The sequence below is a fragment of the Richelia intracellularis HH01 genome (assembly GCF_000350105.1).
GTDB classification, from domain to species: Bacteria; Cyanobacteriota; Cyanobacteriia; order Cyanobacteriales; family Nostocaceae; genus Richelia; species Richelia intracellularis.
Map to the genome: position 1 here is coordinate 1 of NZ_CAIY01000027.1, position 115343 is coordinate 115343.

87 protein-coding genes, 1 tRNA gene and 2 pseudogenes (1 of these 90 running past the window's edge) are annotated in these 115343 nt (G+C 34.3%); 48 read left to right on the top strand and 42 right to left on the bottom strand.

The window, feature by feature from the left end; all coding sequences use genetic code 11:
- Nucleotides 1-1085 precede the first annotated feature (1085 nt).
- A complete protein-coding gene (locus tag RINTHH_RS01835; RefSeq protein WP_008232231.1) occupies nucleotides 1086-1538 on the top strand; it encodes a phosphate-starvation-inducible PsiE family protein in 453 nt (150 codons plus the stop codon).
- 1348 nt (nucleotides 1539-2886) lie between these two features.
- On the opposite strand, the gene RINTHH_RS01840 is transcribed toward RINTHH_RS01835, so the two are convergent.
- The 3 genes from RINTHH_RS01840 to hisF all read right to left on the bottom strand — a co-directional run bounded on the left by RINTHH_RS01840 (nucleotide 2887) and on the right by hisF (nucleotide 4115).
- Nucleotides 2887-2959, bottom strand: a tRNA-Ala gene (locus RINTHH_RS01840).
- Between the two features lie 89 nt (nucleotides 2960-3048).
- Nucleotides 3049-3240 carry a hypothetical protein gene (locus RINTHH_RS01845; RefSeq protein ID WP_008228016.1) on the bottom strand — a complete coding sequence of 64 codons (192 nt, stop codon included), beginning with the start codon at nucleotides 3238-3240 and terminating at the stop codon, nucleotides 3049-3051.
- Between the two features lie 101 nt (nucleotides 3241-3341).
- Nucleotides 3342-4115 (bottom strand): imidazole glycerol phosphate synthase subunit HisF, encoded by a 774-nt coding sequence (hisF, locus tag RINTHH_RS01850; RefSeq protein ID WP_044304393.1) that lies wholly within the window; start codon nucleotides 4113-4115, stop codon nucleotides 3342-3344.
- A gap of 152 nt (nucleotides 4116-4267) precedes the next feature.
- Between hisF and ruvB the strand changes: the two genes are divergently transcribed.
- Complete coding sequence (gene ruvB, locus RINTHH_RS01855) at nucleotides 4268-5368, top strand: Holliday junction branch migration DNA helicase RuvB (protein ID WP_044304394.1); 1101 nt, start codon at nucleotides 4268-4270, stop codon at nucleotides 5366-5368.
- A gap of 6 nt (nucleotides 5369-5374) precedes the next feature.
- Here ruvB and RINTHH_RS01860 read toward each other — a convergent pair whose 3' ends face one another.
- From RINTHH_RS01860 to RINTHH_RS01885, 6 genes are all read right to left on the bottom strand, one after another.
- Nucleotides 5375-6199: a type 1 glutamine amidotransferase gene (locus tag RINTHH_RS01860; RefSeq protein ID WP_008232234.1), complete on the bottom strand. Its 825-nt coding sequence runs from the start codon at nucleotides 6197-6199 to the stop codon at nucleotides 5375-5377.
- A gap of 2144 nt (nucleotides 6200-8343) precedes the next feature.
- A complete protein-coding gene (devC, locus tag RINTHH_RS01865) occupies nucleotides 8344-9510 on the bottom strand; it encodes an ABC transporter permease DevC (protein ID WP_008232235.1) in 1167 nt (388 codons plus the stop codon).
- 623 nt (nucleotides 9511-10133) lie between these two features.
- On the bottom strand, nucleotides 10134-12650 hold the full coding sequence (locus tag RINTHH_RS01870; protein ID WP_008232237.1) for a tetratricopeptide repeat protein: 2517 nt from the start codon (nucleotides 12648-12650) through the stop codon (nucleotides 10134-10136).
- A 274-nt stretch (nucleotides 12651-12924) separates the two neighbouring features.
- Complete coding sequence (gene mltA, locus RINTHH_RS01875; RefSeq protein ID WP_008232240.1) at nucleotides 12925-14226, bottom strand: murein transglycosylase A; 1302 nt, start codon at nucleotides 14224-14226, stop codon at nucleotides 12925-12927.
- 682 nt (nucleotides 14227-14908) lie between these two features.
- On the bottom strand, nucleotides 14909-15679 hold the full coding sequence (locus RINTHH_RS01880; protein ID WP_008232242.1) for a hypothetical protein: 771 nt from the start codon (nucleotides 15677-15679) through the stop codon (nucleotides 14909-14911).
- Nucleotides 15680-16145: 466 nt separating this feature from the next.
- On the bottom strand, nucleotides 16146-17045 hold the full coding sequence (locus RINTHH_RS01885) for a CoB--CoM heterodisulfide reductase iron-sulfur subunit B family protein (RefSeq protein ID WP_008232245.1): 900 nt from the start codon (nucleotides 17043-17045) through the stop codon (nucleotides 16146-16148).
- Between the two features lie 296 nt (nucleotides 17046-17341).
- Between RINTHH_RS01885 and acpP the strand changes: the two genes are divergently transcribed.
- The 8 genes from acpP (at nucleotide 17342) to RINTHH_RS01920 (ending at nucleotide 26664) form a co-directional block, all read left to right on the top strand.
- Nucleotides 17342-17593, top strand: coding sequence for an acyl carrier protein (acpP, locus tag RINTHH_RS01890; protein WP_044304395.1), 252 nt, complete (start codon nucleotides 17342-17344; stop codon nucleotides 17591-17593).
- Between the two features lie 133 nt (nucleotides 17594-17726).
- Nucleotides 17727-18977, top strand: coding sequence for a beta-ketoacyl-ACP synthase II (fabF, locus tag RINTHH_RS01895; protein WP_008232248.1), 1251 nt, complete (start codon nucleotides 17727-17729; stop codon nucleotides 18975-18977).
- A 242-nt stretch (nucleotides 18978-19219) separates the two neighbouring features.
- Nucleotides 19220-19456 carry a hypothetical protein gene (locus RINTHH_RS10945; protein WP_196794869.1) on the top strand — a complete coding sequence of 79 codons (237 nt, stop codon included), beginning with the start codon at nucleotides 19220-19222 and terminating at the stop codon, nucleotides 19454-19456.
- A 6-nt stretch (nucleotides 19457-19462) separates the two neighbouring features.
- The gene (gene tkt, locus RINTHH_RS01900; RefSeq protein WP_008232250.1) at nucleotides 19463-21475 is read left to right on the top strand and encodes a transketolase; all 2013 of its coding nucleotides are present in this window, start codon (nucleotides 19463-19465) and stop codon (nucleotides 21473-21475) included.
- 1632 nt (nucleotides 21476-23107) lie between these two features.
- Nucleotides 23108-23398 (top strand): hypothetical protein, encoded by a 291-nt coding sequence (locus tag RINTHH_RS01905; RefSeq protein ID WP_044304396.1) that lies wholly within the window; start codon nucleotides 23108-23110, stop codon nucleotides 23396-23398.
- A gap of 498 nt (nucleotides 23399-23896) precedes the next feature.
- The gene (locus tag RINTHH_RS01910) at nucleotides 23897-24103 is read left to right on the top strand and encodes a hypothetical protein (RefSeq protein ID WP_044304397.1); all 207 of its coding nucleotides are present in this window, start codon (nucleotides 23897-23899) and stop codon (nucleotides 24101-24103) included.
- Between the two features lie 92 nt (nucleotides 24104-24195).
- Entirely contained in the window at nucleotides 24196-26184 is a 1989-nt protein-coding gene (locus RINTHH_RS01915) for an AMP-binding protein (RefSeq protein WP_008232254.1), read from the top strand.
- 30 nt (nucleotides 26185-26214) lie between these two features.
- A complete protein-coding gene (locus tag RINTHH_RS01920) occupies nucleotides 26215-26664 on the top strand; it encodes a YlqD family protein (RefSeq protein WP_008232256.1) in 450 nt (149 codons plus the stop codon).
- Between the two features lie 2077 nt (nucleotides 26665-28741).
- Here the strand turns inward: RINTHH_RS01920 and msrB are convergent.
- Complete coding sequence (gene msrB / locus RINTHH_RS01925) at nucleotides 28742-29149, bottom strand: peptide-methionine (R)-S-oxide reductase MsrB (RefSeq protein WP_008232258.1); 408 nt, start codon at nucleotides 29147-29149, stop codon at nucleotides 28742-28744.
- 2985 nt (nucleotides 29150-32134) lie between these two features.
- Here msrB and RINTHH_RS10630 point away from each other — a divergent pair.
- Entirely contained in the window at nucleotides 32135-32347 is a 213-nt protein-coding gene (locus RINTHH_RS10630; RefSeq protein WP_155943883.1) for a hypothetical protein, read from the top strand.
- Nucleotides 32348-32593: 246 nt separating this feature from the next.
- On the opposite strand, the gene RINTHH_RS01930 is transcribed toward RINTHH_RS10630, so the two are convergent.
- Nucleotides 32594-33352, bottom strand: coding sequence for a Crp/Fnr family transcriptional regulator (locus tag RINTHH_RS01930; RefSeq protein ID WP_044304458.1), 759 nt, complete (start codon nucleotides 33350-33352; stop codon nucleotides 32594-32596).
- A 265-nt stretch (nucleotides 33353-33617) separates the two neighbouring features.
- Here RINTHH_RS01930 and RINTHH_RS01935 point away from each other — a divergent pair, with 265 nt between their 5' ends.
- From RINTHH_RS01935 to purQ, 3 genes are all read left to right on the top strand, one after another.
- A complete protein-coding gene (locus RINTHH_RS01935) occupies nucleotides 33618-34460 on the top strand; it encodes a DALR anticodon-binding domain-containing protein (RefSeq protein ID WP_155943884.1) in 843 nt (280 codons plus the stop codon).
- Nucleotides 34461-35149: 689 nt separating this feature from the next.
- Nucleotides 35150-35428, top strand: a complete 279-nt coding sequence (gene purS / locus RINTHH_RS01940) for a phosphoribosylformylglycinamidine synthase subunit PurS (protein ID WP_044304459.1) — start codon at nucleotides 35150-35152, stop codon at nucleotides 35426-35428.
- Between the two features lie 90 nt (nucleotides 35429-35518).
- Nucleotides 35519-36193, top strand: coding sequence for a phosphoribosylformylglycinamidine synthase subunit PurQ (purQ, locus tag RINTHH_RS01945; protein WP_008232267.1), 675 nt, complete (start codon nucleotides 35519-35521; stop codon nucleotides 36191-36193).
- 666 nt (nucleotides 36194-36859) lie between these two features.
- Here the strand turns inward: purQ and glgB are convergent.
- The 3 genes and pseudogenes from glgB to RINTHH_RS10950 all read right to left on the bottom strand — a co-directional run bounded on the left by glgB (nucleotide 36860) and on the right by RINTHH_RS10950 (nucleotide 40985).
- Entirely contained in the window at nucleotides 36860-39166 is a 2307-nt protein-coding gene (glgB, locus tag RINTHH_RS01950; protein ID WP_008232270.1) for a 1,4-alpha-glucan branching enzyme, read from the bottom strand.
- A 1149-nt stretch (nucleotides 39167-40315) separates the two neighbouring features.
- A pseudogene (locus tag RINTHH_RS01955) lies at nucleotides 40316-40572 on the bottom strand (glutathione S-transferase).
- 239 nt (nucleotides 40573-40811) lie between these two features.
- The gene (locus RINTHH_RS10950) at nucleotides 40812-40985 is read right to left on the bottom strand and encodes a hypothetical protein (RefSeq protein ID WP_196794870.1); all 174 of its coding nucleotides are present in this window, start codon (nucleotides 40983-40985) and stop codon (nucleotides 40812-40814) included.
- 496 nt (nucleotides 40986-41481) lie between these two features.
- Between RINTHH_RS10950 and RINTHH_RS10085 the strand changes: the two genes are divergently transcribed.
- The 3 genes from RINTHH_RS10085 (at nucleotide 41482) to RINTHH_RS01970 (ending at nucleotide 46839) form a co-directional block, all read left to right on the top strand.
- Nucleotides 41482-42087 carry a hypothetical protein gene (locus RINTHH_RS10085; RefSeq protein WP_008232274.1) on the top strand — a complete coding sequence of 202 codons (606 nt, stop codon included), beginning with the start codon at nucleotides 41482-41484 and terminating at the stop codon, nucleotides 42085-42087.
- A 463-nt stretch (nucleotides 42088-42550) separates the two neighbouring features.
- Complete coding sequence (locus RINTHH_RS01965) at nucleotides 42551-44395, top strand: peptidoglycan D,D-transpeptidase FtsI family protein (protein WP_044304400.1); 1845 nt, start codon at nucleotides 42551-42553, stop codon at nucleotides 44393-44395.
- Between the two features lie 182 nt (nucleotides 44396-44577).
- Entirely contained in the window at nucleotides 44578-46839 is a 2262-nt protein-coding gene (locus RINTHH_RS01970) for an APC family permease (RefSeq protein WP_044304401.1), read from the top strand.
- Nucleotides 46840-47931: 1092 nt separating this feature from the next.
- Here RINTHH_RS01970 and RINTHH_RS01975 read toward each other — a convergent pair.
- Together RINTHH_RS01975 and RINTHH_RS01980 are read right to left on the bottom strand one after the other, a co-directional pair.
- Nucleotides 47932-49215 carry a pentapeptide repeat-containing protein gene (locus RINTHH_RS01975; protein ID WP_008232277.1) on the bottom strand — a complete coding sequence of 428 codons (1284 nt, stop codon included), beginning with the start codon at nucleotides 49213-49215 and terminating at the stop codon, nucleotides 47932-47934.
- Between the two features lie 3088 nt (nucleotides 49216-52303).
- On the bottom strand, nucleotides 52304-53542 hold the full coding sequence (locus tag RINTHH_RS01980; RefSeq protein WP_008232280.1) for an HhoA/HhoB/HtrA family serine endopeptidase: 1239 nt from the start codon (nucleotides 53540-53542) through the stop codon (nucleotides 52304-52306).
- Between the two features lie 226 nt (nucleotides 53543-53768).
- On the opposite strand from RINTHH_RS01980, the gene RINTHH_RS11450 reads away from it, so the two are divergent.
- The 6 genes from RINTHH_RS11450 to dnaN all read left to right on the top strand — a co-directional run bounded on the left by RINTHH_RS11450 (nucleotide 53769) and on the right by dnaN (nucleotide 56807).
- Entirely contained in the window at nucleotides 53769-53891 is a 123-nt protein-coding gene (locus RINTHH_RS11450; RefSeq protein WP_008232293.1) for a hypothetical protein, read from the top strand.
- A 383-nt stretch (nucleotides 53892-54274) separates the two neighbouring features.
- A complete protein-coding gene (locus RINTHH_RS11655) occupies nucleotides 54275-54442 on the top strand; it encodes a DnaA ATPase domain-containing protein (protein WP_408005746.1) in 168 nt (55 codons plus the stop codon).
- 42 nt (nucleotides 54443-54484) lie between these two features.
- Entirely contained in the window at nucleotides 54485-54673 is a 189-nt protein-coding gene (locus RINTHH_RS11660; protein ID WP_008232296.1) for a DnaA ATPase domain-containing protein, read from the top strand.
- 10 nt (nucleotides 54674-54683) lie between these two features.
- Entirely contained in the window at nucleotides 54684-54836 is a 153-nt protein-coding gene (locus RINTHH_RS11460; protein WP_008232299.1) for a hypothetical protein, read from the top strand.
- Complete coding sequence (locus RINTHH_RS11465) at nucleotides 54833-55045, top strand: chromosomal replication initiation protein (RefSeq protein WP_008232300.1); 213 nt, start codon at nucleotides 54833-54835, stop codon at nucleotides 55043-55045. The genes RINTHH_RS11460 and RINTHH_RS11465 overlap by 4 nt, the downstream gene beginning before the upstream one ends.
- A 598-nt stretch (nucleotides 55046-55643) precedes the next feature.
- A complete protein-coding gene (gene dnaN, locus RINTHH_RS01990) occupies nucleotides 55644-56807 on the top strand; it encodes a DNA polymerase III subunit beta (protein WP_008232302.1) in 1164 nt (387 codons plus the stop codon).
- Nucleotides 56808-57384: 577 nt separating this feature from the next.
- On the opposite strand, the pseudogene RINTHH_RS10955 reads toward dnaN, so the two are convergent.
- A pseudogene (locus tag RINTHH_RS10955) lies at nucleotides 57385-58164 on the bottom strand (HAD family hydrolase).
- Between the two features lie 329 nt (nucleotides 58165-58493).
- Between RINTHH_RS10955 and rnc the strand changes: the two are divergent.
- The 5 genes from rnc (at nucleotide 58494) to RINTHH_RS02020 (ending at nucleotide 65705) form a co-directional block, all read left to right on the top strand.
- A complete protein-coding gene (gene rnc / locus RINTHH_RS02000) occupies nucleotides 58494-59183 on the top strand; it encodes a ribonuclease III (protein ID WP_008232306.1) in 690 nt (229 codons plus the stop codon).
- 2424 nt (nucleotides 59184-61607) lie between these two features.
- Entirely contained in the window at nucleotides 61608-62474 is an 867-nt protein-coding gene (gene bchL, locus RINTHH_RS02005) for a ferredoxin:protochlorophyllide reductase (ATP-dependent) iron-sulfur ATP-binding protein (protein ID WP_044304402.1), read from the top strand.
- 32 nt (nucleotides 62475-62506) lie between these two features.
- Nucleotides 62507-63214, top strand: a complete 708-nt coding sequence (locus tag RINTHH_RS02010; RefSeq protein ID WP_008232318.1) for a DUF5331 domain-containing protein — start codon at nucleotides 62507-62509, stop codon at nucleotides 63212-63214.
- A 358-nt stretch (nucleotides 63215-63572) separates the two neighbouring features.
- A complete protein-coding gene (locus RINTHH_RS02015; RefSeq protein WP_008232320.1) occupies nucleotides 63573-64982 on the top strand; it encodes a ferredoxin:protochlorophyllide reductase (ATP-dependent) subunit N in 1410 nt (469 codons plus the stop codon).
- Nucleotides 64983-65147: 165 nt separating this feature from the next.
- Complete coding sequence (locus RINTHH_RS02020) at nucleotides 65148-65705, top strand: peroxiredoxin (protein WP_008232322.1); 558 nt, start codon at nucleotides 65148-65150, stop codon at nucleotides 65703-65705.
- 333 nt (nucleotides 65706-66038) lie between these two features.
- On the opposite strand, the gene RINTHH_RS11785 is transcribed toward RINTHH_RS02020, so the two are convergent.
- The 6 genes from RINTHH_RS11785 to RINTHH_RS02040 form a co-directional block, all read right to left on the bottom strand.
- Nucleotides 66039-66194 (bottom strand): hypothetical protein, encoded by a 156-nt coding sequence (locus RINTHH_RS11785; protein ID WP_008232324.1) that lies wholly within the window; start codon nucleotides 66192-66194, stop codon nucleotides 66039-66041.
- Entirely contained in the window at nucleotides 66188-67003 is an 816-nt protein-coding gene (locus RINTHH_RS02025; protein WP_008232326.1) for a fused MFS/spermidine synthase, read from the bottom strand. The genes RINTHH_RS11785 and RINTHH_RS02025 overlap by 7 nt, the downstream gene beginning before the upstream one ends.
- A gap of 790 nt (nucleotides 67004-67793) precedes the next feature.
- Complete coding sequence (gene speD, locus RINTHH_RS02030) at nucleotides 67794-68234, bottom strand: adenosylmethionine decarboxylase (protein ID WP_044304403.1); 441 nt, start codon at nucleotides 68232-68234, stop codon at nucleotides 67794-67796.
- Nucleotides 68210-68341 carry a hypothetical protein gene (locus RINTHH_RS11320; protein WP_008232330.1) on the bottom strand — a complete coding sequence of 44 codons (132 nt, stop codon included), beginning with the start codon at nucleotides 68339-68341 and terminating at the stop codon, nucleotides 68210-68212. Before RINTHH_RS11320 ends, speD begins: the two co-directional genes overlap by 25 nt.
- Before the next feature lie 912 nt (nucleotides 68342-69253).
- Nucleotides 69254-69886: a DedA family protein gene (locus tag RINTHH_RS02035; protein ID WP_008232333.1), complete on the bottom strand. Its 633-nt coding sequence runs from the start codon at nucleotides 69884-69886 to the stop codon at nucleotides 69254-69256.
- Between the two features lie 1249 nt (nucleotides 69887-71135).
- Nucleotides 71136-71396 carry a hypothetical protein gene (locus RINTHH_RS02040; RefSeq protein ID WP_044304404.1) on the bottom strand — a complete coding sequence of 87 codons (261 nt, stop codon included), beginning with the start codon at nucleotides 71394-71396 and terminating at the stop codon, nucleotides 71136-71138.
- Nucleotides 71397-71957: 561 nt separating this feature from the next.
- Here RINTHH_RS02040 and RINTHH_RS02045 point away from each other — a divergent pair.
- Both RINTHH_RS02045 and RINTHH_RS02050 read left to right on the top strand, forming a co-directional pair.
- Entirely contained in the window at nucleotides 71958-72539 is a 582-nt protein-coding gene (locus tag RINTHH_RS02045; RefSeq protein ID WP_008232334.1) for a globin family protein, read from the top strand.
- Nucleotides 72540-72612: 73 nt separating this feature from the next.
- Nucleotides 72613-74667: a S8 family serine peptidase gene (locus tag RINTHH_RS02050; protein ID WP_008232336.1), complete on the top strand. Its 2055-nt coding sequence runs from the start codon at nucleotides 72613-72615 to the stop codon at nucleotides 74665-74667.
- Between the two features lie 31 nt (nucleotides 74668-74698).
- Here the strand turns inward: RINTHH_RS02050 and RINTHH_RS02055 are convergent, their stop codons facing one another.
- On the bottom strand, nucleotides 74699-75001 hold the full coding sequence (locus tag RINTHH_RS02055) for a hypothetical protein (RefSeq protein ID WP_044304405.1): 303 nt from the start codon (nucleotides 74999-75001) through the stop codon (nucleotides 74699-74701).
- Between the two features lie 422 nt (nucleotides 75002-75423).
- Here RINTHH_RS02055 and RINTHH_RS02060 point away from each other — a divergent pair, with 422 nt between their 5' ends.
- The 10 genes from RINTHH_RS02060 to RINTHH_RS02110 all read left to right on the top strand — a co-directional run bounded on the left by RINTHH_RS02060 (nucleotide 75424) and on the right by RINTHH_RS02110 (nucleotide 83583).
- Entirely contained in the window at nucleotides 75424-76287 is an 864-nt protein-coding gene (locus RINTHH_RS02060) for a phycobilisome linker polypeptide (protein WP_008232339.1), read from the top strand.
- A 172-nt stretch (nucleotides 76288-76459) separates the two neighbouring features.
- Entirely contained in the window at nucleotides 76460-76648 is a 189-nt protein-coding gene (locus RINTHH_RS02065; protein ID WP_008232340.1) for a hypothetical protein, read from the top strand.
- Between the two features lie 399 nt (nucleotides 76649-77047).
- Nucleotides 77048-77827: a phycobilisome rod-core linker polypeptide gene (locus tag RINTHH_RS02075; protein WP_008232344.1), complete on the top strand. Its 780-nt coding sequence runs from the start codon at nucleotides 77048-77050 to the stop codon at nucleotides 77825-77827.
- 72 nt (nucleotides 77828-77899) lie between these two features.
- Nucleotides 77900-78667 carry a phycobilisome rod-core linker polypeptide gene (locus RINTHH_RS02080; RefSeq protein ID WP_008232345.1) on the top strand — a complete coding sequence of 256 codons (768 nt, stop codon included), beginning with the start codon at nucleotides 77900-77902 and terminating at the stop codon, nucleotides 78665-78667.
- A 307-nt stretch (nucleotides 78668-78974) separates the two neighbouring features.
- Nucleotides 78975-79535, top strand: coding sequence for a phycobiliprotein lyase (locus tag RINTHH_RS02085; RefSeq protein ID WP_008232346.1), 561 nt, complete (start codon nucleotides 78975-78977; stop codon nucleotides 79533-79535).
- Between the two features lie 62 nt (nucleotides 79536-79597).
- The gene (locus RINTHH_RS02090) at nucleotides 79598-80212 is read left to right on the top strand and encodes a chromophore lyase CpcT/CpeT (protein WP_008232347.1); all 615 of its coding nucleotides are present in this window, start codon (nucleotides 79598-79600) and stop codon (nucleotides 80210-80212) included.
- A 104-nt stretch (nucleotides 80213-80316) separates the two neighbouring features.
- On the top strand, nucleotides 80317-80595 hold the full coding sequence (locus RINTHH_RS02095; protein WP_231291143.1) for a CpeR family transcriptional regulator: 279 nt from the start codon (nucleotides 80317-80319) through the stop codon (nucleotides 80593-80595).
- Nucleotides 80596-81645: 1050 nt separating this feature from the next.
- Nucleotides 81646-81858, top strand: coding sequence for a hypothetical protein (locus RINTHH_RS02100; protein ID WP_044304409.1), 213 nt, complete (start codon nucleotides 81646-81648; stop codon nucleotides 81856-81858).
- A gap of 305 nt (nucleotides 81859-82163) precedes the next feature.
- The gene (locus RINTHH_RS02105; RefSeq protein ID WP_008232358.1) at nucleotides 82164-82388 is read left to right on the top strand and encodes a hypothetical protein; all 225 of its coding nucleotides are present in this window, start codon (nucleotides 82164-82166) and stop codon (nucleotides 82386-82388) included.
- A gap of 274 nt (nucleotides 82389-82662) precedes the next feature.
- Nucleotides 82663-83583 carry a HEAT repeat domain-containing protein gene (locus RINTHH_RS02110; RefSeq protein ID WP_008232359.1) on the top strand — a complete coding sequence of 307 codons (921 nt, stop codon included), beginning with the start codon at nucleotides 82663-82665 and terminating at the stop codon, nucleotides 83581-83583.
- A gap of 552 nt (nucleotides 83584-84135) precedes the next feature.
- Here the strand turns inward: RINTHH_RS02110 and RINTHH_RS11325 are convergent.
- The 8 genes from RINTHH_RS11325 to cpeB all read right to left on the bottom strand — a co-directional run bounded on the left by RINTHH_RS11325 (nucleotide 84136) and on the right by cpeB (nucleotide 89374).
- Nucleotides 84136-84447: a globin family protein gene (locus RINTHH_RS11325; protein ID WP_008232364.1), complete on the bottom strand. Its 312-nt coding sequence runs from the start codon at nucleotides 84445-84447 to the stop codon at nucleotides 84136-84138.
- A 442-nt stretch (nucleotides 84448-84889) separates the two neighbouring features.
- Nucleotides 84890-85027, bottom strand: a complete 138-nt coding sequence (locus RINTHH_RS10635) for a hypothetical protein (protein ID WP_008232365.1) — start codon at nucleotides 85025-85027, stop codon at nucleotides 84890-84892.
- On the bottom strand, nucleotides 85021-85308 hold the full coding sequence (locus tag RINTHH_RS02120) for a hypothetical protein (protein ID WP_008232366.1): 288 nt from the start codon (nucleotides 85306-85308) through the stop codon (nucleotides 85021-85023). The genes RINTHH_RS10635 and RINTHH_RS02120 overlap by 7 nt, the downstream gene beginning before the upstream one ends.
- A 237-nt stretch (nucleotides 85309-85545) precedes the next feature.
- Nucleotides 85546-85896 (bottom strand): HEAT repeat domain-containing protein, encoded by a 351-nt coding sequence (locus RINTHH_RS02125; protein WP_008232367.1) that lies wholly within the window; start codon nucleotides 85894-85896, stop codon nucleotides 85546-85548.
- A gap of 125 nt (nucleotides 85897-86021) precedes the next feature.
- Entirely contained in the window at nucleotides 86022-86633 is a 612-nt protein-coding gene (locus tag RINTHH_RS02130; protein ID WP_008232368.1) for a HEAT repeat domain-containing protein, read from the bottom strand.
- Nucleotides 86620-87951: a HEAT repeat domain-containing protein gene (locus tag RINTHH_RS02135; RefSeq protein WP_008232369.1), complete on the bottom strand. Its 1332-nt coding sequence runs from the start codon at nucleotides 87949-87951 to the stop codon at nucleotides 86620-86622. The genes RINTHH_RS02130 and RINTHH_RS02135 overlap by 14 nt, the downstream gene beginning before the upstream one ends.
- Before the next feature lie 276 nt (nucleotides 87952-88227).
- Nucleotides 88228-88722, bottom strand: coding sequence for a globin family protein (locus RINTHH_RS02140; RefSeq protein ID WP_008232370.1), 495 nt, complete (start codon nucleotides 88720-88722; stop codon nucleotides 88228-88230).
- 91 nt (nucleotides 88723-88813) lie between these two features.
- Nucleotides 88814-89374, bottom strand: coding sequence for a C-phycoerythrin subunit beta (cpeB, locus tag RINTHH_RS02145; RefSeq protein WP_044304411.1), 561 nt, complete (start codon nucleotides 89372-89374; stop codon nucleotides 88814-88816).
- Between the two features lie 957 nt (nucleotides 89375-90331).
- On the opposite strand from cpeB, the gene RINTHH_RS02150 reads away from it, so the two are divergent.
- The 3 genes from RINTHH_RS02150 (at nucleotide 90332) to RINTHH_RS02160 (ending at nucleotide 94147) form a co-directional block, all read left to right on the top strand.
- Nucleotides 90332-90934 (top strand): phycobiliprotein lyase, encoded by a 603-nt coding sequence (locus RINTHH_RS02150; RefSeq protein ID WP_008232375.1) that lies wholly within the window; start codon nucleotides 90332-90334, stop codon nucleotides 90932-90934.
- Nucleotides 90935-91422: 488 nt separating this feature from the next.
- Nucleotides 91423-92790 carry a DEAD/DEAH box helicase gene (locus tag RINTHH_RS02155; RefSeq protein WP_008232376.1) on the top strand — a complete coding sequence of 456 codons (1368 nt, stop codon included), beginning with the start codon at nucleotides 91423-91425 and terminating at the stop codon, nucleotides 92788-92790.
- Nucleotides 92791-92929: 139 nt separating this feature from the next.
- A complete protein-coding gene (locus tag RINTHH_RS02160) occupies nucleotides 92930-94147 on the top strand; it encodes a DUF790 family protein (protein ID WP_008232377.1) in 1218 nt (405 codons plus the stop codon).
- A 1124-nt stretch (nucleotides 94148-95271) separates the two neighbouring features.
- On the opposite strand, the gene RINTHH_RS02165 is transcribed toward RINTHH_RS02160, so the two are convergent.
- From RINTHH_RS02165 to RINTHH_RS02175, 3 genes are all read right to left on the bottom strand, one after another.
- Nucleotides 95272-96237, bottom strand: coding sequence for a protochlorophyllide reductase (locus RINTHH_RS02165; protein ID WP_008232378.1), 966 nt, complete (start codon nucleotides 96235-96237; stop codon nucleotides 95272-95274).
- A gap of 1561 nt (nucleotides 96238-97798) precedes the next feature.
- Nucleotides 97799-99526 (bottom strand): succinate dehydrogenase/fumarate reductase flavoprotein subunit, encoded by a 1728-nt coding sequence (locus tag RINTHH_RS02170; RefSeq protein ID WP_044304412.1) that lies wholly within the window; start codon nucleotides 99524-99526, stop codon nucleotides 97799-97801.
- A gap of 438 nt (nucleotides 99527-99964) precedes the next feature.
- Nucleotides 99965-100276, bottom strand: coding sequence for a hypothetical protein (locus RINTHH_RS02175; RefSeq protein WP_008232380.1), 312 nt, complete (start codon nucleotides 100274-100276; stop codon nucleotides 99965-99967).
- A gap of 1473 nt (nucleotides 100277-101749) precedes the next feature.
- Between RINTHH_RS02175 and RINTHH_RS02180 the strand changes: the two genes are divergently transcribed.
- Complete coding sequence (locus tag RINTHH_RS02180; RefSeq protein ID WP_008232381.1) at nucleotides 101750-102961, top strand: histidine kinase; 1212 nt, start codon at nucleotides 101750-101752, stop codon at nucleotides 102959-102961.
- Between the two features lie 1062 nt (nucleotides 102962-104023).
- Here RINTHH_RS02180 and mutT read toward each other — a convergent pair.
- On the bottom strand, nucleotides 104024-104473 hold the full coding sequence (mutT, locus tag RINTHH_RS02185; protein ID WP_008232382.1) for an 8-oxo-dGTP diphosphatase MutT: 450 nt from the start codon (nucleotides 104471-104473) through the stop codon (nucleotides 104024-104026).
- Between the two features lie 634 nt (nucleotides 104474-105107).
- On the opposite strand from mutT, the gene RINTHH_RS02190 reads away from it, so the two are divergent.
- Nucleotides 105108-105305, top strand: coding sequence for a hypothetical protein (locus RINTHH_RS02190; protein WP_008232383.1), 198 nt, complete (start codon nucleotides 105108-105110; stop codon nucleotides 105303-105305).
- 211 nt (nucleotides 105306-105516) lie between these two features.
- On the opposite strand, the gene RINTHH_RS02195 is transcribed toward RINTHH_RS02190, so the two are convergent.
- The 5 genes from RINTHH_RS02195 to RINTHH_RS02215 form a co-directional block, all read right to left on the bottom strand.
- Nucleotides 105517-106275, bottom strand: a complete 759-nt coding sequence (locus RINTHH_RS02195) for an ABC transporter ATP-binding protein (protein ID WP_008232384.1) — start codon at nucleotides 106273-106275, stop codon at nucleotides 105517-105519.
- A gap of 411 nt (nucleotides 106276-106686) precedes the next feature.
- Entirely contained in the window at nucleotides 106687-106866 is a 180-nt protein-coding gene (psb34, locus tag RINTHH_RS02200) for a photosystem II assembly protein Psb34 (RefSeq protein ID WP_008232385.1), read from the bottom strand.
- Between the two features lie 221 nt (nucleotides 106867-107087).
- Entirely contained in the window at nucleotides 107088-107741 is a 654-nt protein-coding gene (locus RINTHH_RS02205) for a DUF3386 domain-containing protein (RefSeq protein ID WP_008232386.1), read from the bottom strand.
- Nucleotides 107742-108152: 411 nt separating this feature from the next.
- Nucleotides 108153-108386, bottom strand: coding sequence for a regulatory protein SipA (gene sipA, locus RINTHH_RS02210; protein ID WP_008225212.1), 234 nt, complete (start codon nucleotides 108384-108386; stop codon nucleotides 108153-108155).
- Nucleotides 108387-108893: 507 nt separating this feature from the next.
- On the bottom strand, nucleotides 108894-109910 hold the full coding sequence (locus tag RINTHH_RS02215; protein ID WP_008232388.1) for a sirohydrochlorin chelatase: 1017 nt from the start codon (nucleotides 109908-109910) through the stop codon (nucleotides 108894-108896).
- Between the two features lie 83 nt (nucleotides 109911-109993).
- Here RINTHH_RS02215 and RINTHH_RS10640 point away from each other — a divergent pair, with 83 nt between their 5' ends.
- Nucleotides 109994-110182: a hypothetical protein gene (locus RINTHH_RS10640; protein WP_155943886.1), complete on the top strand. Its 189-nt coding sequence runs from the start codon at nucleotides 109994-109996 to the stop codon at nucleotides 110180-110182.
- Nucleotides 110183-111345: 1163 nt separating this feature from the next.
- Entirely contained in the window at nucleotides 111346-111774 is a 429-nt protein-coding gene (locus RINTHH_RS02220) for a hypothetical protein (RefSeq protein ID WP_008232391.1), read from the top strand.
- A 1050-nt stretch (nucleotides 111775-112824) separates the two neighbouring features.
- Here the strand turns inward: RINTHH_RS02220 and ndk are convergent.
- A complete protein-coding gene (ndk, locus tag RINTHH_RS02225; protein ID WP_008232393.1) occupies nucleotides 112825-113274 on the bottom strand; it encodes a nucleoside-diphosphate kinase in 450 nt (149 codons plus the stop codon).
- Between the two features lie 471 nt (nucleotides 113275-113745).
- Between ndk and speA the strand changes: the two genes are divergently transcribed.
- On the top strand, nucleotides 113746-115343 hold the 5' portion of the coding sequence (gene speA / locus RINTHH_RS02230) for a biosynthetic arginine decarboxylase (RefSeq protein ID WP_008232395.1). It continues 436 nt past the right edge of the window; the window shows 1598 of its 2034 coding nt (coding positions 1-1598); the start codon lies at nucleotides 113746-113748; the stop codon falls past the right edge of the window.

Below are 115343 nucleotides of genomic sequence, written 5' to 3' on the forward strand. Positions count from 1 at the left end.
GATTGATAAAAGAGCAAAACTGACATATATAGTCTAATCATAAATATAGTTTTTATATCTTGCGGGGAAAATTTAAATAGCAGGGTTTACATAAAAAATTTCTACATTGAGAATGATATATATACTTCCATATCTGGCCTGATTATATTAGTAGTTATAACTTCATATTTATATTAATTAGATAATATAAATATGAAGTTATAAGGGTACTTTTAAGAAAAATTTAAGTAGTAAAATATTAAAGTTATAGTACTATATTGGATTATACAAAGGCTTTTGCTCTCTGTAATAATATTATAAATATAATACTAAGAAGAAAACTATTCACCGTATTTGATCTTTTATGGCACTGCACACCTAATTTATATTAGGTAATTGAGAAAGGTATTCTGTCGGTTGATAATTTATAAAACTAATTTAGAAGCATCAATAAAAATTTTACTTAGCAGATCGTTAAATGTTAACTTTGATGACAAGCTTTTCATGAACATGTAATTATTTTTTACTATTAAATTATACTTTTAGCTTGATCATAGAATATTGGTAATTAATCTTGGGCTATTCAGTAATTAGCAAAGGCATAGCATATGCTTTTATGTTTATATATTCTTGCTATAGCTTATATCATTCTAGGTTAGATAACTAGGTTAAATAGAATAATTTATTTTATAGTTAAATAAATCAATAACTATATTATTAGTGTATAACAACAGCTATATAGAGTATATCAAGCATTCAAGTTATTAAAATTAGCGTTGATTTTTTACTTGGAAAATAAGAGTTTTTATTAGTAAAGTTGCAATATTAACCTATTTATTTAAAGGTTAAATAACCTACAGTAAAAATATCTCTTATTAGCATGAAATTATCAGCCAATTTTATCTGAATATATCGACTATACTAAAAGTAATCGACTATACTAAAAGTAGCTGAAAAATATTTTTTTATGCTATCGTAATATATTTTTAGCTAATTACTTTATACTCATTTTAATGATAATTCTTATGGTATCATTGACTTGATAAGTCATTTTTACTATTAAAATTAAATATTTATTTAAAAAAGATAGGATTTTCTTGAAAATCATGAAAAAAATTGTTAATCGATTCAAAATAATCTTCCAACATGATGTTTTTCTAGGCTTGATTGAAAAGCTTGAAGTATTTGTTTCTAAAATACTTTCTATCGCTATGGTTGTTGTAATTGCCGTAGCTATCCTTGATCTGGGTGCACATTTAGTCAAGGAATTATTTACTACTGATTATGGTCAGTTTAAGACAGTTATCTTTAATATATTTGGTTTATTTTTAAATATACTTATTGCTTTAGAAATTCTTGAAAATATTACAGCATATCTTCGCAAGCAGGTACTTCAAGTAGAATTAGTTATAGTAACTTCTCTCATAGCTATTTCCCGAAAAATTATTATCCTCGACCTAAATAAAGTAGATGGAGTTGATATTATTGGCTTGGGAATTGGGGTATTAGCTTTATCAATCAGTTATTGGATTATTAGGGCTAGTAATACAAAAATCTAATTGAATATTAAAAATATAAATATAGGTATAGATTAACCTATAGATTGTTAATCTGATTATGTGGTTTATCTGCGTAAGTATTATTCAAGTTATTATCATAAGTTATCATTAGCGTATGGGTTTGCTTAACTGGAATGGTTTTATATTCCAGGAAGCTCATATCAGGGATAGATTGAATTAATATTCCAAAATATATCCGAGTTTTATGTCAAGGAAACCTACAAATCAAAGCTGAAAAGTATATTAGCTTGGATTATAATTCAGTCCCCATTAATAGTGATTGTGTGAAAATAGGTAATACCCATTATAATTTTATTGCTTATAGTTATGTTTTACATCACCAATTATTTTGAAACTACTCTTTATATTTTTCAGGTGTTATATGATGAAGACTTATTACTATTAAGGAGTTTATCTGATTAATTTATGTGACCAAGCTATCAAGTTAATGGTTAACTCTTCAAATTTATAATAGAATTACCATAATATGGTTTTCCCTATATGTGTTGATTGTCTTTCTACCTACCATTAGAGCATCTTCTTTTATTCTATTTATTTTCTTTTATTTTATTTATTTTAGTATTTACCCTAATACAGGGATTCAATTATGTATCATTATTTAAGTGCTTGCTTGACTTAAGTTCATCTATATTATTTTTGTGTTTCTATATATTCTTTTTATCAGAAAGAATATGAACATTAAGGTTTTTGCAAAAAACTATCTTATTTCAGATAGTAAATGTAGCATAGTAATGCTAAACGCGTGAGGATATCACCCTATATTGACCTCACTTTAATTCAAAATAATATTAATCTGTCAAGCATTTAATTCCTGAAGTTAAAATATATAGAATAGATAATATTGTTGCGAATATTTATATCATAAATTTAATGTTCTAAATTCTGTTATTAGGAGTGAGTCAAGTAAAGTATCATTAAGTACCCCCAAACACAGCAACAAGTGTACATGTAATCACGTAATTTATCAGAATAGTGTTTATTAAGGCACAAAAACAGCATAGTAGTATTTTACCGCTTGATAAAAATCCTAAAGCTCCTAAGTTAAAGGATGAGGCGAATAATTAAAATTTGGTTCAATAGTTTCAGTATACTAAAATACATTTCATCGATGATATGAGGCTTGGTAGTGTGTTATACATGGTTTCTCACCAATAAACCAAAAAAAATCAATATTTACTTAGTACTCATCGACCTCTTAGTATAGAAATTTTATACTTAATGGTAGTTTGCAATAAATTCTGTCATTTTTTGTATGCTCACAAAACTTTGTATATAAAATCAAACTACCCCATAGCACTATCATTAAATTTTATTCGATAATTTCCAATGGAGCTAAGCGGGTTTGAACCGCTGACCTCTGCAATGCCATTGCAGCGCTCTACCAACTGAGCTATAACCCCAAGAATTTCGCACCCAAGCTTAACCTAACAACACTTTTGTTGTCAATATTCATTTAGTATTTAAACCCTGTTAAGGTATTTAAACATTATTAAGAAACTCGCATTAAGTACTTCATGCAATGACCCATTAAGAAGTAAACAACCATCATTGCAACAGCAGCTATAGCTACCAGTATACCCGCCAACATAAATGAAAACTCCTTATGCTCGTAAGCTTTCTCCATTAGATGGAGCGACCAAGCTACTAAAGCCACATCTATAAATAACAGTGGTACTAACATAGACTAATTAATAAAACGTAAAGCTTCTTTACTGATATTAACATCGTTTTCCGTAGCTGTCCTAAACCATGAGACTCCTGGTTCGGAACCTTAATGTCAGCTTAAGAAATGGGCCTAATTCGCAACTGTTTATCGCTCAGATACTTTTTAATTTCAGCTATAGTGATTTGTCCATAATGTAGCAAAGAAGCAAGTAAAGCAGCGTCAGCTTTACCAGTAATTAGGACTTCATAGATGTGTTGACAGTTACCAGCACCACCGGAGGCAATAACAGGGATATCTACTAACTGGGCGATTGCTTCAGTTAGTCCTATATCATAACCTGTTTGAGTACCATCAGTGTCCATACTTGTAACCAATAATTCTCCTGCCCCCCGTTTTTCAACTTCTTGTGCCCATTGAAGGGCATTTATGCCTGTATTCTCTTTCCCTCCTCGTACATAAACATCCCAACAATTTTGTTCAGGATACTTTCTGCGTTTAGCATCAATGGCAATAACCATAGATTGGCTCCCAAAACGATCACTAGCTCGATCAATTAAATCTGGGTTGTATACTGCTGCAGAGTTAATACTAACCTTGTCTGCTCCGGCACGTAATAAATCTTTAATATTTTCTAAGGATTTAATACCACCACCAACAGTAAGGGGAATAAAAACCTGTTCGGCTGTACGGTAGACTACATCAATAATAGTGTTGCGTTCCTCATCGGTGGCCGTAATGTCTAAAAATACCAACTCATCTGCCCCGGCGTTATTGTAAGCTTTAGCCAGCTCAACAGGATCACCAGCATCCCTAATGCCAGTGAAGTTAACTCCTTTTACAACTCTTCCTGCTTTTACATCTAAGCAAGGTAAGATTCTCTTAGCTAGCATAATAATTTTTCCACTCCTAAACTATCCCCGGAATTTAAATTTTAAATGTGCAAGCTCACTCTAGAAATAAAATTTTTGCATCCGTGTTCTTTCTTATAATGTGCACGGTTTGCCATTTACCAAAATCATTTTGCAATCCAACAGTTGGAACCATGGCAATCATATCCTCAAAATACCAGCCCCAAGAACCTAGTAAAAAGCCACAAGAGCAACAGGAAGGGATAAAGAGAGTTCAGATTGACAATGTTTTATCTCCACAAACTGGGAGTGAGGAACAGGGAAAACTAGAGAATTGTATTCGTCCCCAGAAGTTTATTGACTATATTGGGCAAGAGGATTTAAAGGATGTATTAGAAATTGCCATTAAAGCTGCTAGGTCTCGTAAGGATGTATTAGATCATTTGCTACTCTATGGACCTCCAGGCCTGGGCAAAACTACTATGGCAATGATTTTAGCCTCTGAGATGGAGGTAAACTATCAAATTACCAGTGCTCCCGCATTAGAACGTCCCAGGGACATTATAGGATTATTAGTCAACCTCAAATGGGGTGATATTATCTTCATCGATGAAATCCATCGTCTCTCCCGAATGACTGAAGAAATTTTATACCCAGCGATGGAAGATTATCGTTTAGATATTACTACTGGCAAGGGGTCAAGCACTAGGGTGCGGAGTATACCCTTGGCAAAATTCACATTGGTGGGGGCAACTACTAAAGTAGGAGCGATAAATTCCCCGTTACGTGACCGTTTTGGTTTAGTACAGAAGTTGCGATTCTATGAAGTAAATGAATTGAGTAAAATTGTATTACGAACCGCTCAATTGCTGAAAAGCCCACTATCAGAAGATGGGGCGATAGAAATTGCTCGTCGTTCTCGTGGTACACCAAGGATTGCAAATAGGCTACTTAGAAGAGTACGTGATTATGCAGAAGTTAAATTATTAGGGGAGATAAACCAAGATGTTGCGGCAGAGGCATTACAATTATTCCAGGTAGATCCTTGTGGTTTAGATTGGACGGACAGAAGAATGTTAAGTGTGATAATTGAACAGTTTAATGGCGGACCTGTGGGTTTAGAAACAATTGCTGCTGCCACAAGTGAAGATACACAAACCATTGAGGAAGTTTATGAGCCTTATCTAATGCAAATTGGGTATTTGGGTCGAACTTCTAGAGGCCGCATAGCAACTACTGCAGCATACCAACATTTGGGTTTTAAACCACCAAATGAGCAAATGTTATTATTATAATTAGCTTTATTTCTTATCAAGCACTACAGGAGTTGATAAATTTATACCCAACCGTTCTAACATTACTTGCCTTCCCTTCATTGCCAAACTGTCATTTAAAGTTGATAAAGATATAGGCTGTTCATATTTTAATCGTAATGCAGTTTGAATTAGCCAGTCAGCCACAAAAGGATTTTTAGATAATAGGGGACCATGGGAATAAGTAGCGATTGAATTTCTGTAAAATGCCCCTTCTGTACCGTCTTTTCCATTATTACCCACACCATATACTACTTTTCCTAGAGCTTCTGTTGTACCTAATTTGGTAAGCCCTCCATGATTTTCAAATCCTACCAGATAAGGTGTTGCGCCACCCAGCATTTCCTTGAAATCCTCAGATAATAGAGTAGCAGTAACCTCCACAACTAAATTACCAATACATCTTTGAGTATTTTTCCCAGGATGCACAGACACCAAATCTAAAATCCCTAATCCTTGAATTCTTTGTCCAATAACAGGCTCATAATAATGCCCTAAAATTTGGGGGGAACCACAGGTAAATATTCCAGGAGTCCCATTTTCAATTTTAGATCTGAGTGCATCAGCTTTTTTGCCCTGTAAATCCTGCATGACAATACCCTGCTGACGGTCTTGCGCACCACCACCAACAATCAGATCTGCCCTACAGATATCAGCAGCAGTTGCGTTCTGATCTAAGGGAATGATGTTAACCTTATAACCCCGCCACAAACTGCGCTTCTCAATAAGAATAACATTTCCTCGGTCACCATAAGTACTCATTAACTGAGGATATAACCAACCAATATTTAATTCTAATTCTTGATTATTCATGAAAGTTCTTTCTACTTCCTATCATGTTTGTAATACCTCATGCATATCCAAAACAAATGTTAATATAATTCGTTGGGGCTTAGGGTGAAAAAACTAGTCTGACAATAAGTTATTTGCTTTGTGCTACTTGCTGTTCATCATACTTTCTACTTCACAACATATTTTCATTATAACTAGAGACAAAAGCCTCAATATTTTTAGTTTTACCACATCCTCACTTACGGTAATTCCGATAAATTTTTATAAAAAATGAGACCAAAGCCAATGGATAGGATGGCTTATTATCTCTTTAGTCTTCCAGTCCCAATCCTATCTCCAATAATTTCTTGATTTATTGTATGGTGAGTATTATGGAAAATTGCTGGCATGGTCTGTTTCTTTTCCACATCTATTAATTGAGAGTATACTTTGTTATAATTTATCTGTATTAAGCTAAAAATATTATAGAGTGAGAGCAACTAAATCATTTTTTATAACAGCTATTTGTATTTTTTTCAATTTCATAAAGCGAAAATCAAGCCCAAAAACTGTAATATTTATTGTGGAATCACGGTGTAATAATACAGTTATTAAGAATAATAGGAGAATACCAAATTTAATGATTTTGAGATAAAAATCCCAAATATAGCATAGACTAATAATTTAGCTAAAAGTGGTTAATATATCCTGTGACTAAAAAAAAATAATGGTAAAGTGAGACAACATTCATAAATTTAGTATAGTTATATGAATAATAATCTTACTATTTGATAATCTAATATGCTTCTATACTAAGATATAAAATTAAGAATATGAGATTAAGTTAAATAAATCCCTGGATAAATATTTGTATTTATATCATATTTCAAAATTTAATCATTATTCGAAGTATAGCTTTTTTAAGCTATGTTTAATTAAATTAGTAATATAGATAATTCTAGTATATAAAATGGTCGGTTGGTATAGGAATTTAGAGTTTTAATTAAATAATTTTATAAAATTATTATTAATAATGTTAAATTCTTCTCTAGCATATCAATTTTTATAAAAAAACACTGACTTTTTCTATTTAAAAGTGAGTAAATATCTTTTAAAACTCAACAGTAATATATTAAGCTACAGGAGTCTAGTTCGGAGAAAGAAAGAATTGGAGAGAGTTACTAGAAAATGATTATACAAATTTGAAGATATCGTAGTAAATATATACTTGATCATATAGATTTCAATTTAAATAGATTTAGGGCTTTTGAAATATAAAGACCATGAATAAGACTAAGAGTAAAAGAATAAAAAACTAAATTTGATTTAATTGAGTCAATTTTGTAATATTGCCTTTGCTCGAGTTAAAGATTATAGTGCGATGAGTATGAGTAGATTTTTATCTTCAATTGAATAGAGAAATATGAAGATTATTTGATGCTCACAGTAACTATAGATAGTTGGAATTTTGACTAATAGCTGATAAAAATAAAATAAGCTACACACATATAATGGGGTTGTGAGATTTTAGCATAAATTATGATTTATAGTACAAAAGAGCAAACCTAATATAAGTAACAAAACTCAAAGACTAAAATTATCTCCCTGAAAACTATATAAAAATTTAAGTTACACAAAAAAATTATCAAATAAGGCTATATTACTAATATTTTATAGTAGTATTTTCTAATTTTATCCCTTCTATATTCTAGAACTGCTCAATTTTGCTACGTTTGACTTGTGTTGTTATCTTTAGTACAATCTGATACCTGTAGTTGAAAATAATTGGTTCTTTGAGTCATTGTTGTAAGATTATTATGATTGTAGGTTTATGGTTTAAGCTAATCCAATTCATGCTATCAAGGGTTATAGTAATTGCGTTAGTAAGAATTAAAACACAAGTACCAAACCAAATGATTTGTTGCAAAATTGTCTTGTAGGGGATTGACTTTCAATTCTAGGGAGAGAATAAGTCTAACTACATTACTTAATGATGTATAACTCTGTATATATTACGTAAGAAATAAGCCCATCAAAAAAACAAAATCTTACCTAAATAGCCTTTATACCTTCCTTACGAGATGGAATAGGAAGTATATGGGAGAGGGAGTGATTCACCAAATCCCATCTTTCTGAGCCGCCTGGAATACGCTAAGTAAAAGTCTGCTTTTCTACTGTGTCCTCATTCAGAGTAAATCTGCAGGGTTAGCTGAATGTAATTTTCCCATAGCAATTACTCCTGAAATAAAACACATGAGCGATGTTAAAACCAATACTATTAACGCACGTTCTACAGTCATATAAATTGGTAGCATGGTAGCAACCGCAGTTATTTGATAAAGCCCTATGGTAAGTATAAACCCTGGTATATAGCCCAAAACTGCTAAGAATAAGGCCTCTTGAGATAAAATCCCTAGTAGAAGACTATTACTATATCCAATTGCCTTTAAGGTGACATACTCAGTTAAGTGGGCAGAAATATCTGAGTATAGTATTTGATAGACAATTACAATTCCTACTATAAGGGAAACTAAAACCCCCAAACTAAAAATAAATCCAATGGGAGTAGTCTGTGACCAATACCTTTCTTCCATCTCTATAAAGGCTTTTTTAGTCAGAATCATCACGTCTGCTGGCAAGCTATCTCTAAGACTATGTGCAATTAACTCTACATTTGTATTTGGTTTTAGCTGAACTAAACCTACTTCTATTTTATCTAAATTCCGATATGGAAATAAACTTAGGAAAGTAGAATCGCTAGTAATTACATTTCCATAAGCAGCAAAAGAAACTCCCAAGGCAAACAAACCACTTACTCTAACTGTAGTATTATTTAACTCAGCTTCTACTACACCTTGTTTCTGAAATGAAGATGTGATCGGGCCAAATTCTGGTAGGGAAGTACGGTCAAATAAAATATGATTAATACTTTGTAATTTGTGTAAATTCCTACTTACTTCCGGAAATAAAAATGTGCGATTTGCTGGGTTAACTCCAAATGTCAGAATTCTTTGACTGCGTTTAGTTTCAGGATTTGTCCAAGTTCCTAGAGAAACATGAAGTGGAGTTACAGATTCTACGCCTGCAAATCCTCTTGCTTGATACAATCTCTGACGGGGAAAACTTTGAACATAATATAAAGTTTCAAAATGGGCATTAACTATAAATAAATCCGCATGTAAATTCCGATGGGGGGAAGTGGAACTTTCAAATAAGGCACTTTCAAAACCAACATTAGCAAAAACTAAAATATCTGCAAAAGCAATACCTGCTAAGGCTACTAGGAGACGGACTTTCTCCTTCATTAATTGTTGCCATATCAGTGGGATTTTACGCAGCCATTTCCGTAACATTTAACAAGAGACTCCTATGACTGGTTATAAAATATCAATAGAGGTCAGATTTACGGTAATAGAGGTTGGAATAAATAGATATTTATTCCAACTAGTTTTCAGATTTGGGCGATCTGACTACATTTATATAATTAGCAATCAATATGTTTTCAATAAAAAAATAATGCTTGAGATGCTCCATTTAACACAAACATATCATTCCTATTGCAAATGGATAAATGAATGACATCTAGAAATTTGGATTGGTATTTGAATTATGATAAATCACTTTGATTGTTAGCTTCCATACAGTTTTAAGCACTCATTTTTATCGTGAACTAATCTATTAACTTACTAAATCGTTATTTATTAAATCAAATCTTTTAACTTATAAATGATAAATTAGTTACTAATTAATGAAAGCTTCACCCACTATACAAATTTGTTTTGATCACTAAAATAGTTTTGAAAAATCAACCTTATATACATACAAGAGTATTATGAATCTTTAAAATAATAGTTATTAAACTGCTCCAAACACTGATTTTTTATTCCTATAGACATCTATACTAGATTAGTAATTGATTATTAGTTTTTCATATATCTCGAGAATATATAATAAGTAATTAATCTAAATGTAATCTTTATTCTAAAATCAACTTTTGAAAAATAGGTTCATTGGAAATATCATCAAAGTCAATATCAGTTTTTGCTTGTTCTTGATACTTAGGGTTTAAATTAATAGCTTGCTGCAAATTTTTGATGGCTAAATCAATCTCATGTTGGAGAGAATAACAAACTGCTTTATTATAAAAAGCACTGGAATAATCGGGTTTAATTTCTAAAGCTTGATCAAAGGAAACTATTGCATCCTCATCATAACCTAACATTACTAACACATAGCCACGACGATTCCATGCCTTATAGGCTGTGGGTTTGAGTTTCACGACTTCATCAAAAGAAATAATCGCTTGCTCATATTCTCCCAATTCCTCTAGTGCCATAGCCCTATTGAGCCATGCGGTAGCATCATCTGACTTATATTGTATAGCCTTATCAAAGGATTGGAATGCCTCTTTATGATGACGTAAGTTACCGAATGCCACCCCCAAATCGCACCAAGCCTGATAGTAATCCGGTTTAATTTTAATGGCCTGATGATAGGCTACAATAGCTTTTTTATATTGCTTTAGCTTACCTAGAGTGATACCTTTATATAACCAAAGTATGGGATTATCTGATTGGACTTTGATAGCTTTTTCATAAATTGTAATCGCTTCTTCATACTGTTTTTTACCTAAAAGTAACTCCCCTTGCTTAAGATAATTATTGACTTCCGATGCATTACTCAATTCATTTTTACTGTAATTTGTAGGTATTATTTCTGGATCGGATGTATTCGCAGACTTGAGGTTATCTTCTTCAGAGATTATAGCAGGCATCTCAGATGTATCCTCCAATGCAATTTTTAGCCCACATTCTTTGTTATCAACCAGAGCATCATTTTCATCTCTCTTCTCAAATAAAGAATCATTTTCAATATTTGTTGATATAGTTTTTTTACTAACTTGTACTAGTATTTGCTCTCTATATTCTTCCACATGATTTTGCCATTCTTTAAATTGTGAAACAAAACCTGCTTCGATTTTTTCCATTCTTTTGACTATTTTTACTTTCTGTGACTGAATGTATAATTTTAATTCTGAGAACTGCGATTGAAACTCAGAGCTAGATTTCTCTAAATCATCAATAATATATTCTTTCTTTATCTGGGCTTCTGCCAATAATTTTTGCATCTCCACAGATAGCTCTGGTTGCAATTTCTCTAAACTGTTGATAACTCTTTGTTTTTCCTGTAGCGCATCTGTACTCAAGTCAATCAACTGGGATTTAGCTTTTGCAAAAGACTCTGATAAATCATCTAATTCTTGCTGTTGTCTGCTTTCTAATTTTTGACGTAATCCTAACAATTGAGAATTAAGGTCTGGTGTTAACCCCTTAATTTGTGTTATTACAACTTGTTGTTCCAATTCTACTTCTTGTCGTAAGTTTGCTAGATTAGATGTAAATTCAACTACAGATTGTAGTAAATCACCCAATATTTTTTCCTGTTGCTGTTCTAACTCTAATTTCAATTCTGATAATTGGTTTGCGAATGCTGGTTTCAATTCCATCAATTCTTCTAGTACATTCTGCTTTTCATTTTGAGTCTCACTATATAAGGCTTCTAACTGTGATTTTATCTGGTCATTAAATTGGGGAAAAAATGTTGATAATTGCTTCTCCTTTTTTTGTGCACTTAACTTTAATTCTGATAGTTCTGCTATAAATTCTACTTGTAACTGTACTAATCTTTCCAAAATATTTTGCTTCTCAGATTGCACCTCCACATAAATATTAGAAAATTGATTGATTAATTCTTGATTTGATGAGTTTATATCTTCCCAAAGTTGCTGACACTGTTGCTTACAATTCATTTGTAAGTCAGATATATGCTGTTGTGTATCTGTTAATAATTGAGCAGAATTTTCAACTACACTATCTTTTTGTTGCTCTATATGTAAATAGAAATTCTCAACATGATTACCTACTTCTAATTCCAAATTGGCTATTTCTGTGTCTGTTTCCTTCGCCTGTGCTTCCAATTCAAGCAATAACTTTTTCTGCGCATCTATAACATCAGAACTAACTACAGCTAAATTTTCCTTTTCTCTGTTGATCTGATGCTGTAATGTTCCTATTTGTGTGGTTAACTCGCTAGTAATATTATTTGCTCGTCTAATACTTTTTTCCGCAGTATCCTTAACCATAGTTAACTGGGATTGTAAATCTTCTAAATCCTGGATTTGTTTAATTGCTCTGTCAACTATTTCCCTAATCACAGCTCGTCGCAAAAACCAAAATAGACCCACTAGTGTGATGGGAAATAAGGTTACAACAACTAGACTTAAACCCAGTAAAACCCTTGTACTGGAAAAAGTACGCTCTACTTCCGACTTAACTTTTGACTGAATTTGTAAATCCATGGACAGCTCTGCCGGTAATGCTTCTGCAGATTTAAGAGAATGATTAGAAAAACCACTAATAGAAAGCAGCAAAGAAGAGAACACCACAGTGACTTGTAGTACTAAGGTGTTAATGAATTGATGCTTTCTTTTCATAACATTCATTCCTAACCACTGGTTGTTTTGAGCATTAGCCTGTACACTTTCAATTTAGCAAAACAGAATAAATTTGCCGCATGGATTAAACGTAAATTTTGCCATTGGGTAACTATGTTAATCATACCAGTTGCTCTAAAGATATTATGGAGATGAATTTTATCTCTTTAGAGGTAACAGCAAAATTTATCAATGCTCCAATCAACTAGGAAGAAAGCATTTTGAGCTGATAACATGCTCCCTACTTACACACATTAGTTCTTATTTACATAAATTACCTTTTTAAAATCAAGTAGTACAGATGACCATTACCACCAGTAATTCCAGCACGTCTACCAGCTAAATTACCATTACCCATAAAGTAATCTACTCGACCTGGAGTCTTAATTGCACTACCAGTGTCTTGATCTAGAACAAAACGACTTACACGTCTAGTTTCCAGATTGCCATGACTTGTAGGATAAGGGAAAAAAGCATTGATTATTGCTAATGCTCCTGGAGGCATGAGAGATTTATCTGTGGCAATAGAACGTTCTGGAGTTACAGGTACACCAATATTGCCATGGGGAAGTCTGCCATTAGTTTCTTTAAAAAAGATAAAACGTTTCCAACGGGGAAAATAATTGTTCATTTCCTTAGGATTGCTTTTAAAGAAAGAAATTACATTGGGTAGTGCCAACTTGTTTAAGGGTAGTTTGCCATCTTTTGCCAATTCTCTACTAATACTGGTCCAAGGATAATCTGTACCACCAGCATAACCCACAGAGGTTTTTGTCCCATCGTTTAAATTCAAAGTGGCAGAACCTTGAATATGAACCATATAAGCATCTAGACGATCACGTAACCAAAATAACTCTAAACCACTTAAACAACTTTTTTTACCTAATAAGGCATCCTCACCTTCTAACTCTACCCTACTAGGATGGGGTGTGGTCCATTGGTCAAAGTTTTTTGGTAGTCTATACAGGGGATATTTATATTCAGTAGTACGTATCCTGCTGGCTTCATATACTGGGGAGTAATAAGCAGTAAATTTGACAGTACCCTTACCGTCGTTACCTACTGACTGATAAACATCAAATTCTTGGCGTACAGCATCCTGTAATTGAGCTGCCGATCTGGAGTTGACTACCAACTGACGAAAGCGCACCAAACTACGAATAACTTGGTCACGTGTAATTGTTTCTACTGGATAATTGTTATACGCCTGAGTAGCTGTGGGCGTTTTCAAATAGTTCAGACTATGATCTATCGCATTTACTAAAGACCAACGATCACCCACTTCGCCTCCACTTTTACTCCTCTGGAAAATCTGATAATCCCAACCCAGACAGGCCTGACGTGGCTGACAATTTGGGTTTAATGTTAATAATTTGAGTGGGGGAAATATCTTAACTACTTTCGGCTCCACTGGTGGTATTAACTGGGGTTTAGCCGCAGTTAATACAGGAGACTTCTGGATAACCCATGTTAACACTAAAAAAACAGGCTGGGTTATCATCATAAACAAACAAAAAGATAGTAAACTAAGTTTTTTTTCATATCTTATGTGAGTTTTTATACATGAGAGATACATTAGGGATAAACATTAATAATATTCGGATGGATAAAATCCTAGGTTAATAAACTATCAAATACTCTCCCTAAATCCTTTTAAGGAGTACACTAACAACCTAATCATAAGTTCACTTTGGAAGTGAGGTGCCAGTATAATTTATATTATTTAAAGTCTCTCATTATGAGGGAGATGTATATTTCCCTCATAACTGTACTATTATTTAAATATTAGTTTACCAACTGCTGCTTAAACTCATAAATGTACGGGTGAAATAACTACTATACAAATACCCAGACTATTTTTAATAAAATTACTTTGGATTAAAAAGAGCAAGTTTCTGACTAATATAGAGGAAAGTTTACGTGTTTTCTATAGTACAGTACTTGTTTTCAGATAAGCATATTCCTATAATAATTCATAATTTTGCTAACCTATTAAAAATAGTTACTATAGTTTTTTATAAATTAAGTTCATTGCCCAATACAATTGTAGAAATTATAAGAAGTCTATATATATAGACTTCTTATATCGTAGAAAACACCAAATAAAAAGCGTTAGTTTAATATACCAAATATTCTATAAAATTTTATGCGTGGATATTAAAACTGCAAGTGATTTTAAGTGAGTTTCTTTAAAGCCTAAAAAATCTCTAGCCATAATTTATGCAATGCCAACCCTTATCTTTATCCTGAATTACTAATTAAATGAATAATTTAAACCGTACAAGTTGATTTTCAATTGTTTGGGTTAAGGCTTTTGATAATTCTTTGGCGCTCTGGAAGCGGATAACTTGTGAAGATTTCCATTCAAAGGGATACTCACCATTCAATTCCAACCGCTCCATTTGTGCTAGGACTATTTGCTCTGTACGCTTACTCTCAATGGCATAACCTATTTCTACACAAACATGAGGGCTAGGAATCAAAGTAACATTTTTTTGTTGCTGAATTTTAGTAATAGGTGTGGTGTCAGCAATAAATAATAAACTTCTGCGAATTTTCCTCATCATAGTTGATGATAAACGCAAAGCATCTTCCTTAGGACGATAGGATTCTACAAATGTTAAAGGCCAACGTGATCGCTCGTTCAATTTATTTATACTTGTTTGCAATTCCTTCCGAAGAGAATCACTAGCTTCTGCATACTCCAATTGGGAAGAAAAAAATATTGTTGGTTCTAACTGTGCTAATAGTGTTTGCTTAGTGAAATAAATCTCATGGCTGATTAAGTCAAGGTTAGCTACGCAATAACTACCACTACCCTCAACATAAAACTCGATATCTTCACCCTCCAAGTAACGTCTAAACCAGGTGGATTGTTTTACCTCTTTACTATCTTCTAAAAAGTCCGCTCGTAATCCTGACTTCAATAAACTTTTCTTACTGATTCGAAGATCTGGGGGACGCTTCTCTAACTCCTTAATTGGCTCATATTTCTGTAAATACCATGTCCTGAGAGCAATGATTGACATAAGATAGTGCTCAAATTATCTCATATTAGTTAACTTATGATGAGTCTACGCCCAGATGTTGTTTATACGACAGCAACATCCAGGCTTTACTAGCTAAATTGTTCCCTCTTAGAGTTATACTTTAGCCAATAATGTAATCTAAATCAACTTTACAGAATAAATAGCAGTAACACTAAGATTTTCCTCTGAACTCTGAAATGAGATGACTAATAACCCCAGAGAGTAAGTATTACTTTCTACCTACAAGACAAAAAAGTAAGCTGAACAGTACCTCATAACTCTCAAATGGAACCAAATTTACCACCATATTTGTTTACAGGTGAAGTGTTGTTAGTTGCCATTTTTTGAAATACTATTCTCGATTGCTTCTCGTAATACTTATAACCAGGTGAAGTCAGCTCCCATCGTTGATTTCTACTCTTTATTTGCACAAATTGAAATACATAGTTATCATGTTCAAACCCTATTACACTTTTGACAGTACTGGGTTTGTGGAGACAACATGTTTATTTAATCCTAATGCTTGAGGGTTAATTCCCATGGCAAGAGCAATTAATTGGGGTAAGTGTAGTATTGGCAATTCCAACTGTTGGCCAATAACTTGTGAGATTTCCGGTTGACGAGAGTCAAGATTTAGGTGGCAGAGAGGGCAGGGAGTAACAATACAATCAGCACCGGCTGCTATTGCCTCTTGGATATGCATGCCAGCCATCTGAAAAGACTCGGTCGTAGCATAACTGGAAAGAGGCCAACCACAGCATTTAGTTCTTCCTTCGTAATAAATAGGAGTAGCACCGACAGCCCGAAATATATCTTCCATGGCTTCTGGATAGAATATATTTTTTTCCGAAACAGATTTTTGCCCCCGAAGTAAGTAACAGCCATAGAAGGCAGCACATTTAAGACCCGTTAATTTCTTGCTGACTTTCTGTTGAATTGCCTCCAAACTATAATCTTGGACCAATGCATACAACAAATGTTTAACGTCTGTCTTTCCTCGATAAGGTAAACAACCTTCTTCTTGTAGCAAGTTATTTACCTTTTTCAAATATTCAGGTTGTTGATTTTGGGCAGATTTTAGCCGCTCATCTACATGACCAATAACGCCTTGGCAGGTACTACAATGGGTCAGTAAAGGCAAGTTTAACGCTTCTGCCAAAGCAATATTGCGAGCATTTACTGTATCTTCTAGTAGTTGGGAATCCTCTTTGAAAGTTCCAGATCCACAGCAAGAAGCTTTTTTAAGTTCTATCAGTTCGATATCTAAAGCTTGAGCCAAGGAAACAGTTGACATGTGAAGTTCTCCACAAGCACCCTGGGCAACGCAACCAGGGAAATAGGCATACTTTAGTTTTGGGGATTGCATATGATTAAAACTACGACATGACATTTACTAGCATATTTGCATATACATTAACTTATTTACTGTCCATTAATCTGTTGCTGGAGGGCAAAGCAGACAAAATTTTCCTCTTTCACCTTGATACTTGACGTTGTATGGTTGAGATTGGCCATTTCTAAATAAGAATGGGTGAAAAATTTTATTGGAGAAAATTTATTGACTATGTACGGACGATCCCCCTTGACGATAAGATGTATATGCTCAGAACCATATCACTCTTAAAAAGCCAATAATAGCAACTGGTTGAGGTATTTTAATTTATGAGCCAAGAAGACATTTTAAATAAGGTACAAAGCATCGTCTCCGAACAATTGAGTGTTGATGCCGCAGAAGTAAAGCCAGATGCTAACTTCGCTAATGATCTGGGAGCCGATTCCTTAGATACAGTTGAACTAGTAATGGCTTTGGAAGAAGAATTTGATATCGAAATTCCTGATGAGGATGCAGAAAAAATTACCACTGTGCAACAAGCTGTGGATTATATCAATCACAAGGTCGCTGCATCAGCTTAAAAGTGAATTTAGGACTGGGATTGGGAAATATGTATGAGCTTTTCTATACATCCATATCCTAGTTCCAAAACCTTAAGTTTCTGTTTTGTTTTGCTTTGCTTTGCTTGCATCTAAAGCCACCATTAATTGAGTCATGACAGATTTCAAACGTAAACGCGTTGTTGTAACTGGTGTTGGCGCGATTACGCCTATTGGTAATACACCAACAGAATATTGGGAAGGATTAATCAGTGGGCGCAATGGAATTGGTGAAATTACCAGATTCGACGCCTCCAAACATGCCTGCCGAATTGCAGGCGAGGTAAAAAAATTCGATCCCTGTGACTATATGGATCGAAAAGAAGCCAAACGGATGGATCGCTTTTCCCAATTTGGTGTATCAGCAGCAAAACAGGCTTTGGCGGATGCACAATTAGTAATTGATGACTTAAATGCCGAACACATTGGTGTAATCATCGGCTCTGGTGTCGGTGGTATTAAGGTCATGGAAGACCAACAGGCAGTTTATCTTCACCGTGGACCAGATCGTTGTAGTCCTTTTATGATTCCCATGATGATTGCTAATATGGCAGCTGGGTTAACAGCAATTCATACAGGAGCAAAAGGGCCTAATTCCTGTGTTGTTACAGCTTGTGCTGCGGGCTCTAATGCCATTGGTGATGCTTTTCGCATTATCCAGGGGGGATATGCCCAAGCAGTAATTTGTGGTGGGTGTGAAGCTGCAATTACACCCTTATCTGTAGCGGGTTTTGCTGCAGCACGAGCTCTTTCCTTCCGTAATGATGATCCAACCCATGCCTGCCGTCCTTTCGATGTAGATCGTGATGGTTTTGTCATGGGGGAAGGATCGGGAATTTTAATTCTGGAAGATTTAGATTACGCTCTAAGTAGGGGTGCAAGGATTTATGGGGAAATAGTTGGTTATGCCATAACCTGTGATGCTTATCACATTACATCTCCTGTACCCGGTGGATTGGGAGCTGCCAGGGCAATGAGTTTAGCATTGAAAGACGGGAGAATATCTCCAGAGCAGGTCAGTTATATAAATGCTCATGGTACTAGTACCCCAGCCAATGACTCTACAGAAACGGCAGCAATTAAAAAGGTATTGAAAAAACAAGCTTATAAAGTAGCGATAAGCTCTACTAAGTCAATGACTGGTCATTTATTAGGTGGTTCTGGAGGAATTGAAGCAGTGGCCACTATACTGGCAATTGCTAATGATAGAATTCCACCAACCATAAACTTGGAAAATCCTGATCCTAAGTGTGATTTAGATTATGTGTCGAATAATAGCCGTACCCAGGTAGTTAATGTGGCAATGTCTAATTCTTTTGGTTTTGGTGGTCATAATGTCACTCTGGTATTCAAAAAATATATCTAGTGCAAGCAGTAAAATGATTAAAAAGAAGAAGATCGGAGGTAAGAAAAAATATATTTCAGTGTTCCCACTTTATAGCTGCTTCAACCCACTTGTACTAGATAAAAAAGATTAAAGATAATAAGGTAAAGGGAAGAAAATCTGAATATCAAATCAAAAATACATCGGAAATATTATCTATATCACCCCGACTATTGCCTTACTCTCCACCTTTTTCAATACAATTGGTAACTCAAAATTTAGTGTTGAGTATACTAAATTCTGGTAAATTAAAAGTATTTGCTGCTGTTACTTCATTGAATTTATTTAGGGAAACATACAATAGTAGCCAACTGGTGAACATCCAAAATTCGGATTTTCACTGCTTGCAGGGCAACAAGTACCAGTGGGATGATGAGAGGTGGGGAAAATCTATAAAATCACCCCACCCCAACAACAAAAGCTCAAAGAGTGCTAATAACCTGTCGTTACAAACAATCTGATTGATTATGGCTGTTGCAACCCAATCCCTTGAAGAATTGTGTATTAATTCAATTCGTTTTTTGGCAGTCGATGCCGTAGAAAAAGCAAAATCTGGTCATCCAGGATTACCAATGGGCGCAGCACCAATGGCATTTGTGCTGTGGGATAGGTTCATGCGGTTTAACCCCAAAAACCCAAAGTGGTTTAATCGTGATCGCTTTGTCCTATCTGCAGGGCATGGCTGTATGTTACAGTATGCCCTGCTCTACCTGACTGGTTATGACAGTGTAACCATAGAAGATATTAAGCAATTTCGCCAATGGGGCTCTAAAACTCCAGGGCACCCGGAAAATTTTGAGACAGAAGGTGTAGAAGTCACTACCGGACCCTTAGGGCAAGGTGTTGCGAATGGGGTAGGCTTGGCAATGGCTGAAGCACACCTGGCAGCTAAGTTTAATAGACCAGATATCACAATAGTTGACCACTATACTTATGTGATTTTAGGTGATGGTTGCAACATGGAAGGTGTAGCAGCTGAAGCTTGCTCTTTGGCAGGACATCTGGGATTAGGTAAGCTAATTGCTCTTTACGATGATAATCATATTTCCATTGATGGTTCCACTGATATTGCCTTCACTGAAAATGTAAGTGGGCGATTTGAATCTTATGGTTGGCATGTACTGCATGTTGAAAATGGTAATGCCGATTTGGATGCAATCTCTAAAGCTATTGAAAGTGCCAAGTCTGTTACTGATAAGCCTACTATGATTAAGGTGACAACTACCATTGGTTATGGTGCTCCTAATAAGCAAAACACTGCTGGAATTCATGGTGCAGCTTTAGGTGCTGATGAAGTGGCAGCCACCCGTAGTAACTTAGGTTGGGAATATGAGCCTTTCCATCTACCTCAAGATGCTGTAAATCATATGCGGAAGGCAGTTGAGCGTGGTGCAGTATTAGAAACAGAATGGGATAAACTGTTTGCTGACTACAGCAAACAGTACCCTCAAGAAGCAGCAGAATTCAAGCGTTATGTTAGCGGAAAGTTACCTGATGGTTGGGAGAAGGTATTAACCTCCTACACTGCAGAAGACAAAGGACTAGCCACCCGCAAATATTCTGAAGCTTGCTTAAACAAATTAGCCCCCATCTTGCCTGAGTTGATAGGTGGTTCTGCTGATTTAACCCACTCTAATCTAACTGAGATTAAGGGCTTTGGGAACTTTCAGAAAGGGCAATACCAAAATCGTAATGTCCACTTTGGCGTACGAGAACATGGTATGGGTGCAATATGTAATGGCATGGCACTCCATGGTTCAGGGCTAATTCCCTATGGTGCAACATTCTTAATTTTTACTGATTACATGCGGGCTGCTATTCGTTTATCTGCCCTTTCCCAAACAGGTACTATTTGGGTGATGACTCATGATTCAATCGGGCAAGGGGAAGATGGTCCTACCCATCAACCTATAGAAACACTAGCTTCACTAAGGGCAATTCCTAACCTAACAGTGATTCGTCCTGCAGATGGCACTGAATGTTCTGGGGCCTACAAGGTTGCGATAAATAGATCAAAACAAAATTCACCTACTTTACTAGCATTGTCCCGTCAAGCTCTTCCTAACTTGACTCCCACTTCTATTGAAGGGGTAACGAAGGGTGCATACACAGTTGTAGATTGTCAAGGAGTACCTGAACTAATTTTTATTGGTACTGGTTCTGAGTTGAATCTCTGCGTGGCTGCAGCTGAGAAGCTTCTAGGGGAAGGGAAGAAAGTGCGTGTGGTTTCTATGCCTTCTTGGGAGCTTTTTGAGGAGCAGGACGGGGCTTATAAGGAGTTTATATTACCTAAAGTTGTTACTAAACGTTTATCAGTAGAAGCAGGTGCAAGCTTTGGCTGGCACAAGTATGTTGGCACTGAAGGTGATACAGTAAGTATCGACCAGTTTGGTGCTTCTGCCCCCGGTGTTTTTTGCATGGAGAAATTTGGTTTTAGCATTGATAATATATTGGCTAAAGCTAAGGCTTTATTAGATTAAAACTAATTTTCGTTGGACTTTAGCAGTAAACGTGGTCAATTTATCAATTAGGAAAAGGATGATTGGCTTTTTGGGTGAGCTTTGAGTTCACCTTTTTTATCAACTGAGTACTGAATGAATTCCTCACTTGGGCCCTGATTGATATCAATAAATTAAGCTAACAAGACTATAGTATTTCCCTCGATTAACAAAGCTTTCATAAACTACATATCATTGACCCGCTTTACTTTAATCTACTCAGATCAAATGACTGGCGAGTATATCTTTACTATTTGCTATAGTAAATTTTTTTGTTTTTATAGGCACTTAAGAAGTCACTTCTAAGATATAGATCAAAATATCTTTTGATTTATAAATTGTAGATTTGAGCAGGAAATACATCAAATATAAAATTTTTTGTATAAAATTATTATTTATGGGTATTGCATAGCAGGATCTTGTATCCTCTTCTGAAAACCATATTGTTTTTGAATAGTAGTGTTATAAGTTTTACTGATGTCAGGGAATCGGAGAAATTTTTATGGAGACTAATAACTTCTTAAAATGACTTCATAAGCTCTAGGAAAATTATTATATCACTTAAAATCATACTGGTTAGATAGTGGTTTAAGCCCAAGATTTTTCACGATAGATCTTCATTGATGAATCTTTACTAATAGATTTTAAGTAGTTTTGGGTAATACACAGCTCTTGATTTCTCTTGCTCGAAAAAATGCTAGTCAAGTATATTTTTGATTTACTTGATGATATCAGCTATTAATCTGTAGCTATGAGTTATTATTTTTTAGATAATAACTTTTTTTAATTCTCTATTTTAGAGCTTTATTACCAGATTGTTTTATAAAAAGAATAAGATATAGTGAAATTAAAAAACATAAAAATCTGGAATTTGATTTCAATAGCTAAAGCTTGAGGAATATGTCTTATACTATAGCACATAGTTAAAATACAGCCAAAGATATTTTCCACTTCCTTTTATATTAATTCATTTTTATAAGTTTTTATTATATAAAAGTGTTTTTTGAGCTTTATTTTAGAGACTGATATTAACTAATTAAGGCACTCATTTTACGGCTATTTTTATTGCTCTATTGACCTACTTCAGTCGACTTTGAGTGGTTCTATATATAAATAATAATACATACAATCAATATTACAAACATGAAGTTATTATCTGAGTTATTACGGCATATTTGACTTCTAATGATTATAGAAAATGATAAAATTTACAATTACTAAAAATCATAGATACTATTATTTTTGTTGCTATTAAGATTCTATATACCATTGGAGTGAGTAAATGGGTAAAATACTATCGATGATAAGTATGTACTTCTAAGGAAAGAAACTTTATATTCTTAGTTTCGAGACTTTTCTCTTAAACTTAATGTATATTATCACTCCCAACTCTATATTTTGTTGATTTTCCACTTTAAACTAACTCATTTAAAGCCTCATTTATAGAAATGCTATATTCACTTTCAATCTTCTATATAATTTGTGAATTGATATTTATAGCTGATATAGTTTGAAGATTATTTTAACCTTTTCATTGAAAAATATGAATATATTGAATTCATTTTACCTAATTGTTGCCATAGTGTGAATAAATAAACTAGTAAGTTGATAACGATGAAATTGATTACCTTGATAATTTTATCGCTGCAAATTATCACCATAACACCCACTGCTTATGGAAATAGATGTGAAACTATTAATGCCCACAAGGTTTGTATCGTTGATCTTAAACGTAGCCCCAAAAGATACTGGAACTATCGAGTTAGTATAAGTATTGATGAAGAAAAGCAACCTGTGGAAATTTACAACTGTCGCAGTCAGTTTAAAATTCAACAGGATGGTAAGATTGTATTTTTCGAGGAGAATAGCCCTGGAAAATTCATTTGCAGAAATTTTAAATATTAATCATTAACTACGTGCACTAGTAGAGCTCGTAAAATAGTAGAAACGTTTAGTTTTTTCCCTACTACGAATGTGGCAAATATCTGAAGTTACTATTTTACTTTGGCTTTTTCTATAGTCTAGGATTATAGATATCAGCTTGGGTGAAATAATACATATGATCATATTTAGTAAGGTTAAGAGCACAATATCCACCAAGCTCATAATTAGTTGCCTCCCAGTTATTTGAGTTTTACGAGTAAATCAAACTTCCTGTTATATATCTGGATTATGAGTAGTTTTTTGTGCTTGCTTTTCCAGTAATAATAGACTAATAGCAATCTTTATCACTGCAAATTTGCTAAACAGAAAATTAATAATTGTTTGTCTATATTAATAGTTATTTATATATATGACTTCATTATAGCATAGCAAAATATAAATGTGTGGTCAGAAAATTTTGGAAATGCCTAGTTAATCCTAGTAAAAGTTAAGCATTAATGCGGATTTCTCTTGTACTATATGCCAGTTTACTGTTTCTCTGTATACATAGTTGAAGACGAAGTTATACTTCACAGAGGTGTAAGACAGAATGTTTTTGTGGAAATCAAACGAAAATATTTAGGAATGGAAATTAGAAGAACTTGTATCAAAGTACAAAACCCTAAGAATATAAATTTTACTTATTTGAGTTCCAGTTTGGATTTTGGTGCAGATGAAATTAGATAAAAATAATAGTGTCTATTGTGCTTGGCGATAATAACCTCACATTTAAGGATTTTAGAAAGCTATTAAAGCTGTAATAGGGGAGAAGATCTGTAATGTTAGAAATTAAAACCACAAAAAATTTTCCTTTGCCTATGACTGAAAGAGAACGTTTATTGCTGAAGGATTTAGTAGATTATTCGCAAGTGCATTCAATTCCAGAAATTTGGTCTGTGATAGGTGGTAGATTCGGGGATACATTAGCCTTGCTAGCCCCCCATTCTCATCCAGAAGTAATGTTTACTTATACACAATTGTATCAGCAAATTAAACTTTTTGCTGGAGGATTACAGTCATTAGAAGTTCAAGTGGGAATTTGTGTTTCTCTGATTGCCGACAATTCTCCTCGGTGGCTAATTGCTGATCAGGGGATCATCATGGCTGGAGCAGTAAATACGGTACGTAGCCCACATACTGATAGGGAAGAATTATTCTATATACTAGAAAATAGCCTGAGCACAGTCTTAGCAATACAGAATTTGCAAACCTTGGAAAAGCTGAGAGAGGGGTTAAATAATTTGCCAATTAGGCTAGTCATTTTGCTAACTGATGAAATACCTCCAGAAACAGAAACAATAACAATTATCAATTTTTCCCAACTTATAGAAATGGGGAAAAAGAATAAATTGCAAATCTTCCAGAAGAGCCGTAACGACCTTGCCACAATAATGTACACTTCTGGAACTACAGGTAAACCAAAGGGTATTATGCTCAGTCATGGCAACATGATGCACCAAGTGTCTAATTTGGGGACAATAGTGCAACCCCAGCCAGGGGATGTTATTTTAAGTATTCTCCCCACTTGGCATAGTTATGAACGTAGTGCAGAGTATTTTTTACTTGCCCAAGGTTGTACCCTAATTTATACTAGCATTCGCTTTTTCACAAGGGATTTAAAGCAATATAGGCCACATTATATGGTAGTTGTACCCCGAATACTTGAATCTATTTATGAAGCGATACAAAAGCAATTTCGGGAACAGTCAAAAATCAAGCAGCATTTGGTAAATATCTTACTGAGTTTCAGTAAAAAATATATTCAGGCAAAACACATTTCTCAAAAATTAGACTTGAATAAACTTAATCCTTCTACTAAAGAAATAATTATTGCTAACACACAAAAATTTGTCTTATTTCCTCTCCATTGGTTAGCTGACCAGTTTGTGTATAAAAAAGTAAGAGAGGTTACTGGAGGTAGAGTTAAACAAATTATCAGTGGTGGTAGTACTCTTCCTCAACATATTGATACCTTCTTTGAAATTATTGGGGTGGATATTTTAGTTGGTTATGGATTAACAGAAACCTCCCCTGTTACCCATGCACGAAGACATTGGAGCAATTTACGTGGTTCTTCTGGAAAACCTATTCCTGGTACAGAAACTAAAATTGTCCATCCGGAAAATTATCAAGCGGTAAAAACAGGTGAAAAAGGCTTGGTGCTATTGCGGGGGCCACAAGTTATGCAAGGTTATTACCAAAACTCGGTGGCAACGCATAAGGCTATAGATTCTGAAGGTTGGTTTAATAGTGGTGACTTAGGATGGTTAACAGTTAAAAATGACCTGGTATTAACCGGACGAGTGAAAGACACTATTGTATTAAGCAATGGGGAGAATATCGAACCTCAACCTATCGAAGATGCCTGTTTACAATCACCATATATTCATCAAATTATGCTTGTAGGACAAGATTACAAAAGTCTTGGTGCATTGATTGTTCCCAATTTTGATGCTTTAGAAAAATGGATGAATAGCAAAAACCTGCAATTATCTTTAGATGATGCTAGTCTTGCACAGGCAGAAGGTCAAACAATTAACCTGGAAAGTAAAATAATCCAAAGCTTATTCCGGCAAGAATTGAATCGGGAAGTGAAAAATCGTCCAGGTTATTGTCTAAATGATCTTATTGGACCCTTCAAACTGATTCCCGAGCCATTTTCTGTTGAAAATGGAACAATGACACAAACATTGAAAATTAAACGGTATGTTGTTACAGAACGTGACCGCCATACAATTAAAGCAATGTTTTCCCAAAAGTCTCAATAATGTACTAGATAAGTAACCCTAAATTTAAATATGGACATCCCCAATCAAAAATTACTGTTAAAGCGTGTTGTTAATGTCAAAGTTATCGTCACCCCTATTTGGAAAGATGAGATGCAACAACATCTACAAACTCAGATAAATCAAGTAAATCAACAGTTTCAAGAGATCGAAATGCAGGGGCAAAGAGCAATTACAGAAATTCAAAAACAAAGCGTACAACCTCCAGGGCCCCAAACAAATCAGCAAGTAAAAAATATTCAATTACAAATAAATGAGAAGAAAAATGAATTATTAGAACAAAAAAATCAATTGTTGCAAAACCTCCAACAGGTGCAGGTCTTAGAATTAGATCAGGAAGTAAATCAATTTCAGATGGAGGGACTTTTCCATGTAGAAATAGGTAATAATCTAATTAGTAAAATGCAGGTAGAAATTGTTATGCGAGACGGAATTATTGAAGAAATTCGCGGTGATATTTAGAATATTTGTATGCAAAAATACGGTTATAAAACTGCTTTACCTAATTCAGGCAACGCTAATATTTACTAAGGCAATTCAAAACTAAATTGTTTGTATATTTGCTGGAAAATAATTCAGGGTTAAAGTCAAAATTATGAAGCCCTATGGATTGGTGAAACTGATTACAGAATACCACCAAAGTAAAACTTCACAAAAATTATTAGTTAACATTTAATATCGACCACAATCATTGACCATTCTATGATGAAATAGTCCAGATTCTATCCCAAAAAAGACATTTTCAGGCATTAAATTATGCTTTATTAAGCTCCCAATTCTCATTATCTGGTATTTTGTTTAATTTAGTACTTTTAGATCTTGTATGTAGAACTATGAATATTATTATGATGCTTTTAGATTTTAAGAAATCCCAAATTAACCCTATGTATACTAATATAAGCTTACTTTAGTAAGCTACTGCTAGAGGCTTACGAGTACTTATTCGCTTTTACTAGATCAATTCAAGTTTTGTTCTTTTATATTTCAAGGTTAAAGGGTAAATGAATCAATCATAGCCCTTTTTACTTCCTCAAAGTATCTAATAAACTCCATATAAGAACTATATGACTTTCTTAGCATAAATTTAATAAGTACATCATAAATTAATAGGATGAAAACAAATATAATTTTAGCGGTTGAATATAATCAGATCCCTCTTATAGTTATTTATAGAAATGTTGAAGCTTTTTATCTGGGGATCAAATTCTCCAATATTTGTAGTTTATAAAAATAAGTATATCTTTAGATTGTCTCTATATTTTTTTCATACTTTAAATTATTTAGCTTACATTTTAAAACCTATTTTTCTTATGGGTTGTGAACATATTTAAATAGAAGAAAATATCATGATATATGAGGTTTAATGTTCAATAATATCTTGGCTGTTAGATATCGCTTAGTCCCATTTATATCTTTGTAAAAATAAGAGCCCCAGGTATTCATATCCCCACTACATATATTTTCTACTAGTTGCAAATCTCTTAACATCAGGACTATCAACTTATATTTTTTTAACTGGACTTAGATTATTCTGTGAAGATCACTATAAGTGTTATTCTCAGCTTAGCTATACTGATTTTTAAACTTAATTTTAGAGTTTAGAGAAACTTACGCAAAATAGGATTAGCAAATCAGAATCCAAATGCTTATAAAAAGTTTAGATATTTAATAGATGCTCAATTTTTGGTATTTTGATCAGGATAAAGTGACTTATTACTAATCCAAACTAATAAATAACTTTTACAATATATAACTAGCTGATATCAAAAATGCTTTTACACATTATAATAATACAAAATTCTTTAAAAATTGAATTATTGAGTATAACAGCAATCAATAAGTCATTATTTAGCTACATTTAATTTCTTTTAAGGTTAATTTAGTAATCATAAAAAAGTTGGTCTTGGCTCCACTTGAAGAGAGTGATGATTAAGATGTATTACTAGTATGTACGAGTCGGAGAATATTTTATATGCAGTATCAACACAATTATCAAATTATTCAAATATACGTCATTGTTGTTTAATCTAATTATTTAGTATAAAAAATAAATATTCAATTTCATTAAATTCATAATTCACTTAATATTTCAAGATTTTATTTTAAAAAATATTAGATATATGTAAGAGGACTACAAATAATGCACATAAACTTATAAGAATTACTAAAATATATTAAAGAAAGCATAATTTTATGTTATAGAAAAATGCACTATTTGAATTTAAGGTTAACTATGCTCTTCTTAAATATCTATATATATTTTTTCTAAATGTTATGTAACAACTTCTATTTGATATTGTGAACTTTTTAATTTAATTATTGAATAGTTTATCTAAGGTTAATAATATTGTTCAGATTATATTACTCCTATGGTAAAAAGTCTAAAACAATATAATTTTTAAGACTGCTTTACAAGCCTTTATATTTTTACATTAATCACATAAGTAGTATCAATATACTTGCAATGAAATTATTATATTTTTCAATCTCATATTGGCAATTGCATATAGGAGGGAAAATGCAATTGCCATTTGGTTAATTAAGCAGGAATAAACTTGAGTGCTACACCATTGATACAATAGCGCTGACCTGTAGGTGCAGGTCCATCGTTAAATACATGGCCGAGGTGTCCACCGCAACGACTGCAATGCACTTCTAATCGAGTCATAAATAAGGATCTATCTACAGATGTAGCAATAGCATCTTCAACAGGATTGAAAAAACTAGGCCAACCTGTACCACTATTAAACTTAGTTTCTGATGTAAATAAAGGTTGACCACATCCTGCACATAAATATGTACCTTGTTCATAGGTTTTATCCAAGATACTAGTACCTGCACCTTCAGTGCTATGTTTACGAAGGACACAAAATTGTTCTGGGGTCAAACTAGAACGCCATTCTTCTTCTGTTTTAGTAACTTCGAAGCTTTTATTAGAAGTTGCCATAAATTTTGAATCTCCTAGCTAAATAATCTAATAGCTATACTTTACCGAAAAGAACTGTACCTACTTCTAAAAAATTGTTTTCATGATATTAATTTATGGTCAATTACCCAAACTAGATTCAAATTGCCCATCTATACAAACAGATGGGAAGAGCACAAAGTAAAAGATACATAGCAATAATTTATATTTTACTTACTTTAGCAAAAGTTTATTGATCGACAGTGTGATAATTCCAATATAAACTCTGTAACTTTGCTAAGTCAGTGGTCTTAGTTTTTGGACATTACCATAAACCGATGAATAATGATAAAAAAGTCGTTGTTTAAAAGTTAGGGTTTTGACATATTAGGATAGGCGAGTAATTAATTTCGGTAAAATCAAGTCTAACTAATTTTTTTTAATGGACTCTATACTAGGAGAACATAAAGTAAAATAATAGCAAGAAGCTAAGATATATTAGGAAAAAAATGAATCAATGCAGTTTTTAAGCCAAGGTTGGTAGTTTTTCCTATGAATATTTTTTCTGCTTTTTAACTAGGAGATGTTACTAGTCAGTTTAGGGATATTGTACATAGTAGTTGTATATATATGAATTTCTTATAAATCTACTCAGTAGTTAATCATATTATTGTACAGCTATTTTTATAAATAAATTTGGAGCAATGTTCTCCTGGTGTAAATGATTGTCCTAAATTTAATAGGAACTCATAATAATTCTAATTTTTAACCTAAAGAATATGATACTAGTATTGTAATTGTGAGTCACAGATTAAATGTTTCCGTAATAGAAAGTTTTGATAATGCCCACTTCAATAAATATCCCTTAGAAAGACGATATTCGTAAATATTAAGTCATTTCAAATATCCTCATAAAAGAAGCTGATTTTTCCAGTCGAAGTTAATTAAGATGGTTTTTGCTAATTTTTTCTTAATACAGTCATTGAATTTTAGACTTTTGCTTAACAAAATTGGTATGATTATGAAATATGGGTTATGAGTCAAGGTTGGTAATACTAGAAAATAATTTTTGGCTCTCTAGCTTTAAGTATTCTTCTTTTATTGTCTCTTATACCTTAACCTAAATAGATAATCCTGAAAGTCTAAATTTAATACTATTCATTAGTAAAATGCCTCTGAAACAGAGTATTATCTGTGCAGTAAGTTTTACAACCATCTACATTCTAAGTCCATAAGCCTTTATAATGGCAACTTTATTCATATAGTAATATAAAATCTTATAAAGGTATTTTTATACTTTCTTTTCTACTTAGAAAGTACCAGGTTCAATTATAGTTGTTTATATATAAATTCTTCACTCTGGATATTGGAAGTATTATATAAATGAAATTATTTCCTATATACCTGATAGTAGCTAAAAGTATAAAAAGCCATTTACTAGCTTTTATAAAAGAAATTTAGGTTTATCTTTAAACATGTTTCTCCTTGACCTATTATTGTTTTGGCAGGAACCTCTACCACAAATAAAATATTTCCTGCAATGAGTAGAATATATTCACAATTAATATCCCAAGATAAAACAGATCTGCATTTCAAATGTGGACATATATTGCGTATTAATATATCCCTGCACATGCTAATATTGCACAACTCTACTTATGATTTTGGAGTTGGTACTAAATTATGTATATTCATAATCGATAGTAACTGGTTTTACCCCAATCCTCTTTTTTTATTTTGTAAAATCTGATATTAATTACTAGAATTAGGTTAGGGTATATCCTAGGTTAGATTTATGAAGATTAACTAATTTATATCAGCATTAGAAAATATCACTGCTCATCATTGATCTAAATGAGATTTATCTAAGTTGTTCTTTCAATCAACTAATGAAATTCTACAGCTTAACTGCTCAACGTATTAGGATAAATATTTATAAAGTTAGGAAATGAAAATTTTTAACCCCATAATTTTTATCTGATACTTTTAAAACATTTACAATTTATATATATGTGAATCTGAAGATTCAAATTTAAGTTAGATTTTGTATTTATTTATGTATTAACAACATGGGAGGTTAAGATAATTAGCCACTCTACTTCTGACAAAATAAAATCTGAAACGAGTAATTTATTAGGCTATCCATAAAAAAATAACAACCTGATCATAGTCAATACATTATCCAATCCTCCAATCTATACCTAAATATTTATAATAAATCAAGCAGTTGATATGAGACTTTAACTCAACTCAGCTTAAGGTCATTTTTACTTGGAGAGACTGATTAATCTTGAGTAAGCTTAATCACCCAGGTTTTAGAGCAAATAATTATGTTAAGAACCTTAGCAGAAAAAAATCGTTGTATTAACTCAATTATCAGAAAAATTTTCTATAAATTTGTACTAGTGGTGTAGTAATTTGAAGTTGTATCTTACTTATTAATAAGCTAATCAGACTTTGTCAAAAATACACAAGCAGATTACCCTTTAAATATCCCACTTCATGAGCCCTGATATTAGAGAATATTTTGTATAGATTAAGAGTAACGAAGTACCAAATCAATCTTTACTCTTACCGGTTACTGTAGGATCGACTAGGAAAAGTGTTAAGTCTGCTGTCTATAAATGAAATTTTTATTATAAGGAAGTATCAATTCATAAGACTTTCCTGATGGCAAATAAGCACTTGTAAATACAACACGGATTTACTGTCAAAACCAAATACTATCACTAGGTTGTTTGATACTAGTAATAGTATTCCTTGTACTTAAACTTTTAATATATTTATTAATAGAATAATTTAAGTATTTATAGCTGAACTCCGCCAAGCTTCTGAAAAATCAGGATACCATAAACCAGGTAGCCACCAGGGAAATTGCTTTGGAATAAATTACTATGGAAGCCCCACAACAGGCCAGTAATAATATAAGCGCATCCTAATTTATCAGTTTTATAGTCGAAAATTAACTAAACTATAGCTATACAAAAACTTGACCAGCCATAAGATATTATCAACCCAAAATTATGTTTGGTACATCATAAGCATTTACCCAAGACATTTTGGGTGGCAGGGCATTCGCTGCCAATTATGGAGCTGTTACCAATCACCACCCAAGTGTTGAGAAAAGTAACTGCTAGCTTTGGAAGTATTTATTTTGCTTCTCCCCTAGAAATTCTACCCCAATACTCAATTATAGTTTTGCCACTAGGGCAAAGTCAAGGGCAACATGTTGCTCCTTAGCAAAAACAACTCTTTATGCCGACAGAATATCTTGGAAAATGCAGTCAATTGAATATTGAGGCATTCCGAGAAGGCAGACACCCAGATTAACCGCAACATGTTTTTATAGTCAAACAGAATAGTCGAGCATGAGAATAAAGTGGGTACTACTTAATTATGCCAACTCTTTCTTAACAGAGCAGGAACAAAAACTAATTTCCCAACGGGAATTTGTTAGTATTCGTTAATACCTGCCCATAATAAATTCTAGCCGACTCGACTAATCGATTCAGCTGGCAGGCAAATTAGATTATCCCCCTGAGTAAGGATTAAGCCACGTTGACGCAGTTTACCCATCAACCGTGTGACAGTTACACGAGTAGAACCTATAGCACTGCCAATTTGGGCATGGGTAAGAGGAAATGGTAAACAATAACCACGAATCACATCAGGGTCGGTTTCGCTCATTGCTGGCTCTCCATATTCTTCAATCAACAATGTGAGGAATCCCAAAAGACGATCAATTGTACGCCTTTGCCCTAAAGCACTCAACCACAGTAATTTACGCTGATGCTGATAGCGGAAAGCATCCATTACTTCCCGACGGAAATGAGGCCAGTTATCCAAATCATGCCAGTACATCCACAACACCGCAGTTTGATCCACATGGGCATAAGACTGAAGTGTGAATGGTGACTGAGCAACTATTTCAAATGGTTGTCCTGCACCAACGAAACCCAAGAAAGCTTCTTCTGGGGTCCTGTTGATGCGTCTAGATGTTAATTGACTTGCTGTGGCACTAACTTGAGCTGTTCCCACCATCCGAATCGCACCCCTCTGCACCAAATATAGCAATCCAGGTCTGGCTGGAATGCGCTCATCTTTGCTAAAGGTACGACAACGGTAGTGTTCTTGAGCCCAATCGATAATCCGTTGCCAAGTCAGAAATGGACGTGAAGCCTCAGAAAAGGAGGATGGAGATTGCATAATTAACAAAGAGCGTTCGGCTGAAGACAAAGACATCATAAAAAAGGGTGCAAGGAGTGTCTTTGTGTTGGCGTGTTGGCTTAACGCCATTAAACAGCGCCAGCCATCAAAAAGGTAGGAAGTAATTTTTCCCTACTCTTTTGTTATACTCTTAACTGTACAATGTTGTGTAGTATTCTTTACCTCTTGTTCAACTAATTTCACGAAATTATTATTTTTCTACTTTGAAAATAAAGTTATGTCCACGGACATATGACTAAAAACAAGTAATCTGAGCTACTTGCCACCATGAACGTAATTCTTTGTGCATAAAAAGCTACTGGTTCCTAAATACACAGCAATTAGACAGCTTATATCCATTCAAATACGGATATCTCTAAATGTATATGCTGGTAAAAGCAAAAATTTACATATGAATCTTGCTCATATACATCTACACAAAGTTAGAAATAAAGGTAAGATATCTTACGCAACTTCAGTAGCCTTTATCTTGTCAAAACTTTGTAATATGAGGGCTACTGAAGTTGCTGAAGGGATAGGAGAAAACTTATCCACTAAATTGGGGGGCCAGTTTTTTGTTAATGTCAATCCCTCAGGATTGATTAAAATATTGGTCAGCGACCAGTTTATTGCAAATTGGTTAGATAGTTTAATAAGTTCAAGTTCTGAGAATGATTTAACTATTGATTCTGCTGGTCTTGCATACTATTCTCCAACTCTATTTACCGCCCAATATTGCCATGCCCGCTGTTGTTCTTTACTACGCTTAGGAGAGCGGGAGAGACTGATTAGGCCATGCAGAGCCACCCAGAGTTCACTTTGGTTGGATGAAGATGAAAAAATTCGCTGTGATCACCAAACAACAAGTTGTTTAATTTCTGAGTTGGTACAAATAGTAGATTGGTTATATGACGACTGGGAAAGCTCTCAAGATATAGGTAAATCTAATAGGAAAATAAATTGGGAGAAGAATATAGTAGGTTTAGTTAATACTTTTACAGCTTTCTGGGCTGATTGTCGTATTCTAGGTACGACAATCAGCCCAGAATTAGCACAAATGAGGTTTAATCTGATTTTTGCAACTAAGTTAGTTTTAGAGTTCCTATTATTAAATCATTTGGGTATAGCTGCTCCTAAATCAATTTAAAGGCAAGCCAAAAGTTTAGAAGTTGGACCATTGATAAAATTAAACAAGTATTTTCAAATTATTTTAAGAGATAAAAACCCTTAAAAGGAAAATAAAAAATGAAGTATGCTTATACCATTGTCTAAAAGTTAATCAAGATGAAATTTTTACTAATTAACTTCCATGGTTTTAGATTTTTATCACATACAAAAATAATTCTAAAAGTTTGGAAGAGTTATTAAACTTACGATTATCTTATAACTTTCTCTCCAAACTATGTATATTGCGTATAGATTATTAGCTTAATACGGTAATATAGATAGCATATTTTACAAAAAAATAAGTGATATTTGCTTTAATTTCATCTAGTAAAGGGCTTCTGCAATTCATTAATTTATCCATCTAGGCTAAGCCGTCTACCTCTAAGACTTTCAAGGGCAAGTATACCTTTGCCAAACATGCAATTTAGTCATGGCGACGCAATTATACAATAAATGCCTTGAGTAGAAATACCTTATGTTAGTTATCGGGGTAGATACAGGATGCACTCTTGGAAATGGATTTGTATAAATTTATTATTATGAGTAATTTTTTTCCTAAAAAAGGCTTAAGTCTGACTAATTGTATAAATTATAGTGGTTCCTGGGAAGTCTTAATTTTCATTCATGTATAACCGGAATTTATCAGTTGCAGCATTCAAGTAGATGTCAGTGAAAAGAAAATATAGAGCGAAAATTTGGGTTACCCTACGCCCTTCAATACTAGATCCAGCTGGTGTTGCAGTGCAGTCGGGTCTGAAATATCTGGGATATGATAATGTAGAGCAGTTACGCATTGGCAAGTATATTGAATTGTTGATAAATGCCAAGGATGATAGAATGGCAAATCAGCAGTTAAATGATATATGCAACCGAATGCTGGCAAATCCAGTCATTGAAAATTATCGTTTTGAGATAATTGAAGTAGAATCCCAAACTGGGGCCTTTTAATTTTGTATTACCACTTTCCATAACTATTTCTAGGAATACCTACTGAAGTCTAAATGATTAGTATTACTAATTTACAAGGAAAAGTTAAAAATGATATTTGGAGTGGTTGTTTTTCCCGGTTCTAATTGTGATCGTGATGTTGCCTATGTAACCCGAGATATAATGGGTCAACCAACTCGCATGATTTGGCATCAAGAGACTGATATTACTGAGATTGATGTAATTGTGCTTCCTGGAGGTTTTAGCTATGGGGACTATTTACGTTGTGGTGCAATCGCTCGTTTTTCTCCAATAATGCAACAAGTTATAGAACATGCTAATCAAGGCAAGTTAGTTATTGGTATTTGCAATGGTTTTCAAGTATTGACCGAGGCTCATTTACTACCAGGCATACTAGTGAAAAATCGTGACACGCATTTTATTTGTGATCGTCTTCCACTAAAAGTGGAACGAAATGATTTACCTTGGACTCAATTGTATGCTCAGGATGAGATAATTACTTTGCCGGTCGCCCATGGAGAAGGGCAATTTTTTGCTAGTGAACAAACCTTGACAGAAATTGAGGGAAATAACCAAGTATTATTTCGTTATGTTGGTAACAATCCTAATGGTTCTCAAAATCGTATTGCTGGTATCTGTAATCGTCAGGGTAATGTCTTAGGAATGATGCCTCACCCAGAAAGGTCTGCTGATAATCTTGTGGGTGGCACCTATGGTTTGAAATTATTTCAGGGCTTATTAGAGTCAGTTACCATTAGAACTTAGAGGTTTCCTAACCGGAAGAAGACAAGGAACAGAAGTGAATAACATTTACTTATCTTGTGGGAACTAGTTGTGGGAAAATTTATTGGAGATAAAAAAACTATGCCAATCATCTCATCTTTATGATAGGGGGAATTATAGCAAGGTATAAAACTTCTCTGGTGCTTTTTTAAAAAACTTATACTAATCAGTTATTTGATATTATCCCAATAAGCAAAACAAAAGGATAATCTGCCATCTAAATAATTTTTGAGCAATGGCAAGCAATTGGTTTGTTCAAACCTCAAACCCGCTTATATAATCCAATGACGAAAATTCATAGTCCATTTCATTAGTTATGAAGGGTTTTTCGTCAAAGCCACTTATCTGTCCTGGCACTTATTAGGCAAAGAATTATGTTCACATCCTCTGTCATACGGACAAGTCTTCAGATAAAACACTTTATGCTAATCATTCCAACAAAATGTGGGAAAATTTATTCATGAATGGCTAAACGCTGACTATGCGCCTGCGTCTGCCTGGTTTAGCTGCAGAATTAAATTGTTGGAGACCAGGTTCAAATGAAACTAATAAATTTTTGATGAATTGATTAGTTTTCCCTCTTGTTTACACAGAGGGTGACTGCATTTACAAACAAGGTAATCACTTATCAGGAAATCTTAAATTAATTTATTCCTCTGAGGCTTGTAATCCTGTGCTTATATCTGAATCTAACTTGAGAATTAATACTCCCAAAGGTGGTAAACAGAAATCTAGGGAATATGGTAGATTGTGAAATGGCCAATTATCAGTCCATTTACCGCCCAAGTTACCCATATTAGCACCACCATAATGACGGGCATCACTATTGAAAACCTCACTGTAAAAGCCTGGTTTGGGTACACCAATACGGTAGTGTGAATGGGGCTGAGGTGTAAAGTTACATACAACAATTACAAAACTGTCATCGTCCTTGCTTCTACGGATAAAGGACACTACACTGTGGCTATTATCGCTGCAATCAATCCACTCAAAACCTTCCTTTACAAAGTCTTGGGAGTATAGAGCTGGCTCGCTATGATAGAGATGATTCAAATCAGTGAAAAATCTTTTTAATTGCTCATGTGAATCATGTTGCAATAAATGTGAATCTAAATCACTCCAAACATTCCACTCATTCCATTGCCCAAACTCCATACCCATAAACATGGTTTTCTTTCCAGGATGTGTAAACATATAAGCAAATAAGCATCGCACATTAGCAAACTTTTGCCACTTATCCCCAGGCATTTTACCAATGATATTACTCTTACCATGTACTACCTCATCATGAGAAAGAGCTAACATGAAGTTTTCGCTATGATGGTACCACATACTAAAGGTAATGTTGTTGTGATGGAATTGACGAAACCAGGGATCCATGCTGAAGTAGTCCAACACATCATGCATCCAACCCATATTCCACTTTAAGTTAAAACCTAAACCACCAGTATAAGTAGGCCAGGATACCATAGGCCAAGATGTAGAGTCTTCCGCGATGGAAAGGATACCGGGAAAATAACTAAATATAAGGTGGTTAAACTGACGCAAAAACTCTACTGCCTCTAAGTTTTCTCTACCACCATATTTGTTAGGTAGCCATTCCCCTTCCTTACGACAGTAGTCTAGATAAAGCATGGAGGCTACAGCATCAACCCGAATACCATCAATATGATATTTATCAAACCAGAAGAGGGCATTAGATATCAAGAAATTACGTACCTCATGGCGGGAATAATTGAATACTAAAGTTCCCCATTCCTTGTGCTCTCCTTTACGGGGGTCTGCATGTTCATACAGATGAGTACCGTCAAAAAAGGCTAAACCATGCCCATCTTTGGGGAAATGGCCAGGAACCCAATCTATAATTACCCCAATGTTTTGTTGGTGACATTGGTCAATGAAATACATAAACTCTTCAGGACTACCATAACGTGATGTAGGAGCAAAGTAGCCTGTAACTTGATAACCCCAGGAACCGTCAAAAGGATGTTCTGCAATAGGTAGGAGTTCAACGTGAGTATATCCCATTTCCTTAACATAGGGAATGAGCTTATCTACAAATTCCGGATAAGTAAGAAAACGAGCTGCAGTATTTAATTCAGAAACTGGTACGACTGTCTCCACTCCTTCATTAGGCAATTTAGATCTCTTGTCACTGCTAGCATTAGCATGTAACCAGGAACCTAAATGAAGCTCGTAAACAGAAATAGGTTGTGTAAGAGGGTCAGTATGACGGCGTTTTTCCATCCACTGATCATCCTGCCAGGAGTAAGAATTTAAGTTACTAACTATAGATGCTGTTTTTGGTCGTACTTCTTGTTGAAAGCCGTAGGGATCTGATTTTTCGTAAATATGACCTTTATTATTTTTGATTTCGTACTTGTAATGTTCTCCTATACCAAGAGAAGGAATAAATAGTTCCCAAATCCCTGTCGCTCCCCTACGCATTTGGTGTTTGCGCCCATCCCACTGATTGAAATTACCTAGTATGGAAACATTGCGTGCATTAGGTGCCCAAACAGCAAAATAAACTCCTTTTATATTATCTATTTCAAGGGGGTGTGCTCCTAGTTTTTCATAAATGCGATGGTGATTACCTTCGCTAAACAAGTGTAAATCAAATTCTGTCAAACGACCTGGACGGAAAGCATAGGGGTCATAAATAACTCGTTCTTGTTGCCCTTCCTTAATTCGTAATTGATAATTATTAATCTCTTTAGTTTCAATAGTACATTCAAAAAAGTGAGGATTATGAATAGCTTGCATTGGATATTCTTGGCGATCCTCTGGTAAAACTACCCATGTTGCAGTAGCATTTGGTAGGTAAGCCCTAACTGCCCAGACAGTTTTATCATTCTCTTTTAAGAGATGGGAACCAAGAATTTCAAAAGGATCGTGGTGCTGATTCCAAACAATACGATTGACCTGCTCAGAATCAATTGTGGTTATAGACATATAGAGACCTACATTATATTAAAGTGATTAAGTAAATTTGGTTTTCCTAATCATGTTGATACTTGTACAATTGATATATAGTATCCAATATCTATTTACAAAATTCGTGATTTTCGCAATCCTAACTCTATTAAGGTTTATAAGAAATTATTAGGCCATGTTCAGCAATGATTTGAAAAAATAAAATGGAAGAAAATATGTATTCCATACAAAACAAATGTTGCCAGAATCGTATTGAATTCTCTTCTAGACAACTTTGAATAATTAGCGGTAGCTGGGTAAGGGAATAGTTGGTTAATTGTAATAAAAGTAATATCCATGTGTTAAGGGTTCAAAACTGGCAAGTTTATTTCCACATTTGAATACAATACCAAAACTGAAAACATCAAGATTCAAATTTAAGAGGTTATTGGTAAGAGTATGTAAAACATAGTTAACTATTGTTTTCATAAGCTTGGTCTATAGTTGTTAAACAAAGTTATTGATAGCAATAGAAGCTGCTCAGAAAAGAGCGTAGTTTTGAAAACTTTTGCTATATTGCATTTATTTCCCTATTAATACCTATTGAGATAATTCCGATGTTTGAGTTCTGCCGGAAATACTACAAATAAAACTATAAATTATACATTTGGCATTCTACTAATTTAACTAGCTATTTTATAGAATTGAGTCTTAAACTTATTCAATATTACCAAAAACTTATACAGGTGAAAAATATTTCATTAACTCGGCCAGTGAAAATTATTCCTATACTGTAATAGTCTGTAGAAAAATTATTTTGAGCTGTTACTAGGAGACAACTACACATCTGTAAAACTTTATTAAATCTTTTAGTACGGAATCACTCAAACTCCATAAAATACAAGACTAAATACTAGGGTGATGTTGTATTTAGTCTGGTATTTAGTCTGATAATTAACGTATTTGAATTATTGGATAATTTGGCTTTAAAATTGATCTGAGTAACTCTAAAAAATCCCTATTATCAAGTCATATTTCATTTTATATCCCTTATTAGGATAAACTGTTTAGTTATCTTATTAGACTTTCGGATTATCAAAAAAATGCGCATCAATACTTAGATAAGCGTGGAATTATTCAGTTACAAAAATGCATTTTGCTGACATTTTTCCTCTTGCCAATAACGTATTATATATCTAGGAAAGGAAATATTCTAATTAATAATTTCCGCAAGCGCAATAAAAAATAGTTTCCCGAACCTTTGTATCAAGTTTGGGTGTTGGTGCTATTTGCAATGTGGATTGTAATTCTGCATACTCAGCAGGTGTGAGGAGTTCACCATCAACAGGTGATCTTGCAGAAGTAATGATTTCTGTCCGTAATATTTCTTCGGGGGTATCAGCTATAGGTGGTAATGCCACAGCAAATTTTCCGAGAATTATCATTAATGCACAGACAATAGTTATATTTATATAGGTAATGTATTTGGTTGGTATCACCATGATTAGAGATTAAAAATCGCAGGTAATTACTCAATAGGACTACCTGCGAATAATTTATGAATAGATTTATTTGAGAATTTTAAAACGGCTTCATTCTAACCAGTCTGCAAATTACATTTCCATCGAATATTTAGTGGGAAGCAGTTGCAAATACTACTTTTACACCAAATATATTTAGGAAATTAGGGGCTATTAGTGGTGTCAGTATCAGGAGCGGGCTTACCAGTATCAGCAGGTTCGCTAGTTTTTTCAGGGCTAGGACTTTTTGTATTCTTAGGAGTGTTGGTATTCTCACAAGCTCCCAAGGCAACAGCCACAGTCAATGCGAGTGCAAAGCCTAATATTCTAATTTTCATAACTCCTCTTTCACCTTATAAAATGGGAAAATGTTTAGTCTGTTGAATAAGATACCTTAATTTACTGCTTTTTCTAAAGTATTTCAACTCTCATTTTTTTGAGCATTCTTTTCAGTTCAGCTTTTGAGGAGTTGGTCATAATATACACATATTAGGATTAAGAAGGGTGAAAACTCTATAAAATAATTATCAATTTACTAAAGTTAATGGATTATCCAGAAACATTATAGAAATTGAGACATCACTTATCTATGTTTGTTTGTTCCTTATTATAGCTGTTCATAAAAATTATTGTTACATATACAGGATATATTATCCCCAAGTTTATGACTTGTACTTGGTAAATAATACCAAACATTATTAAGCCTTAGTAGGCTTGATATCAAGCATTTGTTAGCTCTTATATTTAACCTTTATACTTAACATCAAAATAATTATGACTGCTCAACAACATTTCAATCCCATAATAGGGTTTAGTAAACGGAGGAAGAACTTTATGCCATTGAATAATAAAAAGTCAGATAATCTACCATCTTATTCAGAATATGCCCATAGTGGTTATTCTCATAGCCAAGCATTATCAGCTTCTAGACCACATAATTTAAGTGGAAAAAGCCGAATCATCAAACCACCAGGGCCAAAACTACGGTCATCCAGAATCAAGTCCCAAATTCTAGAAAATAATTACCCAGAAATTGCATCTCTTCCTCAAGTATCCTCCTCTCAAACAGCAACTCCTTCATGGTTAATACACCTGTACACTCTATATCATTGTTCTTATGCAATTACTTTTTTATTAGCAGTAATAGTTCTCGTAATTTATGGTTGGACTGTACATTCTCAAAAACTTTGGGGCCAAAGTTACCGCAAAATACAAAAGTTACAACGGGATGAACGACAGTTAATGAAAACTAACGAGGTGCTAAAGAATAAAATGGCTCAAGAGTCGGAAAAGCCTAATATAGGACTTTTTTCTCCCACTACTAATAAGACAATTTTTCTGCCGAAAGAACTATGGGAGCAAAAACAAACTTTAGATGACAATAGTAAACCTACCCAGACCCAGAATCAGCCTAGAGCCCCATTCTCATTAGGTTATTAGCTTCATACTTTCTATAAATACAAAATATTACGTCATGATTACATGATTTAGATTATTTCTGTGGATATTGAAGAAAGTAGAAGTTGAAAAGCAGAAGGTGGGTTATTATTCCCATCTTAAAATATGTGCTGTTAAGTTTTCCTTGGTTTTTATAGGGAAGATAAGGCTAAGAGTTTTTTCTCAAAATCATTAATATTGCCTAATATTACACATAATTAAGGGGAAAATTTAGTGTAAGAACCATATAAAAAATGAAGAAGAAAAATAAAACTCTACTATCCCTTTTTCTATTTCTTCAGGGTTAGGGGCTTGGTTATATGGCTTTTCATTCCATAACCTCTAACTTATAAAACCTAAAATCAATCACAACTTGATACTTGAAAATACCTGCCAAGGTATTGATATATGCTTTTGGATGTCCATCTTGATATTGATAACTAGATCAAGAAAAAATGTGATTTTTATGCGCAAATCATCTACTAAAGCAACGAAAATTAACTTAATTGCTAAGACACTTATAGAAAAACAAAGGTCAGGATTACGTAATATACGTATTTTTTTCGATTCAGATGTTCCAGAATTAACTGCAAATATGAAGACCAGACTATTCTTAGTTTGGGGATTATTGGTTTTATCTGGATTAGGGCTGGCAGTAAATTTATATAATTTACAAATTATTAGGGGACCAGAGTTAAGAAGAAAGGCACGAAATCAACAGATGGTTGGAATACGGCCTTTTATCCCCCGTCGTCCGGTATTAGACCGCAATTTGCAAATAGTAGCAGTTGATAACCCAGTTTACGCTTTCTATGTTCATCCTAAATTATTTACAAAATCCAAGAGATATATAGCTCAGTGCTTAGCTCCAGTTCTTAACCAGGATGCTAGGGATTTAGAGAGAAAGTTTCTAAAAAAAAGAAGTGGTATTCTAATCGCGACTAATCTCCCCGAGGAAATTGCTCATCAAGTAATGAATCTACGTTTAAATGGCTTGGACCTAACAAAAAAATATGCTCGATTTTATCCACAACAGGATCTATTTGCCGAAGTTGTTGGATTTGTAAACTTAGACCGCCGGGGTCAAGCAGGAGTAGAATACAGTCAGGAGAAGTTACTGGAACGTTCAAGTGAAACTTTACGTATTAGTAGAAAAGGTAATGGTCTATTAATGCCCGATCATGCTCCCCAAGGATTTCTCCATGCCGATAGTTTACGATTACAATTAACCATAGATAGTCGTTTGCAAAGATCTGCCCGTTCTGCTTTAACAGCACAAGTGAAGAAGTTTAATGCTAAAAGGGGAGCAGTGATTGTAATGGATGCCTGGGATGGTTCAATTTTAGCAATGACTTCCCACCCAACCTACAACCCAAATGAATATTCCAAAGCAGACATATCCCTATTCAGAAATTGGACAGTAGCTGATCTATACGAACCGGGTTCTACTTTTAAGCCAATAAATGTGGCAATTGCTCTAGAAGCAGGTGCAGTTCAAGCAGATGATATTTTGAATGATTCCGGGGCTATCCGAGTGGGTAAGCATACGATTAGAAATGCTGCTCACAAGGGCTATGGCAACATCAACATAGGGGAAATTATCAAGTACTCCAGTAATGTTGGAATGGTGAAAATTATCCAGAAGTTAGATCCTTCTAATTACTTTGCTTGGTTAGAACGTATAGGATTCGGACAAAAAGTAGAAATAGATTTGCCATTTGCTGTTGCTAGCCAACTGAAAAATAAAGAGGAATTTATTAACTCTCCCATAGAACCAGCAACTACTTCCTTTGGTCAAGGGTTTTCCATTACTCCCCTACAATTAGTACAAATGCATGGTGCGTTGGCTAATGGAGGGAAATTAGTTATCCCACATGTGGTAAGAGGGCTATTTGATAGTAGAGGACAAATGCACGATGCTCCAAATTTACCAAAACCACGGCAAATTTTTTCCCCTGTTATTACCCAAAAAGTTTTGGAAATGATGGAAACTGTGGTCACTGATATTAATGGTACTGGTAAGGCTGCAAAGATACCTAGGTACAGAATAGCAGGCAAAACTGGTACAGCACAAAAAGCTAGTAAGTCTGGTGGTTACCAGAGAAATGCTAAAGTCACAAGTTTTGTGGGCATAATACCAGTAGAATTACCTCGTTATGTGGTTCTAGCTATAGTAGACGAACCTAAAGGTAAAAATGCTTATGGCGGAACAGTTGCTGCACCTATTGTTAAGTTGGTAATGGAAGCACTTATTTCCCTAGAAAAAATTCCTCCCAGCCAACCAGTTAACCAGGAAGAAGGTAAGGGTTAATTTACATGACTATCCTGGATACCGAAATTGCAGCAATACTTATTACAAGTAATCAAGATTCTTAATCAGAGGCTTTAGCCTTAAAGAATGACCCAAATTAACTACGTACAAATTCATCAAAGAGTTGGTAATTCTAACGAGTAGAATCATATTTCTTTGATGTCATTAATAACTAAGTCATTATGAAGTTTCGATCACAACAGCATTTACCCCATGATCCCAGACCTCAAAACTCAAAATCAGCAGGTAAATCTTTAGGCACTGAGAGTAATCAAAAGATTGGACTGGGGACGTTCGATGGAGTTTATACGCCCTCAATCCTAACAATTCTAGGTGTAATTATGTATTTGCGGTTTGGTTGGGTAGTAGGAAATGTTGGATTATTAGGCACTTTGGCAATAGTTACACTAGCAACATCTATTACCTTTCTGACTGCTTTATCCGTATGTGCAATTGCAACTGATAGGTTGGTGCGAGTAGGTGGTGCTTATTACATGATTAGTCGCTGTCTAGGAATTGAAGTAGGGGGAGCCGTGGGAATTTCTCTTTACTTTGCCCAAACATTATCAATTGCTTTGTACACTATTGGTTTTGCTGAAAGTGTGGTCCAAACATTTAGTAATTGGAATCAAACTTATGTAGCTTTAATTACAACCATTTTAGTAGCAATTTTAGCTTTGACTTCTGCTCAAATAGCAGTCAAGGCACAATACTTAACTATGGGAGCAATTGTTCTTTCCCTATTATGTTTATTGTGCGGTCCAAGTTTACCAGATATAAAACCCCAAGGTTGGGATATTCCTGCTAATGGAGAATCTTTTTGGGCTGTTTTTGCGGTTTTTTTCCCTGCTGTTACTGGTATCATGTCAGGCGTGAACATGTCAGGTGACTTACGCAATCCTAGCCGTTCAATTCCCATGGGAACCTTAGGTGCGGTTGGTACGGGATATGTAGTTTACATGATTGTGCCATTAATTATTGCTATGCGTGCTGATACAGCTACTCTGCTGAGTGAGCCCCTGGTCATGAAAATGATGTCACTATGGCAACCAGCAATTTTGATGGGTATGTGGGGAGCAACTCTATCAAGTGCTTTGGGAAGTATTCTAGCTGCACCAAGGGTCTTGCAGGCATTGGCAAGAGACGGGATTTTCTCTCCTTGGATGTCTTTTTTAGGAAGAGGTAGTGGCATAAATGACGAACCTCGACTGGGGACTTGGATAACTCTGAGTATAGCAATTGCTGCTGTGTTTATTGGTGACTTAAGTATTATTGCTCCTGTGCTTACAATGTTTTTCCTCACTACATACCTGGTTTTAAATATTTCTGCCAGTATAGAGGGATTCCTGGAAAGTTCTTCTTTTCGACCGAGTTTTAAAGTCCCTTGGATATTATCCTTATTGGGAGCAATTGGTTGTTTATGGGTAATGTTATTAATTAATTCGGTTGCTACGGTAATTGTAGGTATAGTTGTCCTAGTTATATATTTTTTACTGAAAAAAAGAGAACTTACTACAACTTGGGGAGATGTACGTCGGGGAATTTGGATGGCATTGCTACGTGAAGGTATTCATCAAATTGACAGTGCAGAAGACAGAAAAAATTGGCGGCCGAATGTATTGGTATTTTCGGGCTCTCCTAGTAAACGCTGGTCTTTAATTCAACTAGCAAATGCTCTGACTCATAAACGAGGGTTTATTACTGTCTCCAGCGTATTACCCAGTGGTTCTAGAGATTTGGCACGGCAAAGCGATTTGGAGAATGTAATCAGGGAGCATCTAAAAAAGCAACAAGTACAAGCGTTGGTAAGGGTTGTAACTGCGCCAGATCCCTTCAAGGGAATGTTACAATTGGTAGAAGCCTATGGATTAGGAAATCTTGTACCCAACACCATTTTACTCGGGGACAGCGAAGATATAACCAGACGTGACAGCTATTGCAATATGATTGCTCAACTTCACTATGCTAAGCGTAGTGTTATCATCTTACGAGAGCATCCTAAGTATGTATTTGGATCATATAGCCGCATAGATGTATGGTGGGGTGGAATGCAGGCTAATGGTAGTTTAATGTTATTATTGGCACACCTTCTTCGTTGTACCATTGAGTGGCGCAATGCGAAAATTTATCTGAATTTAGTTGTTCCTAATGAATCCGGGGCACAAGATGCTAAGTCAAATCTAAATAACATGTTAACTGAATTAAGGATATCGGCCATACCATCAGTAATAGTTGCTAATAACCGCACCTTTGAAAGAATTTTAAGTGATTCATCTTCTGACGCAGATATTATTTTCTTAGGCATGGCAGCTTCCACAGGTAAGAATTTTATAGAATATTATGAACAAATACATGCCCGTACATCTGGTCTTCCTACAATTATTTATGTTATGGCAGCAGCAGATTTTGCATTTGGATCAGTCTTAACAGGAGGTGGTATATAAACTATAACTAGCTTCTATAAGGTCAATTAAATTGATAGTGAGTGTTTTGAACTTATCCAAGCTAACAACATATATGAATGTATGATGAACCAAGGGGTTTTATACAAAGAGAAAATGTAACTTAATCTACTCTGCACAAACTTATCAACTAAAGTAGGTTAACCGTATTGTTAAAATAATTAATAGCCTAATTATAGAGATAAATTAAAATTTATTTGATTAGACCACACATAAGTTACCAAACAAACTTAGTAATGTTCTAGTTTTTATAATATTCTCAACTGCTCTGAAAACGATTATGATTGGTAAAAGTTCATCAGTTATATAGGAGAACTAAGCAATTTGTTTTACATAAGTCATATTCAATTCTTAAGATACTGTTTGGTTTGTAGTGTTGGAATTTCTGCTATTGTTAGCAAGGTTGTCTTTCCTTTTGAAACAATAGGAATTTAGAGATTACATTTACCTTCTCAATTCAGGGATGGGAGGTAACAATTAGAAATAAAATATATCAGGAACTTATTTCAAGTTAAAACCTATTATTAATAATCTTTTTGCCTCATAGAATGAAATCTTGAAGTCCCCTATTATAAGACAATAATTATTACTATTTATAGGCTTGAGCCGTTATGTATATTTTTGTTTAAACTTTTGAATATGAATTAAGGGCAGCAAAAATATTGAGGTTTTAGTTGAAGTTTTTAAGATATGTTATTATCACGGAAAAGTGAATAATTAAATACCTTGCACTTTTCTCTAAAAGTGCAAGGTATTTAAGTCAAGAAGTAGAAGTGATTTCAGACAGCTCAAATTATTAGTTTTAAAGCCAATATACTAAAATGCATTTATTTTGTAATGGTTAATCTATACTGCCAATCTAAATAGCTCCGGTGGTAGTAGGTAATTAAAGACTACTAAAATAAACTCCTAGATTTGAGGAACATATTTTAGGCAAACTAATTCACCGGTGTAGAATATTATAAAAATCAATGTTTGCAATTCAACACAGGTTTCTTCAAAACTCCTCTTTTGTATTTCCCATACATACTGACATGATAAGCATTTTCAAACCAATACACTTAATCTTGTACGCTATTTACCTAAGCAGTTGGGAATACCTTCACAACCCCCAGGAATCGTACCCCTGGTTTTTTCACCACCCCAAGAACAACAATAATAACGGGCATTCTCCGACATTCTTCTTACACCACTAAAGTCTGCATTTTCCACCACTGCACCTGTATACTCACCCGTTTGATAATTTGGTATTTCAGTTTTATTACGCGGAGAAGCTGTTTTTGGGGATCCATAGAATAGATGAGTGCCATTAATATCACTACCTTTCAGATTAGTTTCATACAAAATGGTCCGGGAAAGATTTGCCCTAACTAGGTCACAATAACTAAGATTTGCCCGTACAAGATTGGCATCACTTAAATCAGTCCACCGCAAATCTGTTTCTGATAAATCTGCACCTGCTAACATAACACCTAAATCAATTACTTTTACTCCCCTGACTCTGTCTTCTGCATAACCACCAGTACCATCAAGAATTGCTCTTCCCAAATGTCCATCACGTTTTAGAGGTGTTAGCAACTTAGAACGGGAGAGAAATCTTAGAATTTTTGATTTGCCACTACTGTTAACACTACTGAGAATAGCGGAAGTACGTCCTTCCGCTAATAGACGCTCCTGAGGCAAATCTTCTAATAATCCTCCCTCATCTAAAATTAGATCAGATATACCTTGGAAGTAAGAATCAATAGTTTGTTGCTGTGTAATTATATTTTGCTGGGCTGTAAGTAGATTTTGTTGAATAGTTAGATCCTTAGAAATAATATATTGTCGCCAAGCAATATAAACAGCAATAATAGCAATCAAAATTTGCCCAAAAGCACCAACCCACTCTGCTATTGTTCCAGAAGCTTCCCAATTTACCTTACGCCCCCCAATTATTAAAAGTTGACCTATGCCAGTGAATTTGAGTAATCCTATCGTACTAATTACTATCCCTATTAGTCCGAAAGTTAACATCCATTCATGGACAGATGGCCACTCCACAGCAAAATTTTTTAGCCAAGGTAACAGTATTATTAATGACAAAAGCAACGTAGCAATTATGCCAGTTATCCCCAGGAAAAAATTATCAATTATCATCCCAGTAATTATCGTTATTATTGTTATTGCTATTAATGGTAATGCTCTGGGAATAACGTTAATGAGATTTATATTTTGTCCTCGCAGTATGCTGATAGGCTCTAGAGATCCTTTTGCAGCTATCTTATCTGTAATTGGTATATTCTTACTTAAATTATCCAAATTATTTGGATGTAAATCATTTTCCGGTAAGGAGTGAGAATTAGGTTCTATATTCATGCTGTACATTTGGGGATGTTGGGAAGTAAGTCAGTTTAAGTTGAACTTCTGCAATCTCATTTGTTTGTAATATTTATTCTAGCCTGTAATCAAAATTTTTCTATTAAATGTAGGTAATTCATTTAACTTTTAATTTTTATTATTCTGAGTGTTATATAAGTTTAGCATTGTGGAGTTCATTAGAGGATATGAAAATATGATTATGCTATATTTGGGTTAGGAAAAAACAGGTATATTTCAATAGAAGTAATATTAAATATATTTTTTCATTTATTCAGAAATATAGACATATGAAAAGATTAACAGTCCTAGAATTTATCTTGCTTAAGATAAGCAGTCTTATATACTTAACTATTGAATAGAAATTCAAGCTTAATTAGGTATAGTTTCACTATAACCACATGAACTAATAAAATGGATATAGTAGTAAAATCTAAAGAGTTGATAGGAATAATAAGCCAATTAAAGAATAAAGCTTCTTAAGCCTTATTATACTTAATATTTTTCATGTATAACCAACGAGTATCTCATGTATCCTTACCAAAAAAGAGGAAAAGTATATAGAGTTTATTTACATAGTTTCTATAGTTAGCTACTTTAAAAAAGCATCTTTTATATATAATTAGTGACCTAAATATAGGTCACTAATTATATATACTAAATTTATAAGTAAAAGTAATATTGCTTATAATTTATAGCGTTCAATTATATCCCGAAATAGTCAAACATTAATATAAATATAATACACCATCATAAAATATTTTATTATTAAATAATTGATTCTAATCTTTAAGTATAGGCATGCTTTTTGAGTTGCAATAAATCTTTAAGTATTGACATTTCTAAATTAGTTATTTGTCTATAAATTAGGGATAAATAATCCCTCTATAGTTTTAGGAATAAAGCTATAGTCATGCAACTATAAATGAAAGTGATTGTTTTCCCAAAAAGGATATTTGAGTATCCTATTGTTAGGTTTTTTACTTAGCTGGACTTTATATTTATTTAACATCACTAAAGGTATAGATAGTAGTTTTTATAAGATTTAGTATTGCTTGCTGATTTGAGAAAATCATTAAAAGCTTCAGCCAATAACTGATAGTTTTCTTAACTTTTTGCTATTTAAATTTACTCGGTCCTAAATATCCAGATTGAGAAATTTAAGGATGTCTAAACAAGTAAATTCACTGCTCATTATTCATGGAATAATTCCTCAATAAGAGCTCTATTTGGACTAAATTTACCCTTTCAATTACACGAAGATTTTTGGCAAGCTTTACTTAGAGAAAAACCACAAATCAGCGAGTATACTATAAGGTGTTAGCACCCCAATAATATTTCTATTTCTGTCTTCCGGGTTAATAAAACAAACCTCGCCTTATTAACTACTATTGTAGGAAAACTAGTATTTTTGGGAATCTATTATCACCTGTGGTCTTTGATATGTAATTTATTACTCTTCTGAATATGGAGAGAGGGAAGTACACCTTCTGTTTATGGAAAAGTACTAGAAAAACTAGAATCTTACTATGGAAGGGAAGATATCCGCTTGTATTTGATTGGTAACAGTTTCGGTGTAAACCTTACCCATGATTTTATGTTTGACTTATTTGCACACTATCACCACCCAGAATTTTGTGAAAAAAATTTTGTCAACCCTGGGCAAGGTTTTAAAGAGTAGCGGAGAAAAGCTCAAAAAATCAATTAAGATTAGGCTCTTCGTGTAGGAATGCTTCTCAATTACTCTTATTTGTCATCAGTAAACAAAAGCTTGTGGATAAGTTAAAGGTTAATCAGTTAAAATAGAAAATCTTTTATGGCGTAGATTACCTACTTAGTTTTTATACTTGCAGTTTATATGATGATCCTGATGAGATTTAGGAATATTAAGTAGATTATGTTCATAATTCTGGTAATTCACAGAATGGATATTAAAAAATAAGACTGCAATAAAAGAAGCAGCTGATTTGTTGCTGTCTAATGCTGTTGGAATTACAATTACACCCTAACTCAGGAGCCAATAATACCTAAATCAGAATACGGCAGAACTTGCATTAGTAAAAAACATATTCTCTTATCACTTTAACTAACTAGAGTGCTTTGCCACTATGAATGGTGGATTAGATATTTTTCAGCTAACCCTTAAGATGATACATAATAGTAGCCACTGCTCAATATATTTTTCCCTCTTAATGACTAATCCCCAAAGAAATTGAATTTAAGCTTTTCTATCTGTTTTTTAATTCCTAATAACTTTTGAATTTTATTCCTTAAGGTGTTTTACGTTTGTGTTACTATCTCTAAAATCTATCTACATATCAAAATACAAAATTTATTTTATCCAGGTATTCTGTTTACCCTAATTACCATTTTTTTATGTATGTATTAATAGCAACTGTTATGATTTACTACTAACTAGAACCATACTTGTCTTAAATTTCCACTTCGTATTTTATACTAAAGTTACTTTCTTTATCATCTGATTGATATTTTTTACGTGCCTGATGATTATTCTTTATCAGTAGTCTTAGCACTTACAATTTTAATATCTTACTCTGCTACTAATAGAGGATTAAATTTCATACCCGTGGTATCATTAGTTAACTCATACTAATCCTTTTAGGAAACTCATTATTGGATTATTATGAATTATTTAAAAGTAAATCCAGAGATGAAATTTTATTTAACTAGCACTTTCAAAAATAGAATATGTATATAGTAAATGGTTTTAATATAACATACATAATTTCGAATTTCTTTATAGTAAGTAAATGTACCCCGAGTACATAGAAAACTCGAATAATCTTTATATCCTTCCTACGATCTTTTCAGAATCATTGATGATTTAGGTATTAATAGTAGTAGTTTCCCCCACTACTGAGGTATTATAGATGTCTATAACTGTTATGGAAGGTGATAATCAAGACTTTATGGATTAGAGTAATTGAGTTTTACCCCATACTATAAGTCTTACTATGCCTGAGCAGTCAAGCTATTGAATGAGATTATTGAATTTTATAGTTTATATTATCTATTTTTACCTCATTAATAAAATGACTGATCTGGTTTACGGTAGGAAACCTCAAATTTATGATCTACGATCATCTACAGGTAAAGGAGCAGGTTTAATGGACAGTTGTATTATGCCTGTTCGACGTTGAATTCTAACTGTTAAAGTTTGACCAATACTACTTTTCTCAACAATCTTTTGTACTTGTTCTGTATTTGTTACAGATTGGTTGTTAATACTTTTAATAACGTCTCCAGCACGCATTCCAGAAATGGCAGCAGGGGAACGGGGGATCACCCTAACTAACAAAACTCCCTTATCAGCGCTAACATCGAAACTATTCAGCTCGGACTGCAATCTTTCCTTTAATTCCTGATTTAAAGTTGCCATCACAATTCCTAAGTAGGGATGATCTACTCTTCCTTTGGCAATTAACTGTTGAGAAATTCGTCTGACAGTATTTATGGGTATTGCAAAACCTAGGCCTTGGGCTCCCCGAATAATCGCCGTATTCATACCAATTACTTGGCCATGAATATTTAATAATGGTCCTCCGGAATTTCCAGGATTAATGGCTGCATCAGTTTGCAAATAATCTACCCGCTTATCACTAGCACCAATATCACGGCTAGAGCGACCCATAGCACTGATAATACCAGAGGTCACAGTGTAATCTAAACCCAATGGATTACCTATAGCAATTACAGGCTCACCCGATTGTAACTTTTCGGAATTCCCCAAAGGAACAGTAGGCAAATTATTGGCATTGATTTTAATTACAGCTACATCTGTTAGCGTATCTTCACCTTTTACTTGCCCCCTGAAGCTCCGTCCATCTTTAAGACTTACTGTTACTACATCCGCTCCATTAACAACATGGGCATTGGTTAGGATTTCACCATTAGAATTTATAATAAATCCTGAACCATTACCTCTTTGCACCTGTCCTCTACTACGGGGGGGAAATTCATCTCCGAAAAAACGCCCGAAGAAAGGATCTTCAAATCCATAAGGTACTTGAGATCTAATTGTTCTAGAGGTGTCAATTCTAACCACTGCTGGGCCTACTTTTTGTACAACCTTAACCACTAAGTTAGGATCGTTAGCAGCAGCAATAATAGAAGTAGGAGCAACGGATGGTTGAGCCTGAATAGGTTCTTCTGGAATCTGGACTTGGGAGTTTGACTTTCGTAAGGTTTTACTCAAAGATAAGCATCCTGCCGTTGATATTCCAATAAAACTACTTAACAGGATTATAACTAAACTTTTTGTAACTAGTTTTGGCGATAAAATTTGAGTACAATTAATCCTTTGCATATGTCTTTAAAATTTTTCAGTTTGATTTGATGGGATGGTACGATATGATTTTGCTTAATCAGATTATCCAACAAAAAATTACAATTCAAGGCTGATATTTAATCTAAGTTCCATTTTACTTATTAATACTTGCATCGTTCGTATTTTCTATTTTGATAATTAACGGCTAAGGTAGTGGAAAATAAAAACTCCTATAGGTATTTTATGGGATGAGTTACTAGTAAAGTTGCAGATAGAATTATCCCAGACTACCTTTGAAAATTGGATAAAAACATTTAGTGTTGAACATTTTGATAATGATTGCTTTGTAACTTTTACCCCCAACCAGTTTATTTGTATTTGGTTATAAAAGTATTACATAAATACTATTGCCAATGCAGCTAAAGAGATTTTGGATAATCCCATAGAAATTTATATCACTGTTATTCAAGAGAATGAACTATCTATCATCATCAATAAATGGGATGTGGCTTATGCAAAAATATAAGTTCAACAAGGTATAACCAAATCTGTCCTCTCAATCAAAATATATTAAAATTTCGGACTTAAATCCTAAACATGTGTTTTCCTGGTTTATTGTGGGTGCTAATAGCTGAATGGCTCATACTGCTGCACTAAGAGTAGCAAAATCTCCACGAAGGGGGTTTAGCCCTCTATTCCTCCTCTAGTGGTAGTAGAGTGGGTTTAGGTAAAACCCATTGAATACAAGATATAGGTCACCAGAGGTGGGAAATTTACTTAAATGCTAATGCTAATGTATTTTATGTATCTACGAAAAAATTTACAAATGATTTAGTTGCTCCCATTCTAACGGATGGTATGCAGAGTTTCTGGGAAAACTACTGGGATATAGATATATTATTGGTAAATAATATTAAATTTATTGAGTGGAAGGAATAGACCCAAGAGAAATTTTTCTATATATTTAATACTTTGTTTTCTATGGGTTTAATAGCCGGTATTCAAACACCGGGTTTAGAAATGAGAATAGCAATTTTGCATAAGAAATCTGAGTATGAAAATATTTGCCTACCCAAGGAATTTATTGAGTATTTTGCATGCAATTACACATCGAATATCCGTGAACTAGAAGAGGCTTTAATTCCAGTATTAACTTGCATTTTTCATTGAGAGTTTAACTATGATAGTAGAAAATGTTGCCTCCATATTGGAAACACCAGAGAAAAAGTTAGAAACAACTCCAGAGAATATTCTGACAATAGTTACAGATGATTTTAGTCTTCCTTTGGAAGAGCCTGGAAGAACTAAAAATCACATCGCAAAAGAGAAATGAGTTGGGCACTTCAAATAGCTATGTCTCTCATGCGAAAACACGCCGATTTCAGCTTACCCAGAATTGGGGATAAATTTGGGAGAAAATATCATATAAATATGTATAGCTATGATAAGATTACCCAACTTAAGGAAACAGATCCCTCTTTGGCTGTTATTCTCCGTCAACTGAATGATTGCTTAACTATGACTAAACATCCCAAAAAATAATAAGCTCCAACTAGGTTTTCTGTATATGATAAATACTGCAGTTGCTGATTATACTAAGCTTTTACCAATGTAACAAGCATTCACAAGTCGATTGGATGATAACTCCCTATAATACTGATCCTGAAAATCAAATACTTTCCTTTTGGGTAATCCAAGAAGTTTTACTCATAATTTTGAAGTTATTTTGGGTGAGCAAATTAATAGCAACACTGCATTAGTTAAATTACGGAAAAAAGCTAGATTATTTGTGGGAAAAATATATTTTTTTCTACAAATAATCTGCACATAGAAATGAGAAATACTTGACTTCATATGTATTGTCAAATTTTTACACAATTTGTATAACCTATTATTTAATCAAATCTGTTTTACAAGTTTCAGTAATAGAGAGCAAGATGCCCCAACTACAATTTTTCATCACAACCAATATAGTGAAAAGTTTATTAAGGAATATAACCAACTCCTAATTGTTATTTCCAACAAGGAAGTATATTTGCAATAATGCTGCGGGATTAATTTGAATTCCAAACTGAAATTCCCAGGTAGCTATGCTTATGACTATAATAATTTGCCTATCCAAAACAAAACCAGTTTGACCATGAAATTAGTTTGCACCCAAAACGATTTGAGTATACATCTTTCCCTAGTTAGTCGAGCAGTACCTTCTCGGCCAACACATCCAATCCTTGCTAATGTGCTTTTACAAGCAGATCCAGACACTAATAAGGTAAGTTTGACTGCTTTTGATCTGAGTTTGGGTATACGCACTAGTTTTAGTGCGGAAGTATTTCAAGGGGGATCTTTGGCATTACCAGCCAGATTACTCAATGATATTACTTCTCGATTACCAAAAGGAGATATTATCTTAGATGATGAAGCAAATACCGCAGAAGAGAATTTGGCGGAAGGTATAACTTTAACCCTCACACCCGAAACAGGAAGATATCAATTAAGAGCAATGCATGGGGAAGAATTTCCCGAACTACCATTCCTGGAGGATGTGAACAACATGACAATTAGAGTGGATAGACTCATTCAGGGTTTACAAGGTTCTCTATTTGCCACTAGTACAGATGAAACCAAACAGGTACTAACAGGAGTACACTTAAGGTTACAGACGGATACCTTAGAATTTGCTGCTACGGATGGACATCGTTTAGCTGTTGTGGAAACTGCTAATGAAAATATTCATGAAAGTGCTGAAAATCACTTGGAGGTTACTGTACCAGGTAAAGCACTACGTGAATTAGAACGGATGCTAGTTCATGTGAGAAGTGAAGATCAACTCATTTCTTTGAATTTTGATCGTGGTCATATAGTTTTTCAATGGCAAAACCAACGGTTAACTAGTCGTACTCTAGAAGGACAGTATCCAGCATATAATCAGCTTATACCTAAACAATTCGAGCGAGAAATCAATTTAGATAGGCGACTATTTCTAAGTGCTCTAGAGCGAATAGCTGTATTTGCGGACCAAAAAAACAATATCGTTAAAATAAATATTGATAGTGCTGAACAAGAAATTACTCTATATGTAGAGGCTCAGGACCTAGGGAATGGTAGAGATTCAATCCCTGTAGAAATGTCTGGAGAAGATATAATTATAGCATTCAACATCAAATATTTAATGGAGGGTCTAAAGGCTTTACCATCCACTGAAATACTTATGTTGTTAAATCAACCCTTAACTCCAGTCATATTTCAACCTTTAGGAGGTATCAACATGACTTATTTGGCTATGCCAGTACAGTTACGACATTAGTTAGTAGAATGGCATGAAGGGCTATTTGATAATGTTTTTTTCCAATTCAAGGGTCTAGATTCCAAGTTATATAGGTATGATTCAGTCCTGAATAAGTAACTGCTAAAAACTAAATAAAGAGAATCTTTTGCTTGAATTATGAATTTATCAATACCTTTAGGTTCTTTAATTAGAGAGAAAACAAAAACATAAAAAAATATTATTTTAATATAAAAGTTAAATAATTATAATCAAATTATTATCAGACCAATTGTTTATATAATAGATGAGAAAAGTGAGTAACAATATTTTTGTATTCGGTTTTTATTAAAGCTCGCATTTTTTCATTGAGCGGTATTATATACTAACTTATAAAGTTAATCCTTATTTCTTCGGTATTCGTAAATTTAAAACCCCTATGTATTCATTTTAAAGATGCTTTATCATCTTCTTAGATTGAATATGATGTTCATCTAGCAAGCTGAAAGCATCATTTATTATCCATAAGTACGAGATGAATCTTACAGCAACCTTTATCTAAATCAAAAGTTAATAAAAGGCTAATGCCAAATAAAGTTTTAAATTAAATATAATAGCCTCAACTAGAAAAATATTGTGAGAATTTAGACAGAGAAATTAATTGGATCCGTGAGTGTTTATATGCTTCTTCCTGTTCTTCTGGAGTGTTATATCCCCAATCAGCTAAATATAGGTGTACTAAATTTAAATCTGGTTGTTTTTCCACCATTAGTAGTGTTTCTAGCCTATCTTCAACAAACCATAATGCTTCCGGTTCTATTTGATTTTTTATAATTAATTGCCGCATAGTTTCATGCTTAGGACGTTTAACTTCTTTGCCAAAAAATTCTATTATTATTTATATTTATTCCTGCCTTATGTAATAATGTTTGAACAAAACGGCTCTCTTTTGTAGTAATTATATATACTTGAATTTTGTTGGTAATTGCTGATTGGATTGTTTCTACTACACCAGGATAAAAACGATGCAAATCTAGCCAAGATTCTAAGTTTTTTTAATACGTTCATCTCTAGCTATATCTAGTTTAATCCCTATTTCATGGGGACTAAGGCTATCTTTTTCTATTAAATATATAACAATATCTTTCCAATTTTGGTAAATATCATCATCTTTGATTTTTTCAACTAAAGCTTTGATTAGAATTGGCATTTCCCAACCTGTTTCAATTACTACTCTTAGGTTGTAAAACTTCTCTAATATTCCAGCTGGGGGATTTGTAAGATTTTGATTACCAGATTGCCAAACCTGACAGTATGTTTGCCAAGCTACAGCAAAATATTCAATTAACCCATCACAAATTACACCATCAAAATCCAATGCCAAAAATTTTTTTACCATATTATATTTACTAGTTTTAATATATTTCAATTATATCAATAATCATGAATATAATATTTTATTCCTATGAACAAAGATAAAAATAGATATTATGAATGTCTAACTATCATTTTTCTTTACTAAAAAAAATCCGGTGTTTACCATTATATATCCTGATTTTATAGAGCCAGCTGATGGTTTATTCCACAAACAAATAATAACCCTTATTGTTCTTGTGAATGCAATTAAAAATATTAACTAAAATGTTGTGTTACTAATTATGGTGAATACCATCATGTCATTTTTTGCAGTAATATAAATATAAGATAAGTTAGTGAGTATTAATAAAAATGCACCAACTTTTGGTATTTCGTGACCAAAAACTATTAAACCATGCTCTTACACACCGCTCTTATATCAACGAAAATCCCCATACTCAGACGCATAATGAACGTTTGGAATTTCTTGGTGATGCCCTATTAAATTTCTTGAGTGGAGAATATCTTTACAGTCTGTATCCAGAAAAGGAAGAAGATGAACTAACAAGAATGCGATCAGCATTAGTCAATGAATTACAATTAGCAGAATTTGCACGTGATGTGGGCATACCAGAAAAAATGCTCTTAGGAAAGGGAGCTATCTTAGAAAAAGGCCAAGAAAATCCTAATTTATTAAGTAGTACATTTGAAGCACTCGTAGGAGCTTATTATCTTGATAGTAACTCTGATGTCGAAGCCGTCAGATTAGTCGTTCAACCATTATTCAATTCTGTAGCTGAAGATATTGTCGCATATAGTTCTAATTTAGATATCAAAAATACATTTCAAGAATGGGTACAACATAATATTTCTCCTAAACCACCACAATATGTAACTTTACAAATCAGTGGTTTATCTCATAACCCAGTTTTTTTATCTAAAGTTTTGGTTAATGGCAAACAATTTGGAGAAGGTCGAGGAAATAGCAAGAAACAGGCAGAAAAAGCTGCAGCCAGAAATGCTTTATCAAATAAAGATGCCTTATTAAAAATACATAAGTAGAAGAATTTTGTAAAAACCATTTACTTTGTAGTAGGTTTTGAGATGTGAAATATTATCAATGATGCACAAAATAGCTTCAATCATATGAAATAATAATCTTATTAATCATAAGAACTTTGATACATCTTGATAAAAGTTCTTACAAAAATTATTTTTTCTTGTAAAATTCAGTTTGGTATAATTAATGAATATTTACTAGTGGAAAATCTCTGATTTTGTAGGAATATATAAAAGCATAGATAGGTAGCAGTTCATTTAAAAAAGTATTTGTTAGTTCATTTAAAAAAGTATTTGTTAATGAAATTTACTTCTTTAAATCAACCGGTACTGAAAAGTAATAAGTTCGGATAAAATAATAGTATTAATATTTTAGATATATAAAAAGAAAACTGCTAAAATTTTTTATTTTGGAGAAAAACTTTCTTAAAATAAGATAAAGACAATATTAAGATAACTAGAATTCGGTAATATACCAAAAATAGTGACATAGAAGTCTGACAAACTTATTCAAGTATTACAGAATAAAATCTAAAATTTTATTCTCGCTCAAATTTAGGATTACTAGTTGGTATTAACTTTATCTAATAAATATTAAATTTGATAATTCTAAAAATATAAATTAGTTACGTTGTTCTAGTAAATGATATATATTAAGACAGAACTAGCTTACTTGCAACCATATGGATTAACTATTATTAATTAGGTTTTGTAATTAGATTATTTACAAACTCATATTCACTAAGCAAACACTTTAATCTACTGTGCTCACTTTTTCTCGAATGATTCTAATTCATATCTATCCCCTCATATCAATTCATTTAATTAATAATTAATAGTTTAATAGAGATATTGTGAAGTAAAATATTCAAGTTTTAGTGGCTAAATAGAAATTATACTAAACATTGAGTAAGTATTGAGTTATGGACAAATGATACAGTTTATTAATATCCAGAAAGACAAATATTTCACTCTTCTGATAAAAGCTGAAGCTTTAGTTATAAGTATCTACCAGGAATATATTAAAGTAAGAGAATATTAGTTTTTAGTAAGATAAACTTAGGAAAATTTCATAATAAATAAGGTTATATATCTCTGTCTTCAGATTAGCTAATAAACTTAGCTTATTATATTCAAATTAGAATAGAGTTTTATCTTTTTAGAACACAAAATAGTTAATGCAGCATCCTTAAACTTTATAAAAATTCTTAATTTATTGAATGATCACAAAATTAAAATAACAAAAACTGAGGGTTAAGCTAATTAAGTGTAGTTTGTTATAATTATTTTGAATAAGTGAATTAATAAGTACAGGTTAACGTCAATAACTTGATTAATTAATTTTTAATAATTATTTTTCGCAAATTATTTAAGTTTAAATTGAAATTAGTTTCTACTCATCTTAATTAATGTGTATATAAGATTAGAAATTGATAATTCATGAGTTTTTAGGATATAACTTAAGTATTAGCTATCATGGTATTTACCATTTTATAATGGCAAGAATATCTATATATATTAAAATTAGCTAACAACTTGTAGGTTTAACTATATAGTAATTAATACTATTTGATAGGGCTAATATTAATTTAGGCTGGGATATATTTAAATTATGAAAATTGTTTATAGCAAATAACTATTACTATCAGAATAAATGGCTAACCATAAAATACCTTATAGCATAGTGCATATTAAAAGCGGGTTAGTAACAACATATAAGGTAGCATCAACCATGTAATTATTACTATATATGGTCAAAGTAGTTTATTTATCTCAAACTGCAGAAAGAAGATCCCCAAAATTTTAGTAGTAACAATATAAGTGGCGAGTTTTTGAATTGAGGCTTAAGTTGGGGTTTTAACTGATGTCAATTTACTTTAATTTATATCAATTTATGAATTTTAAATGCTTGGGTAGTAGTACCAACTATTGAATACTTCTAAAATAAGTTCAGTATTTTGATTTTCGATATATATATACATATAAAAGCCAAATAGAATAAGCAAACATCAATAGATTTCAAATTCGGATATAGTATTTATACTTGTATCATAAGCCATACTTGCTAGCTCTCTATAATTTATCCTATTCACTCAGTTTATAATGTTTACACAGATAATTTGATACTGATTTCCATGGATTATACATAATAATCTAAATCTGCCAAAATCTTGAATGCATGTTATCTAGAATATTCCTAACAAGGGGGATTTTTTTTATTCTAAATTATTAACTTTTCTGTTTTATTTTTAAAAATTCTAAATAATTTTGTTAAATCCTTATTATAAATATATAACCCCTTTCCTTCAGCAACATTTTCCATAATAATTAAAACTTAGTAGACCTTGTAAATAATTTGCATTCAATTGGGAGCAATTATTTCTAGCTTATATTTTCCTCGATAACCATTTACGAGACAAAAACAAAGTGAAATTAGCAGTGTATGGAAAAGGTGGAATCGGCAAATCCACAACAAGTTGTAACATTTCTGTTGCCCTGGCAAAACGCGGCATGAAGGTACTGCAAATTGGCTGTGACCCTAAACATGACAGTACTTTTACCCTTACAGGATTTTTAATTCCCACAATTATTGATACTTTGCAGGAAAAAGACTATCATTACGAGAATGTGTGGCCTGAGGATGTGATTTATAAGGGTTATGGTGGGGTTGACTGTGTTGAAGCAGGTGGACCTCCAGCTGGTTCTGGCTGTGGGGGTTATGTAGTTGGAGAAACAGTAAAACTCCTAAAGGAGCTTAATGCCTTTGACGAATATGATGTTATACTTTTTGATGTTTTAGGAGATGTTGTTTGTGGTGGCTTTGCAGCTCCACTCAACTATTCTGATTACTGTATGATTGTTACAGATAATGGTTTTGATGCCTTGTTTGCAGCGAATCGTATTGCTGCCTCTGTAAGGGAGAAAGCGCGGACTCACCCTTTGCGTTTAGCTGGATTAATTGGCAATCGTACTTCTAAGCGGGATTTGATTGATAAGTATGTGGATGCAGTACCCATGCCGGTTTTAGAAGTATTACCTCTAATTGAAGATATCCGTGTTTCCCGTGTCAAAGGTAAAACATTATTTGAAATGGCAGATAAGGAGCCTTCATTAGGTTATGTGTGTGACTATTATTTGAATATAGCCGACCAAATCCTTGCCAGACCTGAAGGTGTTATTCCACAAGATGCACAAGATCGTGAGTTATTTTCCTTATTATCAGATTTCTATCTGAATCCAAGTAAATCCCCAGTTCTGAATCCGGAAGAACAATTAGACTTGATGATTGTATAAATCAATTGGCTTCTCATGATAGAGGACAGGGTATGGCATTTTTTTACAGTTTTACTGATGCGCTTAAGGGTAAGTGGCTACAGTTTTTCCAGATTAATCGTGATTGGATAAGACTCCATATTGAAATTGAATCAGTTTATACCCCCGATGGGGGTAAGCGTCCTCCTTCTTATTTAATTCTAGGTGTTGTCAATGCCCTGGAACCAAAACTGGCCCAATTGATGTTACCTTTTTCTAAACTAAATACTGATGCTGACATTTTAGTGGAGGTTTTAGGATTAAATTTCGATCCAGATGTTGCTCTAGGTAATCGTATACAAACAAGTTCCAACATGGACGAGGATTCTGAGAATTCTATGAGTGGTGGTGTCTCTGAATACGTTATAGGGAGAATATCCTACACGGGAGAATCGTCCCAGAATGTGATGGCAAATAATTCTGGTTTGAAAGACGCAATCCTCTCAGAATCGTCAGAAGAAGAAATTTCCACTATTTCCCTGAGTAACTTACAAGACTTTCAAATAGCTAATTTGACTGCTGGGATTCCTGAAGAAAATATTGGAGGTAATATGTTTGATAATATCAGTTCCTCTGCAAATGACGAAAATCTTATGAGAAGAGATGACAATCTTATAAGAGATGTCTGGACTAGAGAGACTAATACTCAAAATGGGGAAAAAAGTTACCAAGTTGGAGAGGGAATTTCAATCAACCGTATAAATAACATGGAAACAGCCTAAATCACGATAGTGGCAATTATGTTTATGATTAAGTTGATATCTCTTGTATAAGATTTGAGGGAAATAAACCCTTGAAAAATATAACCTGGCAAAAGTTAAATAGCATGAATGTCTAGACTATACATCAAACCTGTGAAAAGATTTTACCAATTAGCTGTTATATTTCCCATAATTACTTTTCTAATTTGAAGGCTAACAGGCACAGAGTATAGCTATACATTAAAATCTCAAATGTAGTGCTGATAATATTTTTAATTAGAACTTTTTACTTATGTATAGGATTGTGCAGCATATGTAAAGTCGAAATCATTCGCTTTGCCTCATCAGCTTTTAAATTTAAGGGGAGAAATATATAAAAATGGCCGTTAATGAAACACAAACTTTGAATTTTGATTGTGAAACAGGTAACTACCATACTTTTTGTCCTATTAGTTGCGTAGCTTGGTTGTACCAAAAGATTGAAGATAGTTTCTTTTTAGTGATTGGAACAAAGACCTGTGGCTATTTTCTCCAAAATGCCATGGGGGTAATGATTTTTGCTGAACCTCGATATGCAATGGCAGAATTGGAAGAGAGTGATATTTCTGCACAGTTAAATGACTATGAAGAATTAAAGCGATTATGTTTGCAAATTAAACGTGATCGTAATCCAAGTGTCATTGTTTGGATTGGTACTTGCACCACGGAAATTATCAAAATGGATTTGGAAGGGTTAGCACCCAAGTTAGAAGAAGAGCTTGGTATTCCCATCGTAGTTGCTCGTGCTAATGGCTTAGATTATGCATTTACCCAAGGTGAGGATACTGTTCTTGCATCCATGGCTTTGCGATGTCCTCAAGGGTCTGATATGAAACAAACGGAGAAATACGAGCATAATCCGATTCAAAAGTTACTGAACTTTGGTAAACAAAAAGAGGAAGTAGCAGAAATAGAATATATAGATCACCCACCCCTGATTTTATTTGGTTCTCTCCCAGACCCTGTAGTCACCCAATTGACCCTAGAATTGAAGAAGCAAGGAGTTCGGGTTTCCGGTTGGCTACCAGCTAAACGCTTCACAGAATTACCTATCGTTGAAGAGGGCTATTATGTAGCCGGTGTCAATCCCTTCCTTAGTCGCACAGCTACTACCCTAATGCGTCGTCGTAAGTGTAAATTAATTAGTGCACCTTTCCCTATTGGTCCTGATGGTACCCGTGCCTGGGTTGAGAAGATTTGTTCTGTATTTGGTATTGTCCCCCAAAAAATGGATGACAGGGAAACACAAGTATGGGAAAGTTTAGAAGATTATGTACAACTTATCCGTGGTAAGTCTGTATTTTTCATGGGTGATAACCTACTGGAAGTTTCCCTTGCCAGGTTTCTAATTCATTGCGGTATGACTGTTCACGAGATTGGTATTCCTTATATGGATAAACGATATCAGGGTGCAGAATTAGCATTCCTAGAAAGAACTTGTAAGGAAATGGATGTTCCTTTGCCCAGGATAGTAGAAAAACCCGATAATTATAATCAATTGCAACGTATTAAGGAATTAAATCCAGATTTAGTTATTACTGGTATGGCACATGCTAATCCTCTAGAAGCTCGGGGGATTACTACGAAGTGGTCTGTAGAATTCACTTTTTCCCAAATTCATGGCTTTACGAATGCTCGAGACATTTTAGAACTAGTTACTCGTCCATTACGTCGTAATAACAGCCTCAAAAGTTTAGGTTGGGAACATTTAGTAAAAGAAGAATCTGAAAAATCTAAAGTTAATGTTTAAGAGTGCTAATGGTTGTATATTCACTCGTGCTTTTGCTAGGGATAATTAAGCAGTTCTGAGAAAGGGTAAACCCTAGATGTGGAATTGCCCTTTCATATTTTCTTACTGGGAAGTAAAAACTTATTAACTTATGCCAAGTATTTATTAGCAATTCTGATTGAAAATATGATTTTCTATCAACGTCTTATTAGTATTGTATTAGCTAGCTGTTTTGCTATTATCAGCTGGTTGAGCTTGACATCTAATGTAATTGCTATAGGTGGACAACCACCTCTATTAAATCAGGCAGCTCCTGAATTCACATTACCCACTAACACTGGTGATGGCAGTATATCCCTGTCAGATTTTCGTGGTAAATGGGTCGTTTTATATTTTTACCCCAAAGATTTTACATCTGGCTGCACTATAGAAGCGCAGCATTTCCAACAAGACTTACCTAAGTACATAAACAAAAATACGCAGGTCATTGGTATAAGTACTGATAGTGTGGACTCTCACGCAGAATTTTGTGATTCTGAGGGTTTAAAATTCCCCTTGCTGGCTGACACAAAAGGAGAAGCCAGTAGGGCTTATGGCTCTTGGATTGGTTTTATTTCTGTGCGTCACTCATTCATTATTGACCCACACGGAATATTACGGAAGACTTTTGTTAAAGTTAATCCAATTATGCACAGTCAAGAAGTACTAGCAAACTTAGATGAATTACAAGCAGTTTGGGAATAGGGAAGTTACAATAAACTCTTTTTATCGTAACTTCCCTATTTTTCTCTCTTAGCCCAATAAACTTTAGATCAGTTGATATTATTTTTATAATTTATCCAGAGCCATAACCTATTATTGATGTAATTATACTAGGCTAATTCTATAGATGTCTCTTAATTATGTGAGTACATGACATCATTAACTTTCATTACTTGGGTTAAGTAATGAAATAATTAACCCTGATAAAAAATAAAAACAAAGGAATCATTAAAATGTCCCAGGCTTTCTGTTGTTTTTAATATATGGGTTTCGAATCCGAGTTGGTTTTAGGTAAATTTATTTAAACCCTACAATTTAAGTTTCAACTCTACTGTTAACAGAGCCCTGACCAAAGAACTTAGGAGGTGATGCCATCGTATATATCTGGTTTGTAAGCGCAGCAGATGTGATCGCTTGTCTTATATGTTTAGGTATGTGTAACATACCTGTCAAGGTAATCCCATCTAACATTTGTAATTTGCTGTTGGTTTTTCCCTTAATAATTGATCAATTTCTTCAGTATTGGGATTAATATTAATCTCTGATTGGGAAGACAAGGCAAAACCCCAAGGTCTGCCGTAGGTGGAAGTATAACTACTATAAGATTGTACATTGGGAAATACAGTATTTAAAGTATTTACCAGGCGAGCATGAAGAGTTAGCTCTCCAGGGGAAACTGGTCCTGCTTGAATCGCAAAAAAACCATCAGAGGAAAGTGCTAGGAGGATTTTTTCAAAAAATTCCCTAGTGAATAATGCAAAAGATGGCCCCGATTCAATTGGATCGGAAAGATCGGAAATTACCACATCCCATTTCTCATTAGTGGTATTTAGGAAATGTAAGGCGTCTGCAATTTCAACCTGTAACCGGGCATCATCAAATACATTTTGATGCATCTCCGGTAAGTATTGCTTACAAGCTTCTACAACCTCACCGTCAATATCAATCATTACCACCTTTTCCACAGATTTCCATCGCAACACTTCCCTCGCTGTTGCTCCCTCTCCACCTCCAAGAATTAATACTTTACGTGGTCCTCCATGGAAAATCATGGCAGGATGAACTAGAGGTTCATGGTATAAAAACTCATCTCCAGTACAAGATTGCCACTTACCATCTAGTACCAGAGCCTTTCCATAAACACCAGTCTCCACAATGTACATTTCTTGGTAGGCAGTTTTTTTATGAGTAAGTACATCTATGATTCCGTGGGAGTAAATGTCCCAGGGAGTGATATGTTCGCTTACCCAAAAATCTGTAACAACATCTCTAACAGACATATAACTAGCCCCTTACGCAGAAATAGCGGTTCAAAGCACTTTTAGCACATCTTGCATACATGTATAAATATACCATTCAGCCAAGAAAAACTACAGGTTTAACCTGTTAATAACCCTTTCTAACTCCATACTAAGTCCTATTTTAGAAAATAGGGGTTGATATTATCATGAAGTAAATAATGTCACCGACTAAATATGGCTAGAGTCAAAATAACCCAAGTATGAGTTATTTTATCCGCTTTAAAGACTTTTTACATTATAAAAACTTAAAAACTTGCCAATCAAGAATTGCTATATGGTAGCAGCAATCATGTATAGTGGAACTCACGTATAAAAAATTTACTATAACATACAGGGCAATAACTTTGAGTTATTGCCCTGAAACAATACTGTCATCATAATACTTTTAAATTGTTTGCTTTAGTACTTATTTATTTACACTCGATGGGGAAATAGAAAGCCAATAATCCCTAAAATAGGTAAGTTCTTGATGTATATTGCTATCTACTTGACTCGAAACTCTAATTGATCATGAGTCAGTTTATTTCAATCTTAAACTTAGTTTTCACTTTAGTAGAGATTATCTTTCCATAAAATTATTGTAGAAGTTATTAGAAATAATAAAACAAAAAACCAAACGGGAATTAACCCATCTGGCAAAAATAACAGAGTTCATAAGTGTAATTATGAAAACTTTGAGGTATCCGCAGATAAACACCACACAATAAGACTTTTATCTAAATTCCTTGAACTCTAATAAATGATTGAAATACCGAAACCTTAGTTTTGATTAACAATAACTAGGTGCTTCTAACAGGAAGCTCTCTCCAAGTTCTTGGAGTTGTGGAGTTAATCTACCTCTAGGAAATTTCAGAAGTACATGATTACGAGCGTTAAAAATCTCTATAAGAAACTTACAAGCTTTCTCTGGTTCTGAATGCTGACCACAGGTAAAAATATCCACCGCGATATAACCTATTTCAGGCCAAGTATGGATAGAAATATGAGACTCTGCTAACAGTGCCAGAGCTGTTACCCCATAAGGATTAAACTGGTGTGTTATTTCTTTCAACAGAGTAGCTCCTGCCAGCCTCGCTGCTTCCTGTAAGGAATCTCGAATAAATACCAGATTATTGAGCAAATCTTTTGGGCACTCGTAAAGCTCAAGGATACAGTGGCTTCCGACAGGAACCAAAGAAGTTTTACCTAATGGGTAAGATTGATTTTCCAATTATGTTTCATCCTTGCAACATAGAATACTACAGATGCAAAAAAAACAACTCCAGGGCTTAGTTTTCCAGGAATATTTTCTGCTTTTAAGTTCACCGTTGCATTCATTAGTTTCCCGTGAATTTTTTTTGCACGGAAAACTAATTATCTCATGCTTTTTGCATTTTCACACAAATTAACTCCGGAGATTTTCTGCTTACCAGAAAAGTATGTTATGTTTTTTTCGAGGAAAAAATGATAATTGTTTAGACCTTATATTGCTAACCGTATAAATACTTAATATTTGAACAAAATACAAAATTAGCAAATAAATTCAAAGGTTTACACATGAATACTATTTTTTTTACAAAAATTTATATTGTTTTCACTTTTTACTTGGTTTGAATAGGCTTTTCGATTTATTTACTGTTCTGCTATAACAAACTATTGAGATAGAGGGCTAGAGAAAATTAAAACAGAAACATCACTCCATACTGCATCAGTTGTCACTAGTTGTTAGTTCCATAAAATTAATATTTTGCTTATATTAATTTGCAAATTGAATAAAACTACTCTGGGGAGGGGGGAACGTAAGAAACACTAGAAATTTAATAATTGATATCTCATTATTTGCCGGAATTACTCTGCTTGATTATTTATATGGAGTAAACCTATTTGTGATATAAGCTACAAAACATCACCATGAGGTATACAGTAATTTACTATTAATGTATACTTCCTTTCCGATTTTTAATAACCTTTGTATATTAATTACATTTGACAGTTTTGAAAACCAACCACTTTATTAAGTATTTACTCAGACCTATTTTACGAGAATAAATATTAAATACTACTTCAATATCCTAAGTATTCTATGGCTTTTGATCATCTTAATTTTATGCCTTAGTTGTTTTTAAGTAATTTTATTTATAAAACGATAATACAAATCCAGCCTATATATAGAGGGGTAACTGAGCCGGTACTTGTGTAAAGACGGTATTTTTTATGTTGATAACTTTCCAAGTAGTGGTATTAAAATCTTCAATCTTCACTTCCATACTGATCCGTCTGATGAGATTTAAACCATAAAGGTGCAAATATCAACACTAAAAGGATAAATAGAGCCAAAATAGCAAACTGACTCACCCAGGTGATTAATTGTTCTAAAGAAATAACTCTACCAGCAAAGAAGGCTAAACTAACCATTACACTAGCCCAAGTTGCAGCTCCAGCCAAGTTGTACACCATAAACCGAGTAAAGGATATTTCTACTATTCCTGCCAATGGAGCGGCAAAAACTCTTAACAGGGCAAAGAAACGGCCGAAAAATATGGCTTTGAATGCATTCTCACTAAATTGTTTTTTTGCATTAATAATTCTAGCCTCAGATATCTTAAAAACTCCCAATAACCTCACGAGCAAAGACCAACCACCAATCCTCCCAATCCAGTAACCACAAGTACCTCCTAAGAAGGCACCTGCGGTAGCATCACTAAGAACAAGCCAATAACTAAGTTCATTGCTACCAGCAAGAAATCCACCTACTAATGTTAAGGTTTCACCAGGAAGGGGAAAACCCAAATTCTCTAATAGAATTCCTAAAAAAATAGCCCAATAGCCATATTGATGGGCAATATAATGGATTCTTTCCAGAGATATGAACTCAAGAGACATTCATCACCACAGCTTTTGTAAATTTTCATCACCATAATTTCATCTTGACTTGCTATTACCTATGATGTCAATCAAACTCTTTCACTAGCGAGAGCTTCCTGGGATCTACTTCATTCAAAATAAGTAGTAGGAATAACCCAGGGGATAAAAACAAGGGCAAATAGTTCATTAAATATGAGTAAATTGTGTGTATTTCATAAAAGTGTTGTGGTTGTAGGTAATAAATCATAGCTGGGTATAGACAATGTGTAGTAATTATTAAATTAAGGATATTGGTCAAAGTTGTTTTTAAACTTATTTCTAATGGATTGTATAAATAATTATGGTAGCGGCGTAAAATACGCTTTTTGAATAAATGGCAATGATTATAACATTATCATATGGATTTTGATTATATCTCAATAATCAGTTTTAGACTCATTTAGAAAGAAGTAGGACCTTCTATCAATAGTTTTAACAGTGTTGTGAATTCAAAATCCATCTAATTCTAATCAAAAAAATATTTTGATTAGGTCTATACGTTATTAGATAGTGCTATTGTATAATTTAGTAGCAATTATATTTTAAATAAGATAGATAGTTTATCTATAGAATAAGCTACTCTTACTAAGATCAAGATTAACTATGGATGATACTAATTAATAATATTTTCCTCGTTATTCAATATAATATTCGAATGCTTGGTAAATATTTATTTACCTAAAGGTTTTCTATAAGTACTGATTATATACAAATTACTATTTATGTAAATTTTCTCTGTTAACAACCAGAAGTATCTTGAATATTCAAAGTATTTTTCAGATGGGTATTTATAAATATTATGAGTAATAGACAAATATATTTACCATTATATTATTAGATATTAGATGTGAACAAAGTATTAATTAGGCTCAGCATTAATAAGCCCCGCTAATAAAATATCTACAGTTTTATGCGTAAATATTTCTACAGATTAGGCTTGTGTAAAAATACCTTGTAGAGTTTGGGTTTATTTCTCCGATAATTTAGTTAGATCGTTAAAAAAATTCAAATGCTGAAATTTTCATTACTATGTGATCGAGTAGGTTATCCATGAAAACCCTGTCCAGCTCCTTTTCAAACGCAGCCATAGGCTTGAACTACTTTTGAACTAAATTCCATAACTGTAATAATTTTCGGCTTGAGGTCTCTAAACATTGGTAGGATTCATATCCTTGATATGTCTTTCCTATATTGACTTAATTGGGTATTGGTAACCCATTAATTTATATCATCTATGGTTAGTTCTCCAAATTAATCTATATACTTGGGATGCTACGTAAAAGTTCCAAACGCTAATTCTTGGCATTTTTACCAGAAGGATTGCCAATCTTCCTAAATTAGGCAATCTTTTCGATTCAAAATCTCCCGCGGCGATAATTCTACTTGATAATAGTATCCCTATCTGGGAATTTGGGGTTAAAATCTCGATTTTTTTAAGGCTAATTGTTGATCCCAGTTCGTCGATAGGAAAATTATTAGCCCACTGCACCGATAAATATCACCAAAAAAACTAAACCTAGGTTAAATATTGCCCAAATCCATACGAATTACCACACAACATAAACTTTTTGCTATCATGCCGCTACTAGTAAAATACCAATGACAGATGTGATTGATATGTATGAACAATATAACTAATTTTCACTGTTGTAAACGCATGATCATCTACAAATAATTATAGATAAATGTAGGCACCAGTTTAGAATCTCATGTTTAAACATGTCCGTATTATCACTTGTCCATACCTATTTAATTAGTTCTTATAAATACAATTGATAACAACTATGTTTGGAATTTTTTCTTTATAAGGCTTAGATGTGCACTGATATATTGGCTATAGCTAAGAATGTTGTTCTCTGATCTAGATATGCAGTTATTCTTGACCAGAGAGGCTTTTACTAAATACTACACACACAATCTAAACTCTTATTTTGTGTTCATTCAGAGTTGTATGGACTTGTATTTACAGCTGTAAAAAGTGTATAAATTATGCACACAACTAACGAGTCTAAAATAACCTAACCGACTGTATATTATCGATAATTATACTATGGTGCAACTAAGTGCAAAAGCAAAGGAATTAATTCCCAAAGCCAAGATTATTAGCTTTAAATCTTGGCAAAAGACACACCCGGAAAAAGTGATAGCTATTTTAATATCAGCAGATAATGATAGGGTTTATCTCTCAGATAAAGATTTACAAAAAATTCAGGCGTTATTACCCCATACTTCTAGCTTGATAAGCATAGCTAAAACACTACGTGATCATGCTACAGAAATCGTAGATGAAGCTAGGAAAATATTATTAAAACAATTTCCTGGAATTACTGAATTTGGAGGTGCTTTATACCCTCCGTTCCGCGCAGAAGCTTGTTGGCTAGACTTTTGGCATTTTACTCGCTGTGTTACCTACGGTATTATCGGCGGTTCTAGCCAATTTACTAGTAGTGAGGGTCTGGGCTATATGAAATTACTCTATAAAGAACTACAAGTTCCTTTAGATGCTATGGTATCAGGCTTAGAGAGTATAAAGTTTGCCAGTATAAAATACATAGATTCTGGGCAGCATCAGTTAGTGTATCCATATTTCGACCATTTAATCCAGAAATTATCTGATTTCCGCAACAGCTAAATAGGCATGTTATAAATACCCCGTAATTTGTCTACCCATATCAATAAATAAATTGATAACTGCAAGAAAAGCCATGTCAAAAATCACAATTAATTCCATATCTATTGATCCAGATGCTCAAAAGAGCACTATTGCTTTTAACTCCTTAATGAGTTCTGACAGCTCTGACTCTAACTATATTTTGGTACAAACTGATGTTCCTCTCAACCGTAGTCAGAAGACTCAGTTAATTAATTTAGACGCCATAATACTGGAATATGTACCCGAGAACACTTACATCTGTCGTTATGATTTGGTGGATCTAAATGTAATTCGTAATTTACCCTTTGTGAAATGGACAAATGTTTATTTACAAGGGTTTAAAATATCACCCCGCCTACTTGTTGATGATAGTCTTAGGATGTCAGGTGCAAGAAGTCTTATAGAATTGGATTCCGTGGAAACAACTATATTGCATCATCCACAGACTGTAGTTGCAACTCTACATAGAAATGTTGTTATTAATAATAACTTGCGTGAGCGTATTGCAAATGCAGCTAGAATTGATCAGGAATCTATGCATTTTAATGGCAACTCAGTACAGTTGCTGCTACAAGCCCAATACCTGTCGGATCTTGCACACATTGATGAAGTAAGACATGTAGAAGAATATATAACACCACAATTCTTTGATAGTAAGGCTGTAGAAATATTACAAGCCAATCTTACCTATGCTGCTGCCCCATTAGAAGGGGAAGGAGAAATAATTGCCATTGCAGATACAGGGTTTGATAAAGGTACTTTGGATGATGTTCACTCAGCCTTCACTGGTAGAGTGGTCAAGCTTTATGCATTGGGGCGAAAGACTGCTAGCGATCCTGATGGACATGGGACTCATGTTGCTGGTTCTGTCCTGGGAGATGGTTATTCGGAAACCATGGGGGGAGAAATTCGTGGTACTGCCCCCAAAGCCAAATTGGTATTACAATCAATCCTAGATTGTAGTGGTGGTCTAGGAGGTTTACCAGGAGACTTAAATGACTTATTCTCTCCTCCCTATAATGATTATGGGGCAAGAATACATACAAATTCGTGGGGGGCTGCTAACCATGGTGTATATAATATTTTTTGTCAGCAGGTAGACCAATTTGCTTGGGAACATCGAGATATGGTAATTTGCTTTGCTGCTGGTAATGATGGGCGTGATAGCAATTTAAATGGGATAATCGATAATGGTTCCATTGGTGCACCAGGAGCATCAAAAAATTGTATTACAGTTGGAGCTAGTGAAAATAATAGACCGGAACAAGCCAAGCCATATAGTACTTTAAGAGTATATAAATCCGAACCCATTGCCTCTGATGGTTGGTCTACAAACCCGGAAGGTATAGCAGCCTTTAGCAGTCGCGGACCAACCCAAAACGGTCGTATTAAACCTGACGTAGTTGCTCCGGGAACAGCAATCCTTTCAGCTCTTTCCCGAAAAGCTCCGGGCAATAATACATTTGGTACTTCTACTGATCCCAATTATTACTTTTTGGCAGGAACCAGTATGGCAACCCCACTGGTTGCAGGGTGTGCAGCTCTGATACGGGAATACTTTCGTAAACAATATAACCATAAGCCCAGTAGTGCTTTAGTCAAAGCCATGTTGATAAATGGTGCTCAGGATATAACTGGTCAATATATACCTTCCGAAGCAGGAGATATTCCCAATTTTGCCGAAGGTTTTGGACGGGTTAACTTAACTACCACGATAGGACCAAGGACTAAAAATGAGATAGTAGTCATCAAAGATGAAGATACTGCCTTAGATACGGGAGATGAAGAAAAAACAGAAGTGGAAATTACTGAGGAAAAATCGACATTAAAAGTAACCTTGGTATGGACAGATTATCCTGGAGAAGCACTGCAAAATGATCTAGACCTAACTGTACGCCATGAGGAAGGGAAAGAACGACATGGGAACATGTCTCCATTATCCACAGGTTTTGATCGTTGCAATAACGTAGAACAAGTTATATGGCAAGGTATAAACCCAGGTAAACTGGAAGTTATTATTCATGCCCATAGAATTATAGAGCCCCAATCTTATGCTTTGGTTATAAGGATTATAGATAATAAAACTTGTCACCATTCAAGTAGTTAAAAGTATATCAATATCTGGAATTATCTGGCTATTACAAAATTATATCAGGGTCACAAGTTCTGTCTGATATCCGCTTGTGATTTTGTAAGTGCCCGTTGGGGTTTATTTTAAATTCACTGTTAAAATAGTCGTGAAATGAATTACTTAAATTCATCCCAACGTTGCTTTCTCCAAGTTTTTGCATACAAATCACCATAATTTTGTTTTGCTCACTTCGAGAGAACATATTGGTAAAAGTCAGATCATGATACTGCTTCTTGACATATTTCGTAACTTTCTTTGTCATCTGGGAAGCTTGAGAAATTAAATAGTGATCACTGCGATTACCAGCCATTATTTTAAGCAGATCTTAAATGAGTACTGCCTGCAAGGACTTCTAACAATCTTTCTTGATAACAGGAAGCTTCATTGATTTATTTAAGTAAACCTTCCAGAGTTGAGACTATTTTAGTAGTATAGAGTTGTTGGCCTACATGGCAACCAAATGAATTATTAAAGGTTAAGTTAAGATACATAAAGTAAATTCATAAATCTTGATAATTCTAAGTCCTGGTTTATATGAAGATTATAATTGAACAGGGTGTAAAACTCTAGGAAATATGACGCTAAAGTCATTTTCAGCTATTGATATAGCAAGACTTGGAAATTAGTTAGGGTATTCATAAATTATTTGCTCATACAAACAATTATGAATACCTGCAAGATAGATCAGCATTCCTTCTCAGCTTTTATTCTGAATATGTGGAGATACCATTAATGATTTTTGGAGCCGCTTCACGCCTGGGTCTAAGCCGATTTGATGAAACCCCACCCTTAGAAAGGGTTTCTGGTGCATCATCTGAAGACCTAGACATAATTATTAGGGCAGTTTACCGACAAGTTTTAGGAAATTCCTATGTGATGGAAAGTGAAAGACTTTCTGTCCTTGAATCCGAGTTTAAACTTGGTAAATTAAGCATCTGCGAATTTGTACGGATGTTAGCACAATCAGATTTATACCGTTCTCGTTTTTTTACTAGTTGTGCTCGTTATCGGGCAATCGAGCTGAATTTCCGCCACCTATTAGGACGTACCCCCTTAGGCTTGGAAGAAATGCAGTTACACAGCACTATCATCGACACAATGGGATTTGAAGCTGAGATAGACTCGTACGTGTATAGCGACGAGTACCAAAATATCTTTGGTGAGAATTGTGTACCTTATATTCGTGGTTATAGGACAGAGGCTTGTGGAAGTTTATTACAATTTACACATTTTTTCCAGATGGTGCGTGGTGCTTCCAATAGTAGCCTGAAGGGTGATTTAGCTGGTAAACGCCCCAAGTTAAACAGTTTAGTTATTAACAGCATACCTACTCCCATCGTTTCACCTTCTAGTGCTGGTTCACTATTCTACAATCCTCCGCTCAGCCCTAGAACACGTCATGGTGTGGGTGCAAGTGCAGAAGGTAAGGTATTCCGGATTGAAGTTACTGGTTATAAATCCAATACAGTGAACAAAATCTCCAGATTCCGCCGTTCCAATCAAGTTTACTTGGTACCCTTTGATAGGCTATCCGAAGAATACAAGCGTATTCATAAACAAGGTGGTGTAATTGCCAGTATTACCCCTGTAAACTAGGAGAGGATAAACCAAAAAGCGAACTGCTTTCCCACAACTCACATCTGCCTTAATGAATGTGGGGTGATTTTATGGAAAGTCCAGATATATGTTGGTTATGACATATTGATTTTATGGAATTTGTGCGGAGATTTATCTATTTATAGAAACATTCTATGTCATTCCCTATCTGATGGGAGGCCAGTTCTTATTAACTGATGAATCACAATTGTACAATCGTGGTATAACAGTCCATAATGTTGTTGTTCAACAAACAGGTAAAACAGACTTTATCAAAGCTATTACCTTACAAGGCGTGAACCAGGGGATTTTGTGGAATTGGATTTTATCGATTTACCTGGCTGTAAACTCCCTCAAGTAGAGATTGAGAGATATACCCTTCCCTCCGCTCTTCACATATATGTCTGTTAACCACATACCACTATTGCTAAGCTTAATCTTATTGGGAATTCCTCTGGTACTTCTGCTGCTAATTTAGTTACAGGTTCTAAATTTGTATAGTTTTCGTTTTCCTAGTACTACAGGGTCTATTATTCCGGGCAGTAATCCAACTCATGAAACAAAATTTAATAAGCATACCTGGAGTGATATAAATTTTTCTGCTCTAGAATTATGGAGATGTAATGGGGGTATAAGCAAAGCCCTATTACATCTCTACCCTTGTAGGATTATGGATTTCAATGAATTGCAATAGCAATTCCTTTATCTATTTCAAATTACCAGAAATACAATAAACTCACTTGACACAGGAAATATTTTCATGGTCCTCTGGTTAGAAGATGCTGAAGTTATGGAATTGTACCCTAACGTTGCAGAAGATGAATTACAAAAACTAATTCGGGCAGTATATAAGCAAGTATTGGGTAATTACCATATAATGGACTGCGAGCGTATAACGAGTGGAGAGTCCTTGTTAAGAAATGGTGATATTACTGTAAGAGGCTTTGTCAGATTGGTAGCTCAATCTAAGCTATATTGTTCCAAGTTCTTTGAGAATTCTTCTCCCTACCGTTTTATTGAGCTTAATTTTAAACATCTGCTAGGACGTGCACCCCAGGCTCAGAGTGAAATTTCCGAACATGTAATAATTTACAATAATCAAGGCTATGAAGCCGAAATAGATTCTTACATTAATAGTGATGAGTATCTATCCAATTTTGGCGAAAACATAGTTCCTTTCACCCGTTGTAATCGCACCCAGGTAGGTATTAGAAGTGTTGGTTTTAACCGTACTTTTGCCTTAAATCGTGGATTTGCCGCTAATGATATTGGAAAGGAAGCACAATTAATCATTGATGTAGCTAGGAACTTAGGGACAAAGATAACTACACCTAATAATTATGGTTCAGGAGTTCATAGCAATACCAGCAAGCGCTACCGAATTAAAGCTTCTATCATAAATAGAACTGCTAGGCTAAATCGTTTGAGCAGGATGGAATACAATGTTGACTATAGTCAGCTATCCCAGCAAGTTCAGAACATTATTAATAATGGTGGCAGGATTAGCAGTGTAACTGAAGTCAGCCAGTATAAAAACTAACTGAGCTGTATACCAATTTAGAGATGGGAATTGAAATCAACTTTTAAGTCTAACATTGAGGAGATATCTCATATGGCACTTTGGATAGCCGACACAGAACCATTAGAACTGCGTCCTAATGCAACAGAAAATGACTTGCAGAATATTATTCGAGCAGTTTACAAACAGGTGTTGGGAAATATACATCTGATGGAAAGTCAACGTTTTACTAATGCTGAGTCTTTGCTACGTAATGGTAGTATTTCCGTAAAAGGTTTTGTCAAACTAGTAGCTCAGTCAGATTTATACTTTTCTTTGTTCTGTGAGTCTTCTTCTGCATATCGCTTTATTGAGCTAAACTTCAAGCATCTCCTAGGCCGCGCCCCCCAAGACCAAGCAGAAATTTCCGGACATGTAAATACTTTTATTAGCCAAGGTTACAAGGCTGAAATTAATTCTTACATTGATAGTGAGGAATATATACTGAACTATGGAGAATATATTGTTCCTTACACTCGCGGCAATAAAACCCAAATAGGTCTTAAGAATGTTGCTTTTAACCGTACATTTGCCCTAAATAGGGGATTTGCTGCTAATGATATTGGTAATCAGGCTAAGTTAATTACTGATGTGGGTGTAAACTTGGGTACCAAAATCACCTATCCTACTAGTGCTTCTGGTATCAAAGATAATACAGGTAAGCGCTTTCGTATTCATGTGGCAAAAGCCACCTATGGTCCCAGAGTTACCCGAAGTAAACAAACTTTTGAGGTGGGATATGGCCAGATGTCTCAAAAAATAAGGAATATCCAGAAATCTGGTGGGAAAATTCTAAGTATTAGTGAAGCAAATAGTTATTAAAGTAATGTAGAGGTTGGCGTTGGTATGTTAGCTTGATCATTAATACGATTTATGGATAAGTAAATCATACATCCAATCTCAAATTTCTGCTCAACAATTAGTTTTTAGTAAATTAGTTATTGGCTATAGTATTTAAGTATTGGCTGATAGCTGATTACTAAGAACCATGGTATTTGCATTGTAATGTACAGTTTTCCAAAATTAACTTAGTTAGAATAATATTTTTGTTTTAGGAGTCAAATTAAAAAGCATAAGCAGAAACAAGAATGCTTCAAAAAGCTGCTGGGAAGTAATAACAAAAATCTAAATGGGAACGAGAAAGTTGGTGGATATTACTCAGTTTATTAAGCAATCATTTGGCTTGTGGAAAGCACAACGCAGTGCACACCACCTGGCTTTTGCACACTTTGAAGCAGTGGAGTCGAGAATAAAGGTTTCAGAAATCACTCCGGATGATTCCAGAGTCATTGAACTTTGTAGGTCAAATCAGATAGAGCCGAAAAGAGCTATTATGCCTTTTCAAATGACATGGGAAGGACATTCAGACTGGGATGATGGTGAGGTGATGGAAGGTAGCTGTATTTTAGTACCAATCCCAGACAAAGATCGGCCAAATCAAGGTAAACTACTCAGAGATCAAGGATATGCAGAGATGATTGCTGCTGTTGGTAATTATAATATTACGGAAGATGGGACTTTTATACTAATAACTGAATATAAACGAGCAGCAGCAGAAGAGAAAATTTGGTTTGTAAATCCAAACTTACGGTGTCGGGTATCTCTAATTAAAACTAGTAATGGTACCGGCGTGGTTACTGCTTCTTTTTCTTCAGAAATTCGTTCTTTGAAGGCAGATAGTAACTTCTAATTTTTAAGTTGATATAATCATATATAGTCTAGTCTTCATATGATTTAATTAGGATTTAAATCATGACAGCATCATTTAATACAATACAGTTGCAAGCCAATAATTTAGTTACTCTTGCAAATTGGATGGCAGGAGATTTCAGTAACTACAAACAGTCATTTGATAATCCCAAATTATATGCTCATATCCACATTTCCTTTCGCCCTTTACCCTTTGATTTTTTTAATAGTATTGGTTTTTATTCCGAGCAAGCTTATGACTATGATTTATGGACCCCATATCGTCAAGGAGTACACAAATTAGTAGAGCAAGAGAAACAAGTTTATATCGAAAATTATAGTCTTCAAGACTCAATACTTTATGCAGGTGCTTCCCGGGAATTAGATATTCTTAGAACCATTACTCAGGATAGCATTAAAAGACGTTATAACTGTTCTATGATTTTCCGGAGAGATGGAGAAATGTTTCATGGGATAGTAGAACCTGGAAATTCCTGTCTAATTGAAAAAAAGGGATGTTTGACATATTTGGTAAGTGATGTAGAAATAACTGAAACAACCTGGAAGAGCATAGATAGAGGCATGCATCCAGAAACCCATGAACAAATATGGGGTTCAGAGCATGGTCCCTTATACTTTGAAAAAGTACGAAGTTTCGCAAATGAGTTAACGTCATGAGCTATGTCATAAATTAACCGTTAATTCAAAATTATATAAATTACTGGAAAGCAAGCATGTGTTACTAGCTATGTTGTATGTTGCCGCCAGAAGCTCAAAAAAAGATGCAGTGTTGGATCCGTAGTCGTCATTTAATTTCTTCCCGTAATTTCTTCATTTTCGAAACAGTAGACTATGCTACTATTGAAAGATTTTCCGAATGTATTTATACTTTAGGAGGTGCTTTAATCTCAGTGGATGCAGTAGACAAAATTTGGATGGGAAACCACCGGCAAGTTATTCTTTATAGAGCAAAAGCAAGTTTACATACCCCCTGTCATGAGCTCAAACAATACTGGATTAAATATGGTAGTTTTCACACTCGTTTTGATAGATATTTATGAAAATATAGAATTTTTAATTGATAGTAAGTAATCTACAAACAAAATAAGTCTTATGAATAAATAGAAGTAGAAAGTTTCAAGCTAACTATTTAAGTATATGGCTTGAATTTAGTTCAGATAATCGTATTTTTATTAAGTGGGTAAAATTATCTTCTCCAGGGCTAATAGATGTTCGATGTTATTCATTTCATCTTATTTTTATTATTTTAGAATTGACGTTATTAATATATCATTTATATTGACTATACAGTCGTATATTTAGGGCAATTTTAATGTCACAAAAAATCATAAAATTGCCATTAAATATGGTCAAACATACTTAAGGTTAATAACATAATGGCCCTAAAAAAAAGATGATTTCAGGAAGAACTATTTCCAATATATAGTTTACACCTAAATTCTAAGAAAGCTAAAAAGAAATGAGAATAAATAAACAAAAATAACTTAGTAAATAGAGCAACTAATTAGAGAATTAATCCTAAATATTGATGGAGAAAGGTTACCCCCACAGAAGAAAAACATAAGTGGTAAAACCAAGGTTTTGTATATAAACAATACACTAGGCCAAGCAGGAAAACTAGTCCAGATAGTATTAGAATACTTGATTTTTTTTGCTAGAGCAGTCCGGGAAATTGGTTTAAGATTGGAAATATTGACAGATAAACAATTCGAGAGGAAATTGAAATATGAATTATAAAAATAAATGAATATAAGGGACTTAAATATACCATAGATGAAAGCCGGAACTCATTATCAAAGTAGGCAGAAAATAGTGTGGAATACTTGGATGAAAAATGACAAAAGGTAGGAGGCATTGATATCAAGATAAAGTATCCCAATAATATTTAGAACAAGCATTACGTGGAGAGCATTCAAATAATGATTATGTGTGAAGAATGATATATAAGGATTTTCTTCTAGACAGGATGGATCAGTTAATCTGTGCAGGACAATCAGGACCGGTTTCATTTAGATATGATTATACTTTCTCTTGGGTATATTATTATAATAGTCAACTAAAAGACTGGGGCTTTTAAAGAAGCTATGTAAATGACACAAGTAGCTCCCTGCATAACAATAAAGAGAATAACAGCAAAATTGAAATTGCGATATGAACTAGAGGAGGTAGCTGCAGAAAATTTGAAAGCATCAGGTATGGAGGATGATATTTTTTACAATTTCTTCAACAAGAATAAATTTGTAGGAGGGGAAGATATATCCAATTACGGTATGACAAATGAGGGGCTAAAAAAACAGGAGTAAAGATTTGAGACTTTGATGTTCGCAGAATGGAACATTGTAAAAAAGTAATTTTTATACACATAAGTCTAGAAGATAAGAGCCTCAAAGACAGAGATAAAAATAAGATATCGTATCAAGGACTCTCCCAACAAATAACTGTGTAAACACTACTGAATGAAGCCTTTACAAAAATCAATAATAAAACAGTTTGCCAGGGAGTAGCCCAATCTAGGAGTATCAGAATACTACAAGTATTTCAGATATTTTCTAAGTTGAAAGTCAATAATAAATAAGTCAAGAATAAATAAGTATTTTAAGGAGAGAACATGTCTGAGTCTTCAGAAGTGACAACACAACAAGCAACATCTCAGGAATTAGCAGAGATGATTGCTGAATTTGAAAAATATCGGGAACGTCTGGTAAATTCCACTATGGAGGCAGGTAAGAAGGCCAAGCTAACAAAATCATCAGTAATGGCACAACTAGAACCAGAACTTAATAAAATTGATGATATCCTCAAGAAATTACACCAACAAAAAGCTAGCCAATAGTTATTCATTGGGAGTTACAATCTCCAAAAAGTTCTAAATAAATCAGTGATCCAGCCAGTATTTTTAAGTAGTTAATAATGATTAATATTTGATACTCTATTAATACTGATAAATTTTAACGTATGAATAATTCTGTTTTTTCTTTAAGTTTAATTGATAGGTGGGATTAGTAGTTGATATTAGTTATTGAAATAAAAACATGATTTCTAAATCATTGCCCAACTATTCTCATAATCTTCTGTCTTAAAGTGGTAGGTAATTCATAATAATTAATATGCTCAACCCCGAAACTCACGCCGATGATAATGAAGTCTTGCGGGTACAAGCCAGGACAGACTCTCTAATTCAAACAATCACTGAGCAAATCACGCTACACACCTTTGATACTGATAATGAAGAGTTAATAAGGCAAATGGTAGAAGGTTTTGCTGATTCCCGGGGAAGGATAAGGTTAAGGATTGCGGAAATATTGGGGGAGATCGGAGAACCTATAACTCCAATTTTAACGGAAGCTTTAGCTAATCATTCCAACCCAATTGTAAGGAGGGCCTGTGCAAAAACTTTAACACTGATTGCTGACCCAAATGCCATTCCTACCTTAGTTTATGCTTTTCTCAATGATGAGGATACAGTAGTCCAAGGTTCCTCTGTAGGTGCTTTAGCTAGAACAGGAGAGTCTGCAGTGCCGGAATTACTAAAAATACTGGAATCCTCTGAGCATACAGAAAGTATCAAAGGACATGCAGCTTGGGCGTTGGCATTCATTGGTGCAGAAGCTAAAGAACACTTGTATCAAGCACTATCTTCAGATTCTGAGGAAGTTAGGGCTGCGGTAGTGGCTGCAATGGCAAAAGTTGCCCAAGAAGACCCAAAGGCTAGGGCTTTAGATATTTTAATTAATGCTCTTGGCGACTCATCAGGAACTGTACGCAGTGAGGCCTCTGCAGCTCTGGGTAATTTAGCCTGTTTACAGGCTGTCCCTGCACTCATAGAATTACTTAAGCACCAAGAAGCAGAAAGTCGAAAGTCCGCAGCCTTGTCCCTAATGAAAATTCGAGATTTTTCTGTTATAGGATCAATACAATTGGCTTTCAGTCGAGAAGAAGAAATGTCTGTTAAATCAGTTATGCAATTAGCTATTTCTCAATTAGAGAAAGAGAAACAGTTAGGATTAAAAAAGGATAATTTAGCGTAGAGATATCTACGTCCCATAAAGGGAATTATAATGTGTTTCCCGGAGAGTATGTACAAAAAACCATTATACGACTAAAACTAAAACAACCCTAGACCCAAAATTTATACCTGTGGCAACTAATTAGGACATGGAGTTGATTAAATAATCAAGATAAGTGTTGTATTCGACCAACGCCTGGGCAGACATATTACGAGGAGCACACCCACAGGAACGTAGGAAAGACAAACTCAAACTTAGCTGCCAGCTTTTCTGCCGCTTCCATGCGAGTACTCATACGCTGCAAGCTACTTGAAAAGACTCAAGGTCAGAGCTGCTAGGAAAACGAGCACCCTTATCAGCTGCACTAACAACAGTTGTCAGAACTGATTTCATAAACCTTAATTGCTCCTGTATAAAACAAACTTCGATAATTTTGGATGTAGACCCATTTACCGCAAGGATTTTAGCTAATTGCAGAAGCTACAGTATCAAGATAGCTGGCAACTTCAGCGGTGATGCAGCACAGTCGCCTTTAGTAACCCTCATCTTACGGAATTTCCTACCAGCTTGAGCCTAAGTATTAGTATCACTAACATGTGCAACCGCACAAGACTTCATAATGTTGACAGCACGAATTGTATTGCCTACGGTAATACCCAATGCAGAGTAGGTTTCCTTGAGACGATTTAAGCAGCAGTCATTGAGAAAAGAAGCATCACCAGTTAATACTGCATAGGTGATGTAGCGAAGAATAATTTCACCGTCACACAGACAAGGAGAAATTTTACGGTTGGTATAAACACCGCCACCAGGAGAAGTTAAACCAGGACTTTCGCAGGTTATACCATCAACAGCATCAAGGTGCTTGCTTGTTATCTTCGTCAATAAAAGATTTGAGGGCAACTAATTAATTACCACTAACAAATTGCTCGCTAGCTTCTGTTGAAGCTACAGCTCTTGAAAAGGCATCACGCATTGTAATCTCCTTATCAGATAGTTAAGGATCATTAGTATCTGACTTATCAATTTGGTATGATTTGTCAGTTTGTATTACTCATTAATGAACATAAACAATAATGCTTAAGTAGATCTTGTTTATGAAAAATAAAGTCATAAAACTTGAAAAATTATTTAATTGAAATTATGCAATCAACCATATACATTATCCTAAGAGGGAAGCTTTTGCTTGAATGAGGAAATCATCATCCTTTAAGCCTATTAAATAGGTAGTATTATCTCTTAATCTGTCTAATGTCATCAATCAAGCGTATTTACAATGCCCAGTATTAGCTGTAGTAGCCAGGTTTTCTTTTAGCTCTGGAATAGCTCATTTACCTCCCAACTCACCTAGAGTGTTCCCACCCGCTATTCTATATTTTTGAAATGGTGGCTCTTGATTATAAATTACCCCTACTAAAAATTCATAGGCTGGTTGATATTTAAGCCAACCTAATGGTTTTACCACATGGTAATGAATGCCATAATCATAATAAGCCTTCTCTTTATAAGTCGCCATAATGGCTTCTGGGACAACATCAGGATAAATATTAATAATGTCTTAGCTGCGAGATAACAACGCCCAAAATCTGTTTCGTATAGTTGATTAATAGCAAATGTTAGGGAAGGGATGTAGTCACATTTATGTACAAGCTCTAAGTTATTGGGATAATTAAAAATTCCCTGTTCTAAGTAGGGCTGAATATCTGGGAATGTAATTTCTCCTGCAGAGATACCTGCTTGTGCCAATAATCTAATTCCCTGTAAACGGAATACTACGGAAATACAACACTTGGCAATTTGAGGTATACTTTCACAATACTTACTTTACTATCTATTAAGTCTTGAATACAATTTCTCCTAACATTAATACCTCAGTGTTTGAGTAACTCGATAACCTTAGTCATCTGTATGTAATTCCCAATAAACCGACATACGGTGCTTATTTCTGCACTCGAGATGAGTGAGTCTTCTAAAGTAGTAAATTTATAAATTGTCTCTAATGCTAGTTTGTATTCCAACTTGGCTAGGGTTTGAATGATTGTCCGATAGTTTGAGATGTGGTTTTTCTAATAGTTGGGTAACCTCTTCTAAAAGATATTCATCCCGAGTGCCAATTTCTCCAATTGACCAGACAGCATTTTCCACAGTGTAAGCATCCTTATCTCCTAAATAAGAACGGATAATAGGTAAAGCTGCAGATGCCCTGAAATAACCTAGAGTTTCTACAGCTTTGCACCCTATAATAAGGTTGTTTAGTACAGGCTCTTTGTTTTGAATTGCTGCAATTAAGGCATTTGTTAAATCAGCCAAAATGTCAGGATAACCAACCTGCATAAATCAGAATACTCTACTATATATTTCAGTTAACCCCACTATAATATTTGCTCATAGATCAAAAAATAGCCTTGCCTCTATAATTTTTTCTTGTGTAATGTACATGTATGCCATTTCTTGATCACCTATTTTGGCTGATTTTTCATTATCATTTCCAATCTAGATAAACCACTATCTGCAGCCTCTTTGACATAGATATCTACTACAGACCCATCACTAACCAATTGGGTAAGAACTTCTTTTGCCTTATCACCACCAATTGAAGCTATGGTATTAGTTATTGTTACAGCTAATGCTATGTTATCAGTAGTATTGAGTGCTTCCACTAAAATATCAAAGGCGAGACTACCTACTTCACCTAGTGCCATAACTGATGAAATATATACTACAGGGTTGGGATCATGTAGAGATTTTCTTAATCCTTCTAAACCTTCAATAGGAAAAGCTTCTCCCCGATAGTTAATAGCAACTTGGGCTAAGGCTTTAGCACAAGACCCTCGGACAGTTACACTACAACTGTTTAATAAGGACCCTACTAAGAAGGGAACTGCATCTACTCCAATTGCTCCTAGGGCCTTCACTGCTGCACGGCGGTAAACCATATCTTCACTATCCAATATCTTCATCAACTGGTGTATAGTCGTTTTGTCGAAAGTTTCAGCCAGTTTCCATATAGCACGTTCCCGCAAGTTGGGATTAGGGTGTTTTAGTTTCTGAAAAAGTTCATCTTGAGTCATTTTCAAATTCTGAATTATTAATCATCAAATTATGTATTGGTTTTCCAGTAGCTCTCTGCCTTGCCACCTTCGCTTGAATTATCCAATCCTGGTCATTAGCTGCCATTTCCCAACCGCTATTAGACCCTAGTTTCTCCAACGATATTAAGGCAGCATACTTTAATTCCCAGATAGTAGTTTCCATACAGTCTTTCAATTTGGAAATTGCCTGTTTCTGACCCAATTCCCCTAAAGCGATTGCTGCTGCCGTTCGTGATTTTTGGAATTGGGGTTCCTGGTTGTACAAGGCTTCAATCAAAATAGGATAGGCAGGAGTATATTTTAACCATCCCAACAACTTGACTATATGATAATGTGCTCCATAGTCATTGTAAGCTTCCTTGGTGCAAGCCATTATTAGAGCTTCACCAGCAATATTCCTATAATTCTTTAGTATTGTTTGTGTTGCCAAATAACACCGCCCAAAATCTGTTTCGTATAGTTCACGGATGGAAAATTCTAGGGTCGGGGTTGTATCGTATTCATGCACTAGATTTAAGTCTTGAGGATGATCAAAAATGACTTTGTCTAAGTAAGGTTCAACATCCATAAAAGCAAGTACGCCATCTGCTATTCCAACCTCCGCCAACATTCGAATGCCACGAAGACGAAACACCGGAGATACTGAACATATAGCAATTTCCGGAATGGCACTATAATAATTAACATTAACCAAGTCTTGAATACATAGCCTACGAACATAGACTTTGGGATTTTGTAAAAAATCAACCACTTGAGGCATAGATGAATTGTTGCCTGTGAACCTATAAATAGTAGCAATTGCCGCACTGGCAATTGTCTTATCATCATGTTCTATAAACTGAAGAATTCGATACAACGCAGGTTTATATTCTAATTTTGCTAGAGTATGAATGATTACCCGATAAATCTGTTCTGGTTTATCGAGTAATTTGGCAATTTCCTCGAGGATATTTGTATCACGAGTACCAATTTCCCCAATTGCCCACACAGCATTTTCCACAGTATAACAATCATCATCTGCTAGACACCCGCAAATTAATAAAAGTGCCTGGCGGGCTTTTAGATGTCCTAGGGACTCAATGGACTTACGCCGTACGATACGGTTTTCTAATGAAGATTCAGTATTTTTTACTGCCCTCATTAAAGAACTAATAGAAGCTTCTGTAGGAAAACCAGCTAGGTGGGAGGCAGCGATGTAGCGAGAGTCATTTTCTCCCAACTGACCTGGGGATTTATCTAGTATGGCTATAGCTTCTTCTTCGGTAAGATTAAATAGCTTGAAAAAGCGCTTATCCATTATTTATAAAAATAAAAAATATAACTACTAACAGTTATTAATACTGATGTTAATGCCAAACTTAAGTTTTTGAACATAATACCTATAGGTACCACCCTCAAGTCCCAACGACATGAAGCCAATAAATCCGGGAAATCCCAGAGCAATATTTAACCTTCTCGGGACCCCCAGAGCAATATTTAACCTGAACTAAAAAAGTAGGTTAGTGTCTTAAATAAAAATATTCAGGTAACAATAACCAACTTTTAGGATTAGATATTCACAAATGAAAATCAACTATGATAGTGAGTTGATAGCATAGTCCAAAAGGGCATTATACTCAGTTAATGCCTGGGGGGACATATCACGAGGAGCACAACCACGGTTACGAGCAAAGCTCAAAGCCTCAACATAAGGAGCAGTAGGTAGACCCAAAGCACGGTAAACTTCGCGACCACCAGCAATACCCCATTCATCTAATGGGCCGGTACCACCAACAACTAAACAGTATTGAATCAGACGCATATAGTGCTTGATATCACGAGCACACTTAGCTTTAAAAGTATCGGTGGAGTGAGCCTCACCAGCATTGTTCAAGTAGGGATACTTCTTTATGCAAGCATCATAAGAGTCTCTGGCTACCACATCAATATTATTGCCTAACTTCTCAGCAGCTTCCAAACGGGCTGAGGATCGCTGGACAGAGCCCTGTACTGATTCCAAGTCAGAGGTAGAAGGGAAACGACCCGCTGCATCAGCAGCAGCAATAACGGTAGTAACAACTGATTTCATTATTTTTATCTCCAGATTAGATTTTGATCGGGTGTTAATTTCAATTTACTCGTTTACTAGCAAATTCACTTTCACTATTAGTAATTTGCAATTAGCTTAAAGCAGAAATCACACGATCAAAGTAGCTGGAAGCTTCAGCTACCAAGCTAGCACAACGGTCTTCAGCTACGGTAGTACCCATTTTGCGTAATTTAGCACCAGCAAGAGCTTCACTGGGGCTATCTTGAATATGGGCAGTAGCCTGAGCTTTCATAATTTGAACTGCTCGAACAGCAGAAGTGGAAGGTACCCCTAGGGCAGCATAGGTTTCCTTTAAACCATTCAGACAACGATCATCTAACACAGATGCATCACCAGCTAACAAAGCGTAGGTCACATAGCGAAGGATAATTTCACCATCACGCAAACAGGCTGCCATACGACGGTTAGGGTAGCAGTTACCACCAGCCTGGATTAAACCTTGATTCTCACAAATGATCCCAGCAATTGCATCAGAAACCATACAACTTGCATTACTAGCAATAGCATTCACTGCATCTAGTCTTCTGTTGGCTGCAGCTAAGTATTCACGCAATTCACTAATCTTATTGCTACCAATGCAAGAGGTGCTTGCATCTGCCGACACAACGGCCCTGGAAAAAGCATCAAGCATTAGGCTCTCCTTAGTAAATAACAAACGACATTGTGCATCGTTTGAAAACATCAACAACTAAAATACGAGATTGTAGTAACCTTAGTCTCGATAATTCTAAACAAAGCAATAATCTGTAATATTATTGTTGATGCATGATAATGCGAATTGATCATGGTTACACTCAATCATGATCAAGGGTATACTCACAAATCACAGTTTGTTATAATTTATTGCAACTTTCAAAGAAGCAATATCATTGTCACTTACTTAAACTACGTACTAGAAGAAAATCTACACCCACATAATTACAACTTGATATTCTTGCTACTATAAACCCTGAAAAATATGGTTATTTCATCCTTCAAGTTTATAGTAAGTCATCTTTACTTGTGATTATTAAACATAAATAAATATTCACTCATTACCGCGCTGACAAGTGGGTAGTGGCTACTTACGCAAACTTTTCTTGCTAAATATATCATTCACTTCATACTCTAAATACAGGCATAGACTTGCTTAAGTAAATATTTAACCAAATTTTTTTTTAGAGTCTTTAAACGAAACTGCTGCTTTAGACTCAAGTGAGTAGGAGAATCTATAACTCTTTGCTCCTGATCTTACTTGGTTATTTTCCTTATTGATACGTAATATTAAAAATATAGTATTTTAGCCTTTTTTGTATTGTCTAAATTAAATTCACAGCACAATCGAAAATATATTCATGCGAATATATTTTCGATTGTGTCAAACTACAATAAATATCAGTGAACAAAGTTTACAAATATTCAGATACCATCAAGCGTAGTCAAATTTAGTATTTGTAATTAACTCATTACTTTCCTATAATATCCTATGAGTATTTAAGTAAATATGAATCTTAAAAGAAAATGCAATTCACAACAAAATAGTAAGTAAGTATAAATACAAAGTAAGCTAGGGAATGAATGTTCAATTGGTTAGGAGAATTTCAAATTTATGGATGCAATGCAGTTTTTCCAATTGAGTGCTGGCAGATGGAAGTCTTCCCGGATAACCCATCATCTGGCTTTTAAACGTTCCGAATTAGGAGAATTAGATATTTTTGTAGAAACTTTGGGTGCGAATGATCCAGAAATTATTGCTTTATGTCAAATGCATGACATTGACCCTTGTTTATCTATTGGGGGTTCTAATGTGCGTTGGTTGGGAACCATGGCTTGGGATAGAGAGGAAGAAGAGAACCATGAAGGCAAAACCGTGTTTGCAATCGTCCCCGAGGTTGATAATCCTAGGAAAGGAAGATTATTAAGAGAAAAGGGTTATGCAGAAATTGTCCCTGTTGTTGGTCTATTTCACATGGATGAGGAAGATGGATTAGTATTGACAACAGAATATGAAACTATGAGTTCCATTGAAAGATTTTGGTTCCCTTATTCTAATTTACGTTTAAGAACCAGTACTGTAAAACGATTCGGAGGCTTTAATACGGCTTCTTTTTGTGCGGAAACTAGAATGGAAGAACTATCTGTTAACAATATTTCTAGCCCAATAGCAGAAGTCATCTCTGCAAAGCCATTATATTCCTCCTTCGGTTGGTAGAATAATTGCTCAACAATTTAAGTATTGGGTTACTAAAAAGGTTTATATTGGTACTTGGAATAGCATATGTAGTAAAATCTTCCCTATTATTCGGATATTCAATCTGTCAATAAGTTCATAATTTCAGACATTAATATACACTTAACAAGTAATGAAAAATCTCTCTTGTATTGAACTGTATGTTTGAGCTTATGCTTATGCCTATAATAAAAGGCTTACAATTCACCTTCTGTACAGTGGTTAAAAGAGTCGTATTAGGCTTCATAAGAAAGGTATGATATCGTTCGTGATGACCTAAAATATTAACAGTCTAAAACTAAAAATTCATCATTTCTATATTTCCATTACTTTTTACTTATGAGTAGCACCACATATAATGTGATGTTGCTATGTTAATTTAAGTACTTAATTATTCAATGTCTCTAGCCTGAAAATTTTTCCTACAATTTAAGAAATCAATTGCTCCTATTGATATACAATGAACTCTTATGGTTATTACACCAAAATTAACCTTTGATCGGGGTACCCTAATTTTGCATCCGCCCCCTCATGGCAATGTATGGATAGATTATGCGGTGTGGGATGATAGGGTAGAGAAATTTCGCGTGCCAGCCATTAAATACCGCCCGTTACTAGAAGCACTACAAGCATCAAAAACGGAAGTTACTGATGATGCTAAGGACTTTTACCCAATAGATTTAGTAGCTAGTTTGGAAATGGAACCATATATCCATCAAACTGAAGCATTAGCTGCTTGGAAATTAGCAGCTGGTCAGGGAGTAGTAGTACTTCCTACCGCAGCAGGAAAAACTTATTTAGCACAGATGGTAATGCAAGTTGCATCATGTACTACACTGATTGTAGTACCTACTTTAGATCTAATGCATCAATGGTATGCTCACTTATTAGCTGCTTTTCCAGATGCAGAGGTAGGTTTACTAGGAGGTGGATCTCGTGATAAAACCCCTATATTAATTGCCTCCTATGACAGTGCAGCAATCTATGCAGAGAGTATTGGTAACAAGTATGGGTTGATAATTTTCGATGAATGCCATCATCTGCCTACAGATTTTAATAGGGTCATTGCCGAATATTCCATTGCTCCCTATCGTTTAGGTTTATCTGCAACGTTAGAGCGCACAGATGGAAAACACGCAGATTTGAATATTCTTGTTGGTAAGGAGGTATATCATAAAAAGGCTGAAAACTTGTTAGGTAAAGTGTTAGCAGACTATGAAATTTTAACAATAAAGGTTAGCTTATCAAAGCTGGAATGGAAAAAATACAATCAACTGATTCAAGTTCGCAATGATTTCTTAAAAGAATCAAAAATATTCTTGGGGAGTATTAAAGGTTGGCAGAAGTTTGTGCAGATGAGTGCGCAATCACAAACTGGTAGAAGAGCAATGTTAGCTCACCGGGAAGCAAAGGGGATAGCAATAGGTACAGATGGAAAAATACGTGTTTTATTAGATCTACTGGCAGAGCACTATCCAAAAAAAATTTTGATTTTTACTGCTGATAATTTCACAGTCTATACTATTTCTCAATCATTTTTAATTCCAGCAATTACACACCAAACTCCTGTTAAAGAACGTCATGCAATTTTAACTAAGTTCAGAGAGGGTGAATATAAAACAGTTGTGACTTCCCATGTTTTGAATGAAGGTGTAGATGTACCATCAGCTAGTGTAGCAATTATCTTATCAGGGACAGGTTCAGTAAGAGAATATATTCAACGTTTAGGTAGGATTTTAAGGAAGGGCAAAACTCCAAACAAAAGAGCAATTTTATATGAGGTAATTGCTGAGAATACAAGTGAAGAGAAAATTTCTATACGGAGGAGAGGCAACTAAGGATAAAAGATTGAATAGGCTTTAAAACAAGCGGGTCAAGACAAAATCCAATAGCTAGAAACTGGAAGTTAATTATTCTACTAAGGAATGAGACAAGGAGATAGTTGTAAGATCATTAATGTTCCATAATTTATAACCAATGCTACCAACCAATTTACTTATTTATTATCAAAATGGAGAGCAAATAATTCCTAAAAGAGTCAAAATCAACTCACAATATTTAGAAATAGCTACTGAAATAATTACCTGTTTTCAAAAAGCCGTAAGTAATATGCAGGGACTATTAGAACGTCAGCTATTAGACTTGGAAGGTGATAAACCAGACTATAAATTAAAACGGGGTTTGGCTCATATCCTTAAAAGTAAATTTTCTACCTTTGAAGTAGTTAGTCCTATAGAACCATTAATATTAAGGAAACGAGTATTTAGCATGGCAGCAAAATTACCATCTAGTAAAACTGCTACTCAAGTTATCCTAAAAAAAACTGCTGATGAATTAACCCATGAGTTAAAACAAGAAATCTTACCTTCTCAAGTTATAAATGGGTTGTATGCAGATTTAGTGGAAAATAAAATCTTGACACTTTTCGACCCACCAACATCCCAAGATTTACTCCATCGTTATAACCTCTCACAAGTTCAAGGAATATTCTATAAAGCTAGTCAACTAATTATTAATGCCCATCGCAATATACCAGGGGAATACAAACTGTTATTTCGCTATTTAAAATTGTTTCAATTAATGGCATATGTTGAAGGGGATGCTGACCACGGATTTACCATTACAATTGATGGTCCTACTAGCATATTTAAATCAAGTACCAGATATGGATTAGCAATTGCAAAACTAATTCCTGCCTTGCTTCATGTTACAAAATGGAACTTAGTGGCTACCTTGCAAGTTAGGGACTTATATACAAATACTTTGAGAAATGGATATTTTACTCTTACTTCTGAATGTGGCTTAGTTACCCATTATCCCCCGAGCAAATCTTATGATAGCATGATAGAGTCTTCTTTTGCCGAAAAATGGGAATTAACAAAGACTGACTGGGTATTAGAAAGAGAGGTAGATTTGGTTCCTATACCCGGAAGTGTTATGATACCTGATTTTAGGCTAGTACATCCTGATGGAAGTACGTTCTTACTAGAAATTATTGGTTATTGGCGACCAGAATATTTGCAAAAGAAGTTTTCTAAAGTATGGCATTCTGATTGTAATAATTTGATTCTGGCAATTTCTGAAAGGTTAAATTTAGATAAAGCAGGGATAAAATTACAGGGTGTACCAGCAAAGATTGTTTGGTTTAAAGATAAGTTACTACCTAAATCTGTTTTAGCGGCAATTGAAAATTAGTTTGAATATATTATGAACAGCTTTTACTACAAGAATAGTACTAAATAATTAGGGCGCTAGAGTACCTGCAAAGTAAATATATTCTGGTGATTGCTGCAAGTATCGGTAAGAATATACCTATTCAACTAGAAAGATATTGAGACTATTTATATTAGATTAATTGGCATATGATAATGTGTTAGGGGGGGAATAATAGGATATCCGATAAGTAGAATAAAATGATTCTATGAAAAAAGAGATAAATGTGTTTTAAGTAGGAATTTAGAAAGTAAACATCATAATTATAAGGCCTGAGGATATTTATATTTTCTGATGTGAGAATAGGCCAACAATATTAACAAAAAAATCCTATCTATATAAATCATCAGTTTTATATAGATAAACTTTGTTCACATAAAAATAAAATCTACTCTAATATAATCACGTTTACAAGTTATAAATAAATAACTGAATCAAGTATATTTTGTATTATTTATATTATCGTTTGTCTAAGAAAATAGCCAGTCAAATTTAATGGTCAATTTTCATATATTTATGATATCTTCTCTAGTAAATTTATATTTATTTTATATTAATCAAAAATAAAATATAAATTCGACTTAATTAATGTTATCAGGTACCTATAAATATGCCTTCATCTTTAATATAAAGAATCAAATTAATCCTATTAAAACCCCAACTTATTTTTTGTATCTTCTAATTTTTATCTTGGAAATCCTATCTTTTCCCCAAAGCTAATTTTAAAACCTCTTATTTTAGATTCTCCTATGGTTTAGTAATCCAGTTATAGCCTGGAGGGATCAGTAACTAAACTTTAGAGCTCATTATCAAATTAAATCGGCTCGATGAAAAAACGCATTTGTCATTGCTATTTGCTCATCAAGGTCTCAAATGCTTGTCTATTGAAACACATTATTGTAAGCACCAGCCATATTTAGCTCAATATTTACTATAAGGATTCTATCTATAAAGCTCACCCCAAAGCAGAAGGTTTTCAAATGTTTCATATTATGATTTTCACTACACAGAATTTCTCAATTAGGGAATTGGGAGAGAGCCCCCAATTTTTTGTTGTGGTATCAGTGTAACGTATTATTATTACACTATCAGTGTGATATAGAAGTTTAACACTCTATGCCTACCAGTTTAGCACTGGCTTCCCACATACTTCGAGCCTTATCATCATCACGGGCTTGAGGAGAAACCTTTTGCAAGAAGGCTTTACGGTTTTGACTGTTACGATTTCCCCAACTCCAGTAAGCACCAGATTGTTTGAACTCAGGCTCAACAACTATGCGTGCTACTCTTTCTCCAGCTAGTTCTTGGGAAACATATCCCTTGGTAATATATTTTTGGAATAATGGGAATAGCTTCTGAAATAAACGATAATGATTTCTGAATAATAGAGTATCTGCAACACAACCAGGATATAGAGAAGTGAAAGTAATACCAGTTGATTCATGATATCGTCGGTGCAGTTCTAACATCGTCAAGATATTACAAACTTTGCTATCTTTGTAAGCTTTCACCGGCTCAAACTTTTTCCCGTCAACCATAGATATAGGATCTTTAAAGCCAGCTTCAAACCCCTCAAGTTTACCCAAATCTGGACGAGGATAAACCTTGCCACCAGGTTCATCTGGATTATGAGTAACTGTACCTAAAATAACCAACCTTTTATCTTTAAGTGGGGACTTTTTCAATTGCTCCAACATCAAATTACACAAGAGAAAATGACTGAGGTGATTGGTAGTCATAGTTAATTCATAACCTTCTGGACTACGTAAAGGTTCTTTGAGTAAAGGCATATATATAGCAGCATTACAAACTAAAGCTCCTAATAATTTGCCGCTACCAGTAAATTTACGGGAGAAATCTCGTACACTATTCAAGTCTCCTAAATCTATCTGCATAACTGTGTAGCTATCTTGGGGAATATTTAGAGAACGAGCTGCGTTTCCAGCTTTACTTACATCACGACAAGCCATAACTACATGCCATTCCCTATCTACAAGTGCTTTAGTAGAATACAAGCCTAGCCCAGATGAAGCACCTGTAATTATAACTGTTGGTTTCTGATTCTGTTGCATTTTATTAAATTTGATTGTACTTGTATTAATAGCTTCTATAATCCCATAATGGGTGGGTGCAAATAGGCAGTATAGGACTTTACCTGATTTTCACAAGTATTAATATGACTTTGCTTATACTAATCAGATTAGAATATTTTTAGGTGATAAATTATTTTCCTATACAGTCTATTGCAGATTAAATTTCGGACTAAACTGCATTTGTTGAAAGGGAATCAAAGGTAATTTTACCCTAGGAAACAGACATGAGAACTAAGAGATAATTTATAATTCCCAAACAATGCTTAGCTTTCTATATTTTTTGAATCAAGGTGAAGATTATAACACAGTTAAAATTACCTGAAGTATAATAAAAACCCTATAAAAATGAATAGTTAAAATTCACATCTGAACTATAGAAATCTCCTATATAAATAACCCATATTAAGGTATTTATAATTCTCTTAGGTTAGAGCATTTATAAGAATTAAGCCATTTTAAATGTATCTTATATTATGAGTTTGAAAATAAAAGATAGTCATATTTGACAGTAAATTTAATTAAGTACTTTACTTACCACAAATACATTCTGGAAAATATTGGGTTTATTGAGTGAAAAAATTGATTATACAATCATCTTGATGATGAAAATTTTATTAATCAATGTCTGGCTTTTTAAAGCCATCATATTAGAAAAGGAACACAACAACCCTTTTCGTTATGAATTCCTAAAATATACTCATTTAGTTAAATTATTATCAAAACTATATATACGGTTATGCATTTCTGAATCGTCCAAAGAATAACATAACTATTAAGTTTTATCTTATAAAAGTTCAAGGAGTTTACTGGTTTACCCTCGAGCCTTATCAAACCAAACAGGTAGCATAAAACGTTCTACTTTGAGCTGAAAATTCTGCATGTAAAGCATCTACAAAACTGTTCAATATGTTGGGAATTTTGGAAGAAAGGAGGTTGTATTCATAATAGAAGTAGAGGATTCGAAAATTTGCATGTTGAAAGATTGACCTCACATGAGTACCCATAAAATCCTATTTCAGAATTGTTTGATCAAATGCGTGAAGTATAACAACAGTTAAAGGATTACAAAAACGGTGTGTTTGGCTTTGATTGGAAAATTCATTCTATAGGGTGTAATTTTGGAGGCAATTCACATGCCTGAAAAGTTCCCTGGCTGAAAACTACAAATAAAGCCTCAACACATTACCAACCAACCCAGTAACCTAAATCAGCAAAAATAGCTGGGAGTTAAAAGAACAATCAACTCAAACTAACCTCAAAACCTTAATATATTTTGAGCTATTAGTTTTGTGGTGTTTAAGATCTTCCTAGTCAAAAGTCTAATTGGAAGTACTTGCATTTACAAACTTAATACTTACCAAGTAAAGACCATGTACTTTTTGAATGTCTACAAGGGCTATAAAGCCTTAACATCAAGATGTCAATTTGACATTTCCATTCCCTCGCATTGTTTTTCACAACAAATACCTGAGAGTCTTAAAACACAGTGGTCTTACTATAAGGAAGCTATACTAAATGCCTTTAATACACCCCTCCAACTTTAATACTTTCTTTCCTTCGGCTCAAACATGGTAATTCTCACTGGACGATATTGGATATCAATGTTGGATGGGGAATAGTATGCTAATGTATGCTGAAGAAAGTTTTTATCATCTCTTTGTGGATAATCTTCACGGAAATGTGCTCCACGACTTTCACGACGATTTAGAGCTGATGTCATGATTGTCTGCCCCACCACTATCAGGCTTTGGAATTCCAAAGCCTCAATAATTTCCGTATTCCAACATTTACTCTTATCATTCAAGCAAATTTGCGAATATCGTTCTTGTATATTTCTTAATTTATCCAATCCTGTTTGCAAAATGTGTTCCTTTCTATATACACCACAATATTCCGTCATAATATCTTGGAATTCCTGACGGACTTGGTTAATATGGTACATTCCTTTCTTATCTAAGAGGTCTTGGACAGTTTGTTCAGCATTTCTTACGTATAATTGTTCGTCTATAGCTGGTAACTTGCGATTCTGAACATACTCTGCGATTACAGCACCAGTTCTTTTACCATAAACAATACACTCCAAAAGGGAGTTGCTACCTAAACGATTAGCCCCATGTACTGATATACAAGCACTCTCACCGGAGGCAAAGAATCCGGAAACTAAAGTATCATTTTTAGCGAGGACTTGTCCATCATTATTAACAGGAATACCTCCCATACAATAATGAATTGTGGGGCGTACTGGCATAGGTTCATTTAACGCATCTACGCCTACTAAACGGTGAGCCTCCTCCCAACAGAAAGGAATTCGACTCATAATCTTTTCTTTACCCATATGACGTAGATCCAAGTAGACAAAGGGTCCTCCAGGGCTGCCATCAGGATTTATACCTCGACCAGCACGAATTTCGCTAGTGATTGCCCTTGAAGTAATATCTCGGGGAGCCAGTTCCATACGACTAGGAGCATAGTTTGCCATAAAGCGCTCACCTTGACTATTAATCAAATATGCTCCTTCTCCCCGTACAGCCTCAGAAATCAATACTCCCACAGGATATAAACCTGTGGGATGGAACTGCACGAACTCCATATCCTGCAGTGGTAAACCAGCCATGGCAGTCATGGCTAATCCATCCCCAGTACAGGCGAAATCATTGGAGGTTGTGTTGTATACACGTCCATAACCCCCTGTGGCAAACATGACAGCTTTTGAACGTACCACCTGAAATTGTCCACTTTCAATGTGGTACATAACCAAACCCTTAACTTCCCCATCTTCTAAAATCAGCTGCATTACATACCACTCATCGTAAATATGCACCCCACACCGCCGTAGGTTACTTACCAGTTCATGTAAAATTGCATGGCCAGTTTTATCCGCAGCATAGCAAGTACGATTATGAGTATGTCCACCAAAAGCTCTTTGGGCAATTTTGCCATCATCTAAACGAGAGAATAATACTCCCATGTGTTCCAAATCAATGACTACATCTGGTGCTGTTTTTGTTAGGATTGCGACCGCATCCTGATCTGCCAAATAATCGGAGCCTTTTATTGTGTCAAATGCATGAGCTTCCCAACTGTCTTTATCATCGACATTCTTTAAGCTTGCAGCTATGCCACCTTGAGCAGCCACAGAATGAGAGCGAATAGGATGAGTTTTCGCCACTACAGCCACTTGCAAAGTCGGATCGATGCGAGCAATTTCCACTGCTGCTCGACAACCTGCTAAACCACCACCAACTATGATTACATCGAAACTAATCATCATGATTTCCCAATTACTAATAAAACTTACTGCACACCAGGCCTTTTGCCAAAATTACAAAATAAAAAATACTACTACTTTCCTAGGGATGAGATCCTCAGCATTTATAACACTTATTTGAGGTACTGCAGGCAATACAGGCAAAACAGAGCTAATTCAAACAAATTCCTTGCCGTATGAATTTCTGAATTTATAGCAAAGCATAAAAGCACATTGGCTTGTACTGCAAGAAGGAATTTCCTAATTATGAAAAAACTATGAACTCAATATTTGGTTGGTAATTTATTTTAGAATTATGAGACATTATAGTTCATTTGTACTCATAAAGGGACCATGCTATGAAACATGCCATACATCTAGTTTAAAGAAGGAGTGTACCGATAGATTGATATCCCAGGCTAATTGGTACAATCCTCTTACATATTAAATGGTTGCTTCTTAAATGGTTGCTTCTAAAGCCCTACTATGGGAAATAGATTCAGATTTATCTAACCTCGTTCCTATATTTTCTAAAGGCATTAACTCAATGCGATTTAATAAAGTTGTCACGAAGGCAAATAGCAAGAAGGGTAGAGAAAAGAGAATAATCAGCGCCACTGTTGCTAAGGCATATAGGGGCTCTGTTGCGCCCATTAATGCCAGAGATGCAGCCAAGCTCAAGGTGATTGTCACTAGCCATACTATGATTTGACCATAAATATCCCCAAAAGCTAAAGTACACACAAACCTATAACCTTGTATGTTATTCATTGCAATTTACCTTATGCTTATCCCTATATTTTTACATTATTAAAGTAATGTTGGTTTACTAAACGGTTTCTAAATATTTTTGTAAGTTTCGTAATATATCTTCACAGATAACCTTACTTGAATTCTAATGTTGGATAATCTACATATACTTATCGTTCCAACTATTTTTTAGTATTTTTCCATTCTCCTCTGGTATAATCTCTGGTATAATATTCCTAGGATCAATTAAAAATAATTTTCTGATCTTCATAAGTTATTCTTATCAGCTTATATCAGCCTAATTGAGAATTCCTTCTATTAATTATAATCCTCTCAGTCAAGGGATTGTAGTTTTTTTGTCATATTAAAAAGTAAGTTACACAAACAAATAAGGTTTTTGAATTTAAATTCAACTCCTTATTTATTTCCTAATATTATTAAGTAGAAATGATTAAGTAAAAAAAATATACGCTACAATGTATCGATTTCTCATAAACTTATTATAGTATGATAAAAACATATGTATTTAGCAGTAACAAAAAATTTGAATTTGGTTCTTGTCCTCCTTTGATCGATTTTAAAAGCATAGCAAATTCGTAATTATCTTTTCTGGAGAAGAGCTATAAACTCAGTCCTTTTAATAAAGGTGAGTTTTTTCTTCTTTGGCAAAGCCTAAACTGATTATAAAATTTTCAACATAACTATAAGCATTTTCCAAAATCTACCAGTTTCTATTGGAGTGACAGACTCAAAATTTGGTGTGGGGAAAATGAAAAGGGGAAGAAGAATCTAATTGGAAATACTACCTAAGCAGTGAAATCTGTTACTCTTAACTTACCAGGAATATATCTTTTACCACTTCTACTTGTAGGTTTCTAATAGTACAGGATAACAGCCTATTTGCAACAGAGCAGTAAATTTTAATGGTTATGCAATTTTACAAAACCCATAGGGCAGCATTCTTAATCTCGTTCATAGTAAAGTTAAATTAGGAGAAATGTTCTTTTTGTTATATTTAGTTCATGTATTTATATATTCATGCTTCAAAAATTTATCTAGGGTTTCAAGCTATGTAATTTATCCCCAATTATCTTTATAAGATTAGAATTTGGTCATATGTGTATATATGTATTGCTATTGCCTTATGAGGAAGTCAATTCATATACCAGCTATAACTTGCCAATAGGCATTATTATGAATAATATCTTGCATCTACTCTTGATAAAACATTTTTAGTCCAGGAAGATAGCGACTGGAAGACAATAATAAAAGGATTTACTAGGGTAAAAAATAAACTTATGGGGGGAGAATGCAAAATCAATGTTGTGTCAAAAAACTCTTTTTAAATAGGTTAAATTAGGAGTAAAAAAATCTAAAATAGATATTAAATTTACAAAATCAAGAACAACCACACGACCACTCACAGCTGATTTGTTTTACTCACCCCAGCTGTCAGGTGCTATGGGTTAATTATCAATTCTGGCACAAGATGAAATGCAAGTTTCCCAGGATACCAGTATTTATTTTGAGGCTCCATTACAACTGTTACTATTTATTGATGGAAGATCAAAGTCTCGACAGGAAGTACAGCAGATTCGTAGTTATTTAAGTGAGTTACAAGCCATATATGACTTTGAGTTGCAAACTATTGATGTTGGAAAACAACCATATTTGGCAGAACACTTTAAATTAGTGGCAACTCCTGCTTTAATTAAAATTCAACCAGAACCGCGACAAATCCTTGCTGGTAGTACCATTATTACTCAGCTGAAAATATGGTGGCCCCGCTGGCAAACCGCAGTGGAAGCATATTTGAAATTACATCAAAACTGTCAGGATTTAGAAGAACCTCATCATACTGGAAGTATCTCTTTAGAGTCATTAGTATTATCTAGGCCATCTTCGATTAGTTCCGTAGCTGTTTCTGAAGAGTTAATACGCTTATCAGATGAAATTTTTTGTTTAAAGCAAGAAAAAGAAAAATTGCAAGAGCAACTCCAGTTTAAAGATCGTGTCATTGCTATGTTAGCTCATGATTTACGTAATCCACTAACAGCTGCTGCAATCGCTATTGATACCTTAAAGTCAAACTATAATGTCGAGAAGGGGGAATTTTCACGTTTGTCTCCCAAAATGGTAATGCACTTGTTTAAACAGTCACGAAATCAAGTGCAAATAATGAACCGCATGATTACAGATCTATTGAAGGTTGGTCATAGTAAGGACAGAAAATTTCCAATCCAACCACAAAAGTTGGAAATAGGTCAACTTTGTTTGGATACAATATATGAGTTATGTGATAGCTACATGAGTAAATCCATCACTATTGAGAAAGATATTCCCAAGGATTTGCCCTATGTATACGCAGATCCAGAGCGTATTCATCAGGTACTTATAAATCTTTTTGATAATGCCATAAAATACACACCTGCTAATGGCAGAATTTGCATAAGTGCATTGCACCGAACTACTCAAAAGGTTCAATGTAGTATTAGTGATACTGGTCCGGGAATTCCTGAAGACAACCGCGAACAAATATTTGAAAATCGCTTTCGTCTAGAACGGGATAAGAAGCAAGATGGGTATGGTATTGGTTTGTCCTTTTGTCAACGTATCATTCAGGCTCACTTTGGTCGTATTTGGGTAGAGAGCACACCCAACGGAGGAGCACTATTTCATTTTACCTTACCAGTTTATCCAGATTGAGATAATCCTTGATTATTAAACTTGTAAGTAAGGTAAAAATATTAACACTTACCATAATAATGTCTTGTGAAAGAGACATTATTATGAAGCTAAGAAACATAATTTCTGTCAGTAATTTTAGCAGGAAATGGAAGATTAGACATGATAATTAACTCATGAGTCTAGTATGAAGCAATCATAGAAAACTCAGGAGAATATGCTTGCAGTCAATTTTGAATGGTTCACATTTGGAAGACTGACTTAACTAGTTAGTTTAATTTCTACCATTATCAAATCAAAAAACTATTTGCTCCAATAGACATTTTAGGAATTACTGTGGCTAAGGTTAGTAGGGGTGTATAAGACAGCATAACAACCACAAATAGTTATAAACAGATAATTTTATTCTATCCTTAGGAAGAATAAATGTTATAATATAGCAATATTACTTAAACAGTATAAGCGAATTTATTGACTGTTTTGATCAGTTTAAACGAGTTGTAATTAATTAAGTCAAAGTTTTTTATTTAACACCTTTAAGATTAGACTAAACAAAAATCGGATTATATCTAAAAAAAACAAAGATTTACTACCAGGGAATTTTCGATGGTAGTTAAACGTAAAATTAAATCAAGAGAAGTTCATGGGGGAATTTCGGTGGGTCTATATTTATAAGGTATCGTCAGCAAGTATGCTTGGTAATAGCCTGATTGAAATGAATATGGGGCTTATTGAAATCCAAAAACATTAAAAAATGAAATTTTCATCTAGAGTAACAACTCAAATAGGATAAATTAGCCCAATAACAAAAGAATAAAATCTGAAACTTGAGTTAATCAAGTATATTCTATGAGAATAATTTTACCAGGATAAGGTTCTAAAATTCAATAGGTGTTATTTTCAGAGTCAGATTGATGATTTTTTATTGCATACTAATGGTCCTGGACTATGAAGTTTATAGCAGCTTAGAATAAACCTTGCAGACAAATAAATAGGTTGATGCATAAGTGTTGATGCATAAGTTAAGTTTAAAAGCCCTAAACTATTTTCCAAGAACTCTCAATCTAATACTTATGTCTTCTCTTATCCATCTCCTCCTTTACATTTAACTTGTTGCCAAATACCATTTTCCTGAAGGAGATAAATAATCTGGGTATTAGCTTCAGGAAAAGCAAAGTCATCTAACTCATATAAATTTACCCACCGTACCTCATCGCATTCTAGAGGCTGTGGAATACCCCCAATATGAAGACATTGATGCACATTTAGACTTACATAGAGGTTATTATAATTGTGATTAATAGTAATTAATTGCTCTACTACTTCAATATTAATTCCCAGCTCTTCTGAGATTTCTCTTTGAATACATTCCTCTACTGTTTCTCCTGATTCTACTTTACCACCAGGAAACTCCCATAATCCCCCCATAAAAGTATTTGGAAGACGTCGACTAATTAATATTTGACCTTTTTTATTCCAAATAACTGCAACACCAATTAACTTACGAGAGACATGTATATTTTCAATATTCATTTATTTATAAATTCTAATTCATTTTTTTTTGGAAAAGAATTAAAAAAGGCAGAAAAATATCAAAATATGGGTGAAATTGTAAGAATTAAAAGTCATGTTATCATTAGTATCTTGAGCATATAATTATGTAATTTTATATCCGAGTTTTAGACTATAATAACAGCTAAGACTTGGTAATACAGTTTTTGACATGCATTAAAACCCAGAATAATTTTAAAATGGGATTCAAAGCTCAGTTGTACAATTTATAATTTTACCCAAGATTCTTACTTGGCATTACTTTTACCCCACAATTAACTGCTTCATTTAAGTGTATTAATGGATTTATGAATTGTAAATGAATTTAGAGGTTAGTTTGGTCACGGAAATGGGATTCTTATAACTTGGGTTAAATAGAATAAAACAATTTATTGAGTATTTTGGTGGTATTGAATATCCAATTGATTATCCTTGATGCATGTAAGAACAAACATCGAATTTTTCTGGTAAAAGAGAAATACACACTTGCAAATACATTGTAAGACAAGAGAAGATTCAGGAAATAAGGATTATAGTTGGTTTTAAGCAAGGCAAATCCATTTTAGGTGGGATTTATAATAAAAAGTCCTATTATTCTGATATCACCAGAACTGGTATGTACTATAAATCCCACCTAAAATGGATTTGGGATGAATTTGAGCTTAAAGACATTAGAATTAAGTGGAATAATGCTCTGAACCTACTTAACAAGCCTCAAAGTAATCAACTAACTAAAAGAAAGAAAATCAAAACCAATATTCACGTTAATCAGCGTATAGCCTATCAAGATGCTTATGTAGGTTTGAAATTATGAAATGATATCATGACGGAATTGAGGGTTTTAATTCTTATTAAAATGATCACTAACACTGGGTAATTTAATTTTCCATTTGAATGGAACCTTAAAAGAGGCCTTATAAACAAATGGGATGAAATCATTGAAAATGAATTCTTAGGTTTATCGTTTAATAACTCTAATTATTTACTTGTCTACTGTTGCCAAGGCAAATATGCAGCAGAAGACATCACGATACAATTAATTGCCCAAGTTCATCAGGGGTAAGGCGAGAGTGGATAATCTGACCATCAATAAACCAAATTATGCGTTGGGTATGCCGAGCAACCTCCAATTCATGAGTTACCATCACTACAGTCATACCATTAGCATTTAATTCGCCAAAAATATCTAATATTTCTTGGGTTGTATATGAGTCAAGAGCACCTGTTGGCTCATCAGCCAGTAGTAATACGGGGTTATTGATAATAGCACGAGTAATAGCCACCCTTTGTTGTTGTCCTCCAGATAACTGAGTGGGCCTATTGTTAAAATGCTTTTCCAACCCGACTCTTATTAGTGATTCTTTTGCCCTATCATAACGTTCCCTGGATGGTATACCTGCATAGACCATGGGTAGCATAACATTTTCTAGAGCAGACAGTTGGGGTAATAAATGAAACTGCTGGAACACAAAGCCAACTTTTTGATTACGAATGTGAGCCAGTTTTCCATCATCCATTTGGGCAACGTCAACGTTATCTAAATAATAAGTTCCAGAAGTAGGGCGATCTAAACAACCGATAATATTCATAGCAGTTGATTTCCCTGATCCAGATGGACCCATAATTGAACAATACTCGCATGTTTCCACTATTAGGCTAACATCGCTCAGGGCATTAACTTCTGTTGCTCCAGTGCCATAAACTTTAGAAATATGTTCCAAGTAGATAGTTTTGTTGCTTGCTACAGGAGTAATAGTTAAATCTTGATAATGTTGATTATTCATAAGCTGATAAAGGTGAATAAAACTATTTTGACTGGTAAGTTATAGAAGAGGGGAATGAATCAAAGTATGAAATGCGAGAAAAGCTACTTTGCCCAAGGTCACAAATGAAAAGCAAATTCTAAACTTTTTGCAATTTCTAGTTACTTTGCAAAGCCAGGCTTAGATATAGATTATGGAATAAACTACGAAAATATCTTTTTCTGACTCTGGCTACACTAATTAACCTTATATCTTCCAATTTCTAAGACAAAGTGTTAATTTGTATATTTTTTACTTTACAGTTATTAAAATAAAATATCTTAAATTTAGCTCTTATTAAGTATTGATTAGTGTTTATCCAGAAATGAAATAGGTCCCATCAATTATACGGAACCTATACGCATATGGTTAATAGTGAAAAGTTTAATGAGATTAACTTACACTGGATATATAGTAGGCAACAAAGATGAGAGCACCTACCATAGTGGCACCTAAAATTCCCAGGAAAATAAAATTACGTTTTTGCCTAGCATTTGGCGGTTCTGCTTTATAAACTTGAGGCTCGCTGGCAAAATTATTAAGACGTCCACCTTCTTCATTTGTGTAGGGCATATGTTATGGGTTCCTAAATCTTGTTTTTCGTATTATTTTGTAAGCATATATTTTAATTTCCACTTAACTTCAAAAGGAAGGGGGAGTTAATTGTATGCTAGAGACTAAGGATTATAAACTGAGGAATATCCTGCTACAAGCCAGTGGGGGATTAGTTGCAAACTTGCCTTTTTACAGGTAGAAATTTGTGGTGTCTTTGTGATTCCTAACATTTTTACTTTTCAGACTGATATGCCTGACAGTTGAATATTTTCAAAGATAAATTCCTGTGGCAAGGTTTCACCCACAATTCCAGTACTAATTATACGACGACTGAGGATGAAGTAATTGCCTACTTTTTGGTATTCATCTGAAAAATTGCTTTTGTCACCCCTCTGCTCGCCAGTTTTTGGGTCATGGTATACGGAGTCATAACGGCAAGATAGATATCCTTCACCAGTGTTATAGCTGGCAAAGGTATTAATAGTCACTAAAACTCCATTAATGTGACGGCAGACTAGACATACCTCATTATTGCTAAGCTTGTATTTATCCCCAGCAGATTTACCCCCAACAAGAATTTCTACCCTTCCAGTTTCATCAGTATCTCCATAACTAAAGGTATTAGCACCATGGGTGTCATCAAAGCTACGACGGACACGGTGAATTGATGTTTCCCACAATTGATTATGAATTGCCTTCTGTGCATGATCATCATCAATACCCAAAACCTCAGCTTTTAAATCTTGGTTAATACGAGCTATACCTTTGATTGACTGATCTTCATATTTATAAGTAATTTCTGCACTATACCCAGGAAAATTCTTATCCCAGGTATAGCGATTTTCATAAGCGGCACGAAACAAGTCTTTAGCTGTCACTTTAGTTATTGTCATCGACTTTCCCCAAATTATATTTTTCTTACTTATATCTTCTCTGGTACTAGCATAAAAGTAATTTTGGCATAGTGGTAGTCCCGATTATCGAAAAAATATGCTCAACGGAAGAAATATATAGTGTATATGATCCAAGTGAAGCGTAAGGTAAAATATAATCTTTCTCAAAACTTACAGGGTAAGACACTGATGAATTTAGAAGATGTTTAATTGGAAGAATATGTTTTTTTCTCAATGTAACATAACTATATACACATTCTTTTGATCTTAAGTAATTTTGGCAAACTACTACCACTATTCAACTAAACACTACAAAAACTAAAATTATTGTGTTGTTGCTGCAATACTACGAAGAGTAAAATCAATAGAGGTCAGATTATCCCACTATGAATTTCTTGAAAATTCTAGTATTTACATTTCAGGAGTATCTTCCACTGATTCAATATACTGACTATCTAGAAGAAAAGAACCACTAGCAAAACTAACACCCCAATAATCACCAGGATATCGGTCTAGTACAGTCCCTTCCTCTCCCAAATGAATTAAACCAGGAGGTCGCAACATAGGCATAGGGTCATTTGTTTTAATATATTCAGGTAGAGCCACTACCCTGACTTTACTGCCAATGGGGAATTTTTTAGACATTCTTTTTGATATTATTAATAAGTTCTGGAATTACATGCCAGTATAGTACTTCTCTATGGAATTATTCTACTGTTCAATAGTAATCGATGCCATAATGTACCTGGCCTTTACGTTTAGAATTGGGGCAATTCCAAACCACTTAATTTCCCTAATACAATAATTTTAACTCTCCCTACATTTCACTATGAAATATATTAAGAAGCAGAAAGGTTGTTAGCTAATCTGTAATGTTAATGAGAAACAACCTGATTCTGTCAATGTAAAATGAAATCATCCGTGTCAAGAAGAGAGAGTTCATTAGGGTTTGATTTATAGATGCCTCTTGGCTTGAGTTTTGTGTGGAGAGTAGGAAAACATTAAATTGTAAGCTTTGAGACTTAAATTTTAATGACAATAAGCTATGCCTCTTTACTTAATAGTATCAATACTGCCAAACTTGGCACCCGGGCACCATATATCAATGTGTTTATGAATTGCTACCACTCTCTTAAATATTGATTTTTTTAGCTAAGGTATTTGCCAAATATTCTGATGGTATTTTTCTATGTCTGCATATACATCTATGGATTCATGGGGAGCCTCCTGTCCATGATGTTCATGATGTTCATGATGTTCATGATGTCCATGATGTCCATGATGTTCATGATAGTCATCTCCTGATGCAGCCGCCAGTCGGAATTTGCACATTTCACAATTCATTTGTACTTGTCCCATTTGAGTCTCAATTTCCCGTGTTCGTAATACGGAAAATAGTTGAGGGTGCAATCCCATTTCTGATAAGCAGCTTATATAAATATCTGGGTATAATTCTTGTTGCTGCAGAGCAATATCGAAAATTTTTTTTACTAGTACACCAGTGAATAGAAAGTAAGGTGACACAATTATACGCTTAGGTTGATAAAGTCGGGCTCTGCGAAAACCCTCTTCTAACCTGGGGTGAGTAATACCAACGAAACAGGTTTCTACAGTGGAATAACCACTACCCTCCCAAAGAATACGGGCTAATTTGTATACATCACTATTAGCATCAGGATCACTGGAACCACGCCCGACAAGTAACAGCACCGTATCTGCACGTGAGATACCTTGAGGATTATTTTCTGGGAGGTCAAGTTCTGTTAATCTTTGCCACCACAGTTCAATAATATTGGGAGTAATGCCGAAATGTCTGCCGTAATGTAACTTTAACTGGGGATATTTTGCTCTAGCACGGTCTAACTCATTGGTAACATCAAATTTATTATGGCGGGCAGCAAATAGGAGAATAGGTAATACAGAAAGTTCATTGTAACCATTGCGAATGCACTCATCTACTCCTTCTTGAATTGTGGGTCCAGTTAGTTCTAAGAAGCAAGGAAGAACTGGTCGGGATTGATCTAATGCCTGATATGTTTCCACAAAATTCAAGAGGGCTTGTTTACCCTCATTATCCCTGGTTCCATGCCCAATCATCAATAAAGGGCGTTTGATTGGTAATGGAGGAAACTCTGAAAGGCGACTATTAATGAGTTGTAGATTAGTCATTTGCATTTTCAACTTAAAACTCTTTTCCTGCGCAATGGAGAAAACGGAGATAATTATAAACAGATGAGTATTTCGGCTCGGAAATGACTCAAATGGTCGAGGGAGAGTCTAATCAATCCTTAATGGGCCTAGCGCTCTCCATGATTCACTTTTCCTCACAGGTTGCGTTGCAGCCGCAGAATTTCATTGTAGTTTCCCTACTTTGTTTATTTCACATTTTCCTTGTCATTCTAGCCGATTTAACTGATTTTCCAAAAACTATTTTACAGTAACACTTTGATAAGTTATAGGATATATACTGCTGTATTCATGCCTAATTTATTTCTTGTTTTCAAGTTCCTACTTTTTATTGTTTTTATCTATAATTTTAGTATGTGGTTAGCTTTCTTTGTAAGAGAAAAAGGACATCTTACATATAAATTTCTGAGAATTTGTAAAATATCATAATACTTGGAAAACAAACTTCTGCTAAGCAAACGAGTAGATACGAACAAAAGCCTTATGATGAAATGATAGTGATCAAGGAACACTACCTTGATTTCTGATTTATTCTAAACAATGGCATACTCAACATTCGTAAAAAATTTAGTAATTTAAGGCTATTAGTTGAGACTCTGATTTCAACTTTGTTATTTTTGTTTAGGCTGATTGATGGTAGCAATGAGTGTAACAATTACCTAATTTTTTAATTATCCTCTAAACCCCAGGTGAAAAATCGTTTATTAATTCAATTTCCCCAACTTCTCAGGAATATAAACACCCTGATAGTACTTTCAAAAGTATAACCTGTGAGGATAACAAAAGCAGTTATCATCAATCATGGATATGTTTCTGGGGACTTATAATCGACAAGTATTTATTTGTTTCTTAATACTAATACTGATCGAGATAGGCAAATTAAAATGCTGATAAGTATGAGATTAAATGAATTAGTTATATAGAAAGCTTTAATGTAACTATCTAACATAGAATAACCTAACATATGGAAGAGTAATTGTAGCAACTCAAAGAATAAAACCCTTTGATAGAAAATATACCAGAGCTATCAAAAACTAAGATTACTGGATCATGACAAAATCCAGGCGAAGAATAGGAAACAGACCTTATTTTTGATAAATCACACTTCTGATTTAGGGTATCTTACCAAATATCCAATAGAAGAGCTCTGGAAGTTGATTACATCATTAATTTCTGGAACTTCAACAACCTGACAATACCTATATTTAAACTAATATCAAGATTTTATAAATCTTTCTGTATTCAATCGTGAGATTTATGATGATAATTTTGCTCCTTATTATATTGATTTTCCTTATTAATCGAAAGCCCTAAGAGAAAATGAGTAGTAATTTTGACAAGGGAGGAGCAAGATAAAATGCAAATTTGAATTAGACTATCCAATATATCCTTTACTAAAGTTAGAAACACATAATCTATGGAACATGGTCTTTTATGGTTTCCTCTACTAGCAATATTTATATGGCTATTCTGGCAGGGGGGAAGAGAGTATCAGAAGGTTGAGGCTTATCATCTATGGGCAGAAAAATTTGATAGAGCCAAATATGATATACTTGCTGTAATTGGTCAGAAAGATAATAATATCACCTGGGGAAAACCTACTCATAAAGGAATAGCAAATGTTCAAACATTTTCCCTCCTTGACGTCAAGAAAGTAGCTATTTTAGTAGGTACAAAAGAAATAAACATAGATGTAGATGATATACCCATAAACGGTAATACTATAAGTTTAAAGTTCTTCATTATAGAGCCTAATAATGATATACAAATTCCATTCACGGAAATCCCCTTGGCGATCAGTTGGTGTAAGTTTTTACGGAATGAGTTGCAGCATATACAATCATAACGAAGGAAGTTGAAAGAGGTTACTTAAGCAGCATTCCTAAATTTTAGTGTGCTCAATTTAAATAAGGTATATATGCTTTCTACCTTTCCATTTCAAACCCGTTTAACACCTATAAAAAATGGCAAATACTCCTACTATGTCTAGTTTATAGTAACTGCATACTAATTTGTATTCCCAAGGTAAATAGCACCGGGGCAGTTTTTTCTAGATTGGGCTTGCTTGTATTTGCCTTGCTAGTCTATATTCATATTCCACCATCCATAAATCCCTGAATTACTTATGTAGAAGGGGCTTACCAACATACATAGCTATCAGAATACTTGGAAATAAAGGGTGATGGTAAAAAACTTGTCTCCTATTATAATGTTACAATTATCTGGTCTGGCAAAAGAATAATTAATTACTAATTCCTATATTATCCTAACAAAATATTAAGAAAAGTTAATTTTTGCCGTTTGTTATAGAAAATTTCCTACTAGGAATAAGTATGACTTATTTCCCTAAATATCAAGAAAACTTCTACGCTTAGATTTGGAAGATGATCTGGTGTCAAAAGTATTTCTACTCAAAATCATTATGATTTTATGATTAATAGTAACTATTGGTTATTATTAATCACTAAATGAAGAGTTGTGTTGTGAGGGAAACAGAGCATGGAAATCTAGTGATTCTAGTGAAATATCATTTTCCACACAGACTGACCACTCCCATAACTATATACCATTACAAAAATATACTTGATCTGGACTTTAATTATAAACATTTGCAATTATTATTTGATAATAATTTCTGAATAAGTCCGGCTATATTATTGATTATAATAGTTAACAGTAAAAAAATAGTTTGGTCTAATTATTTCTTAGTGGGAATTATATAGGTTATAAAGACATAGTAGGGTCATTATTTTGGGTTTTTATTGGTAGGTTAAGTATTTTATCAGTCCCACTACCCACTAATAGAATAAACCTGGAATTAAATACTCTAGATAGCAATAAATTGTAGGAGTTAGATAATAACCAACCCTACAATGGCCATTTTTAACCTTGCTAATTATTCATACAACCAAGTACTTATTTGTGGTTGCCAATCAACTAATTCTTCATCCTTAAACCATAGGCTAATCTCTCTTTGGGCAGTTTCTATAGCATCAGAACCGTGGATAATATTACGACCAATACTCACTCCAAAATCTCCCCGGATTGTTCCAGGTTCAGAGATTAAGGGATTAGTTGCACCAATCATTTTTCTAGCAGATGCAACCACGCCATCACCTTTCCAAACCATCGCTACCACAGGACCAGATGTAATAAACTCTACTAGACTAGCAAAAAATGGTCTTTCCCGGTGAATATCATAATGGGACTCTGCCAATTTTTTGCTGACATCCATAAACTTTAAACCCACTAAAGTAAAACCTTTAGTTTCAAAGCGTTGGATAATTTTACCTACTAGTCCACGTTGTACCCCATCAGGCTTAATAGCTAAGAATGTGAGTTCCAAAGTTGTCTCCTCAAATTAATAAATAAGTTATCCCTTCCACTTTGTCATTTGTCGTGTACAATTGACAAATTATTATAAAAATAAGTTTTTTTCATTTATACAAATAATTAAGTATTCTTGAGTATATTTCATTGGTAACGTGAATAGCTGGCATTAATACTAATTAAATTATTGCTGGAAACTGACCAAGTAATATTTACTATATTGATTCAATAAGTTGATGCTATATCCATAAAGATGTTACAAGAATCTGTCGATTAGTTAGATTTAGTACTGAGCATAACAAACCCGATGAAAAAATACAGAATTAATTATTCTTTAAACTTACGAAATGTTATATGACTTTTGACGTAAGGGTTTCAAGCTTCAACTACTTTTGAGTAAGTTTCTTTAAACCTTAAAATTTAGGTCTAGACTCCAGGAATAAGTTAAATTGTAAGCTTGTTGGAAACAAATACAAGCAATGAATAAATGGGTGTTGAATTAACAGTGACAGCTAATGATGTATTAAATTTATCTTCAAGCGAACAGAGAATAGAAGTGAAGCAAGCAAACCAACAAAAAGGTAATAATCAACAATCTTCCCCCAATACCCCCAATACTGTTACAGCATCTCGTATTTGGAAAATTGAGGATAGCGAAGCACTATATCGTATAGAAGGTTGGGGACAACCTTATTTTTCCATTAATGCGGCTGGCCATGTAACAGTTTCTCCCAAAGGCGATCATGGTGGTTCCCTAGATTTATTTGAGTTGGTGCAAGCCCTAAAACAACGTAACGTAGGCCTACCTTTGTTAATTCGCTTTTCTGACATTTTAGAAGACCGAATTGAAAGGTTAAATGCTTGCTTTGCCAAAGCGATAGCCCGCTATAATTACTCTGGTGTATATCGCGGTGTATTCCCTGTAAAATGCAACCAACAACGCCATTTGATTGAAGATTTAGTTCGGTTTGGGAAGCCCCATCAGTTTGGTTTAGAGGCTGGCTCTAAACCAGAACTAATGATTGCCCTAGCTTTGTTAGATACTCCAGGAGCCTTATTAATCTGCAATGGCTACAAGGATAAAGAATACATTGAGACTGCAATGCTAGCTCAAAAGCTAGGACAAACACCAATCATTGTTCTAGAACAAATTGAAGAGGTTGATTTAGTTATTAAGGTCAGTCAACAGTTGGGGATTAAGCCGATTGTTGGTGTGAGAGCAAAACTTAGTACACAAGGTATGGGAAGATGGGGTGCTTCTAGTGGTGATCGTGCCAAGTTTGGATTGACAATTCCTGAGATTATAAATGTTATAGACCAGTTTCGAGATGCTAATTTGTTAGATTCCTTTCAACTATTGCATTTTCATGTCGGATCCCAAATTTCTGCCATCAATGTAATTAAAGATGCCATCCAAGAAGCTAGTCGTATTTATGTTGAGTTAGGGTTATTGGGAGCAAATATGAAATACCTTGATGTCGGAGGTGGTTTAGCTGTAGATTATGATGGTTCTCAAACTAACTTCTATGCTTCCAAAAATTATAATATGCAGAATTATGCCAATGACATTGTAGCGGAGTTGCAAGATGCTTGTGCTGAGAACAATTTATCTGTACCCACACTGATCAGCGAAAGTGGTAGAGCGATCGCGTCCCATCAATCCGTACTTATTTTTGACATCCTTAGTGTCAGCGAAGTAAATTCAATCCCTCCAGAGTTACCTGAAGAGGGTGATTCCCAATTGATTTCTTACCTCTGGGAAACATGTCAACTAATTAATCAAGAAAACTATCAGGAATTATACCATGATGCAGCTCAATTTAAAGAGGAAGCTATCAGCCGTTTTAACTTAGGTATCCTTAGTATTAGAGAAAGAGCCAAAGCAGAACAACTGTATTGGGCTTGTTGTCAAAAGGTATTGGATATCACTAGAAAGCAAGAATACGTGCCTGATGAGTTGGAAGACCTAGAAAAAATAATGGCTTCCATTTATTATATTAATCTATCCGTATTCCAGTCAGCACCTGATTGTTGGGCTATCAATCAACTTTTCCCAATTATGCCTATCCATCGTCTGGATGAGGA

Excerpts from the sequence above, each read along its gene's own strand:
- RINTHH_RS02055 (WP_044304405.1), bottom strand. The coding sequence starts at position 75,001 with ATGGCTGGTAATCGCAGTGATCACTATTTAATTTCTCAAGCTTCCCAG.
- RINTHH_RS10950 (WP_196794870.1), bottom strand. The coding sequence starts at position 40,985 with ATGAAAATTAGAATATTAGGCTTTGCACTCGCATTGACTGTGGCTGTT.
- RINTHH_RS02020 (WP_008232322.1), top strand. The coding sequence starts at position 65,148 with ATGATTTTCTATCAACGTCTTATTAGTATTGTATTAGCTAGCTGTTTT.
- acpP (WP_044304395.1), top strand. The coding sequence starts at position 17,342 with ATGAGCCAAGAAGACATTTTAAATAAGGTACAAAGCATCGTCTCCGAA.
- RINTHH_RS02155 (WP_008232376.1), top strand. The coding sequence starts at position 91,423 with ATGGTTATTACACCAAAATTAACCTTTGATCGGGGTACCCTAATTTTG.
- RINTHH_RS02080 (WP_008232345.1), top strand. The coding sequence starts at position 77,900 with ATGGCACTTTGGATAGCCGACACAGAACCATTAGAACTGCGTCCTAAT.
- fabF (WP_008232248.1), top strand. The coding sequence starts at position 17,727 with ATGACAGATTTCAAACGTAAACGCGTTGTTGTAACTGGTGTTGGCGCG.
- RINTHH_RS01930 (WP_044304458.1), bottom strand. The coding sequence starts at position 33,352 with ATGATGTCTTTGTCTTCAGCCGAACGCTCTTTGTTAATTATGCAATCT.
- RINTHH_RS02135 (WP_008232369.1), bottom strand. The coding sequence starts at position 87,951 with ATGGATAAGCGCTTTTTCAAGCTATTTAATCTTACCGAAGAAGAAGCT.
- psb34 (WP_008232385.1), bottom strand. The coding sequence starts at position 106,866 with ATGCCCTACACAAATGAAGAAGGTGGACGTCTTAATAATTTTGCCAGC.
- devC (WP_008232235.1), bottom strand. The coding sequence starts at position 9,510 with ATGTTACGGAAATGGCTGCGTAAAATCCCACTGATATGGCAACAATTA.
- dnaN (WP_008232302.1), top strand. The coding sequence starts at position 55,644 with ATGAAATTAGTTTGCACCCAAAACGATTTGAGTATACATCTTTCCCTA.
- RINTHH_RS01920 (WP_008232256.1), top strand. The coding sequence starts at position 26,215 with ATGGACATCCCCAATCAAAAATTACTGTTAAAGCGTGTTGTTAATGTC.
- RINTHH_RS01845 (WP_008228016.1), bottom strand. The coding sequence starts at position 3,240 with ATGTTAGTACCACTGTTATTTATAGATGTGGCTTTAGTAGCTTGGTCG.
- rnc (WP_008232306.1), top strand. The coding sequence starts at position 58,494 with ATGCACCAACTTTTGGTATTTCGTGACCAAAAACTATTAAACCATGCT.
- RINTHH_RS02100 (WP_044304409.1), top strand. The coding sequence starts at position 81,646 with ATGACACAAGTAGCTCCCTGCATAACAATAAAGAGAATAACAGCAAAA.
- RINTHH_RS10085 (WP_008232274.1), top strand. The coding sequence starts at position 41,482 with ATGCCATTGAATAATAAAAAGTCAGATAATCTACCATCTTATTCAGAA.
- RINTHH_RS02090 (WP_008232347.1), top strand. The coding sequence starts at position 79,598 with ATGACAGCATCATTTAATACAATACAGTTGCAAGCCAATAATTTAGTT.
- RINTHH_RS11460 (WP_008232299.1), top strand. The coding sequence starts at position 54,684 with ATGATAGTAGAAAATGTTGCCTCCATATTGGAAACACCAGAGAAAAAG.
- RINTHH_RS02010 (WP_008232318.1), top strand. The coding sequence starts at position 62,507 with ATGGCATTTTTTTACAGTTTTACTGATGCGCTTAAGGGTAAGTGGCTA.
- hisF (WP_044304393.1), bottom strand. The coding sequence starts at position 4,115 with ATGCTAGCTAAGAGAATCTTACCTTGCTTAGATGTAAAAGCAGGAAGA.
- RINTHH_RS01870 (WP_008232237.1), bottom strand. The coding sequence starts at position 12,650 with ATGAAAAGAAAGCATCAATTCATTAACACCTTAGTACTACAAGTCACT.
- tkt (WP_008232250.1), top strand. The coding sequence starts at position 19,463 with ATGGCTGTTGCAACCCAATCCCTTGAAGAATTGTGTATTAATTCAATT.
- RINTHH_RS02105 (WP_008232358.1), top strand. The coding sequence starts at position 82,164 with ATGTCTGAGTCTTCAGAAGTGACAACACAACAAGCAACATCTCAGGAA.
- RINTHH_RS01980 (WP_008232280.1), bottom strand. The coding sequence starts at position 53,542 with ATGCAAAGGATTAATTGTACTCAAATTTTATCGCCAAAACTAGTTACA.
- RINTHH_RS02050 (WP_008232336.1), top strand. The coding sequence starts at position 72,613 with ATGTCAAAAATCACAATTAATTCCATATCTATTGATCCAGATGCTCAA.
- RINTHH_RS02125 (WP_008232367.1), bottom strand. The coding sequence starts at position 85,896 with ATGCAGGTTGGTTATCCTGACATTTTGGCTGATTTAACAAATGCCTTA.
- RINTHH_RS01910 (WP_044304397.1), top strand. The coding sequence starts at position 23,897 with ATGCCAGTTTACTGTTTCTCTGTATACATAGTTGAAGACGAAGTTATA.
- RINTHH_RS01885 (WP_008232245.1), bottom strand. The coding sequence starts at position 17,045 with ATGCAATCCCCAAAACTAAAGTATGCCTATTTCCCTGGTTGCGTTGCC.
- RINTHH_RS02060 (WP_008232339.1), top strand. The coding sequence starts at position 75,424 with ATGATTTTTGGAGCCGCTTCACGCCTGGGTCTAAGCCGATTTGATGAA.
- RINTHH_RS02025 (WP_008232326.1), bottom strand. The coding sequence starts at position 67,003 with ATGTCTGTTAGAGATGTTGTTACAGATTTTTGGGTAAGCGAACATATC.
- RINTHH_RS01970 (WP_044304401.1), top strand. The coding sequence starts at position 44,578 with ATGAAGTTTCGATCACAACAGCATTTACCCCATGATCCCAGACCTCAA.
- RINTHH_RS01860 (WP_008232234.1), bottom strand. The coding sequence starts at position 6,199 with ATGAATAATCAAGAATTAGAATTAAATATTGGTTGGTTATATCCTCAG.
- RINTHH_RS10640 (WP_155943886.1), top strand. The coding sequence starts at position 109,994 with ATGACTCAAATGGTCGAGGGAGAGTCTAATCAATCCTTAATGGGCCTA.
- RINTHH_RS02130 (WP_008232368.1), bottom strand. The coding sequence starts at position 86,633 with ATGACTCAAGATGAACTTTTTCAGAAACTAAAACACCCTAATCCCAAC.
- RINTHH_RS02085 (WP_008232346.1), top strand. The coding sequence starts at position 78,975 with ATGGGAACGAGAAAGTTGGTGGATATTACTCAGTTTATTAAGCAATCA.
- RINTHH_RS02015 (WP_008232320.1), top strand. The coding sequence starts at position 63,573 with ATGGCCGTTAATGAAACACAAACTTTGAATTTTGATTGTGAAACAGGT.
- glgB (WP_008232270.1), bottom strand. The coding sequence starts at position 39,166 with ATGTCTATAACCACAATTGATTCTGAGCAGGTCAATCGTATTGTTTGG.
- RINTHH_RS02195 (WP_008232384.1), bottom strand. The coding sequence starts at position 106,275 with ATGAATAATCAACATTATCAAGATTTAACTATTACTCCTGTAGCAAGC.
- RINTHH_RS01905 (WP_044304396.1), top strand. The coding sequence starts at position 23,108 with ATGAAATTGATTACCTTGATAATTTTATCGCTGCAAATTATCACCATA.
- RINTHH_RS02180 (WP_008232381.1), top strand. The coding sequence starts at position 101,750 with ATGCAAGTTTCCCAGGATACCAGTATTTATTTTGAGGCTCCATTACAA.
- RINTHH_RS11465 (WP_008232300.1), top strand. The coding sequence starts at position 54,833 with ATGAGTTGGGCACTTCAAATAGCTATGTCTCTCATGCGAAAACACGCC.
- RINTHH_RS11320 (WP_008232330.1), bottom strand. The coding sequence starts at position 68,341 with ATGAATGCAACGGTGAACTTAAAAGCAGAAAATATTCCTGGAAAACTA.
- RINTHH_RS02190 (WP_008232383.1), top strand. The coding sequence starts at position 105,108 with ATGTACTATAAATCCCACCTAAAATGGATTTGGGATGAATTTGAGCTT.
- mltA (WP_008232240.1), bottom strand. The coding sequence starts at position 14,226 with ATGTATCTCTCATGTATAAAAACTCACATAAGATATGAAAAAAAACTT.
- sipA (WP_008225212.1), bottom strand. The coding sequence starts at position 108,386 with ATGTCTAAAAAATTCCCCATTGGCAGTAAAGTCAGGGTAGTGGCTCTA.
- RINTHH_RS02205 (WP_008232386.1), bottom strand. The coding sequence starts at position 107,741 with ATGACAATAACTAAAGTGACAGCTAAAGACTTGTTTCGTGCCGCTTAT.
- RINTHH_RS02175 (WP_008232380.1), bottom strand. The coding sequence starts at position 100,276 with ATGAATAACATACAAGGTTATAGGTTTGTGTGTACTTTAGCTTTTGGG.
- RINTHH_RS11660 (WP_008232296.1), top strand. The coding sequence starts at position 54,485 with ATGGGTTTAATAGCCGGTATTCAAACACCGGGTTTAGAAATGAGAATA.
- RINTHH_RS02110 (WP_008232359.1), top strand. The coding sequence starts at position 82,663 with ATGCTCAACCCCGAAACTCACGCCGATGATAATGAAGTCTTGCGGGTA.
- RINTHH_RS02160 (WP_008232377.1), top strand. The coding sequence starts at position 92,930 with ATGCTACCAACCAATTTACTTATTTATTATCAAAATGGAGAGCAAATA.
- RINTHH_RS02075 (WP_008232344.1), top strand. The coding sequence starts at position 77,048 with ATGGTCCTCTGGTTAGAAGATGCTGAAGTTATGGAATTGTACCCTAAC.
- msrB (WP_008232258.1), bottom strand. The coding sequence starts at position 29,149 with ATGGCAACTTCTAATAAAAGCTTCGAAGTTACTAAAACAGAAGAAGAA.
- RINTHH_RS02140 (WP_008232370.1), bottom strand. The coding sequence starts at position 88,722 with ATGAAATCAGTTGTTACTACCGTTATTGCTGCTGCTGATGCAGCGGGT.
- RINTHH_RS02165 (WP_008232378.1), bottom strand. The coding sequence starts at position 96,237 with ATGCAACAGAATCAGAAACCAACAGTTATAATTACAGGTGCTTCATCT.
- RINTHH_RS02035 (WP_008232333.1), bottom strand. The coding sequence starts at position 69,886 with ATGTCTCTTGAGTTCATATCTCTGGAAAGAATCCATTATATTGCCCAT.
- ruvB (WP_044304394.1), top strand. The coding sequence starts at position 4,268 with ATGGCAATCATATCCTCAAAATACCAGCCCCAAGAACCTAGTAAAAAG.
- RINTHH_RS01915 (WP_008232254.1), top strand. The coding sequence starts at position 24,196 with ATGTTAGAAATTAAAACCACAAAAAATTTTCCTTTGCCTATGACTGAA.
- RINTHH_RS02220 (WP_008232391.1), top strand. The coding sequence starts at position 111,346 with ATGGAACATGGTCTTTTATGGTTTCCTCTACTAGCAATATTTATATGG.
- purQ (WP_008232267.1), top strand. The coding sequence starts at position 35,519 with ATGATATTTGGAGTGGTTGTTTTTCCCGGTTCTAATTGTGATCGTGAT.
- RINTHH_RS02215 (WP_008232388.1), bottom strand. The coding sequence starts at position 109,910 with ATGACTAATCTACAACTCATTAATAGTCGCCTTTCAGAGTTTCCTCCA.
- RINTHH_RS01880 (WP_008232242.1), bottom strand. The coding sequence starts at position 15,679 with ATGTCAATCATTGCTCTCAGGACATGGTATTTACAGAAATATGAGCCA.
- cpeB (WP_044304411.1), bottom strand. The coding sequence starts at position 89,374 with ATGCTTGATGCTTTTTCCAGGGCCGTTGTGTCGGCAGATGCAAGCACC.
- RINTHH_RS01835 (WP_008232231.1), top strand. The coding sequence starts at position 1,086 with ATGAAAAAAATTGTTAATCGATTCAAAATAATCTTCCAACATGATGTT.
- RINTHH_RS01965 (WP_044304400.1), top strand. The coding sequence starts at position 42,551 with ATGCGCAAATCATCTACTAAAGCAACGAAAATTAACTTAATTGCTAAG.
- mutT (WP_008232382.1), bottom strand. The coding sequence starts at position 104,473 with ATGAATATTGAAAATATACATGTCTCTCGTAAGTTAATTGGTGTTGCA.
- RINTHH_RS02095 (WP_231291143.1), top strand. The coding sequence starts at position 80,317 with ATGCAGTGTTGGATCCGTAGTCGTCATTTAATTTCTTCCCGTAATTTC.
- RINTHH_RS11785 (WP_008232324.1), bottom strand. The coding sequence starts at position 66,194 with ATGTTAGATGGGATTACCTTGACAGGTATGTTACACATACCTAAACAT.
- RINTHH_RS01975 (WP_008232277.1), bottom strand. The coding sequence starts at position 49,215 with ATGAATATAGAACCTAATTCTCACTCCTTACCGGAAAATGATTTACAT.
- RINTHH_RS02170 (WP_044304412.1), bottom strand. The coding sequence starts at position 99,526 with ATGATTAGTTTCGATGTAATCATAGTTGGTGGTGGTTTAGCAGGTTGT.
- RINTHH_RS02150 (WP_008232375.1), top strand. The coding sequence starts at position 90,332 with ATGGATGCAATGCAGTTTTTCCAATTGAGTGCTGGCAGATGGAAGTCT.
- RINTHH_RS02065 (WP_008232340.1), top strand. The coding sequence starts at position 76,460 with ATGGGAGGCCAGTTCTTATTAACTGATGAATCACAATTGTACAATCGT.
- RINTHH_RS02045 (WP_008232334.1), top strand. The coding sequence starts at position 71,958 with ATGGTGCAACTAAGTGCAAAAGCAAAGGAATTAATTCCCAAAGCCAAG.